The sequence below is a fragment of the Spongorhabdus nitratireducens genome (assembly GCA_947387575.1).
In the GTDB taxonomy this organism is placed as follows: domain Bacteria; phylum Pseudomonadota; class Gammaproteobacteria; order Pseudomonadales; family Endozoicomonadaceae; genus CANDOC01.
On record CANDOC010000009.1, the window covers coordinates 173,014 to 283,951 of the forward strand.

Annotated in this window: 116 protein-coding genes and 5 tRNA genes (1 of these 121 cut by a window edge); 58 read left to right on the forward strand and 63 right to left on the reverse strand. The window is 48.1% G+C overall.

Annotated elements, in window-relative coordinates; genetic code table 11:
* The 3 genes from focA to ACYZZ0_RS16945 all read right to left on the reverse strand — a co-directional run.
* Positions 1-616, reverse strand: partial view of a formate transporter FocA gene (focA, locus tag ACYZZ0_RS16935; protein WP_461537829.1) — the 5' portion only. The gene continues 257 nt to the left of window position 1, outside the view; 616 of the gene's 873 nt are visible here — the first part of the coding sequence; it begins with the start codon at positions 614-616; its stop codon lies beyond the left edge, outside the window.
* A gap of 108 nt (positions 617-724) precedes the next feature.
* Positions 725-1,150, reverse strand: coding sequence for a thiol-disulfide oxidoreductase DCC family protein (locus ACYZZ0_RS16940; RefSeq protein WP_461537830.1), 426 nt, complete (start codon positions 1,148-1,150; stop codon positions 725-727).
* Between the two features lie 14 nt (positions 1,151-1,164).
* On the reverse strand, positions 1,165-1,695 hold the full coding sequence (locus ACYZZ0_RS16945) for a lipocalin family protein (protein WP_461537831.1): 531 nt from the start codon (positions 1,693-1,695) through the stop codon (positions 1,165-1,167).
* A gap of 181 nt (positions 1,696-1,876) precedes the next feature.
* Between ACYZZ0_RS16945 and ahpC the strand changes: the two genes are divergently transcribed.
* Together ahpC and ahpF are read left to right on the forward strand one after the other, a co-directional pair.
* Complete coding sequence (gene ahpC / locus ACYZZ0_RS16950) at positions 1,877-2,440, forward strand: alkyl hydroperoxide reductase subunit C (RefSeq protein WP_461537832.1); 564 nt, start codon at positions 1,877-1,879, stop codon at positions 2,438-2,440.
* 123 nt (positions 2,441-2,563) lie between these two features.
* Complete coding sequence (ahpF, locus tag ACYZZ0_RS16955) at positions 2,564-4,153, forward strand: alkyl hydroperoxide reductase subunit F (protein ID WP_461537833.1); 1,590 nt, start codon at positions 2,564-2,566, stop codon at positions 4,151-4,153.
* A gap of 52 nt (positions 4,154-4,205) precedes the next feature.
* Here ahpF and ACYZZ0_RS16960 read toward each other — a convergent pair whose 3' ends face one another.
* From ACYZZ0_RS16960 to ACYZZ0_RS17105, 30 genes are all read right to left on the reverse strand, one after another.
* Positions 4,206-5,483 (reverse strand): vWA domain-containing protein, encoded by a 1,278-nt coding sequence (locus ACYZZ0_RS16960; protein ID WP_461537834.1) that lies wholly within the window; start codon positions 5,481-5,483, stop codon positions 4,206-4,208.
* 15 nt (positions 5,484-5,498) lie between these two features.
* The gene (tadF, locus tag ACYZZ0_RS16965; protein ID WP_461537835.1) at positions 5,499-6,068 is read right to left on the reverse strand and encodes a tight adherence pilus pseudopilin TadF; all 570 of its coding nucleotides are present in this window, start codon (positions 6,066-6,068) and stop codon (positions 5,499-5,501) included.
* Positions 6,065-6,550, reverse strand: a complete 486-nt coding sequence (locus ACYZZ0_RS16970; RefSeq protein WP_461537836.1) for a TadE/TadG family type IV pilus assembly protein — start codon at positions 6,548-6,550, stop codon at positions 6,065-6,067. The genes tadF (ACYZZ0_RS16965) and ACYZZ0_RS16970 overlap by 4 nt, the downstream gene beginning before the upstream one ends.
* 42 nt (positions 6,551-6,592) lie before the next feature.
* Positions 6,593-7,816 carry a tetratricopeptide repeat protein gene (locus ACYZZ0_RS16975; protein ID WP_461537837.1) on the reverse strand — a complete coding sequence of 408 codons (1,224 nt, stop codon included), beginning with the start codon at positions 7,814-7,816 and terminating at the stop codon, positions 6,593-6,595.
* Complete coding sequence (locus ACYZZ0_RS16980) at positions 7,809-8,690, reverse strand: type II secretion system F family protein (protein ID WP_461537838.1); 882 nt, start codon at positions 8,688-8,690, stop codon at positions 7,809-7,811. Before ACYZZ0_RS16980 ends, ACYZZ0_RS16975 begins: the two co-directional genes overlap by 8 nt.
* An 18-nt stretch (positions 8,691-8,708) precedes the next feature.
* Positions 8,709-9,629, reverse strand: coding sequence for a type II secretion system F family protein (locus tag ACYZZ0_RS16985; RefSeq protein WP_461537839.1), 921 nt, complete (start codon positions 9,627-9,629; stop codon positions 8,709-8,711).
* A complete protein-coding gene (locus tag ACYZZ0_RS16990; RefSeq protein WP_461537840.1) occupies positions 9,626-10,900 on the reverse strand; it encodes a CpaF family protein in 1,275 nt (424 codons plus the stop codon). The genes ACYZZ0_RS16985 and ACYZZ0_RS16990 overlap by 4 nt, the downstream gene beginning before the upstream one ends.
* A gap of 15 nt (positions 10,901-10,915) precedes the next feature.
* On the reverse strand, positions 10,916-12,181 hold the full coding sequence (locus ACYZZ0_RS16995) for an AAA family ATPase (protein WP_461537841.1): 1,266 nt from the start codon (positions 12,179-12,181) through the stop codon (positions 10,916-10,918).
* Positions 12,182-12,231: 50 nt separating this feature from the next.
* Positions 12,232-13,605, reverse strand: a complete 1,374-nt coding sequence (locus ACYZZ0_RS17000; protein WP_461537842.1) for a type II and III secretion system protein family protein — start codon at positions 13,603-13,605, stop codon at positions 12,232-12,234.
* Between the two features lie 22 nt (positions 13,606-13,627).
* The gene (gene cpaB / locus ACYZZ0_RS17005; RefSeq protein WP_461537843.1) at positions 13,628-14,449 is read right to left on the reverse strand and encodes a Flp pilus assembly protein CpaB; all 822 of its coding nucleotides are present in this window, start codon (positions 14,447-14,449) and stop codon (positions 13,628-13,630) included.
* A gap of 91 nt (positions 14,450-14,540) precedes the next feature.
* Positions 14,541-14,990 (reverse strand): prepilin peptidase, encoded by a 450-nt coding sequence (locus ACYZZ0_RS17010; protein ID WP_461537844.1) that lies wholly within the window; start codon positions 14,988-14,990, stop codon positions 14,541-14,543.
* Between the two features lie 21 nt (positions 14,991-15,011).
* Complete coding sequence (locus ACYZZ0_RS17015; RefSeq protein ID WP_461537845.1) at positions 15,012-15,227, reverse strand: Flp family type IVb pilin; 216 nt, start codon at positions 15,225-15,227, stop codon at positions 15,012-15,014.
* Between the two features lie 311 nt (positions 15,228-15,538).
* Positions 15,539-15,955, reverse strand: coding sequence for a TadE/TadG family type IV pilus assembly protein (locus tag ACYZZ0_RS17020; RefSeq protein ID WP_461537846.1), 417 nt, complete (start codon positions 15,953-15,955; stop codon positions 15,539-15,541).
* Positions 15,955-16,497 carry a tight adherence pilus pseudopilin TadF gene (gene tadF, locus ACYZZ0_RS17025; protein ID WP_461537847.1) on the reverse strand — a complete coding sequence of 181 codons (543 nt, stop codon included), beginning with the start codon at positions 16,495-16,497 and terminating at the stop codon, positions 15,955-15,957. Before tadF (ACYZZ0_RS17025) ends, ACYZZ0_RS17020 begins: the two co-directional genes overlap by 1 nt.
* Before the next feature lie 5 nt (positions 16,498-16,502).
* Complete coding sequence (locus ACYZZ0_RS17030; protein WP_461537848.1) at positions 16,503-16,919, reverse strand: TadE/TadG family type IV pilus assembly protein; 417 nt, start codon at positions 16,917-16,919, stop codon at positions 16,503-16,505.
* The gene (locus tag ACYZZ0_RS17035; protein ID WP_461537849.1) at positions 16,916-17,743 is read right to left on the reverse strand and encodes a tetratricopeptide repeat protein; all 828 of its coding nucleotides are present in this window, start codon (positions 17,741-17,743) and stop codon (positions 16,916-16,918) included. The genes ACYZZ0_RS17030 and ACYZZ0_RS17035 overlap by 4 nt, the downstream gene beginning before the upstream one ends.
* On the reverse strand, positions 17,736-18,605 hold the full coding sequence (locus ACYZZ0_RS17040) for a type II secretion system F family protein (RefSeq protein ID WP_461537850.1): 870 nt from the start codon (positions 18,603-18,605) through the stop codon (positions 17,736-17,738). Before ACYZZ0_RS17040 ends, ACYZZ0_RS17035 begins: the two co-directional genes overlap by 8 nt.
* Positions 18,606-18,607: 2 nt before the next feature.
* On the reverse strand, positions 18,608-19,522 hold the full coding sequence (locus ACYZZ0_RS17045; RefSeq protein ID WP_461537851.1) for a type II secretion system F family protein: 915 nt from the start codon (positions 19,520-19,522) through the stop codon (positions 18,608-18,610).
* Positions 19,519-20,796, reverse strand: coding sequence for a CpaF family protein (locus tag ACYZZ0_RS17050; RefSeq protein WP_461537852.1), 1,278 nt, complete (start codon positions 20,794-20,796; stop codon positions 19,519-19,521). Before ACYZZ0_RS17050 ends, ACYZZ0_RS17045 begins: the two co-directional genes overlap by 4 nt.
* Before the next feature lie 18 nt (positions 20,797-20,814).
* Positions 20,815-22,110, reverse strand: a complete 1,296-nt coding sequence (locus tag ACYZZ0_RS17055; RefSeq protein WP_461537853.1) for an AAA family ATPase — start codon at positions 22,108-22,110, stop codon at positions 20,815-20,817.
* 43 nt (positions 22,111-22,153) lie between these two features.
* Positions 22,154-23,548: a type II and III secretion system protein family protein gene (locus ACYZZ0_RS17060; RefSeq protein ID WP_461537854.1), complete on the reverse strand. Its 1,395-nt coding sequence runs from the start codon at positions 23,546-23,548 to the stop codon at positions 22,154-22,156.
* A 19-nt stretch (positions 23,549-23,567) separates the two neighbouring features.
* The gene (locus ACYZZ0_RS17065; RefSeq protein WP_461537855.1) at positions 23,568-24,350 is read right to left on the reverse strand and encodes an RcpC/CpaB family pilus assembly protein; all 783 of its coding nucleotides are present in this window, start codon (positions 24,348-24,350) and stop codon (positions 23,568-23,570) included.
* Positions 24,351-24,462: 112 nt separating this feature from the next.
* A complete protein-coding gene (locus ACYZZ0_RS17070) occupies positions 24,463-24,657 on the reverse strand; it encodes a Flp family type IVb pilin (protein WP_461537856.1) in 195 nt (64 codons plus the stop codon).
* A 292-nt stretch (positions 24,658-24,949) separates the two neighbouring features.
* Positions 24,950-26,269: a thymidine phosphorylase gene (deoA, locus tag ACYZZ0_RS17075; RefSeq protein WP_461537857.1), complete on the reverse strand. Its 1,320-nt coding sequence runs from the start codon at positions 26,267-26,269 to the stop codon at positions 24,950-24,952.
* 1 nt (position 26,270) lies between these two features.
* Positions 26,271-27,041, reverse strand: a complete 771-nt coding sequence (gene deoC / locus ACYZZ0_RS17080; RefSeq protein WP_461537858.1) for a deoxyribose-phosphate aldolase — start codon at positions 27,039-27,041, stop codon at positions 26,271-26,273.
* A gap of 246 nt (positions 27,042-27,287) precedes the next feature.
* Positions 27,288-28,370, reverse strand: coding sequence for a selenide, water dikinase SelD (gene selD, locus ACYZZ0_RS17085; RefSeq protein WP_461537859.1), 1,083 nt, complete (start codon positions 28,368-28,370; stop codon positions 27,288-27,290).
* 41 nt (positions 28,371-28,411) lie between these two features.
* Positions 28,412-28,819 carry a GrdX family protein gene (locus tag ACYZZ0_RS17090; RefSeq protein ID WP_461537860.1) on the reverse strand — a complete coding sequence of 136 codons (408 nt, stop codon included), beginning with the start codon at positions 28,817-28,819 and terminating at the stop codon, positions 28,412-28,414.
* 3 nt (positions 28,820-28,822) lie between these two features.
* A complete protein-coding gene (gene selB, locus ACYZZ0_RS17095) occupies positions 28,823-30,646 on the reverse strand; it encodes a selenocysteine-specific translation elongation factor (RefSeq protein WP_461537861.1) in 1,824 nt (607 codons plus the stop codon).
* Entirely contained in the window at positions 30,643-31,998 is a 1,356-nt protein-coding gene (gene selA / locus ACYZZ0_RS17100; protein ID WP_461537862.1) for an L-seryl-tRNA(Sec) selenium transferase, read from the reverse strand. Before selA ends, selB begins: the two co-directional genes overlap by 4 nt.
* Positions 31,999-32,078: 80 nt before the next feature.
* Positions 32,079-32,170, reverse strand: a tRNA-Sec gene (locus ACYZZ0_RS17105).
* 409 nt (positions 32,171-32,579) lie between these two features.
* Between ACYZZ0_RS17105 and ACYZZ0_RS17110 the strand changes: the two genes are divergently transcribed.
* Positions 32,580-33,332 (forward strand): cation transporter, encoded by a 753-nt coding sequence (locus ACYZZ0_RS17110; protein WP_461537863.1) that lies wholly within the window; start codon positions 32,580-32,582, stop codon positions 33,330-33,332.
* A gap of 12 nt (positions 33,333-33,344) precedes the next feature.
* On the opposite strand, the gene ACYZZ0_RS17115 is transcribed toward ACYZZ0_RS17110, so the two are convergent.
* Entirely contained in the window at positions 33,345-33,917 is a 573-nt protein-coding gene (locus ACYZZ0_RS17115) for a carboxymuconolactone decarboxylase family protein (protein ID WP_461537864.1), read from the reverse strand.
* 152 nt (positions 33,918-34,069) lie between these two features.
* Here ACYZZ0_RS17115 and ACYZZ0_RS17120 point away from each other — a divergent pair, with 152 nt between their 5' ends.
* Both ACYZZ0_RS17120 and ACYZZ0_RS17125 read left to right on the forward strand, forming a co-directional pair.
* On the forward strand, positions 34,070-34,537 hold the full coding sequence (locus ACYZZ0_RS17120) for a hypothetical protein (RefSeq protein ID WP_461537865.1): 468 nt from the start codon (positions 34,070-34,072) through the stop codon (positions 34,535-34,537).
* 86 nt (positions 34,538-34,623) lie between these two features.
* Positions 34,624-35,130, forward strand: coding sequence for a copper chaperone PCu(A)C (locus tag ACYZZ0_RS17125; protein ID WP_461537866.1), 507 nt, complete (start codon positions 34,624-34,626; stop codon positions 35,128-35,130).
* A 24-nt stretch (positions 35,131-35,154) separates the two neighbouring features.
* Here the strand turns inward: ACYZZ0_RS17125 and ACYZZ0_RS17130 are convergent, their stop codons facing one another.
* Positions 35,155-35,760: a LysE family translocator gene (locus ACYZZ0_RS17130; RefSeq protein ID WP_461537867.1), complete on the reverse strand. Its 606-nt coding sequence runs from the start codon at positions 35,758-35,760 to the stop codon at positions 35,155-35,157.
* Positions 35,761-35,899: 139 nt separating this feature from the next.
* Between ACYZZ0_RS17130 and ACYZZ0_RS17135 the strand changes: the two genes are divergently transcribed.
* The gene (locus ACYZZ0_RS17135; protein ID WP_461537868.1) at positions 35,900-36,355 is read left to right on the forward strand and encodes an Lrp/AsnC family transcriptional regulator; all 456 of its coding nucleotides are present in this window, start codon (positions 35,900-35,902) and stop codon (positions 36,353-36,355) included.
* Between the two features lie 71 nt (positions 36,356-36,426).
* Here ACYZZ0_RS17135 and ACYZZ0_RS17140 read toward each other — a convergent pair whose 3' ends face one another.
* The 3 genes from ACYZZ0_RS17140 to purM form a co-directional block, all read right to left on the reverse strand.
* Positions 36,427-37,230 (reverse strand): DUF3108 domain-containing protein, encoded by an 804-nt coding sequence (locus ACYZZ0_RS17140; RefSeq protein WP_461537869.1) that lies wholly within the window; start codon positions 37,228-37,230, stop codon positions 36,427-36,429.
* Between the two features lie 90 nt (positions 37,231-37,320).
* Positions 37,321-38,025 carry a phosphoribosylglycinamide formyltransferase gene (gene purN / locus ACYZZ0_RS17145; protein WP_461537870.1) on the reverse strand — a complete coding sequence of 235 codons (705 nt, stop codon included), beginning with the start codon at positions 38,023-38,025 and terminating at the stop codon, positions 37,321-37,323.
* A gap of 112 nt (positions 38,026-38,137) precedes the next feature.
* Positions 38,138-39,175, reverse strand: a complete 1,038-nt coding sequence (purM, locus tag ACYZZ0_RS17150; protein WP_461537871.1) for a phosphoribosylformylglycinamidine cyclo-ligase — start codon at positions 39,173-39,175, stop codon at positions 38,138-38,140.
* A 301-nt stretch (positions 39,176-39,476) separates the two neighbouring features.
* Between purM and ACYZZ0_RS17155 the strand changes: the two genes are divergently transcribed.
* Together ACYZZ0_RS17155 and hda are read left to right on the forward strand one after the other, a co-directional pair.
* Positions 39,477-40,592 carry a DUF2066 domain-containing protein gene (locus ACYZZ0_RS17155; RefSeq protein WP_461537872.1) on the forward strand — a complete coding sequence of 372 codons (1,116 nt, stop codon included), beginning with the start codon at positions 39,477-39,479 and terminating at the stop codon, positions 40,590-40,592.
* A 91-nt stretch (positions 40,593-40,683) separates the two neighbouring features.
* Positions 40,684-41,391: a DnaA inactivator Hda gene (gene hda / locus ACYZZ0_RS17160; RefSeq protein ID WP_461537873.1), complete on the forward strand. Its 708-nt coding sequence runs from the start codon at positions 40,684-40,686 to the stop codon at positions 41,389-41,391.
* Positions 41,392-41,471: 80 nt separating this feature from the next.
* Here the strand turns inward: hda and ACYZZ0_RS17165 are convergent, their stop codons facing one another.
* Positions 41,472-41,603 carry a hypothetical protein gene (locus tag ACYZZ0_RS17165; RefSeq protein WP_461537874.1) on the reverse strand — a complete coding sequence of 44 codons (132 nt, stop codon included), beginning with the start codon at positions 41,601-41,603 and terminating at the stop codon, positions 41,472-41,474.
* Between the two features lie 389 nt (positions 41,604-41,992).
* Between ACYZZ0_RS17165 and ACYZZ0_RS17170 the strand changes: the two genes are divergently transcribed.
* Positions 41,993-42,859 carry a LysR family transcriptional regulator gene (locus tag ACYZZ0_RS17170; RefSeq protein WP_461537875.1) on the forward strand — a complete coding sequence of 289 codons (867 nt, stop codon included), beginning with the start codon at positions 41,993-41,995 and terminating at the stop codon, positions 42,857-42,859.
* A gap of 105 nt (positions 42,860-42,964) precedes the next feature.
* On the forward strand, positions 42,965-44,272 hold the full coding sequence (locus tag ACYZZ0_RS17175) for a hypothetical protein (RefSeq protein ID WP_461537876.1): 1,308 nt from the start codon (positions 42,965-42,967) through the stop codon (positions 44,270-44,272).
* 70 nt (positions 44,273-44,342) lie between these two features.
* On the opposite strand, the gene ACYZZ0_RS17180 is transcribed toward ACYZZ0_RS17175, so the two are convergent.
* From ACYZZ0_RS17180 to arsC, 3 genes are read right to left on the reverse strand one after another with little or no spacing between them, the layout of a single operon-like run.
* Positions 44,343-44,690: a DUF2069 domain-containing protein gene (locus ACYZZ0_RS17180; protein ID WP_461537877.1), complete on the reverse strand. Its 348-nt coding sequence runs from the start codon at positions 44,688-44,690 to the stop codon at positions 44,343-44,345.
* 17 nt (positions 44,691-44,707) lie between these two features.
* Entirely contained in the window at positions 44,708-45,310 is a 603-nt protein-coding gene (gene wrbA / locus ACYZZ0_RS17185) for an NAD(P)H:quinone oxidoreductase (protein WP_461537878.1), read from the reverse strand.
* Positions 45,310-45,663: an arsenate reductase (glutaredoxin) gene (gene arsC / locus ACYZZ0_RS17190; protein WP_461537879.1), complete on the reverse strand. Its 354-nt coding sequence runs from the start codon at positions 45,661-45,663 to the stop codon at positions 45,310-45,312. The genes wrbA and arsC overlap by 1 nt, the downstream gene beginning before the upstream one ends.
* Positions 45,664-45,747: 84 nt before the next feature.
* Here arsC and ACYZZ0_RS17195 point away from each other — a divergent pair, with 84 nt between their 5' ends.
* The 3 genes from ACYZZ0_RS17195 to ACYZZ0_RS17205 are packed head-to-tail and all read left to right on the forward strand — an operon-like array spanning position 45,748 to position 47,833.
* Positions 45,748-47,034 (forward strand): virulence factor BrkB family protein, encoded by a 1,287-nt coding sequence (locus ACYZZ0_RS17195; protein WP_461537880.1) that lies wholly within the window; start codon positions 45,748-45,750, stop codon positions 47,032-47,034.
* 34 nt (positions 47,035-47,068) lie between these two features.
* On the forward strand, positions 47,069-47,548 hold the full coding sequence (locus ACYZZ0_RS17200; protein ID WP_461537881.1) for a TlpA family protein disulfide reductase: 480 nt from the start codon (positions 47,069-47,071) through the stop codon (positions 47,546-47,548).
* A 33-nt stretch (positions 47,549-47,581) separates the two neighbouring features.
* Positions 47,582-47,833 (forward strand): acylphosphatase, encoded by a 252-nt coding sequence (locus ACYZZ0_RS17205; protein WP_461537882.1) that lies wholly within the window; start codon positions 47,582-47,584, stop codon positions 47,831-47,833.
* 72 nt (positions 47,834-47,905) lie between these two features.
* Here the strand turns inward: ACYZZ0_RS17205 and ACYZZ0_RS17210 are convergent, their stop codons facing one another.
* Positions 47,906-49,624 (reverse strand): proline--tRNA ligase, encoded by a 1,719-nt coding sequence (locus tag ACYZZ0_RS17210; RefSeq protein ID WP_461537883.1) that lies wholly within the window; start codon positions 49,622-49,624, stop codon positions 47,906-47,908.
* 175 nt (positions 49,625-49,799) lie between these two features.
* Between ACYZZ0_RS17210 and ACYZZ0_RS17215 the strand changes: the two genes are divergently transcribed.
* A complete protein-coding gene (locus ACYZZ0_RS17215) occupies positions 49,800-50,246 on the forward strand; it encodes an HIT domain-containing protein (protein ID WP_461537884.1) in 447 nt (148 codons plus the stop codon).
* 20 nt (positions 50,247-50,266) lie between these two features.
* Positions 50,267-50,467, forward strand: a complete 201-nt coding sequence (locus ACYZZ0_RS17220; protein ID WP_461537885.1) for a SlyX family protein — start codon at positions 50,267-50,269, stop codon at positions 50,465-50,467.
* Between the two features lie 68 nt (positions 50,468-50,535).
* Here the strand turns inward: ACYZZ0_RS17220 and ACYZZ0_RS17225 are convergent, their stop codons facing one another.
* Positions 50,536-51,138: a cold-shock protein gene (locus ACYZZ0_RS17225; protein ID WP_461537886.1), complete on the reverse strand. Its 603-nt coding sequence runs from the start codon at positions 51,136-51,138 to the stop codon at positions 50,536-50,538.
* 536 nt (positions 51,139-51,674) lie between these two features.
* On the opposite strand from ACYZZ0_RS17225, the gene ACYZZ0_RS17230 reads away from it, so the two are divergent.
* Positions 51,675-52,223 carry an HU family DNA-binding protein gene (locus ACYZZ0_RS17230; RefSeq protein ID WP_461537887.1) on the forward strand — a complete coding sequence of 183 codons (549 nt, stop codon included), beginning with the start codon at positions 51,675-51,677 and terminating at the stop codon, positions 52,221-52,223.
* A gap of 149 nt (positions 52,224-52,372) precedes the next feature.
* Here the strand turns inward: ACYZZ0_RS17230 and ACYZZ0_RS17235 are convergent, their stop codons facing one another.
* Together ACYZZ0_RS17235 and ACYZZ0_RS17240 are read right to left on the reverse strand one after the other, a co-directional pair.
* A complete protein-coding gene (locus ACYZZ0_RS17235; protein ID WP_461537888.1) occupies positions 52,373-53,689 on the reverse strand; it encodes an OprD family outer membrane porin in 1,317 nt (438 codons plus the stop codon).
* Positions 53,690-53,993: 304 nt separating this feature from the next.
* On the reverse strand, positions 53,994-55,358 hold the full coding sequence (locus ACYZZ0_RS17240; RefSeq protein WP_461537889.1) for an OprD family outer membrane porin: 1,365 nt from the start codon (positions 55,356-55,358) through the stop codon (positions 53,994-53,996).
* 657 nt (positions 55,359-56,015) lie between these two features.
* Between ACYZZ0_RS17240 and ACYZZ0_RS17245 the strand changes: the two genes are divergently transcribed.
* From ACYZZ0_RS17245 to ACYZZ0_RS17275, 7 genes are all read left to right on the forward strand, one after another.
* Positions 56,016-56,288, forward strand: coding sequence for an FmdB family zinc ribbon protein (locus tag ACYZZ0_RS17245; RefSeq protein WP_461537890.1), 273 nt, complete (start codon positions 56,016-56,018; stop codon positions 56,286-56,288).
* Positions 56,289-56,433: 145 nt separating this feature from the next.
* Positions 56,434-58,215 carry an aspartate--tRNA ligase gene (aspS, locus tag ACYZZ0_RS17250; protein ID WP_461537891.1) on the forward strand — a complete coding sequence of 594 codons (1,782 nt, stop codon included), beginning with the start codon at positions 56,434-56,436 and terminating at the stop codon, positions 58,213-58,215.
* 191 nt (positions 58,216-58,406) lie between these two features.
* Entirely contained in the window at positions 58,407-58,862 is a 456-nt protein-coding gene (locus ACYZZ0_RS17255; protein WP_461537892.1) for a YHS domain-containing (seleno)protein, read from the forward strand.
* 105 nt (positions 58,863-58,967) lie between these two features.
* The gene (locus ACYZZ0_RS17260) at positions 58,968-59,489 is read left to right on the forward strand and encodes a hypothetical protein (RefSeq protein ID WP_461537893.1); all 522 of its coding nucleotides are present in this window, start codon (positions 58,968-58,970) and stop codon (positions 59,487-59,489) included.
* A gap of 36 nt (positions 59,490-59,525) precedes the next feature.
* A complete protein-coding gene (locus ACYZZ0_RS17265; protein WP_461537894.1) occupies positions 59,526-60,380 on the forward strand; it encodes a D-alanine--D-alanine ligase family protein in 855 nt (284 codons plus the stop codon).
* Entirely contained in the window at positions 60,377-61,285 is a 909-nt protein-coding gene (locus ACYZZ0_RS17270) for a cyanophycin synthetase (protein WP_461537895.1), read from the forward strand. The genes ACYZZ0_RS17265 and ACYZZ0_RS17270 overlap by 4 nt, the downstream gene beginning before the upstream one ends.
* Before the next feature lie 12 nt (positions 61,286-61,297).
* Positions 61,298-62,491, forward strand: coding sequence for a hypothetical protein (locus tag ACYZZ0_RS17275; RefSeq protein ID WP_461537896.1), 1,194 nt, complete (start codon positions 61,298-61,300; stop codon positions 62,489-62,491).
* A 4-nt stretch (positions 62,492-62,495) separates the two neighbouring features.
* Here ACYZZ0_RS17275 and moaA read toward each other — a convergent pair whose 3' ends face one another.
* From moaA to napF, 7 genes are all read right to left on the reverse strand, one after another.
* A complete protein-coding gene (moaA, locus tag ACYZZ0_RS17280; protein WP_461537897.1) occupies positions 62,496-63,476 on the reverse strand; it encodes a GTP 3',8-cyclase MoaA in 981 nt (326 codons plus the stop codon).
* Between the two features lie 49 nt (positions 63,477-63,525).
* Positions 63,526-63,657 (reverse strand): TIGR02808 family protein, encoded by a 132-nt coding sequence (locus tag ACYZZ0_RS17285; RefSeq protein WP_461537898.1) that lies wholly within the window; start codon positions 63,655-63,657, stop codon positions 63,526-63,528.
* 39 nt (positions 63,658-63,696) lie between these two features.
* Complete coding sequence (locus tag ACYZZ0_RS17290; RefSeq protein WP_461537899.1) at positions 63,697-64,365, reverse strand: NapC/NirT family cytochrome c; 669 nt, start codon at positions 64,363-64,365, stop codon at positions 63,697-63,699.
* 7 nt (positions 64,366-64,372) lie between these two features.
* A complete protein-coding gene (locus ACYZZ0_RS17295) occupies positions 64,373-64,861 on the reverse strand; it encodes a nitrate reductase cytochrome c-type subunit (protein WP_461537900.1) in 489 nt (162 codons plus the stop codon).
* Positions 64,862-64,877: 16 nt separating this feature from the next.
* On the reverse strand, positions 64,878-67,370 hold the full coding sequence (gene napA, locus ACYZZ0_RS17300; protein ID WP_461537901.1) for a periplasmic nitrate reductase subunit alpha: 2,493 nt from the start codon (positions 67,368-67,370) through the stop codon (positions 64,878-64,880).
* A 65-nt stretch (positions 67,371-67,435) separates the two neighbouring features.
* On the reverse strand, positions 67,436-67,684 hold the full coding sequence (locus tag ACYZZ0_RS17305) for a chaperone NapD (protein ID WP_461537902.1): 249 nt from the start codon (positions 67,682-67,684) through the stop codon (positions 67,436-67,438).
* Positions 67,685-67,738: 54 nt separating this feature from the next.
* Positions 67,739-68,263, reverse strand: coding sequence for a ferredoxin-type protein NapF (gene napF, locus ACYZZ0_RS17310; protein ID WP_461537903.1), 525 nt, complete (start codon positions 68,261-68,263; stop codon positions 67,739-67,741).
* 215 nt (positions 68,264-68,478) lie between these two features.
* Here napF and ACYZZ0_RS17315 point away from each other — a divergent pair, with 215 nt between their 5' ends.
* Positions 68,479-69,225, forward strand: a complete 747-nt coding sequence (locus ACYZZ0_RS17315) for a YebC/PmpR family DNA-binding transcriptional regulator (RefSeq protein WP_461537904.1) — start codon at positions 68,479-68,481, stop codon at positions 69,223-69,225.
* A 72-nt stretch (positions 69,226-69,297) separates the two neighbouring features.
* Here ACYZZ0_RS17315 and ACYZZ0_RS17320 read toward each other — a convergent pair whose 3' ends face one another.
* The gene (locus ACYZZ0_RS17320; protein ID WP_461537905.1) at positions 69,298-69,447 is read right to left on the reverse strand and encodes a hypothetical protein; all 150 of its coding nucleotides are present in this window, start codon (positions 69,445-69,447) and stop codon (positions 69,298-69,300) included.
* A 189-nt stretch (positions 69,448-69,636) separates the two neighbouring features.
* Between ACYZZ0_RS17320 and ruvC the strand changes: the two genes are divergently transcribed.
* The 3 genes from ruvC (at position 69,637) to ACYZZ0_RS17335 (ending at position 72,006) form a co-directional block, all read left to right on the forward strand.
* A complete protein-coding gene (gene ruvC, locus ACYZZ0_RS17325; protein WP_461537906.1) occupies positions 69,637-70,152 on the forward strand; it encodes a crossover junction endodeoxyribonuclease RuvC in 516 nt (171 codons plus the stop codon).
* 8 nt (positions 70,153-70,160) lie between these two features.
* Complete coding sequence (gene ruvA, locus ACYZZ0_RS17330) at positions 70,161-70,772, forward strand: Holliday junction branch migration protein RuvA (RefSeq protein ID WP_461537907.1); 612 nt, start codon at positions 70,161-70,163, stop codon at positions 70,770-70,772.
* Positions 70,773-70,953: 181 nt separating this feature from the next.
* Complete coding sequence (locus tag ACYZZ0_RS17335) at positions 70,954-72,006, forward strand: hypothetical protein (protein WP_461537908.1); 1,053 nt, start codon at positions 70,954-70,956, stop codon at positions 72,004-72,006.
* A gap of 74 nt (positions 72,007-72,080) precedes the next feature.
* Here the strand turns inward: ACYZZ0_RS17335 and ftnA are convergent, their stop codons facing one another.
* Positions 72,081-72,605 (reverse strand): non-heme ferritin, encoded by a 525-nt coding sequence (ftnA, locus tag ACYZZ0_RS17340; RefSeq protein WP_461537909.1) that lies wholly within the window; start codon positions 72,603-72,605, stop codon positions 72,081-72,083.
* A 104-nt stretch (positions 72,606-72,709) separates the two neighbouring features.
* Positions 72,710-73,627 carry an EamA family transporter RarD gene (rarD, locus tag ACYZZ0_RS17345; RefSeq protein WP_461537910.1) on the reverse strand — a complete coding sequence of 306 codons (918 nt, stop codon included), beginning with the start codon at positions 73,625-73,627 and terminating at the stop codon, positions 72,710-72,712.
* Positions 73,628-73,811: 184 nt separating this feature from the next.
* On the opposite strand from rarD, the gene ruvB reads away from it, so the two are divergent.
* The 11 genes from ruvB to ACYZZ0_RS17400 all read left to right on the forward strand — a co-directional run bounded on the left by ruvB (position 73,812) and on the right by ACYZZ0_RS17400 (position 83,804).
* On the forward strand, positions 73,812-74,822 hold the full coding sequence (ruvB, locus tag ACYZZ0_RS17350; RefSeq protein ID WP_461537911.1) for a Holliday junction branch migration DNA helicase RuvB: 1,011 nt from the start codon (positions 73,812-73,814) through the stop codon (positions 74,820-74,822).
* 192 nt (positions 74,823-75,014) lie between these two features.
* Positions 75,015-75,422 (forward strand): tol-pal system-associated acyl-CoA thioesterase, encoded by a 408-nt coding sequence (ybgC, locus tag ACYZZ0_RS17355; protein ID WP_461537912.1) that lies wholly within the window; start codon positions 75,015-75,017, stop codon positions 75,420-75,422.
* A 163-nt stretch (positions 75,423-75,585) separates the two neighbouring features.
* Positions 75,586-76,275, forward strand: coding sequence for a protein TolQ (gene tolQ / locus ACYZZ0_RS17360; protein ID WP_461537913.1), 690 nt, complete (start codon positions 75,586-75,588; stop codon positions 76,273-76,275).
* Between the two features lie 48 nt (positions 76,276-76,323).
* Positions 76,324-76,752, forward strand: coding sequence for a protein TolR (tolR, locus tag ACYZZ0_RS17365; protein WP_461537914.1), 429 nt, complete (start codon positions 76,324-76,326; stop codon positions 76,750-76,752).
* A complete protein-coding gene (tolA, locus tag ACYZZ0_RS17370; protein ID WP_461537915.1) occupies positions 76,752-77,645 on the forward strand; it encodes a cell envelope integrity protein TolA in 894 nt (297 codons plus the stop codon). The genes tolR and tolA overlap by 1 nt, the downstream gene beginning before the upstream one ends.
* An 89-nt stretch (positions 77,646-77,734) precedes the next feature.
* A complete protein-coding gene (gene tolB / locus ACYZZ0_RS17375; protein WP_461537916.1) occupies positions 77,735-79,057 on the forward strand; it encodes a Tol-Pal system beta propeller repeat protein TolB in 1,323 nt (440 codons plus the stop codon).
* A 342-nt stretch (positions 79,058-79,399) separates the two neighbouring features.
* Positions 79,400-79,969 (forward strand): peptidoglycan-associated lipoprotein Pal, encoded by a 570-nt coding sequence (pal, locus tag ACYZZ0_RS17380; RefSeq protein WP_461537917.1) that lies wholly within the window; start codon positions 79,400-79,402, stop codon positions 79,967-79,969.
* 196 nt (positions 79,970-80,165) lie between these two features.
* Positions 80,166-81,089 carry a tol-pal system protein YbgF gene (gene ybgF, locus ACYZZ0_RS17385; protein ID WP_461537918.1) on the forward strand — a complete coding sequence of 308 codons (924 nt, stop codon included), beginning with the start codon at positions 80,166-80,168 and terminating at the stop codon, positions 81,087-81,089.
* A gap of 130 nt (positions 81,090-81,219) precedes the next feature.
* Positions 81,220-81,295, forward strand: a tRNA-Lys gene (locus ACYZZ0_RS17390).
* A 201-nt stretch (positions 81,296-81,496) separates the two neighbouring features.
* Positions 81,497-82,546, forward strand: coding sequence for a quinolinate synthase NadA (nadA, locus tag ACYZZ0_RS17395; RefSeq protein ID WP_461537919.1), 1,050 nt, complete (start codon positions 81,497-81,499; stop codon positions 82,544-82,546).
* Between the two features lie 136 nt (positions 82,547-82,682).
* The gene (locus ACYZZ0_RS17400; protein ID WP_461537920.1) at positions 82,683-83,804 is read left to right on the forward strand and encodes a glycosyltransferase; all 1,122 of its coding nucleotides are present in this window, start codon (positions 82,683-82,685) and stop codon (positions 83,802-83,804) included.
* Positions 83,805-83,818: 14 nt separating this feature from the next.
* Here ACYZZ0_RS17400 and ACYZZ0_RS17405 read toward each other — a convergent pair whose 3' ends face one another.
* Genes ACYZZ0_RS17405 through galU form a run of 4 tightly spaced genes read right to left on the reverse strand, consistent with a single transcriptional unit; the run spans position 83,819 to position 87,888 of the window.
* Complete coding sequence (locus ACYZZ0_RS17405; protein ID WP_461537921.1) at positions 83,819-84,712, reverse strand: DUF6625 family protein; 894 nt, start codon at positions 84,710-84,712, stop codon at positions 83,819-83,821.
* A 6-nt stretch (positions 84,713-84,718) separates the two neighbouring features.
* The gene (locus ACYZZ0_RS17410) at positions 84,719-85,993 is read right to left on the reverse strand and encodes an O-antigen ligase family protein (protein WP_461537922.1); all 1,275 of its coding nucleotides are present in this window, start codon (positions 85,991-85,993) and stop codon (positions 84,719-84,721) included.
* Positions 85,994-86,037: 44 nt separating this feature from the next.
* The gene (locus ACYZZ0_RS17415) at positions 86,038-86,970 is read right to left on the reverse strand and encodes a glycosyltransferase family 2 protein (RefSeq protein ID WP_461537923.1); all 933 of its coding nucleotides are present in this window, start codon (positions 86,968-86,970) and stop codon (positions 86,038-86,040) included.
* Positions 86,971-86,973: 3 nt separating this feature from the next.
* Positions 86,974-87,888: a UTP--glucose-1-phosphate uridylyltransferase GalU gene (galU, locus tag ACYZZ0_RS17420; protein WP_461537924.1), complete on the reverse strand. Its 915-nt coding sequence runs from the start codon at positions 87,886-87,888 to the stop codon at positions 86,974-86,976.
* 346 nt (positions 87,889-88,234) lie between these two features.
* Between galU and ACYZZ0_RS17425 the strand changes: the two genes are divergently transcribed.
* The 11 genes from ACYZZ0_RS17425 (at position 88,235) to ACYZZ0_RS17475 (ending at position 100,168) form a co-directional block, all read left to right on the forward strand.
* Positions 88,235-89,188 carry a glycosyltransferase family 2 protein gene (locus ACYZZ0_RS17425; protein ID WP_461537947.1) on the forward strand — a complete coding sequence of 318 codons (954 nt, stop codon included), beginning with the start codon at positions 88,235-88,237 and terminating at the stop codon, positions 89,186-89,188.
* A gap of 385 nt (positions 89,189-89,573) precedes the next feature.
* Positions 89,574-90,704, forward strand: coding sequence for a glycosyltransferase family 4 protein (locus tag ACYZZ0_RS17430; protein WP_461537925.1), 1,131 nt, complete (start codon positions 89,574-89,576; stop codon positions 90,702-90,704).
* Positions 90,705-90,829: 125 nt separating this feature from the next.
* Positions 90,830-91,807: a glycosyltransferase family 2 protein gene (locus tag ACYZZ0_RS17435; RefSeq protein WP_461537926.1), complete on the forward strand. Its 978-nt coding sequence runs from the start codon at positions 90,830-90,832 to the stop codon at positions 91,805-91,807.
* Between the two features lie 91 nt (positions 91,808-91,898).
* Positions 91,899-92,777 (forward strand): alpha-1,2-fucosyltransferase, encoded by an 879-nt coding sequence (locus ACYZZ0_RS17440; protein WP_461537927.1) that lies wholly within the window; start codon positions 91,899-91,901, stop codon positions 92,775-92,777.
* Between the two features lie 43 nt (positions 92,778-92,820).
* Entirely contained in the window at positions 92,821-93,939 is a 1,119-nt protein-coding gene (gene gmd, locus ACYZZ0_RS17445; RefSeq protein ID WP_461537928.1) for a GDP-mannose 4,6-dehydratase, read from the forward strand.
* Between the two features lie 5 nt (positions 93,940-93,944).
* Positions 93,945-94,862: a GDP-L-fucose synthase family protein gene (locus ACYZZ0_RS17450; protein ID WP_461537929.1), complete on the forward strand. Its 918-nt coding sequence runs from the start codon at positions 93,945-93,947 to the stop codon at positions 94,860-94,862.
* Positions 94,862-96,019 carry a DegT/DnrJ/EryC1/StrS family aminotransferase gene (locus ACYZZ0_RS17455; RefSeq protein ID WP_461537930.1) on the forward strand — a complete coding sequence of 386 codons (1,158 nt, stop codon included), beginning with the start codon at positions 94,862-94,864 and terminating at the stop codon, positions 96,017-96,019. The genes ACYZZ0_RS17450 and ACYZZ0_RS17455 overlap by 1 nt, the downstream gene beginning before the upstream one ends.
* Before the next feature lie 38 nt (positions 96,020-96,057).
* Positions 96,058-96,510 carry a GDP-mannose mannosyl hydrolase gene (locus ACYZZ0_RS17460; protein WP_461537931.1) on the forward strand — a complete coding sequence of 151 codons (453 nt, stop codon included), beginning with the start codon at positions 96,058-96,060 and terminating at the stop codon, positions 96,508-96,510.
* A 78-nt stretch (positions 96,511-96,588) separates the two neighbouring features.
* Positions 96,589-98,013, forward strand: coding sequence for a mannose-1-phosphate guanylyltransferase/mannose-6-phosphate isomerase (locus tag ACYZZ0_RS17465; RefSeq protein WP_461537932.1), 1,425 nt, complete (start codon positions 96,589-96,591; stop codon positions 98,011-98,013).
* A 17-nt stretch (positions 98,014-98,030) separates the two neighbouring features.
* Positions 98,031-98,891: a glycosyltransferase family 2 protein gene (locus tag ACYZZ0_RS17470; protein WP_461537933.1), complete on the forward strand. Its 861-nt coding sequence runs from the start codon at positions 98,031-98,033 to the stop codon at positions 98,889-98,891.
* Between the two features lie 116 nt (positions 98,892-99,007).
* Complete coding sequence (locus tag ACYZZ0_RS17475) at positions 99,008-100,168, forward strand: O-antigen ligase family protein (RefSeq protein WP_461537934.1); 1,161 nt, start codon at positions 99,008-99,010, stop codon at positions 100,166-100,168.
* A 172-nt stretch (positions 100,169-100,340) separates the two neighbouring features.
* Here ACYZZ0_RS17475 and ACYZZ0_RS17480 read toward each other — a convergent pair whose 3' ends face one another.
* Positions 100,341-101,807 carry a M48 family metalloprotease gene (locus ACYZZ0_RS17480; RefSeq protein WP_461537935.1) on the reverse strand — a complete coding sequence of 489 codons (1,467 nt, stop codon included), beginning with the start codon at positions 101,805-101,807 and terminating at the stop codon, positions 100,341-100,343.
* 231 nt (positions 101,808-102,038) lie between these two features.
* Here ACYZZ0_RS17480 and ACYZZ0_RS17485 point away from each other — a divergent pair, with 231 nt between their 5' ends.
* Both ACYZZ0_RS17485 and ACYZZ0_RS17490 read left to right on the forward strand, forming a co-directional pair.
* Entirely contained in the window at positions 102,039-102,299 is a 261-nt protein-coding gene (locus tag ACYZZ0_RS17485; protein WP_461537936.1) for a sulfurtransferase TusA family protein, read from the forward strand.
* Between the two features lie 51 nt (positions 102,300-102,350).
* Positions 102,351-103,421, forward strand: a complete 1,071-nt coding sequence (locus ACYZZ0_RS17490) for an AI-2E family transporter (RefSeq protein ID WP_461537937.1) — start codon at positions 102,351-102,353, stop codon at positions 103,419-103,421.
* 79 nt (positions 103,422-103,500) lie between these two features.
* Here ACYZZ0_RS17490 and ACYZZ0_RS17495 read toward each other — a convergent pair whose 3' ends face one another.
* Positions 103,501-104,031 (reverse strand): peroxiredoxin, encoded by a 531-nt coding sequence (locus tag ACYZZ0_RS17495; RefSeq protein WP_461537938.1) that lies wholly within the window; start codon positions 104,029-104,031, stop codon positions 103,501-103,503.
* A gap of 538 nt (positions 104,032-104,569) precedes the next feature.
* On the opposite strand from ACYZZ0_RS17495, the gene dapA reads away from it, so the two are divergent.
* The 4 genes from dapA (at position 104,570) to ACYZZ0_RS17515 (ending at position 109,326) form a co-directional block, all read left to right on the forward strand.
* Positions 104,570-105,451 (forward strand): 4-hydroxy-tetrahydrodipicolinate synthase, encoded by an 882-nt coding sequence (dapA, locus tag ACYZZ0_RS17500; RefSeq protein WP_461537939.1) that lies wholly within the window; start codon positions 104,570-104,572, stop codon positions 105,449-105,451.
* Between the two features lie 96 nt (positions 105,452-105,547).
* The gene (bamC, locus tag ACYZZ0_RS17505; RefSeq protein WP_461537940.1) at positions 105,548-106,657 is read left to right on the forward strand and encodes an outer membrane protein assembly factor BamC; all 1,110 of its coding nucleotides are present in this window, start codon (positions 105,548-105,550) and stop codon (positions 106,655-106,657) included.
* Between the two features lie 105 nt (positions 106,658-106,762).
* On the forward strand, positions 106,763-107,866 hold the full coding sequence (locus ACYZZ0_RS17510) for a phosphoribosylaminoimidazolesuccinocarboxamide synthase (RefSeq protein ID WP_461537941.1): 1,104 nt from the start codon (positions 106,763-106,765) through the stop codon (positions 107,864-107,866).
* A 572-nt stretch (positions 107,867-108,438) separates the two neighbouring features.
* A complete protein-coding gene (locus ACYZZ0_RS17515) occupies positions 108,439-109,326 on the forward strand; it encodes a tetratricopeptide repeat protein (RefSeq protein WP_461537942.1) in 888 nt (295 codons plus the stop codon).
* Positions 109,327-109,408: 82 nt separating this feature from the next.
* On the opposite strand, the gene rdgC is transcribed toward ACYZZ0_RS17515, so the two are convergent.
* On the reverse strand, positions 109,409-110,323 hold the full coding sequence (gene rdgC / locus ACYZZ0_RS17520) for a recombination-associated protein RdgC (protein ID WP_461537943.1): 915 nt from the start codon (positions 110,321-110,323) through the stop codon (positions 109,409-109,411).
* 248 nt (positions 110,324-110,571) lie between these two features.
* Here rdgC and ACYZZ0_RS17525 point away from each other — a divergent pair.
* The 3 genes from ACYZZ0_RS17525 (at position 110,572) to ACYZZ0_RS17535 (ending at position 110,938) form a co-directional block, all read left to right on the forward strand.
* Positions 110,572-110,647 (forward strand) — tRNA-Val (locus ACYZZ0_RS17525).
* Between the two features lie 52 nt (positions 110,648-110,699).
* Positions 110,700-110,776, forward strand: a tRNA-Asp gene (locus ACYZZ0_RS17530).
* Positions 110,777-110,865: 89 nt separating this feature from the next.
* Positions 110,866-110,938, forward strand: a tRNA-Val gene (locus ACYZZ0_RS17535).

A 110,938-nucleotide genomic window follows, 5' to 3' on the forward strand; every position in this document is an offset into this window, starting at 1 on the left:
CAACAGGGAGGATACAGGCGAACATTTTGCCTGCAGCTGTGCGGGCACTCAGACTCATCCAGTAAGTCAGGCAGACCAGCAGGTTGCACAATACACCAAGGATTAACGACTGCATAAAGGTATGACTGAGCTTGGCCTTGGCAATGTACATGTACGACAAACCTACAAGACCATGTCCGCTCTCCCAGGCACCGCTGCCAATAATCAGAAAGGCAAAAATCAGCGAACCTGCCATATTACCGAAGTACACCAGCGTCCAGTTGCGGGCGATATCGCCAAACTTCAGTCGTCCGGTCGCCTTGCCCATTAATAGCAGGGTATTGCTGGTAAACAGTTCGGCTCCACAAAGAATAACCATCATCAGACCGGTACTGAACACAATCCCGCCCAGAATCTTGGCAACACCATAGGGCAGCTCTGCTGAACCAGCGCCGGCTATGGCATAAAACATACCGGCAATAGCGATAAATATGCCGGCAAGAATAGCCAGTACAATGGTGATTTCCGGGTGTTTTCTGGCTTTGCCTACCGCTGCACTTTCGGCCAGTCGGGCCATTTCAGCAGGCGGTACGGCACCAAAATGAGGGGCGCTGTGAGAAGAATGTTTGGGCTGCATGGTGATATCCGGAGGCAGGCATCATTAGAAAAACAAACCTCCCAATAATAGTTGAGGCTGTTTAACTGTGATGACTGCAATCTGGTTCGGTGCCTGTATCAGGGGCGATCAGAGGCGTTTGTTTCTTGAAGGAGGGCAGGTGGGATTACCCAGCAAAAAGCCGAGTCGACTTGCAAGAGCATGCCGGTTTCTGGCGAACAGCTTGTATATAACGTCGGCAACATACCGCATCAAAGGCCAGCGCAGGGGCGCAATCCAGTATCCGCGACCAACGCTTTCCCAGGCCGCGAGGGTGGCATCAATACCTGTAACCAGACGTTCATTACCCAGTCGGGCGTGCAGCTTTCTGTCCAGCTGTTCCAGATCCAGGTCCTGATAGCTCTGCTGAAAATTCTCCTGATGAATATCGACTAATAGCAGCTTCCGATCTGTATTCAGGGATTCCAGCCAGTGAATCTCTTTCATACAAAGGGGGCAGTGACCATCATAAAACAGGGTGACAGGAAAGGTGACATCCTTGCGCTTCAGTGTCATCAGGCATTGTCCTTTCAGTGAGACTGCTGGCCATTGTGAAGAGGGTAAATCAGTTTGTCGGTATCAAAACCAAGCTGTTCTGCCTTGTCCAGTAACTGTTGTAAGGTTGCCTTATCTATCTCCGGGGTTCTGGACAGTATCCAGAAGTAGGACTTATTGGGGCCTGAAACCATGGCATGCTGGTACTCGTTATCGAGATCGAAAACGATATACGAGCCGTAAAACGGCCCAAAAAACGACACTTTCAAGTAAGCTGTATCGGACTTGCCAACGAAATAAGCCTTCCCTTCAGCCTGACGCCATCTGTTGTCAGTCGATGAATAGCCAAGGTTGAGTACACTTATCCCTCCATCTTTCCGCAAGGTATAAGTCGCAGTGACTTTACTGAGCCCTCGCTCAAAAGAATGATCCAGACGGGCGACCTCATACCATGTTCCAAGATAACGATTGATATTGAAATCTCTCACAGGCTCGATGCCTGTCGGGATTCCGACACAACCCGTCAGCAATAAAAACAACGGCAGCAGAGTGAGGCGCAGATCCATATCTGGTGTCCCTGTCAGCTATGGTGATAATTTAGTAATAGCTTAAATCTATCTGTTTTATTTATTTAATTAAATTCAATAATCGATGGCGGAAGCATATTCTTAACCTGTCTCCGGCGCACACAGCCGGGCTTTAAACCAGACCGCTCTGGAAATGAGAACAGGGCAAGGAAAGAAAATCATGTCATTAGTTAACACTGTCATCAAGCCGTTTAAAGCGACTGCATTCCACCAAGGCGATTTCGTTGAACTGACTGAAGCTGATCTGAAGGGTAAATGGTCTGTCGTATTCTTCTACCCGGCTGACTTCACCTTCGTCTGCCCGACTGAACTGGGTGACCTGGCTGACCACTACGAGCAGCTGCAACAGATGGGCGTCGAAGTGTACTCCGTATCCACTGACACTCACTTCACTCACAAAGCATGGCATGACAGCTCTGAAACCATCGGCAAGATTCAATTCCCGATGATTGGTGATCCGACCGGCCTGATCAGCCGCAACTTTGAAGTCATGATTGAAGAAGAAGGTCTGGCGCTCCGCGGTACCTTCGTGATGAACCCGGAAGGTGAGATCAAGGTTGTTGAAACTAATGATCTGGGTATCGGTCGCTCTGCCAAAGAGCTGATTCGCAAGATTCAGGCTGCCCAGTACGTTGCTGAGCATGATGGTGAAGTCTGCCCGGCCGCATGGCAGCCAGGTGAAGAAACACTGGCTCCGTCTCTGGATCTGATCGGCAAGATCTAAAGCAGTAATGGCTCCCTGCAATCGGGGAGCCTGGTTCTTCAGGTAAAGAAACCATGAGCGAAAGGAAGTTTTTTATCGCCGTGGTGATGAAAAATTTCCGCAGTAAAAACAAGCGAGTCGACCATGCTGGACGTGAACATCAAGAAGCAACTGGAAGCTTATTTCCAGAACCTGAAAACTCCTGTTGAGATCGTAGCGTCTCTGGACGACTCGGCAAAATCACAGGAAATGGCTGCACTGGTCAAAGATCTGGACACGCTGTCCGCAAATATCAGTGTACGCGAAAGTCGTGAAGACAATGAACGCAAGCCGTCTATGGCCGTCATTGGAAAAAACGGACGTAAGGCGATTCGTTTTGCCGGGCTGCCAATGGGGCATGAATTCAACTCCCTGATTTTGGCTATTCTGCAAAGTGGTGGTCATCCGGCGAAGCTGGAATCCGGTCTGATGCAGCAGATTGAACAGTTGGAAGGGGAGTTTAACTTTGAAACCTATATCTCCCTGTCCTGCCAGAACTGTCCGGAAGTAGTTCAGACACTGAACCTGATGGCGGTACTGAACCCGAATATTACTCATACCATGATCGATGGTGCCCTGTTCCAGCAGGAAGTCGATGAACGACAGGTTATGGCGGTGCCATCCGTTTTTGTGAATGGCAAACCGTTTGGCCAGGGACGTATGAACACGGCTGAAATCGTCGCCAAACTGGATGTAAATGCTGAAAAGCGTGCGGCAGAAGAGATCAGCAAAAAAGATCCATATGATCTGCTGATTGTTGGTGGTGGACCAGCAGGTGCGGCAGCTGCAATTTATGCTGCCCGCAAAGGTATTCGTACCGGTGTTGTTGCTGACCGGTTTGGTGGTCAGGTACTGGATACCATGGCAATTGAAAACTTTATTTCAGTGAAGGAAACCGAAGGTCCAAAGTTGGTGGCCAATCTTGAGCAGCATGTTCTGGACTACGATGTGGATGTCATGAGCAACCAGCGTGCCAGTGCCCTGATTGAAAACAACCGTGCGGCAGGTGAGCTGGTGGAAGTTCAGCTGGAAAGTGGAGCCGCGCTGCAGAGTAAAACGGTATTAATGGCAACCGGTGCCCGCTGGAGAGAAATGAATGTGCCGGGTGAGCAGGAATACCGTGGTAAGGGTGTTGCCTACTGCCCACACTGTGATGGACCTCTGTTCAAAGGAAAGCGGGTAGCTGTAATCGGTGGAGGTAACTCCGGTGTTGAAGCAGCTATTGATCTGGCCGGTATTGTTTCCCATGTCACGCTGATCGAGTTTGACAGCAAGTTGCGAGCTGACGAGGTGCTGCAGCAGAAATTACGCTCTCTAGGTAACGTCACCATTATCACCAGTGCGCTGACAACTGAAGTTTCAGGTGATGGAAAGCGGGTCAATGGTCTGGTTTACAAGAATCGGGAAACTGATAAAGAAATCAGGGTTGAGCTGGAAGGTATTTTTGTTCAGATTGGACTGGTACCCAATACCGACTTCCTGAAAGGCAGTCTGGAGCTTTCACCACGCGGAGAAATTATGATTGATGCTCGCGGTGAAACCTCTGTACCCGGTGTATTTGCTGCGGGTGATGTCACAACTGCCCCTTACAAGCAGATTATTATTGCTATGGGTAGCGGGGCAACAGCGTCACTTGGAGCTTTTGACTACCTGATTCGTAACTCCTTTGTAACAGATGAATCCCAGGCCGCATGAGCACTGGATCAAGATAAAAAAAGGGCTGTAGTTACAGCCCTTTTTTTATGCTTCAAGCATTAGGGACAGCATAATTTCGGTCGTACAGGCGACCGACTTCCTCACTGATCAGGCTGATCAACAAACGATAAAGTTCGTTCATGTTATGAGCCGTATAATAGTTTTCCTTGCCGGCACATCGAGTTAGGTTGTCGTTTACCTTGTCGTTATAGTCAATACCAACAACCGCTATTCTTGATTTGACCGAATCTCCTGAAGCTGATGTTTGTGAATCCAGTCTGTCCCTGATTTTGTCGCAGTAGTTCCTTTGCAGTAATCTCTTGTGATTCTCGTTCTTGTTAGTGTCGTACCAGTTGCCTGAGTCGACACCATCTGAAACGATGATTATAAGCCGGTGAGGACTATGGGTTGTTTCTGCGACCTGGGCTGCCCTGATTATTCCTTCAAAAGCAGCGGTACCATGACTGGCATACATGGATTGTATTTTGGACTTGATAACGGCCGGGTCAGATGTTGGTAATACAGTATGGAACCTCGCGCTGTCGGAATAATAACTCTTGGCGCATTTCTTTTTGGTGAACATCTTGCTCACCGTTTTGTTATGGTTGACTGAATGCCATGGCCGGTTAGTATCAAGCATTTGAGTTACTGGACAGCCATAGTTATTTCCTTCTCTTGTATAAAAATTGAAGGGCACCAGAGCCATGGTGTTTTGCAAATCAGGGTCGTCAGTTTCGGTCAGAATCTCATCAGCCAGATCCCGGACAATTGTTTTGAGCTGATCAATTTTCCTGTGTCCAGCCCACCAGTTGGTCATGGAACCTGAGAAGTCGAGCACGAGTACAACATCAATAGAGTCTGCATAGTATTTTCTGGCGACAGCCCGGGTCCGGTCGGTAACTTTCTGCTCAAACCCCAGCCCATCCTCATCCCACTGTGGAAACCAGCTGTTGAATTTGGCCGTTACTTCCAGTTGATATTCGATGAAACGGTTAGTTGGTTTGCCATCAGGTGCAGTCTCCCCACACCCGGAAACTTCTTTACAGGAGCGGGGGATAATATTGACCGAAATTTCTTCAGCGTCAGGAACCAGAGCCTGAATATATTTTCTGGCCAGTTCCCGGTTATGCTCGATGTTTTCGTCTTCCCGGGCACTGACGGCCAGACTTGCAACTTCGATGGCATCATCAAGCTGGCCTTTAAGACGCAGGTATCGTGCACCTTCTACCCCGAGAGTCATCATAGCCAGTAGTGCCGGCAGCATAATGACAAACATGATGGCAGCAGCACCTTGCTGTTGCCGGAAAGATGAAATTGATCCGGTTTTCATTCTACTGCTGCCCCCCTAGCGTCCCAACATAATGAAATTGGCGCGGACGGTAGTAAACTCAGAACCCAGAAAGTCACTCAATCTGTCGTCATCTTCATAGCAAAGACTGACCCGGTAAAGAGTTGCCTTGCGTCCCCAGCTGGTATCAATAAACAGTTCATCCATATCATCCAGCAATCGAGTGGGACGACAGTTTACGTCCCCTCTGGAACGGGGCTCATTATTCAATACTGGCCTGTCCTTGCCATCCACCTTCTGGAAACGTACCTGTTCCAGGTACATGCCCAGCTTGTCTTCATCAAAGTCTCCCATGGTACGTTCCATGGATTGGCTGACAAGGGTGTAAATCTGGGCAACTTGCTGGTTGGAGACTACTTCACTGTCGTTATAAAGCTGGGTGCGTTCCTTGATCACGTTGACTGCGGAATAACTGAGCCGTTGCAGGTTACCCTGAATGGTTTGCTTGATTGTCATGTCTGTGACAAACATCATGCACATCGCCATAAACGAGGCGATCAGAGCAAATTCAATCAGGAAGTTACCGGATTGGTATTGCATACGTTGAGAGTGACGCTTGATACTCACTTGAACATATCCCGTTCATATTCCTGGATAGTGATAACTTCCCGGGTAATGTCCATTGAAAAATCCGGCCCTGCAATTAATGAACCGAGAATCGGCTGGTAGGGATAGGACACACTGTAAACGGCAATGGGAGCGTTCTGCTGGGGGTTACAGGTAGGATTGTCTTTCTCGCAGTCTTCTGCAGTGATGGCCTGAACCGATTTATAGTAGCGGGTCTGCAGAGAAAACTCGCCGGGATCAACAAAATCAGACCAGATCGAGTTACTGCTTCTCAGGACATTGTTGAAGATAGTGTGATACTGATGACTGGGTACTGTACGGGCGTCACGGCTGGCTTCTGATACCGCCATATCAACCAGCCCGGACACAAACCCCATGTAGCTGACTTCAATCCAGTAAAAGATCATCAGCAGAAAGGCCAGCATTCCTAATGCTGTTTCTACTGCGGTCGCACCTCGCTGGCCATGTTTGGTCCGGATCATGAATACCTTTCTGTAATCGTTTACTGGAGTTGATTTGTTTTTTTAACCTTTGACGGCCTTGCGCAAGCCGGAAATTGAGCGTGCCCAGGGGGTCAGATATTTAACAAGCGATTGATATTCCGGTTTCTTGAGTGCGTCCAGTGCCTCGCGCTGGGAAGCATAATTTCCCTGAACCAATACATACCAGTCCCGGCCATCACGCTGGAAGAATATCTGTTCTGCATTACGCAGTTCGGGGTATCTACGCTGCAGCTGATCCAGAATGCGCGGTTTGTTAGCGGCCATCCACTGAATGGTGAAGCCGCCTCCTGGTGCATCCAATATGTGGTTTTCAACGGGAGGATTTATTGGTGCCGGGTTTACAGCCGGAGGGAAGGGTGAAGAAGAGGTTTCTTTTTTTCTTACCAGAGATGCAAGGTCATAATCCGGTGCCGCAGGCAGCTGATGTTTTTCGGGCTTTCTGGCTTCGGGAGTTTCAGTAGTTGCAGCAGTTAAAACCCTGAATAATTCAACGCGTTCCGATTCAGAATTTGTTTCAGAGTAGATTGTTTTGAAATCGTTATAACGACCGGTTTTTGCCAGTGCAAAAACCAGATTGGAGGTGATTTTTTCATCGCCCTGACCGGATTTGTAGAGCGGCATCAGACGATTGACGGCGGCGTCATAGTTTTCTTCAAGAATATCCAGCATGGCCAGATTGTTTTTAATCGTGGCATCATCCAGCAACCCCGCACGTGCTCTGTTGAAATAGTGGCGGGCAGAACTGTAATTACCCTTTCTGGCATGAATGACACCCAGATGATTGCTGATTCTGGGGTTGGTAGGATCCAGATCACGCGCCTTGATGGCTGTTGCCAGCGCCCGGTCAACTTCACCTGTGGCGAGTAATGCACGAGAGTGAAGTAACAGCAGCTCAGGTCGCTGATAGTTCTTTTTAAGCAGGGGGGCAATATAAAACAGGGTTGATTCCGGGTCACCGGTATCAAGATAGGTTTGCCCCAGTTTCAGGCGACTTTCATAAGCTGTTTCTGCGTCTTTGGTATTTTGCAGCCGGGTTTTGTACAGCTCGATCAGTGCTGCATGGTTACCTGCTGTCTGTAACAGGGATTCGTCCGGTTCTCTGCCGATTTTATTACTACTCTGCTTGTTCGCAGTTTTTACCTGACCTGAGGTATCTGAAGGGGATGTTGCACACCCCTGTAGCAAACCAGCAAGCAGTAATAACAGTGCTCCTGCGACAGAGAAGCGATGCCGAAAATCAGCCATGAGTCATCAACCTCATAATGCTCGGGGCTGTAATCATGACAACAATGGGGAACATGATAAACAGAACCAGTGGAACAGACATTTTGGCCGACAGTTTACCGGCTTTTTCTTCCAGTTCCATCATGCTGACTTCACGCAGGTTACCGGATAGCCTCATCAGTACTTCAAAAATGGAGCTGCCGTATAGAAGGCTCTGGTTTAATGTATAGGCAAAGCTGTGTATCGCGGGAGAAGGTACCTTGTCCTGTAGCTCTTCCAGCGCTTTCTCCATTCCGATAATCCGCGCGCGGGCATCCAGCTGACGCAGAATATAGGCGATATCCCGATCAAAACTTCTGAGTTCGTTACCGAGATAGGCAATGGCTGTTTCAATCGTCATACCTGTCTGGATGCAGACTGCCATAAGGTCAATCATATATGGCAGTTTCTGGGTGATTTTGAATGTCCGCTTTTTTTGCAGCACCCGCAGCCAGATATCCGGTAAAACAATCATTGCAACCATACCCAGCACGATAAACAGCAGCTGATGGTTCTTCTGGCTGATACCAAATCTGGGGCCAAACAGCAGAATCAGGATGGCAATGACAACTGTCAGGGCTATTTTGGCGGGCAGGTAATAGGTTGCCAGTTTGGTATTATAAATACCGGCCTGAATCAGGTTGTTCTCGATTTCCTTGCGCTGGTAGGCAAATCGTTCGAAAAAGACTGTGGCGATACGTCCCCAGCTGGTAAACCGATGAGGCAAACCTAACCAGCGGCGGCTGTATTGCAGGGAAAAGTAACCCTTGATGATGACAACCATCAGCAGTGCCAGTCCCAGTGAAGCCAGCAGAGAATAAAAGCCGGAGCTGTCACTTCCCTCAACCGGGATCATAATAAGTACTCCATCGTGTCAGCCCTTGACCCTGCGCATCAGGAGATTGATGATGCCAAGTCCCAGCAATTCGCTGATCAGAACGTAATAGAAAATCGGACGCCCGGCGTCTTCATACATTACAAACTCAAAGTTCTCCGGGCTCATGACTTTCATCATCAGCAGAAAACAGAGCGGAATTGCAGCCATGATCCGGGCAGACATACGGGCCTCAGCTGTCAGCGTCATTTTCTTTTTTTCCAGAGCACGACTGCTGAACATGATCTGATTCAGACGTCGAATGACTTCCTTCAGCTGTCCACCATGATTGATGTTGGCTCGCAGTGCGATCGCAAAGAAGTAAAAAGGCGGGTAAGGAAAACGCTCGCATGCCTGGCTCAGTACTTCATCGGGTGTTTTGCCCAGACTGAGCCGCTCGCCCATTAGTCTGAATTCACGTCCAACCATACCGTCCATGGAGTCACCGACATAGATAATGGCGTGCATCAGACTTTCCCCCGAACCGACAGCACCATTCAGCAGGTTCAGTGCGTCAGGAAAAGAGGTTTCAAACTGTTTTCTTTCATATCGTTCCAGCATTTTTAAGACAAACAGGCTGGATACAACAAGTATTGCAAGGAACAGCAGTGGCAAGGGAATATCCGGAATAAGCCGGCGTGCTCCTACTGTTAATGCGATGACAGCCAGCAAAAACAGGGTAACTTTGAGCGGTACTGGCGGTCCGATTCTGGCCTTCAGGTTTTTCACTGCAATTTTGAAGCGTGCACGCAGTGGTTTGTCTGTCAGCGTTGTGATGTTCAGAGCCCGGGTATGGGATGTTTCTCCAGCCTGTTGATCTTGGGTTGAGGTGATAAAGTCCAGCGGGTCAGACTTTTTTTCAAAATAAAGGCTGAAGCACAAAATTGCGCCGCCGAACATTATCATGGAAAACCAGATCATCGGCGCTGTCCCTGGAAGACCTGATTCAACGGTTCTTCCATACCAAAGAAGCGGGCTTTTACCTTAAGCGCAGAGCGGTTGATCAGGCCGGCAGTGACAAACTTGCCGGTAACTTTTTCTCCCGAAACCACAGCGTCAGGTTCAAACCGGAAGATTTCTTCCATGACTACGTTTTTGCCTTCAATCCCCATAATTTCACTGACACTCATAACCTTACGGCTGCCGTCGTGCAGGCGGGAGATTTGGATAATCAGGTCAACAGCGCTGGCGATATTCCGACGTATGGCATCCAGCGGCAGGTTAGGCTGGGCCATCATGACCATACTCTCGACCCGGGACAGGGCATCCCGAGGGGTATTGGCGTGCAGGGTAGACATCGAGCCATCGTGGCCGGTGTTCATGGCCTGCAGCATTTCAAAAGCTTCGCCGCCACGACACTCGCCCACGATAATCCGGTCAGGGCGCATTCGAAGTGAGTTGATAACCAGATGGCGCTGATCAACTTCGCCGGTACTTTCTGTTCCCGCAGGCCGGGTTTCCATACGGACGATGTGAGGCTGCTGCAACTGAAGTTCAGCAGCATCCTCAATGGTAATAATACGCTCGGTGTTAGCGATATGGCGCGACAGCGCATTGAGAAGTGTAGTTTTACCTGAACCGGTACCACCGGAAATCAGGATATTAAGCCGGCAGCGGGCGGCAACAGCCAGGAGCTTGGCGACTTCCGGAGACATGGAGCCGTAACCGACCATCTGCTCCAGATCCAGTTCATGCCGACCAAACTTACGGATCGAAACGACTGTACCGTCCAGAGTAATGGGGGGAATGGCAATATTGACCCGGCTACCATCAGGCAGGCGGGTGTCACACATGGGTGACAGTTCATCAACCCGGCGTCCGGCCTGGCCAGCAATACGTTTGGCAATACTGAGCAGGTGACTTTCATCAATGAAAACCACATCGGTTTTGGTCAGTTTACCGCCACGTTCAACATAAACCTGGTTAGGACCGTTGACCATGATGTCGGAGATAGATGGATCATCGATCAGTGGCTGCAAGGGACCCAGACCCTTGATTTCATCCATCAGCCGGGAAACAAACTCGGCACGCAGAAGAGGCGGCAGCTGAACCGACTCTTTTTCTACCAGTGCATCAACAGCTTTACGCAACTGGCTTTGCAGGATTTCTGTCGACATGCGGTTGACGGCTTCTGCATCCAGAGCCGCCATGATTTTGTTCCGCAGGTTCAGGTAGACATTCTGCGCTCTCATAAATACAACATCCTGTTATCGCTTCAGTAATCTTGAAAGCAGGGAAGGTTTCTGAGGGTTTTTACCGAGAATAATGCGAGACAGATTGGCAAAGGGAGCACTGAGTTTGTGCTGCTGGTCAGTAAACCGCTTGCCGGCAATCAGCCACTCTTCACAGTTTGAAGCAAAGGGGAACTCTACATCGACCTTATGTTGCAGGTATTGCTCGACGGCCTGGCAATCAATACTGCCCTTGGGACGACAGTGGTTCAAAACAACAACCAGACGAGAGTGGTCTTCGTTCTTGGCATTGGAAACATGAAACTGCTCCAGAAAAGCCCGGGTTTCATGCAAGCCTGACAATGTCGGCTGAACAACCAGCACTAGACAATCAACCAGAGGACAAAGCCAGTGTGGGTGTGGATAAAACTTGGCCGAAGCAGAAAAATCCTCAACGGTGAAGTTGGCATCCCGCTTCAGGTTATCCAGTACATTACTGGTATAAAGACGCAGGTTTTCAGCCGCAGTGATTTCGAGATCTTCTTCCTCGGACAGTTTTAGCTCAAAGCCAAGATAACTGATACGTTTTTCTACCCGTGACAGCTGACTGTGCGCCCAGGCATGGTCAAGAAAGTTGCCAAGCGTATGGTATTTGATCCCTTCCAGACCTACCTGCTGCCGGAACAAGTCCCGCTTGCCCAGCATGATATTCATATTACTGCCGGTATAACCATGGTCGACAGCAATAACCTGCTGCTTGGTCTGGTTTGCCAGTGCATAGGCCAGTTCAGCTGTAACCATGGTACAGCCACTGCCACCCTTGAGCGATACCACTGCTACACGCAGTGCCTTGCGCTGTTGCTGGGGGCCCCGGCCACGGTGCAGGTCATCGGCAAGCGAGCGGAGCATGACAATGACATCCTGCTTTTCAGCAGGCAGCATCAGATAGTAAAAACCAAGCTTTTCTACATTACGCAGTATATTAATACTGTCTTCTGTACCGATCAGAACGACACGGACATCGTGAGACAGATAGCTGCTGAGCAGTTCAGCCTGCTCCATCAGTGGGCCGCTTACTTCGACAAACAGCAGAGGCAGATTGTTTTTGGATACCGCTTCTGCCTGTTCGCTGGAGCTGCACTTGCGAACGTCCAGCAGATCAAAGCCCTCATATTTGAGGGTTTCTTTCAGCAACCGGTAACATTCAGATGTCTGATAATAAAGTCCGCAGCGACGTTCTTCCGAGGAGGAGGATTCACTGTCGGTTTTTGATGTTGTGGTCAGGCTGTCCAGATCAAGCATACATCCTCCCTGCTATACCAAAATAAAGAAGCTGGTCAGGTCGACAGTAATCACTCCTTGAATCCCCCTGAGGACAGAAGTGACAGGGCCTGCTGCTTTACCGGATGGGTGACATCTTCAAAGAATTTCGGGTCCTTGAGATTAAGGAACTGAACCAGACTTTGTGACATCTCCAAACGGGGTACCCGAATACTTTCAGGTTGAACCGGTTTTACCAGGTTGACTGTAGCAACAATCACCAGCTCGGTTTGCTGGCGCTCATCACGGGTATTTCTGAACATGGCACCCAAAACCGGGACATCACCGATAAACGGAATCTTGGACAGAGCTTCCCGGTCTTCGGAGTTCAGCAAACCACCCAGAATAAAGCTCTCTCCATCGCCGAGTTGAACAGTGGTTCTTGTTCGACGGGTTTTAAAGCCGGGCAGGTTCAAGTTATTTTTGATGCTTGGATCGATTGAGCTGACCTCAGGCATCAGTGATAAATTAATTTTTTCGTTTCTAAGGACTTCTGCAGCCAGATCAAGCCGAACCCCGAAATCCTTATAGGTCACATTCACTGCATCATCCCGATAGGTGATAATCGGCAGCTCGCCACCGGCAAGAAATGATGCCGTTTCACCGGAAATAACAGACAGATTGGGCTGAGCCAGAATTTGCCCCATGGCATCATCGTCAACGGCAGAAATATATCGCGCAATGTTGGATGAATTCAGACCATTTCCGAGAACATTAAAAAAGCCGCCGTTTCCTTGCAGGAATGCAGTACCTGTCGGATTTACAGTGCCCCACTGTACACCCAGTTGACGGATGAATGATTGGGATACTTCGGCAATGGTCAGTTTTACATTGACCTGCTTGGCTGCATCCAGCTCGATGTTGTTAACGACACCTTTATACTGTCGGTTGGTCAGGAAGCGAATGTCATAACTGTTATCACCCGACTCCCACTTCAGTTTTTCTTCTATATACTTCTTCTTCAGCAGCTCACCTACCATGTTATAGATGCCCTGCCTTTCCTGTTCGGTAGAAACCAGACCACTGAGTACGACTTCGTCACCCAGATTTGCCAGTTCAACCTTGCTGCCAGGGTAACGGGCGATAATTTGCTGTCGAATAAAACCAAGGTTTTTTCGTACGCTCAGTGTCTTGCGATCGATCGTGTTGCCATCTGAATCAAGCAATAACAGTGAGGTTGATCCGATACCTTTGCCGAATACGATAACCTGCTTGTTATTGACGACCTGATAATTGGCTATTTTCGGGTTGGCAATAAAAACAGTACCAATGGCTCTGTCATAGTTCAGTGACCGTGCTTCGTCGGTTTCCAGATGGAGGATACCTGCGGCATGGGCAAGAGAGCTGCAGAGAGTCAGAACCAACCACCCCAGTGCAGCCCAACGGATATTTATTGCTTTCTTCATCTGACAGCTCTTGCTTTTACCCTTATTCCGCCGGTATTTCCTGCTGAATATTCAGGCGGGCGTCTCCGTAATGAACATCACGCTGGTCAGCGCGCATTTCGACTATGGTGGTAAACTCCGGCAATACATCTTCCACTCGAATAGCCGGCACGGCCTGGGTGGTTGACTTGTACACATCCAGCAAACCGATACGACTGGCAACAATCATTTTGCTGACATCTTCCGGGCGCAGGGCAATGGTGACGGTCATCTGGCTGCTCATAGCCGATGGTTCCCTGACGTCTACTATTCGTCTGGAATTGAGTACAGGTGTTACTTCCAATCCCTGATACAAGTCGCCGACCGGTTTGTCTGCCAGATTTCGCCCTGGTGAAGAGATAAGTACTACATCAACTCGGTCACCCGGAACCAGACTACCGTTATAACCTTTATTACCATCAATGGTCAGTGGGTACGGTACTTTATCGGGTCTGAGCATATAGTCAATAAAGGCCGGTTGCCCCGGGCGTAGTAACTGGTGTTCAGCTACGATTGTGTCGGTTCTGATATGAGAGCCGGCGAGCATGCCTTCTTCAAGTTGCAGTACTTTTTCTGTGGTAACACCGAGCTCCCTGGCTTTGTCCAGTAGCAGCGAGCGAGGTTCCAAGTCAGAGGGGTTGATTGAATCACCCAGCTTGTAATCTTTGGTAGCAACCCAGACCTGGATTCGGGGACGTTCCTGTGGGGGAGTGACAGCAGTGCTTGTTTCGGGTTGGGGCTCAGGAGTATCGGGCTGATTCAGCAAACCAAAAATCCCTCCCGCACATAGCAGAAAGGCAATAACCAGCAAAATACGTCGATCCATGATCAACTCCTGAATCGAAAAGGGCGGTTTGGGAACCGTCTTTAGTTGTCAAATACAAAGAGGCAGCGGCAATACAGGGTCATAGCCATGTCTATAAGGAACTTGCCGTAAGCCATACACCCAGCAATCCGCCAACACCAATTGGAATACCGTAGGGTAATCCTCGTTGGCGTACAGTGCTGAGCTTTCCTGTCAGTAAGCCGTAGATCAAGTATCCGCAAGCCATAACACCACCCAGTGTTGCTATCACCAGCAGCACTACTACCCACCAGGACCTGTCAATTGCGGGAAGAAAGGCAAGTATTAACTTGATATCTCCACCGGCTATTGCATTTGCAGCAAACAGGCCGATGCCAATCAATACTGCAATCAGATAAGGAAAAGGGGCAAAAGCGGTTAATCCGGAACAGAGCAGGGAAAGCACTGCGACAGAAACAACCAGCGGGTTTCTGATTTGTCTTTTGGTGGCATCACTGTAAAAAATACAACAACAGACTGCCACCAAAATAACAAAAGCAATAAAGCTTACAGTTTCACTCAACACTACAGTGAAGCTGAATAATCAGCCGCCCAGAGCAGTCTTGATCTTGTTGAAAGCTGTGGTCATGGCACCGGTAATAGTACCGTCGCCGCCACCGCTTGTGCCAGCAAAAGCAGCAGTCAGAACAACAGCAACACCAGCAGCAATCAGGGCATATTCAATTGCAGTTACACCGCGCTGATCTTGTTTCAGAGCGTCCAGCATCATAGCGCTTTTTACATAAAGTTTGGTAAGCATCTCAATTCCACCCTACTTCTGTGTTTTGTTATAAACGTCCTTTAATTGGCTGTCCTGGCTATTGATGCAATGGCAGGGGTACTTCATATTTTGCTATGCAGGCGAGGGCAGCCTATATGGGACAAGACCTTATCGTTTTATCCCTATCAGGACAAGTTCTTTCCTGATGCTCACATTATGCCTGTGTAGTGATTAATTACATGGCATAAATCAAAAAAAATGATATTACTTGCCTGCAATTCACCGATATATCGATTAGATCATTTTAATGCTAAAAAGCATTTAATTTCAGGAGGTTCTGAGTCGATTACTTATTTTTTTGAGGGGCTGGAGTTGATGGGTGTTTTTTGTGGAAAACCAAATCCGTTAATTTCAGGGAACAAGCTTTCGACTAAAACAGAAGCAATAATGTTGTAAGTTTTTCCGTCGCATAAATGAGAAGTGCAATTGCTGGATGAAACTTGTACATCATTGATACGGGCATCCGGAATATAAGCGGCAATGTAGACGCTGACAACTTTAATATTCAGGGTCTGGTCATTACTCTGATTAATCTCCAGTGCTTTTCGGGCTGCTACGACAGCATCATTCAGTCGGCTTTTGATGTATAAATTGCGACCACCTTCCAATCCCAGAACCAGAAAATACATCAGAAGAGGCAGGACCAGGATAAACATCAGGGCTGCAACGCCCTGCTGTCGGAATACGCTTTGCGGTTGAGTAGCCATCAGGAATCCTTGATCCTGACTGGCAAGATCGCACTGGCCTGAATGCTGGAAACTGTATTCTCTCCCAGGGTGAATGTGTTGTTATTGTCGGTGTAGCATAGTGTGACTTGTAGCTGTGAAATTTTTGGAGAGCTCAAGGTTTCTGAAACACGTCGTAAAGGTTCTGTTGCATTGCAGGGCTTATCCGGTTTTGGATTTCTGCTGAAAGAAACGACGACGACACCGCTTTGCTTTATCTGCATACCCAGCGCATCCGGCTGAAACCCTTTCAGACTTCGGGACATGGACTGACTGACCAGTGAGTAAATCATACGGAATTGTTGTTCGGATATAATTGAGTCTGAATTGCTGCTGGCTGCATAGCTGCCTATATTCGCGGCATAAAAGCTGAGCCGTTGTATTACTCCCCGCTGAATCTGGAAAGTCACAACGTTTGATATCAACAGAATAGTGGCGGCTACTGCTGCAGCAATTAATGCCAGTTCAATTGCGAATGTGCCCTGCTGCTGTTTTTTTGATCTTCCTTTTCCTGGTGTCAGCATGATTGCTACTCCTGTCTGATAAACAGGGCATCTCGGAATATCAGCTTGCTTTTTACCGGCTTGCCATAAATGGCCACTGGCTGATACGGGTAAGTTATCTGACAGATAGTGACAGTCAAATTCACCGGTATTCTTTTATCATTGCAGTTTTCCACTTTCAGTTTTTTGGTATCAATCAGGCCTGCCCAAGGGGATGATTGTTGCTGCAAGGACGATTGCAGTGCCTTACCAACTTGTACTGCAGTTGTGAGGCGTGTGCTGCGGCTGGCTTCTGCAGCAGCAAAATCGACAGCCGCAGAGACAAAACCAAGCCAGCTGAATTCTATCCAGAAAAAAACCAATGTCAGAAAAGACAGTATGCCCAATGTTGTTTCAACAACAATAGAACCTTTCTGGCAGGTGAGCTGACTATTAAGATTCATTGGTCTGTCAGGCTGATAGCATTACTGGTCTTCGCAGGGTTGGCATCTATCAGTGCCCTGAATAGCTTCACATGTTCGTGTTCGGATGCTGAATCGCCATAAACACGTCTGAACTCGCTGTACATTTTTCCCTTGGCCAGAGCTATCAAAAGGTTTGCACGAATTCTTTCATCAGCCTGGCCACTGCTGTACAAGGGCAGAAGACGTTGGGCTGCTGACTCGTAGTTCTGTTCAAGAATGTCCAGCACGGCAAGGTTATTTTTTATGGCTGCATCATCCAGCATATTGATTCTGGACTGAGTGAAATACTGACGTGCCAGAGTGTAATTGTCCTGCTCTGCATAGAGCAGACCCAGCTGGTTGTTAATATCCGGATTATCGGGTTGCAATTCTTTTGCTTTCAGAGCGGCTTCCAGAGCTTGCCCGGTTTTATCGTTCAGTTGATAGGTTCTTGAATATAGAAGTAATGCTTTGGCGGTGTCGTTACCCGAAGCCGATACCTGGCTGAGATAGAACTGTGCAGACTCGGTATCATGCGTTTCAAGATAGATAGTCACCAGCTTCAGGTATATTTCGTCACGTTCTGACTGACTTTGACTGCCTTGCAGTCGAGATTTGTACAGCGCAATAAGCCCTGCATGGTTTTGGGCGGCCTGAAGCAGAACTTCGTTACTTGCCGCAGGTTCTGGACCTGAGTTATCGGCTGACTGTCGGGCATGCTGCTGAATATTCTGGAAACTACCAGTGCAGCCCTGAAGCAGTATCAAGCCAAGAATCATGATGGACAGGGATTTGATTATCTTGTGAGTGGAGTAATCAGCCATCGCTTAAAACCCTCATGATACTGGGCGCTATTATTAATATTACGATTGGAAACATAATGAACAGTGCCAGCGGCACTGACATGCGTGCGGATAACTTGCCGGCTTTTTCCTCCAGTTCCAGCATATCGATATCCCGCAGGTTGCCGGACAACCGGATCAGAACATCAAAGATGGAACTGCCATATTGCAGACTTTGACTCAGGGTGTAGACAAAGCTGCGCATGGCATTTGAAGGGATTTGTTGCTGAAGTTCGTCAAGGGCATTGTTCATGCCGATAACCCGGGCCCGGGTATCAAGCTGGCTGACGATAAAGGCCAGATCCTTATCGAAGGTTTCAAGCTCCTTGCCGAGATAGGCAACCGACGACTCAATGGTCATTCCGGTTTGAACGCAGGTGGCCATCAAATCCAGCAAGTAGGGCAGCTGTCGTGATATACGACGGGTACGCCGTCTGGCCATAAGCTGCAACACAATATCCGGAAGAATAATAATCACCACAACACCTGACAGAACGGTTGCAATCTGAACCTCCCATCTCTCAATGCCGAGGTGGGTCTCTGAAATCAGAACGACAGATGCCAGCAGGCTGGTTAACAGTAATTTCGCCGGAAGATAATAAGGCGCAAGTCGGCTGTTATAGATACCAGCCTGTATCAAGCTTTGTTCAATATCCTTGCGCCGATAGTTGATCTTGTATTCAAACAGCCCGAAAAAACGTTTCCAACTGGTAATGGTATGAGGCAGGCCCAGCCAGCCCCGGTTAAACTGGCTGATAAAATAGCGGTTGAGTCGTAAAACAAATGCAGTTGCCACTGTCAGGGAAATCAGCAAGGGAATAAAAAAGGCATCCATGCCGCTCATCGTTAACTCCTTACCCATCTCATCAGCAGGTAAATGGATGCGAATCCCACAGCTTCACTGATAATGGTGTAATAAAGTACGGGACGCCCTTCGTCATCGTGCATGATGAAGTCAAAACTCTCCGGGTTCAGGTACTGCATCGTGAACATAAAGATCACCGGGATGCACGCCACAATCCAGGCTGATGTTCGGGCTTCGGCGGTAATGGCTCGCTTCTTTTTTTCCAGTGAACGGTTATTGAACATCACCAGATTCAGGCGTTTGATGATTTCTTTCAATTTGCCACCGCGGCTGATATTGGCGCGCAGAGCGATGGCGAAAAAATAAAATGAAGGGTAAGGGAAACGAATACAGGACTGATTCAGCACATCTTCCGGCGACTGTCCCACACTCAATCGTTGTCCCATGAGTTTGAATTCCTTGCCAACCATTCCTTCCATTGAATCGCCGACAAAGATAATCGCTTGCATTAGGCCTTCACCAGAACTGACGGCACCGGATAGCAGATTCAGGGCATCAGGAAAGGACATTTCAAACTGCTTTTTTTCATAAAAGCGTAATCCTCTCAAAGCGACCAGGGCCAGTATCAAGATGATCAGGGCAAATAGTGCCAGTGGTGAAATATCCGGCGTCAGCGTGTATTCGACAGCGGCAAAAGTCAGACCACAGGCAAGGAGAAAGCCACAGAGCTTGAGCCAGAGATAATCGCCAATCCGGGCCTTGATATTTTGCAGTTCTACGGTCAATTGAGCTTTCAGGGGCGTATCAGTCAATGTCCTGATATTCAGTGCTTTGAGGTGACCTTTTTGATTGCGGCTGTCTTCCGATTCCAGTAAGAATTCCATAGGATCATTTCTGACAGGCCAGAACAGGGCTATCAGTGCCAGTGAGATGCCGATAAATAATGCGACGATCACTGAATGGTCCCTGCAAAGATATCGTCCAGCGCCTCACCCATACCAAAGAAGCGGGCTTTATGTTTCAGTATCGAGCGATCGATCAGCCCCGGGGTTGTGAACTGGCCGGTAATGCGTGCGCCACCCTGGGTTGTATCTGGCTGGAAACGGAAGATTTCCTCCAGTACAACACTGTCACCCTCAATCCCCATCACTTCACTGATGCTCATGATTCTGCGACTACCATCGTGCAGTCGTGCAATCTGTACCAGCAGATCGACGGCGCTGGTAATACTACGGCGGATGGCCTCCAGTGGCATGTTGTGAGATGCCATCATGACCATGCTTTCTACCCGCCCCAGAGCATCCCGGGGACTGTTGGCATGGAGTGTAGACATGGAGCCGTCGTGGCCGGTGTTCATGGCCTGTAGCATTTCAAAGGCCTCAGGACCACGGCACTCCCCGACGATAATCCGGTCCGGGCGCATCCGCAGAGAGTTAATCACCAGATCCCGTTGGGTAATAACACCGGTATTTTCGATGCCCGGCGGGCGGGTTTCCATTCGAATAACATGAGGCTGCTTCAGTTTAAGTTCGGCTGCATCCTCAATGGTAATCACCCGCTCGTTGTCCGAAATATGACGTGATAGCGCATTCAGTAGCGTTGTTTTACCTGAACCGGTACCGCCGGATATCAGAATATTCAGGCGGCTGTAGGCTGCGACGGCCAGCAATTGAGCCATTTCAAGTGACAGGGTGCCGGTATCAACCATATGACCGAGTTCAAATTCATTGCCACCAAATTTACGAATTGAAATAACGGGGCCATCCAGTGTGATCGGAGGTATGGCAATATTAACCCGGCTACCATCTGGCAAGCGGGTATCACACAGGGGACTCGACTCGTCTACACGACGCCCGGCCTGTGCGGCTATTCGGTGGGCGATATCCAGTAGTTGTTTATTATCAATAAAGGCGACATCGGTTTTGGTAAGCAATCCGTTTCTTTCGACATAAACACTCTCTGTGCCGTTGACCATAATGTCCGAGACTGAATCATCATCGATCAACGGCTGTAGTGGGCCGAGTCCCTTGATTTCATGAACCAGCCTTTCAACAAATTCGGTGCGAATCAGCACGGGTACCTGAATGTGATCCTTTTCAACCAGGGTATCCACAGCCTGTTTCAGCTCTTCCCGCAGTGCATCTGCAGCAAGTTCACTGACCACGGTGGCATCCAGCGCGGCAAATATTTTGCTTCGCAGCTTCAGATAGATGTCCTGGTTCTGGTACATGTATCGCGCTCCCTGCGATTAAGTCAGTAACCATGAAAGTAATGACGGCTTTCTAGGTGGTTTACCCAAAATCAGCCGGGTCAGATTTGTCAGCGGTAAAGAGAGCCGGCTACGGCTTTTACTCAGTTGCTGGCCAGATGCCAGTATCGATTCGCAGTGTTTGGTATAGGGCAGTTCTATCGCGACGGCTTGTCCGAGATACTGCTCAACGGCTTTACGCTCAATGTGAGCAGCCGGGCGGCAATGGTTTAGAACCAGTAACAGCCGGGTAGGCGTATCGGTGGCATCATTGATTTGTTGCAGTCGCTCCAGAAAGGCACGAGCTTCATTCTGGCCTGAAAGTGTCGGCTGAATAACCAGAATAATCAGATCGCTTTGGGTACAGAGCCAGTCCGGGTGGGGGTAAAAGTTAGCTGCAGCCGAATAGTCTTCAATAATAAAGTTTGCACTGGGCTGAAGGGCTTCGACGACCCGGTTGCTGTATTCCCGCAGGCTGTCGGCATGTGCGGCGGTTGTCTGTTTCTGCTCAAGCTCCAGCTCAAATCCGAGGTAACTGATCTGGTTGGCAACCGGTGAAAGCTGGCCCTGGGCGCTGACTGGGTCAAGTGTATTTCCCAGTGTAAGGTGGGACATGCCCTGGCTGTTTATCTGCTGTCGTATCAGATCCCGTTTGCCCAGCATCACCGACATATTGCTGCCGGTATAACCGTGATCGACAACGATAACTTGCTGCTGACTTTCTTCTGCCAGCTCAAACGCCAGCTGTGACGTCAACATGGTGCAGCCACTACCGCCTTTCAGTCCGACTACAGCAATGCGCATCGCCAGTCTGGCGGGCAACGCTGGTGACTGGTTGGCTTTGTGGCGCAGTGTCTGCAGAAAGCTGACCACATCTTGTTTCTCTGCCGGCCAGGGCAGGTAATAAAAGCCCAGTTCCTCTACTGCTCTGAGGGTTCGAATACTGTCTTCAGTGCCAATCAGAACGACTTTGGTTGCCTGGGGCAGCAGGCTGCGCAGTGTGCGTGCCCTTTTCAGCAGCCCGTCACTTACCTCGATAAAAATCAGTGAAAAGTCTGTTCCAGCGACATTGTCTTCCAGCGTGGCTGGCGTGCAGGAGCGAGCAACAGGGGCACCGATGCCACTGTAAAGTAATGCTTCTTCCAGCAGGCGAAAGCACTCGGGTGTTTGATAAAACAGTCCGCAGCTGGTTAGTTTCTGTTGTGACTCCGGACTTTTAGCTTGATCGGGAGCTTTGGCCTGAGACGGGTCTTCCGTTTGTTGCTGCTTGAGAATCGCTTCCTTGAGATTCAGCATAATGTCCTCCTGACAGTTATGCCCGGTAAACGTAAATAGATGCTCATCGCTTGAAGCCTGCAGCACCAAGAATGGATGTTGCTCTGCGGTTAACCGGTGGTGGCGGGGTGCCTGGCGGAGGCTTTTTCAGATTAAAAAAGCGCAGCAGGCTGTTTCGCAATTTCAGTCGAGGTAGCTGAATAGTCTGTGGCTGTACCGGCTGAATCAGATTAACGGTGGCAACAATGATCAGTTCGGTTTTCTGGCGTTCATCCCGGGTATTGCGAAACATGGCGCCAAGAACCGGAATATCACCGGCTAATGGAATTTTTGACAGGGCTTCCCGGTCTTCAGAGTTCAGCAGTCCTCCCAGTACGAAACTTTCGCCGTCACCCAGTTGGACGGTTGTTCGGGCTCGGCGGGTTTTGAACGCGGGAATATCCAGTTTGGTATTGCTGTTCTGGGGATCAATGGCACTGACTTCAGGCATCATGGTGAGATTGATCTTGTCGTCTCGCAGTACCTCTGCGGCCAGATCCAGCTTCACGCCAAATTCTTTATAGGTAATGTTCTGCGAGTCATTGACGAAAGTGATGATTGGCATCTCACCACCGGCGAGAAATGAAGCGGTTTCCCCGGATATCACTGATAAGCTGGGTTCGGCCAGAATCTGCCCCATGCTGTCGTCATTGACAGCATTGATATAGCGGGCAATATTGCGGGAGTTGAGACCGGTATTGAGCATGCTCAGAAACTCGCCGTTGCCACCTCCCAGCAGGTTCCCTTCGCTGTTAAGGGTTCCCCATTTGACCCCCAGATGCTGAATAAACGAGTGAGAAACTTCGGCAATGGTCAGTCGGACACTGACCTGCTTGGTTTCCTTTATTTCAATATTATTAATCAGCCCCCGGTAAGTTCTGCTGTTGAGAAACCGGATGTCATAACTGTCATCGTCATCTTCCCAGCTGATTGTTTCCTGCTCGAATTCCTTCTGTAGCAGTTCTCCGGTCAGGTAATAAATATCCTTGCGGGTTTGTTCCGAGGTAACGGTTCCACTGAGCACAACCTGATCGCCGAGGTTGGTGAGCTGAATTGCGTCATTGGGAAACCGGGCCGCAAGCTGCTGCCTGATAAATCGGAGATCTTTATTGATAACCAACATTTTGCTGTCGATGGTTCGGCCCCTTTCATCGAACAGCAGCAATGAAGACTGTCCCACGGCTCTGCCGAAAACAATAATCTGGTTGCCTTTTACCACGCGATAATCAGCTATATCCGGGTTGGCGATAAACACAGTATCAATGGGGGTCGCGTACTTGAGGGGGCGTGCCTCATCAATGGCCAGGTTGATCGTATCTTGCGCGCGAGCCAGAGTGCTGAAAAACAGAATATAGAAACATGATATAAGTGGTATCAGTTTTATCAGGAGGACACGTCCTGTGTGCTTGCTCCTTGTCATTATGAGGTGCTCTTGATTGTTATTTTAGCTTCAGGGTCTCGGGTGCTTCGGATCCTTCCTTGCCTCTCAATTCGATAATACTGGTCAGGTCTGCCAGTACATCACCAACTCTGGTGTTAATCAGGTTAGAGGAGCCTGATTTGAACACATCAATTTCACCGATTCGGCTGGCAATCAGCATTTTGTGAGCATCTCGCCGATCCAGTGCTGCGGTAATATAAATGCTGTCTGCCATTTCAGTGCTATTACTGTTTTCAATACTGATGATGCGTTGTGACTGCACAACCGGAATCACTTTCAGACTCTGGAAGTGATTGTTTACAGCCTCTCTGGACAGATTCTGTTCGTTTGAGGTGATCAGGATGACATCAATAAAATCGCCGGGTGACAGGCGCTCGGTGTAGCTTTTTCCGGCACTGACTTCTATCGGAAACGGTATCTTGTCTGGCTGTAGCAAATATTCTCTGTAGGCTTCCTGACCCGGTCGAAGCAGCATGTCTTCGGTAATTACAGATCCTTTTGGGATCACCGTCGCGGCCAGCATGCCTTTCTCGACAGTCTGGCTGGTACCAGCATTTATCTGCTCAACATAGGTTGTTGAACTCTCAAGTGCAGATAGTGGAATCTTTTCTCCCTGCTCGAAATCATCCTGTGCCGTCCATATCCGTATGGTTTGTTGCGTGGCTTCATCTGCAACATGAATAACGGGTATATCTGCGGGCTGTTCTTTTCGGGTAAGTAAACCAAAGACGCTGCCTGCGCAAATTATAAAGGACAGGGTGAGGAGCAACCGTCGGTTCACTGGAGAGCCTTTAGTAATTGTTATGTATCAGCTCTATACAAGCTTATGCGAGCTTGTGTTGAATTGAGTAAAAGCCTGCATTCAAGGGGCAGGCTTCCACTCGTCGTCGGCATTACTTCAGGATATCGTTCAGTTTTGATTGCAGCTTTGCAGTCAGGCTGTCAGCACCCGTGCCGGAATAAACAGCGGTCACGACGGCAGCAATAGCAGCTGCAATAACGGCATACTCAATAGAGGTGACTCCGCGCTGATCCTTTTTTAAGGAATCCAGCCACAGAGCGGTCTTGACATACATTTTCGTCAGCATGATTCAACATTCCCTGTTTGTTGTCAGATTGTAGCCAGGCAATTCCGTTGCCTGATCCACCCGAAGGTGAATAGTTCTATTGTTATTCCCCAATTAAATGGGCTTGTCAACAGCGAGGGAGTAATTGTCATAAAGCGGCCATGAGTGATAGGAATATTTCTTGATAGTGTCGGCGATGATAAATTTTCACGCCAAAAAAACAAACCCCCGTACTCAATGAAGAGGACGGGGGTTTGTAGAGAGAGAAACCACAGCACTACTAAGGGGCGTGCCCAGGTTTTCTGTGGAGGCGTTACACGATGCGCTTATAAACGCAAGGATTCGCTTCCGGAGCTGTCTCACTGACAGTCAGTGCATTACGCAGCTTCTGTGCAGCCTGTTCCCAGGCGGCTTCATCGTCAGCGTGCAGCATGGCGATCGGCTTGTCAGCGGCCAGCTTGTCACCCAGCTTGCAGATATCGGTGATACCTACAGCGTAGTTGAGCTGGTCAGTCGGAACGGCGCGGCCACCGCCCAGCTGAACAACTGTCATACCCACTTCGCGGGCATTCATGGCGGTAATGTAACCATTGCCTTCCATGTAGACGGGCTTGATGATGTTAGCCTTTGGGAGGTACTCATCGTACTTCTCAACGAAGTCAGCCGGGCCACCCAGACCATGAACCATCTTGCCGAAGATTTCAGCAGCCTTGCCGTTATCCAGCACGGTATTCAGCTTGTCTGTGGCTTCTTCGATATCCTTGGCAAGGCCACCAGATACCAGCAGCTCAGCAGACTGGGCCATAGTGATTTCGTGCAGACGTTCGTTGCGGTACTTGCCGGTCAGGTATTCAACCGCTTCGCGTACTTCTACCGCGTTACCGGCGCTGGAAGCCAGGGCCTGGTTCATGTCGGTCAGCAGTGCAGTAGTCTTGACGCCGGCACCGTTGGCAACGCGAACGATGCTTTCAGCCAGCTCAACAGACTTCTGGAAAGTCGGCATAAAGGCACCGGAACCTACCTTAACGTCCATCACCAGTGCATCCAGACCCTCAGCCAGTTTCTTGGCCAGGATGGAAGCAGTGATCATGTCGATGGAGTCAACAGTCGCGGTAACGTCACGGATGCCGTAGATGCGCTTGTCAGCCGGAGCCAGTTCACCGGTCTGGCCAACGATGGCAATACCAGCTTCCTTTACAACCTTGCGCAGCAGCTCTTCAGAAGCGCTGGTGTTGTAACCCGGAATTGCGTCCAGCTTGTCCAGAGTGCCACCGGTGTGACCCAGGCCACGACCGGAGATCATTGGTACAAATGCACCACAGGCTGCAACCATCGGGCCGAGCATCAGGCTGACAACGTCGCCGATACCGCCGGTGGAGTGCTTGTCCAGTACCGGGCCGGTCAGACCTTCGTGTTCCCACTTCAGAGTGTCACCGGAATCGCGCATGGCACAGGTCAGGGCTACGCGCTCTTCGATGTTCATACCTTTGAAGAAGGTTGCCATGGCAAATGCCGCAACCTGACCTTCGGATACGCTGTCGTCGGTTACGCCGAGGATAAACTGGCGGATTTCCTGTTCAGAAAGCTCCAGACCTTCACGCTTACGACGAATAACTTCTACAGGCAGGAACATATTAGTAAGCTCCTTCTTCTGCGCCCTTGTCTTGCATGCCCAGGGTCTTCAGCAGGTTGTCCAGCAGGCTGCTGGCGCCGAAACGGTAGTGGTTACGGTTAACCCAGTCGTTGCCCAGGATCTCTTCAGCGATACCCAGGTGCAGAGCGACGTCTTCAGCAGTACGTACGCCGCCAGCCGGCTTGAAGCCAACGTCCTTGCCGCTGTCTGCGATGCACTGCAGCATGATGCGAGCTGCTTCAGGCGTCGCGTTTACAGGAACCTTACCGGTGGAGGTCTTGATGAAGTCAGCACCGGCTTCGATGCTCAGCTCGCTGGCACGACGAATCAGGGCTTCTTCTTTCAGCTCGCCGGATTCGATGATGACCTTCAGCATCTTGTCGCCACAGGCTTCCTTGCACTGTTTAACCAGTTCAAAGCCAACAGTTTCGTTGCCAGCCATCAGGGCGCGGTAAGGGAATACAACGTCTACTTCGTCAGCACCGTAAGCGATAGCCGCTTTGGTTTCAGCAACAGCGATAGCGATGTCGTCGCCGCCAGCCGGGAAGTTGGTAACGGTTGCAATAGTTACGTCATTCAGACCCAGCTCGGCCAGAGTTTTCTTGGCCAGAGGAACGAAACGCGGGTAGATGCAGATAGCCGCAGTGTTGCCAGCCGGAGACTTGGCTTTGTTGCAGATGTCGATAATTTCCTGATCGGTTTCAGTGTTGGTCAGGGTGGTCAGGTCCATCAGTGCAATGCCGCTACGGCTGTAAGCGTTCAGGTCAGTCACAGTGTATTCCTTCAAAAAGTGGACAGGGGGGATTGTCCGGCAACTGCCTTGTGAGGGGGTAAGACAGTTGCAGACAGCTTCAAACTTAAAAAGCAAAAAGGGCGAACCTGTAGATTCACCCTTTTTTCTTTTGTTATGGGCATATGTAATTTGGCAAAGTCTGAAATCGTCGCCCGCTTCCGGCGAGGTGTCAGATTTGCCCACTGACAAAGCGACACGTCGTATCGCTTTGTGCAGCAAGCAGGGTTACCGGAGTTCTATCCGATAGTCTGCAGCGGGTTGGCAGAAATGACCAACCGCCTCAAGTTCGAGATTCTGCTCCCGGGCGATCGCCAGAAATTCGGCTTCGGCCTCGGGCTGGACAGCGACAAGTAATCCGCCGCTGGTTTGCGGATCGAGCAGTATTTTTATATCCCGCTCACTCATCGGCGCAATACGGTCACCATAACTTTGATGGTTACGCATACTGCCTCCCGGGGAGCAGCCCAGCGAGATATAGCGATCAACATCCGGAAGAAGAGGAACCTTATCCCGGTAGACAACAGCACCCAGGTTGTTGCCATCGCACATTTCCAGCAAGTGTCCCAGAAAACCGAAGCCGGTAACGTCCGTAATAGCCGTAACACCTTGCAAGGCAGCGAAAGCCTGACCCGGTTTGTTGAGCCGACACATGGTTTCTGTGACCAGTTTTTCATGTTCCGGCGTGCAATGACCTTTCTTGATTGCTGTCGTCAGTACCCCGATTCCCAGTGGTTTGGTCAGGTACAACCTGTCGTTCCGGTTGGCACCCACATTCCGTTTCAGGTGACTGACCGGAATACGACCATTAACCGCCAGCCCGAAAATAGGCTCCGGGGAATCAATACTGTGACCGCCTGCCAGTGGCATTCCGGCTTCCAGGCAGGCATCACGCCCACCTCTCATTACCTCCTTGGCAACTTCCGGCGGGATGGTGTTTACCGGCCATCCCAGAATTGCCAGTGCCATCATCGGGGTGCCTCCCATCGCATAGACGTCGCTGATGGCATTGGCCGCAGCAATACGTCCGAAGTCGTAGGGGTTATCCACGATCGGCATAAAAAAATCAGTCGTACTGATGATGGCTTCACCGTTACCCAGATCGTAAACGGCAGCATCATCAGCGGTATCGTTGCCAACCAGCAACGCCGGGTGCCCGCTGTTATCGGACAACCCTTCAAGCATCTTGCCCAGGACCCCTGGGGAAATCTTGCAGCCTCAGCCCCCGCCGTGGGAGTAACGGGTCAGACGCACCTGTTCAGTGGTTTCATCTTCCCGCACCGGGCGCAGATCGGTTGTCTTTTCACTCATTATGCATACCGTTTATTGCCATGACCTGATCTCACGCGTTCTCAATCGATGTGTTGATCTCGAGTGAGAGCCGGGTCAATCGCATCCAGACCTGATTTTAGCAACTGGTAATCAATCAGCTGAAAATCTTCCAGCGTCTTTTTATCATAAATGCGCTGGCGACTGCAGGAGATCAACGTATTAAAACGATCTATGGCGCTTTCTATGACTTCAAGCGAGCGCATATCGAGAACCCCCTCCTGATCGTCAATGCAGACTGAACGATAGGGTGACTCACCTGGTTTGACACTGCCAGCGAGAGGGTGAGTAAGCACTTTTGCGCCTGCATGAACCCGGTTTCTGACCTGATGCAGTACCTGTTCGTAACTTTCGGATTGGTGCTGCGAAATAGCCGCAAATTTATCCTGCACCCGCGGATTATTGGTGATAACTAATAGTTTTCTGGCCATAACTCAGGCTGCTCTGCCGTGTATATCCTGTTGATCTTCACTTTGCACCGGTACTTTCAGCACAATCCGGTCGTTATCATCCCGGCGCACCCAGCGATCAAGCTCCATTTTGTTCAGCAGCGGGATAATATATTTACGGCTCAGGCCGGTACGTTCACGGGCCAGAGTGATGCCAAAACGTTCTCCGACTTTCAGATCGGCCAGAATGGTCTGGATCAATTCTTGATACAGTTCGGTGGCATAGAAAATCTTGCCCTCGAGCGCAACGGTGAAACCCAGACGAGTCAGGTTTCGTAGTAACTTCTGGCCACCAACGACCTTCTCTTTATCAGCCTCGAATCCGTCTTTACCGGAAGCACGGATACGCGCCAACAGTTGTCGTCCGTCATTACCCAGTTCATCTTCAGATGCACCGCCACCGGCCATCCAGGCATCACGGCTCATGCGAATTTTGTCTTCTGATTTCAGGGTCAGCAGAATCTGCTCGAGTACTGGCGTATCGACATGCAGTCGAGTACTGAGTTCGACCGCAGTCATTGCAATACCTTCACCTTCAAGCGACTGAAGAACCTGCTCCCGTACACTGTTGCAGAAGGTTCTAGTCAGCAGCCATTGGTCCAGTGTCAGATATTCATTATTGGCAGTAATAGCTTCCTGATCCTTGACGGCACTGAGTGGTGCGTAGCCATAGAGGTTCAAACTCAGCTGCATTAAATCAGACGGGTTGAGCTCTTCCGGCAAATCACTCAGAAGGGCTCGTAGCTGTTTACGCTTTTTAGTCACAACATCATGGGTCCAGATTATCTGGCCACTGTGCACCAGCTCACTGCCACCATGGCGAATCATTGCCAGTGGTTGTCCCCAGAAACAGGCAACCGGTGTTTCCAGTTTCAGCATAGCCAGACGGGTGCCCTTGAAGTACACCAGTTGCGCCAGCCCGTTCCAGGTGCCGAGAGCCACTTCTACTTCACGATTGCGCTGGTTGGTATTTGCACTTTGTTCCAGTCGAACAAACAGCCGGTCGGTTACTTCACAGTGAGCATTCCGCGCGGTAAGGCAGCAGCCACGTTCCAGCTCTTTTTTGGTAATCCCTTTCAGGCCCACAGCTACCCGGGAAACAGGTTCAGCTTCATCGAGGTTTTTGTGGTAGGACTGAAGTGTACGCACCTGAACGTCTTTACCGGCCGGGTAGACTTTCATTTTTTCGCCGACTTTCAACATGCCATCGGCAAGACTGCCGGTTACCACTGTGCCAATGCCGTTTACAGTGAAGACCCGGTCAATATAAAGGTGAGAGGAAGGACTTAGCGGTTTACGCTCAACCTGACGTAACTGACGGAGTATCAATTGACGCAGTTTGTCGATATTGCTGCCTGTCAGTGCCGAGACGGTAATTGACTCAGGGATTTCATCAGTAATGGCGAGGCATTTTTCCAGTGCATCTTCTTCTACCATCGCCAGTGTTTCAGCGTCGACGGTATCGGACTTGTTAATACAGAGAACGATATTTCGAATACCCATCGCGTGAGCCACGCTGAGATGATCAGTGGTCATTGGCATCCAGCCTTCGTCAGCTGCTACTACCAGAACAACCAGATCCAGACTCCAGACACCGGCAACCATATTGCGAATAAAGCGCTCATGGCCGGGTACATCGATGACACCCACGGTATTTCCGCTATCATCGTCAAAATGAGCAAAGCCCAGATCCAGTGTCATGCCGCGCTTCTGTTCCACCGGACGAGCAGTGGTAATCCCGGTCAGCGCCTTGATTAAAGCGGTTTTGCCGTGGTCTACATGGCCGGCAGTGCCAATCACTGCTTTCATACGCCGAGGTAACTCCTGAGTTGTTCTGTCAGTACCGGCAATTCTCTTGGCAAAATACCTGCCATATTCAGTTGAACCCGATCATTACGAATAATGCCAATAACCGGCAGAGGCATGTCTCGAAGGTCGGCCATAATTTTTTCAGCCGGCTTATCAATCTGCAATTCCAGCGACCATGACGGGAAAAATTCGTCTGGTAATGTGCCGCCGCCAACAAGCATTTGAGAAGGAAGCAGTTTGACCTTGTCGCCCAGTGCAGCGGCCAGTTGTTCTGCCCGTTGCTGAATCTGCTGCTGTCCTGTAGCTGCTTTTTCGGCAACACCCTGACCTTCCGGAGTGCGGTTCAGCTTGCGAACCAAAAGCTCTTCCAGAATGGAATAAACCATACGACCGGGGCGGAAAGCCCGCATCATCGGGTTCTTTTCCAGCTGTTTTACCAGCTCTTTTTTGCCGCAGATAATACCGGACTGTGGCCCGCCAAGAATCTTGTCACCGGAGAAACACACCAGATCTGCGCCAGCTCGAAGATAGTGTGAGGATGGGTTTTCATTGGCAGCGAATCGTTCAGTTGAAAGGCCGGAACCCTGATCAACTGCAAGAATGACATGTTCCGGCAAGCGACGTGCGACATCTTTAATGTCGGGTGATTCAGTGAAGCCGCGCACGACAAAGTTGGAACAGTGCACCATCAGAATCATTGCCGTATTTTCGGTGACGGCATTCAGGTAATCATCTGCTGTGGTGATATTGGTGGTACCGACCTCGATCAGTTTGGCGCCCGCCAGTGCGAGAATATCGGGAATCCGGAAGCCACCGCCGATCTGGATCTGCTCGCCTCGTGAGACAATCACTTCTTTGCCCCGGGCCAGTTCATTGAGCAGCAGGTAAACAGAGGCCGCATTATTATTAACGACCAGCGCATCTTCTGCACCGGTAAGGCTGCCAATTAACTGACTGACGATACCCTTGCGCTGTCCTCGCTTGCCATCAGACAGCTTGATCTCAAGGTTACAGTAGCCGGTATTTACATCAGCAACTGAATCCCATAACGCCGGATCAATCGGGGAACGGCCCAGATTGGTATGAACAACGGTGCCGGTACCATTAATGACCCGTGCATGACGCTGATTCAATAAAAACAGGCAGGCTGATTCAAGGCTGGAGAAGAGAGCATCCTGGCTAATACCTTCGGTGCGAAAGTTATCTCGCTGTCGTATTTTGCCAAGGGTTTTACGGATAACGTCGGTCACTAGAGGACGACTGAGGCGGCGGATGTAGGGAGCAAGAAAAGGTTCCTGCAATAACTGCTCGACCTGTGGCAGGCGAACGATTCCCTTCGGGTCTGCACTCATGGCATTAACAACCCCGCATAACGGCTTGCAGCAACAAAACCTGTAGCTACAAAAATAGAGTAATAAGGGACAGAAAGAAGTGGCGGAAGAGGCAGGAATCGAACCTACCAGAGCCGGCACGGCTCACATTGGTTTTGAAGACCAAGGGGACCACCAGATCCCATCTACTTCCTGAGTACGGGACGGATTATTTAATGATGGTTTCCTGTGCGCCATTGCGGTTTTCCGTAGTTTGAGGGCATGTTGGCGCTTCTGTTGCGGTGCGTCAACTTTTTACCGGAAAAATGTCTCTGCTTAGCTCTACAGTACTGTTTACAGCAACATGAGTAGCGGAATTCTCCGCTCAGAGATCATTTGCTGAAGTAATTTAATTGATCCTTTTTATCGGCTTTTTCAGTAATTTTGATATGGAGAGCTACAGCTCTTCTATCCTGCATAGCTATGAAAAATAGCTATGAAAATCTCTGTGCAACCCAAGACTGAAGAACACGTTTTATGGCTGTCGCTGATACTTGAACTGGTATTTGGCGTCGCAGGAATCCTGCTCTCAAGAATTTGCCATTCGCAGGTTGTCCTGCTGGATGGCAGTTATTCATTTCTTTATGGCGGTCACACTTTATGTCGTCAGGCGTGTCAAACAGTTGCCAAATGCTAGATACCCCTTTGGTCAGGCTGCTTTTGAGCCGCTGTTGCTCACTGTTGAATCCATTATTCTGCTGGCGCTGTGCATTACTTTAGCGGTGCAGGCTGTTCAGTTACTGCTGAATGGTGGCGTGAAGCTGAAGTATTCCGTTGCTATTGGCTATGAAGCTGCGGGTCTGGTAACAGGATTGTTGATGTACCTCGGCCTTAAGACTGTAGGCATGAAGCTTGGCTCCCAGCTGGTGTTGTTCGAAGCACAGGAGTGGTTGCTGGATATGACCCTGAGTGGCATTGCGCTGGTGGGGTTTGCAGCGCCTATGTTGTTTCCGAAGCACTCTGCAATGGCAAGCCTGACGGATCCCGTTCTGACTCTGGCGCTATGTCTGCCTCTTATGTATTTTCCCTTGCGTTGCTTTCGTCAGAATATTCGCCAGCTACTCTGGCATGCAGCGCCGTCTACGGTACATCAAGTGATCTGTACATTGCTGGCTCGCATGGCAACCGAGCAATCCATTGCTCTGGGAACAGATATCTCAGTCGTTGTGATTGGCAGGAGTTTGTGGGTTTCCGTACCACTTGGTGGTAGCAAAGTGATGCCACCCCAAGCGCAGCTGCTATCACTTCAGTCAAAGATGGAGCAGCAGTTGCAGGATGACTTCAGGGGTTACAGGCTACATCTTGTTGTTGCCTGAAAATGGCTCTTATTATTGTTGAGATTCTGTCGCTTTATGCGGAACCGAGACTTTACAAAACCCTTCGGCCGGAACATCCAGCGCAGCATTAAATTTGCTGGAAAGGTTCTGGAAAGCGATCAGTCCTGTCAGTTCAACCACAGCGTCTTCATCAAAATGCTGGCGCAGCTGACCCATCAGTTCCGGGGTGACCTGACGGTCGCTGTAGGTAATGCTTTCAGTGTACTCGAGGACAATCTTTTCCTTTTCGGTGAACAGTTCACTGTCCCGCCAGTTATCCAGTGCTTCTACCTTGTCAGTATTGCCAGCACGCTTTGCCAGTGTCATGGCATTGACATCAACACAGAACTCGCACCAGTTAATCTGGGATACACGCACAGTGATCAATGAGCGAAGCTGTGGAGGTAAAGGTGAGCTTTTGCGATCCAGTACACCATACAAGGCTGCAACAGCAGCGAACAGTTTGGGTATTCTTGCCCAAAGCAATCCGGGCTTAAGCACCTTGCCGTAACGGCGCTTCTGACTCCAGAAAAAAGGTTTGAGCCACAGGGGGTAGGACTTCAGTGGTTTCACCGGAATATGCATTTGTGATCTGCTTTGTTTATTAATGAAACTTTCTGGCTGGTCTGCAAAGTAACAGAAATAAAATTGCTACAGAAGCGAACACATAGTATTTCGTTATGAGTATAATGCCTGCGGCTGGTGGTTTTTGATGCTGTTACCGCCCGGGGGAATGAATGAAATCTAAATTAATATCTATTGTTGTGCTGGTTCTTGCACTTGTCGGATTGTTTGCTGTGGTACAACAGTTATCTGATAAGCCATTGGGAAATGAGCTGCTGGAAACGGTCAGTGTTCAGTGCAATGTTGCTGAATCATGCAAAGCCAGATTATCTGATAACTCGGAAGTGGTGTTTGCAGTGAAACCTGCGATGTTGCGCCCGTTGGAACCATTGAGTATATCTGTTGGAACTTCGCTGCAAGGTGTCCAGGTTGCATCAGTGCGTTTTACCGGAACAACAATGGATATGGGCTTGCAGCCGGTTGAGCTGACCTTGCAATCTGAAGGCAAGTTCACCGGGGAAGGTATGATTACATTTTGTACCACAGGTTCTGCCATGGTTTGGGTTGCTGAAGTTGCCCTGCAGGGAAGTGATGGTATTCGCCGGGTGCTGTTTGAATTAGGGCATCCCGATCTGGCCTGAGTTTATTGTGCCTGATACCAACAAAAAAGCCGTACAGCACTAGCGATAGAGCTATGATGAAGAGTGCTGTAAATACTGGAGGTTATATGCGAGTCCTGTCAAAAATTAGAAATATGCGACTGTTCGTTATCCTGCTGGCCTTATTCTGGGGAAGTACATCCACTATCGTGAGTGCAATGGATCATAAGCATCATGATTCCGGTGATGTGATGGTGGAAGGCGCATGGATCATGGCACCTCCGGGACCCAATGCTGCTGGCTACCTGAAACTCACCAACAAGAGTGATAAAACCCTGAAGCTGGTAGACGCGGACAGCGATGTTGCGAAAAAGGTCGAACTGCATACTCATCTTCATGAAAATGGTGTAATGAAGATGACCAAAATGGATCATGTTCTAATCGATCAGAATCAGACCCACGCGTTCAAGCAGGGTAGCGATCACGTAATGTTTATGGGACTGAAACAGCCCCTCAAGCCGGGTGAGGTTGTTGTGGTCGAACTGAAGTTCGAAAACCATGCACCTGTAACCGTTAAACTGCCTGTGCTGAGCATGGAAGAAGCGGCCAAGATGAGCTCTTCTCACAGTCACTAATCCTGCCTTATCTCCGGATCGAAACTAGATCCAGATGACGGCAGCCGTTGCTGCCGTCAGCAATCCCATCCCGATACAAAATCCTCTCTGCTGCTTTGGTGTTTTCAGCAGTTTTCGCATAGTGCTGCCAAATGTTACCCATAAAGCAATAGATGGCAGATTAATCACCGCCATTACAATGGCTACCTGAAGAGCAGAGATCAAATATGTGTCATCTGCGTCTGTCGGAAAAACACTCATTGCAGTAACAACCATCATCCAGACTTTGGGGTTAATCCACTGGATGGTAATGGCTTGAAAAAATGATACCGGCTGCTGGTTCTGATTATCGGTTTCTGCGGTATTGTCTCTCGCCAGCTTCCAGGCCAGATAAAGCAGGTAACCAGTACAAAGCAGTCGCATTATCAGCTGCAACAGAGGATAGCTCTGAAGCAGGCTGCCGATGCCGATAGCGCCTGCCAGCATCATAATCAGAATGCCGATATTGACTCCGAACATATGGGGCAGGGTTTGTTTCAGACCGAAACGGGCACCGGAACTGGCCAGTAAAAGGGTGTTGGGGCCTGGTGAGGCAGAGGTTGCAAAGGAAAATCCTGCAACGGCGATCAGAGTGGATAATTCCAGCAACATCGTGGGTAAGCCTGAAGATTTGTTTTAGGAAGTTGCATTCTAGAGAGGGAACGATGGAAAAGTTTTCCAAAGATGGGGCTGTATTTTGATTTTTTAGAAGCTATTTTTTATTTATAAGTAATGAATAGAAAATAATTCTATGGATTCGATAGATAAGAAAATATTAATGTGTCTTCAGGAAGATGCGACGTTGCCACTGGCTGAAGTGGCTGCCAGAGTAAACCTGAGCTCGACACCCTGCTGGAAGCGCATCAAGCGGCTGGAGAAAGAGGGTATTATCCAGCGCCGGGTGACATTGCTTGATCCGGCAAAAGTGGGGTTGGGGGTATCTGTTTTTGTCCAGCTGAAAACAGCCCGGCATGATACGGGTTGGTTGCGTAATTTTGCCCAGCAGGTGGCCAGCTTTCCCGAGGTGGCTGAGTCATATCGAATGAGTGGAGAATGGGACTATCTGCTGCGAGTGGTGGTGAAGGATATTGCAGCGTTTGATCAGTTTTACAAAAAACTGGTGAGCTCTGTCGACGGTCTGAGTGATGTGACATCAAGTTTTGCTATGGAACAGATGCACTCGACGACGGTACTGCCCCTGAATTAAGGCCGGTGTAAATATAAAAAAAGCAGGCTGTTTCTTCCGCCTGCTTTGTCACTATACCTGAATGCTTACAATCAGCTTTTGGTTTTGGCCGCAGTTGAAGTGGAGATGCCAGTCACTTCCTTGCCATCAAGTGATGCCTGCCTCACCTTGATCACGAATTCGTCTTCCTTTTCCAACTGGCGTAGCTGAACCAGCAGGTAGTCCCAGTCTCGAGCCAGCCAGATCCAGGTCTGACGCTTTTTGTTTTCCCTTACCAGCTTGATACGAACAGTGGCCAGTTTACCCAGCGGAGTATCCAGCAACTCTTCACCTTCGATTTCAAAGTTCTCGGTATCCAGCTTTTTGCGGTCAACCACTCGGTAGGATAAGTCTTTGCGACCCTTCTCCATATCGAGCCTTAATTGCAGCTGGTAGGAGATATCATCAAGAGCACCTTTTTCGATAGGGAAGCGCCACTCCTTGTCATCCCGGCGGCTCTGGATTTCATTCTGCTGCCAGTTGAAATTAACCTGCTCGACCTTGCTTTTACCAAAGAAACTGCGCTTGTCGGTGTAGCTTGAGGGTTTGATCTGGCCTTCCTTGTCGACGGTAAACTTGCTTTCCTGTTTCAGACTCAACAGTACAGTGCTGGCTTCAAAGCTTAGTGACCAGTCATCACCTTCCTTTTGAAGTTTGCGTACAGCACTGCCTGAGACAGGTAAACCGCTCATGTCGGCACTGTACTTGGCTTCAAAAGGTTTGGGGGTAACCTGCGATGTTGCCGATGCTTTGGCTGCTGGTGTGCTGGCTGTGCTCTGGGTTGTAACCGGTCCATCGGCCCATACGGATGCACTCATCAGTGCCACCATACCCACAAGCAAGTTGCGAAGTTTCATACAAAGGCGTCCTCGATTCCCATGTTGCCTGATGTTATTGCCCAGCTGCTGTTACCTAGCAATGCAGGCATTCTCTATTTGAACTCTATTCTAGAAAATACTTCCTTCAGAACTATGACGCCACTTCTCGTCGAGAAGTTCACTTTTCAGCAGCAAGCCTTCTTTACTGACAGGCTTTCCATCCAGTATCGGCGTATTGCCATCCAGTCGCAGCCTACCTGTTGCAAACCATTGCACACACAGTGGGTAAATAATGTATTCCTGTTGTTGTACCCGCCGACCCAGTTCACTTTCCTGTTCTTCGGGATTGAGCGCTACTTTGGCCTGTAGCACCAGTGGGCCGCCATCAAGCTCGGCCGTTACAAAGTGAACCGTTGTGCCGTGTTCGCTTTCGCCAGCTTCAATCACCCGGCGGTGAGTATGAAGCCCCTTATACTTTGGTAGTAGAGACGGGTGGATATTCAGCATCCGGCCGGCATAGTGTTCTGTGAAGGCGGGTGTCAGCAAACGCATAAATCCGGCAAGCACAACCAGCCCCGGCTCGTAGTCGTCGATTAGTCGGGCCAGTTCAGTGTCAAAGGCCTCACGGCTGGCACAATCCTTGTGATTAAGTACCTTTACCGGAATATTTGCATTTGCTGCGCGTGTCAGACCATAGGCATCCGGCTTATTGCTGATGACGGCCCGGATCTCGATATTCAGCTCCTGCTGGCGGTCGATCATAGCCTGAAGGTTGCTGCCACTACCTGAAATCAGTACAACAATGGGCAGGGCGGACGTGTTGTTATCGGTCATGATGGTCAATACCCGGCGACTCAATGTAAAAACACCGCAAGCGTCTGAAGACAATTGCGGTGCTTGATAAATAGCTCGATTAAAAGCTCACTAAGTATGGCGCTAGACTGGATTATAAACCGGCCAGTTCCACAGCAGCTTCAGAATCCTGTTTAGCCGCTGTTTTGCCGATAACCCAGGGCTCTTCCCCGGCAGCCTTGAACAAATCAATAGCAGCGTTCGCCTGATTCGCCGGCATGGCAATAATTAGCCCGGCACCACAGTTGAAGGTACGGTGCATTTCGTCTGCTGCGACATTGCCTTGCTGCTGGAGCCAGTTAAATACGGCCGGACGTTCCCAGGAACGGGTATCAACAACGGCTTTTAATCCGTTGGGCAGTACACGAGGCAGGTTTTCCTGCAAGCCGCCACCGGTAATATGGCTGATGGCATTGACCTGCAGGTTGCGAATCAATTCCAGTACCGGTTTCACATAAATGCGGGTAGGTTCCAGCAGGGTTTCACCCAGAGTGCGGCCAGCCAGCTCCATATTCAGATCGGCTTTGCTGACTTCGAGAATTTTGCGAATCAGGGAATAGCCGTTGGAGTGAGGGCCGCTGGATTTGAGGGCAATCAGTACATCGTTTTCACTGACCTTGCTGCCATCAATAATGGCCTCTTTTTCGACCACACCCGTGCAGAAGCCGGCCAGGTCGTAATCTTCACTGGCATACATGCCAGGCATTTCAGCCGTTTCGCCGCCAACCAGACCACAGCCGGCCAGTTCACAGCCTTTGCCAATACCGCTGATAACGCTGGTGGCCACATCCACATCCAGCTTGCCAGTGGCATAATAGTCAAGGAAGAACAGTGGTTCGGCACCACAAACAATAAGGTCGTTGACACACATCGCGACCAGATCGATACCAATGGTGTCGTGCTTGCAGAGATCGATAGCCAGACGGAGCTTGGTTCCTACACCATCAGTGCCTGATACCAGTACCGGCTGCCTGTAACCGGCAGGAATTTCACACAGGGCACCAAAGCCCCCCAGATTACCTAATACTTCAGGTCGGTGAGTCCGCTGAGCGACTCCCTTGATACGATCTACCAGGGCATTGCCGGCTTCGATATCGACGCCTGCATCTTTATAACTTAGTTGGCGACTCATGGAATTATACGTATCCCTGTCAGGGGTGAAACGGATGCGGCGCATAGTAGCACGGAAATACTGCTTAGACAGTCAGGGTGAAGTAAAAAATATTGGTTGTTTTCCGATGGTGGTGTTTTTTCTGAAGAGCATGATCAAGGATCACAATATTTGCTGCAACTATCTTGTTGCGACTATTTTTTTGTCGCAGCTATGGCAGAATAAACATCTTGCATGATTCCGGGAATTTTTCGCCTGAAAAAGTCGGCCGGTATTATCTTTAGGCTGGATGTGAACAAAAAGCGGGGTTCGGAGGCTGCGAATGGTTTTTAACGGGTGTTTTGCTCCTCTTTTTAATGACAGGTTGCAGCTGTTCGGCAAACTGATACTGGCCGTACTGGTTTGGTTGTTGCTGTTGCTGGCTGCAACAACAGTCCAGGCCGCGAATCAGGTTTCTTTGTATAACTCGGTCAAGCCGGTCAGCGGACAAACTGCGGCAGAACGAGAGCAGGCTGTACGCCAATCGCTGGCGACTGTGTTTGTAAGAATTACCGGTAACCGTGAGGTGTTGACCCAGCCCTCAGTGAAAGAAGCCCTGACGCGTGCCAATGATTACGTCAGTAGCTATCACTATAATCGGGACGCAGAAAACCAGACCCAACTTGAAGTGCGCTTCGATTCCGCATCCCTGAATGACTTTCTTCGTCGTCAGGGAATTCCTTTATGGGGAAGTACTCGACCGGAAACCATGGTCTGGTTCGCGCTGGAGGAAAACGGTAAGCGCCATATTCTCGACAGTCGGCAGAGTGATGTGCTGGAAGATGCTCTCAGGGCTCAGGAAAGTGAACGCGGATTAAGTTTCCTGTTTCCGGTAATGGATCTTGAAGATGCGGCCAATGTTCAGGTTGCTGATGTCTGGGGCTTGTTTGATGAGCCTCTGGTTAAAGGCTCTCAACGTTATGGTGCTGCAGTTATTCTGGCTGGTCGTATTTATCCGCAGGGTAAGGGGTATAGTGGTCGTCTGGCCCTGTTCTTGCAGGGACGTAGAGCCTACTTTGATTTTTCCGGGCTGACATTTGAACAGTTGGCGGAACTGGCCGCGGACAGACTGGCCGTCAGCCTGTCGGATATTTATGCCGTTGTGCAGCAGGAACAAAGTGACTGGGTTGCGCTGCAGGTTGGTGGCATTGAAACCGTAAAAGATTACGCCGGTGTGCTGGAGTATTTAAAGAAACTGGCTATTGTGCGGGAGGTAGGACCTTCCCGGGCGAAAGGCTCCAGCCTGGTATTACAGGCAAGAATAGATGGTGACAGGTCGCAACTGGCTGCAGCTATTGCGCTGGAGCATGTGTTGCAACCAGTCAAGGTGGAAGGTGCTCCTGCCGGAGTATCTCCTGAAGGAAATATGCTGGAATATATCTGGCGGCCCGGTCGCTGACAAACAGACGAAATCGTGCTAGTGTCCGGCTTTCCCGGGACGTTTGTCGCGTGGTTTATTTTGCCCAGAGAGGGTGTACATTTAAGCGTTTATGAATCTTCCACTGCAGCTGTCGCTAAGTGTCCAGCTTCGCGATGACGCCACATTTGAAAACTTTTACCCAGGCTCCAATCTGGCTGTACTGGGTGTGCTCGACCTTGAAAGTCATCCGGAAGAACTTGCCGGAGAGAATGCCGTTTTTCTTTACGGCGCTGAAGGTGTTGGTTGCAGTCACCTGTTACAGGCGGCCTGCCATAAAGCCGACAAGCTGCAGTTACGCTCGATTTACCTGCCGATGGATGATGTTGTCAGTTTTACTCCCCGCATGCTTGACGGGATGGAAGAGCTGAACCTTGTCTGTATTGATAACGTACAGGCTGCTGCAGGTCTGAAAGAGTGGGAAGAAGCTCTGTTTGACTTGTACAACCGGTTGCGTGAATCCGGTACCCGACTGTTAATGGCAGCAGATAATGCGCCCCGCAATCTTAATCTGACTCTACCCGACTTGCAGTCTCGTTTGAGCTGGGGCCTTGTGTTTCAGGTAGCGCCGCTGACGGATGATGAAAAACTGAAAGCCTTGCAGCTGCGTGCTCACTTCAGAGGGCTTGAACTGTCGGAAGAAGTCGGACGCTACATTATTGCCAGAAGCCAGCGGGAAATGAGCCAGTTGTTTGGTGTGTTGCAAAAACTGGACAGTGCTTCTTTACGCGCCAAGCGAAAAATTACCATCCCGTTTGTTAAAAGTGTGATGGACTGGTAGGTCGAAAAAAGTCACTCCTGAATCCCCAAAAACGGTGTTGAACTTTATTTCAGCACCGTTTTTTGATTACCCGCCCTGGTTTAGTTGTAGGCATCTGCGGAGTATGTCAGCTCATAGTTGTGGCTATAAATTTCCAGAATATTGTCAAACGGATCTTCTATATAAATCATGTGATAAGGTTTTTCGTCCGGGTAGTAATAACGAACCGGCATTTTCTGTTGGCTTCCGGCTATTTTATATTCTCTAACTCAAACAGCTTTACACCATGCGGTTTCCGCTAGATCAATGGGCTATCCGGAATGAGGATCAGCCTTTGCGGAAAACATCAGTACACATGATATCAATGTCGCTATCATCTTCGGTAATGTGGGGGGGCTCCATAATCAGGTATCAGCCGAGTACCTTGGTATAGAATTTTACTGCGGTATCCAGATTAGGTACTTAGATACCAATATGAGAAAAGTGCAGGAGGAAGTTTGTGATATATGTCGTAACATATTGCCGAAATAGCGATTTGCTGTATTCATTTGATGGCAATACTTCATTTATAAATAAAATAAAAATTAAATTATCATGTTCATTTTATTTGTAAGTGGTTGTTATGGTTAACCCTGTTTGGCTCAAGACTTTTAAAAAGCTCGTGGAAGTCGGGCACTTTACTCGAACAGCAGAACAATTGGCAATGACTCAGCCTGGGGTCAGTCAGCAAGTCAGTAAGTTAGAAGCTCACTTTGGTTGTGCATTGCTGCAGCGTGAGGGAAAAAGCTTTGAATTAACGCCTGCTGGCAGAGCTGTCTATAAGTTTGCCTGTACCTGGCTGGAAGAGATAAAAAGTCTTGAACAAGAATTGAAAGAAGATGATCCGCATAAAGGCGAGCTGCGACTGGCGTCTCCTGGTGCTCTGAGTCTGGCTTTGTATCCCCAGCTAGTTAAATTGCAGGTGAGTCACAGCAAACTTTTAGTTAATTTTGAAGTAGCTCCTAATCATAAAATTGTGAAGGATATATCAGAAAACAAAATTGATATGGGTTGGATAACCAATAAGCCGGATTTTGCAGAGCTGGAATTTATTTCATATAGCAAGCAAGCTCTTGTTTTGGTTGTTAGCCACACTACAACAATCAGTAACTGGAATGAACTGATGAAACTGGGCTTTATCAATCATCCTGACGGGTTCCATCATGCAAGCCTTTTGCTTTCAGAGAATATGGGAAAGGATTTTCCAGGAGTAGATAAGCTGTTGGTAAGAGGGTATATCAATCAGCTTGGCCATCTGCTCGATCCTGTTGCTGCGGGACTGGGATTTACAGTCGTTCCAGAAACTGTGGTAATGAACTATCCCAAAAATAACCAGATTAAACTGGTTCCGCTTCTGCAAGAAGTCTTTGAGCCTGTTTATCTAGTCTACAGAAAGAAACAGGTTTTACCTGCAAGGTATGCATTCATCCAGAGCAACCTCAAGATTTGATGCCCGCCCGACAACGGGAGAAGAACATATAGCCAGAGAAACTGAAGGGTGGATTGAGAAGAAACTATTTTGATCTATGCTTATCTTCACTCTTTGGAGATATCCATGAAAAATGTAGTAAAAATAATCAATATTGCGTTGCTTTTGTTTTTTTTAGCATTTTCATTGTCAGCAAACTCCAGTGCTATCAAAAACAGGATAGACACTATGTTCAGGCAGTGGTTATTAGTATTGAAAACCGTTGATTCGATGGTTGTTGTTTTTGATCTTGATGAAACTTTTTATATTTTAAATGATCCGGAAATGCATTTAATTCTTGATGGTGAAAATGAGCAAACAGGTTTCACATATTTTTGCTCAATGTTCATTGCTGCAATTGCAAAGAACCCCAAAGTTTGTGTGGTTTATAGTACGGCAAGACCTTTTGGCAGGCAGACTGATTACATAGGGATTGATACATCAGAAAGCACAGCTCTCAGATCACAAGTAGCTGCAATAGGGGTAGATCTTGATGAAAGAGAGGATGTATTTGTTGGTAGTGAACGCAGATTTGAACACACAGATGACTGGTTGCTGCTTAGACAAAAGCCTGAGAAGACTGGAGCAAAAAGGCCTTCAGTTTATATTCCAGCGCCTCATATTCTGGTTTGTGGTAGCGGGAATTACATTCAAGTTGGGAAGAAGCTGAAGGAAAGTGGTTTTGATCCGGCAAAGTACAACGATATTGTTGAGCAATGGGTCAGGCAGGACATTGCAAGTATGTCTGAGGTTACCGGTTTTTGGCGCAGTTTTAATTTGCAAATTATGCCGGTAACCCCTTCAAGTTATTACAGGTTAGGAGCCAGAAGACATAATGGGAGTAACTGGGTCAATGCTGATATCCCAGACGGTTTGTCGGGGCTAAGTGCTTATAAAACCTCGTCTTTAGCATGGTTTAACAGTAACAAGAAAGGCGATGTTATAGCTATTCAGAACATGACAATAAATAAAGGTATTTCTCTGCAATGGGTTCTTTGTGAAATGAGAAATATTGGAATTTTAAAAGAGAGCTCTAAAATCTCTATTTCTGTTCTGGGTGATGGTGAAGGTGACATTCCAATGATTTGCCTGAAAGAAAGTGGCTTTTCTCTGATGCCACTTTCCCAGTGTGATGAAAGCAAAAAAAGCCTGATTAGTGGTCGGCTTGCCTGTTTGGGACTTGGCTTTGATCTGCCTGAATGGATTTGTGATGCGTGGGATTGCAGTATGATACCTGCAAAAAGTGCGCTGGCAGGCAGATTCGATAAGTTGAGTAATGATATGGGAAAAATACAGGTTGTACCTGGTGAACAGGCTGGATTGTTACCATTAATGCAGGAAACCATGAGAACATTATTGAGTAAGCATCGGGGAATTCCAATCCAGGTTGAATGAGATGCTGATAACAAATACTCGGAGCTATAGCTTTAATTCAGATATAGCCCCAAGAATCACTTATCAAAAGTCAGCTGTTTTTCCACCGGGCAAACAACATCGAGCTAATAAAAAGACCACAACTTAGAAGTGATAAAAAATACCCATATACTACATCTGGTCCGGTCATTGCATTAACAACACCTGATGTAAAGTAGAAGGTCAGTGCAAAACACAGCCATAAAAAGGGGCGAACCACATCTTTAAATATGAAAGGTAGGAACAATAATAATGGCGTACAGCGAACAATCATAACAGCTGTTGTCGCTTCTCCTGGGGGCTCCAGCCAAAGTGTCCAAAGTCCGATCACGGCCAGTATGGCAAAGTATTGTATGCGAGAAATCTGCAGTGCGTAGCGGGCTTTATCAGTTATGGTCATACTTCGTAAAAATGTCTTTATTCAGATGTCAATTTAGTGGCTATAGATGCCAGGCGAAGTCCCTGCGCCTGACAAAGCCGCTTCTCTTCTTCTGTCAGCGGTGCCTGACTCTTTTCGCCGGCAACATGAGAAGGACCATAAGGTGTTCCACCGCTGCGGGTTGAAGTCAAATCCGGCTCACTGTATGGCAGGCCGCATAGAATCATGCCATGGTGCATCAGAGGTAGCATCATGCTTATCAGAGTCGTTTCCTGGCCACCATGCAGGCTGGCACTGGAAGTAAATACAGCCGCTGGCTTCCCGCTCAGTGCTCCGGTCATCCATAGCGCACTGGTAGAGTCGATAAAATACTTCATGGGAGCAGCCATATTGCCAAACCGGGTCGGGCTGCCGAGTGCGAGTCCGGCGCAATTGCGCAGATCCTCTTCAGTGCAGTATATCGCCCCGGTACCGGGAATACCGGCAGCTGTTGCTTCACAGGTGGCAGAGACCGGAGGGACAGTACGCAACCGGGCTTCAATACCGCTTTGCTTTTCTATTCCCCGGGCAATTTGTTGCGCCATGGCCTGAGTTGCGCCATGGCGGCTGTAATAGAGCACCAGTATATAAGGTGCTGCCATTACAGAATCTCCAGCACAGATTCCGGCGGCCGTCCGATGCGGGCCTTGTTATTGGCAACAACAATCGGACGTTCAATCAGCTTGGGATGATCAGTCATTGCCTTGATCAGTTCGGCTTCGCCAAGTGCTTCATCTTTCAGATTTAACGTCTTGTAGGCTTCTTCACCTTTGCGTAGCAACTGACGTGCACTCATATCCAGTTGGGAAAGCAGTTTTTCCAAGGCATTCTGATCTGGCGTGTCTTCAAGATAAAGCACAACCTGCGGTGAAATACCCTGTTCTTCCAGCAGCTGAAGTGTCTGGCGAGACTTGGAACAACGGGGATTATGATAAATAGTGACCTGCTGGCTCATTTTTATCCTGTAAAGCATTCATCAGTGAGTCGGTATCGGAGTATTCTAATGCTTGTTGCCACGGATAAGTAGGGGGATTCCGGCATGCCCGGATGGAAAGCACGTGCAAGGGCCATATTGCCATCTGGTCAGGCAGATGAATCGAAACAGAAAAGTACAGAAATGCGCTGGGTCTGGCTGATTCGGCGAATGTTTCAGCGCTTTATGGCGGACGGTTGCCTCGATAGTGCCGCAGCGTTGACCTATACCACCCTGTTTGCGGTGGTTCCCTTGATGACGGTGACTTATAGCATTCTGGCTGGGATTCCCTCTTTTCAGGAAGCGGGAGGCCAGGTACAGAATTTTATTTTCCAGAACTTTGTCCCTGCTACCGGGGAAGTGGTGCAATCTTATTTGCAGGATTTTTCCCAACAGGCCAGAAAGCTGACAGCTGTGGGTGTGGCTTTTCTGGTTATCACCGCGTTTATGATGCTGCGAACAGTTGATACCGCATTAAACCGGATTTGGGCTGCGTCACACGGCAGGCGTCGGGTTAATACCTTTCTTCTTTACTGGGCTATTTTAACACTGGGGCCTATTTTGCTGGGGCTGGGCTTTGCCCTGAGCTCTTATCTCACCAGCCTGAAGCTTTATGCCGATGCGGCATCACTGATCGGTGGTGAAAAGTTTCTGCTTCGAATGGCGCCGCTAGTACTGAGCATTACCACTTTTACCCTGATTTATATAACGGTTCCCAATCGAAAGGTTGAGTTTCGACATGCGATTACCGGTGCGGTCTTTGTCGGTATTTTATTTGAGTTGGCGAAGGCAGGCTTTGCCTGGTTTGTTACCAATTCACCGACGTATGAACTGGTTTATGGTGCCTTTGCCGCGGTGCCGGTATTTCTGCTTTGGATCTGGATCAGCTGGGTAGTCGTTTTACTTGGTGCTGAGTTAGTGCGTTGCCTTGGTTTATACCGACAGGATATGCCTCCGGATGATCTGCCTGATATGGTGGCGCTGCTGGCTATACTGTCAGTTTTTCGGCAGCGGTTCCGGCAGGGATTGCACACAGGATATCGTCATGTGGTGGAAGCCGGGTGGGCATTACACCAGCGCCACTGGGAAGAGTTGGTTGCGCAATTACTGAAACAGCAGATACTGGAATACAGTGAAAAGGGGGAGCTGATACTGGCGCGTGACCTCTCTTCTGTATCCATGATGGAACTGTGTGAGCAACTGAAACTTGTGCTTCCCGATGAAACCGTTATGGCCACTTTTCCGGAAACCGGAACAAAGTGGCTGGAACAGCTCCAGCAAAGTGTTTCCAGTACACGTCAACACCAGCGTCAGGTTATGGTGGGAAGTCTGGCTGACTGGGTTGAGTCATAACAGACGTTGTATTGTTCAAATTGAAAGTACCGAAATGATGATACAAACAGGTAGTAAGTGGGCGTGTGGATGTTTACTTGGAGTCGTGTTGCTACTGGCTGGTTGCAGCAATAGTGCAAACCTGGTGGACCAGGATGGGAAATCGCTCGAGCCGGATCAGTTTGCCGGGGACTGGATAGCAATTAATTACTGGGCTGTATGGTGTGCGCCCTGTATCAAGGAAATACCTGAACTGAATCGATTGGATAAGGCTGATAACGGTATTCGTGTGCTGGGGGTGGATTATGATGGTGCACTGCCGGAAGAGCTGAAAGCCAATATGAAGAAGCTGGATATCCAGTTCAGGGTTTTTCGTGGAGATCCTTCAGAGGCGTTGGGCTTTACTCTACCCGATGTTCTTCCTGCGACGTATATACTGAATGCTGAAGGTCAACTGGTTAAGCAGCTGCTGGGTCCGCAGACCCAGGCAAGTCTGGAGAAGGCTGTTGGTGAGCTGAAAATGCAGGAAGGTTGATTTGTTATGGCTGTGGTAAGCAAGTGTGTCAGAGTGGAAGGTAAGGTTCAGGGCGTCTGGTTCCGGGCCTCTACCAAGGAACAGGCTGATCGGTTAGGCATTATCGGTTGGGCAAAAAACCTGCCCGATGGAGCGGTGGAAGTTTTGATGCAAGGAAGCGAAGAGAATATTGAAAGATTAACAACCTGGCTGCATGAAGGACCGCCAGCTGCATCCGTCATATCAGTCAATTTAATAGTAAATACAGAATCAGCTTCTGATTGTCAGGGCTTCCAGATTCTTTAGGCTCAAAGTAAATATTGCTGCAATTAAAATGGCCACCTCTCTTTATCTCAGAGGCGGCCATCTGTCAGCAAATTAAATGCTGACGTTTTCCTTGATAAAGGCAGGCAGGTCAGCCAGAGCCAGATCAACGCGGTCGGCTTCAGCGCGATGCTTGTATTCAACCATGCCGTCTTTCAGTCCGCGGTCACTCAACACCACGCGATGCGGAATGCCCATCAGCTCCATGTCGGCGAACTTGACGCCCGGGCTGGCCTTGCGGTCATCCATCAGTACGTCGTAGCCAGCTTCCTTCAGTTCGCTATACAGCTTTTCAGCAGCTTCGCGAACCACTTCGGATTTTTCCATCTTCAGCGGAACGATTGCAATCTGGAACGGAGCAATATTTTCCGGCCAGATAATGCCGCGGTCGTCATAGTTCTGTTCGATAGCCGCAGCGACAACACGGGTAACACCGATACCGTAGCAACCCATGGTGACAACAGCAGATTTACCGTTTTCGTCCAGTACTGTTGCGTTCAGTGCTTCACTGTACTTCTGGCCCAGCTGGAAGATATGACCGACTTCAATGCCACGCTTGATTTCCAGCTTGCCATTGCCGCAAGGACTTGCATCACCTGCGACAACATTGCGCAGGTCTTCTTCACGGGTAAAGCTGGCATCACGCTCCCAGTTAATACCGAAGTAGTGTCTGCCATCAACATTGGCACCGGCACCAAAGTCAGCCATCTTGGCTACAGTACGGTCAACAATACAAGGAATGGTGATCTTGACCGGACCCAGTGAACCCGGACCGGCACCCATGATTTCACGAATCTCTTCGTCAGTCGCAAAACGCAGCGGCTCGGCAACTTCCGGCAAATGCTCAGCCTTGATTTCGTTCAGTTCGTGATCACCGCGTACCATCAAGGCAACAAAGTCTGCGTCGCATTCTTCAGCAGCGGCAACAATCAGGGTTTTAACTGTTTTCTCGATTGGCAGATCAAACTGTTCTACCAGACTGGCGATGGTCTTGGCATCCGGAGTATCGACCAGACGCATTTCTTCGCTGGCTGCTGGACGATCACCAGCCGGAGCAACGGCTTCAGCTTTCTCAATGTTGGCAGCGTAGTCACTGCTGTCGCTGAAGACGATATCGTCTTCGCCGGACTGGGCCAGTACGTGGAATTCATGAGACTTGCTGCCACCGATGCTGCCGCTGTCGGCTTCTACCGGGCGGTAGTTCAGACCCAGTCGGTCAAAAATACGACAGTATGCAGAGTGCATATTGAGGTATTCTTCATCCAGGCTGGCATGGTTCAGGTGGAAAGAATAAGCGTCTTTCATCAGGAACTCACGGCCACGCATCACACCGAAACGAGGACGAATTTCATCACGGAATTTGGTCTGGATCTGGTACAAATTCATCGGCAGTTGCTTGTAGCTGCTGATTTCATTGCGCACGATATCGGTAATAACTTCTTCGTGAGTCGGGCCAATAACGAAATCACGGTTGTGACGATCCTTGATTCGCAGCAGTTCGGGACCATACTGCTCCCAGCGGCCGCTTTCCTGCCACAGTTCTGCCGGCTGGACTGCAGGCATCAGGGTTTCCATTGCGCCAGCGCGATTCATCTCTTCGCGAACAATATTCTCAACCTTGCGCAGTACCCGCAGACCCATCGGCATCCAGGTATAAAGACCGGAAGCCAGTTTACGGATCATGCCGGAACGAAGCATCAGCTGGTGGCTGACGACCACTGCATCGGAAGGTGTTTCCTTCAGGGTCGACAACAGGTATTGGCTAGTACGCATACAGGGAGGTACCGTGATATCTACTTTAAAAAAGCGTCATTCTAGCGCGAAAATATGTTTCCCATAACCCGTGCTTGTAAGTACCCAAGTATATGTTGGTTCATCTTCGACTTGCTGTCTGTTATTGCAGGTCAGTATATTCTTACCCTGTTAAATGAATAAGGGAGGGTCAGGTGTGGATACACTGCCTTCAATGGAACCGTTTCAGCTGGCACCCCAGCTTGAGAAAGATACGGTAGCGATTGGCGATTTTCCGCTTTGTCGAGTATTACTGATGAATGATGCCAATTATCCATGGATTATTCTGGTCCCGAGAATGGCAGGGCTGGAAGAGATTTATCAGTTGTCCGAAACAGATCAGCAGCAACTGTTGAAAGAATCATCTTTTGTGGCTCAGACGCTTAAAGATGTTTTTACTGCAGACAAAATGAATGTTGCGGCTTTGGGTAATATGGTGCGGCAGCTGCATGTGCACCATATTGTGCGATATCAGAGTGATTCGGCCTGGCCTGCTCCGGTCTGGGGGCTGCAGCCGACCAGGCAGTATGATGATTCAGCATTAAAAGCCACAGTTGAAAAGCTGCAGTCTGCGTTTGCAGCAATGCTGGTTTCCGGACAGTAGTGAGTAGTGGAGAATTGAGCTTGAGTAATGAAATGATTGAGCTGCAAACTCAGTTGACGTTTCAGGAAGATACGATTCAGCAGTTGAATGAGGTTGTCACTCAACAGCAAAAAGATATTGAGCGGTTACAGTTGCAGATGGAGGCACTGAAAGGGCTGATTCAGGGTTATGTCCAGGAACAGCACAATGTGAAAGATGATGTGCCGCCCCCCCATTATTGATTAGCAAAAATAAACCCGGAGACGAAGGAATGCGTCCCCGGGTTTGTCATAGCCGTATTATTCGGAAACTATCTCCGGTTTGGTGCTGAAATAACGTCTTCGGCTTGCAGCCCTTTCTCTTTTGATGCGACAAGAAATTCAACGCGCTGACCTTCGTGCAAGACCCTGTGGCCTTCTCCGCGAATTGCCCGGTAATGAACAAAGATGTCATCACCCTGGTCCCGGGTAATAAAGCCAAACCCTTTGCTGACATTGAACCATTTGACGGTGCCAGCCTCCCGGCCGGGATCCATGGCTTCAGCAGAAAATGAAGGGGTAACAGCAGGCGGGCCGCACAGAAAGTGCAAGAAAGTGCCTCCGAGTAACATACCGACACTGAATAAGGCGGCATCAAATGTTACCGGTTGACCAGATGCCGGAATAAGTGCACAGGCACTGCTTGCCAGAACCAGCAGGCTACCAAAGAGCTGAACTGTACGTTTGCCTCCATAATGTGCAGAAAAATAGCTTCCCAATGACAGGTTGCAGACTGCAGCTGCCAGAATTAACAGAGACTCTGACTGGGCCAGCAGGGAAAAATTCTTGCTATCCCCGGTAAGAAAGGGCAGCGCCAGCCAGCTGATGGCAAGTGCAATGCCTGCCAGAGCGTGGATGAAGCGAAAGTGTTTCAACGGTATTGTCCTTTATAGTTGTTGTCACGATTTGCCCGAACGTGCCAGGGAAATGGCCGGTAAACCTGTCACGTGGGAAGATTATTACGCGTTACAATATGTATTTAACCGCATCATCGATACTATCTCAAACTAATCAGTCTATACCCTGTTTTGGTGACAGTAGTTTTGGGGGGAATAGTTGTAGCGTGAATATGGTTAATGAAAAGAGTGCTTTGATCGTATCCTTTTATCAATCGTTTCCAGAGTTTGTTCTTAATATTGAAGAAAACTCGTATTTTAAAGGTTAATCCAATATAGCTGCCAAGTGTTGTGTAAGTGTGGTTTCAAGCTTGTACTGTTAAAAACTTCAGTTAAATTAAAAGGAGTGTTTCATATTTGTGTTATAAAAAATAAAAAATAGTTGAAAAAATGATTTTTTTATTGGACGTTAAATATACTTGGTTTATAGTGAAACCAGAGTCTGCAGTTTTGGGTTGTTGCGGACAGTAATCAGGATGATGGATCTCATAATAAATGCCAGGAGAGCACATAACATGGCAGCCCGGAAAGCAACACGCAAAACAACCGCAAGAAAAGCCGCACCTAAAAAAACTGCAGCTAAAAAAGTAGCCAAGAAGCCGGTAGCCAGGAAGGCCGCTCCAAAGAAAAAAGCTGCTCCGAAAAAAGCTGTAGCCCGTAAACCAGCTGCTAAAAAAGCTGCACCTAAAAGAGCTGCTGCAAAAAAAGCGCCTGTTAAAAAAGCACCGGCAAAGAAAGCTGGCCCTATTCAGGCACGCTACAGCAAAACCCAGATTCTTAATGAAATTGCAGCCAATACTGAATTGAGCCGTAAAGAAGTTGCTGCTGTACTGGAAGAGCTGGGCGGTCTGATGGAGCGGCATATTAAAAAGCGTGGTTGTGGTGAATTTACTCTCCCGGGTCTGCTCAAGGTTATGGCGGTTAAAAAACCTGCCCGTAAAGCCAAGAAGGGTGTGCCTAACCCATTCCGTCCAGGTGAATTAATGGATGTTGCTGCCAAGCCTGCAACTGTTGTGGTTAAAGTTCGCCCCCTGAAGAAGCTCAAGGATTATGCGTTGAGCTAGGCAATGCTCTGAAGCAATTCCTGCTACTAAAACTCTCAATAATACCGAAACCGACCTTTGAATTAAGGTCGGTTTTTTTTATGGTTTAAAAAAACCGGCTTCAAAGCCGGTTTTATCAGGTTTCTTAGATCGTTACTATTAATCGGTTATCAGAATATAGCGACATCATACTTAATGATGACCCGACTCTCTTTATTAACAGTCTCAACCCTGGCGCTGTTCCGTGCGGTGTTTTTGGCATGGACAAGATCTACAGAAAGGCCATCAACTACAGGCACCGCATAGTTTACCTTGATGTTGTACTCTTTCTCTTTTTGATCACGAACACCGGATTTGCCCATATCAATTGTACTGTCAACATACACTACAGATGAGCTCAGCCCTTCAACCATCTCGGAGAAATTGTACCCGATATTAATGCCCCAGGCGCTTTGTCCTGCGCGGTTGAAGTCACTGTAAGCGATGGCGTTGTATCCCATAAAACCGGAATTCTGCATATCACCATCATTTTCTCCGCTACCCCAGGCCATGCTGGCAGTGTTCAATCCGGTTTTGGTGTTTGATGTCGGCTGATCGACATCGGTATAGGACAGGCCAAGACTCAGGTTACCCATCGTCATTCCTGCATTTATGCCCCAGAAATAAATCGTATCTTTATCCAGTTGCTGCCCTGCAGAAACAAGTTTATTGGCTACAGCATTATCCTGAGCATCGCCTTTCATTTTCTTGGTGCCGTATTGAGCACCAAGACTCATGTTCATGTCATCATTTATAGGCATTTCATAAAGAGCATCGGTATAAAACTGGCTGCCAAACTCTTTTTGCTGGCCATACGCTGCAATAACGCTGAAACCATCACCAAAGTTATATCCACCGCCAATGATGTTTACGGCCTGTTTTTTATGTTTGCCATTACTGTCGTAAACACCATAGCTTTCATACCCTGATTCAACCCGTGCCGAGTTTTCTCTGGCATGAATACCATAGAGCCTTGCTGCACCAAATTCGCCTTCAGCCATCAAGGCTTCTGTTAATGAAGGAACATTACGGGAATCGGAATCGTTTAACAGAGGGGTATCAATATACATACGGCCATATTTAACTGTAGCCATATCCATAAGGTTGATTTTTACTGCTCCGCCAACTTTGCTGTAACTATGTGCTTTTTTCTCATTACCCTTGATTCGAAGCAAGCCAACATCAGCTTTGTTTTTGTCACCGGATAATTTAATAGCAGTGTACCAGCTGGCATCAAAGCCAATCATATTCATGAAATAGCCTGAGCTGAATTCAGCTCTTATCCCCTGAGACCAGGCGCTCTGTTTTTGAGTGTTGGTTCTTTTGTCAGTTTTGTAGTAATTCCGCAAATGGACATTCAGTGAGCTGCCTTCGATAAAACTTTCAGCTTGGGCTCCGGACGCTAATAAAATAGCTGCGCTCAGAGAACTGAGAGCTAATAATTTCATACAAACTATCCTTGTGTGTTTTTGATTTTATTTTTCTGCTACTCAAGCAGGTATCTGTGTGTAATGGAAACTTTATAAAAGCTTCCGATATTTATACTCAAGGATGGGGCGAAATATTGCAACAAGATTTAAAACGTGAAAAGAAGTGCTGATTAAAAGCTGGTAATTTGACGATTTTAAAATAAACGTCAAAAGTATGACGTTGGGTTTTACCCGGAATTAATTACTCTTGTCTTGAAATAAAAAAAGGCCTGATTCCAGTTGGAATCAGGCCTTTAATCTTGCTGTTTTATAGTAGGCGAGCTTAGAACAGAGCAACCGTGTAATCGAGGTAAACTCTGTGATCATCCCTGCTGTTCCCTTCCAGCGCTTTCTGAGTTGAACCGTTGTTGTTATTACGGTAAACGCTGTATTCATAGCTGAATGCCAGTCCCTTCAGGGCAGGCTGCTGGAAGTCGTAACTTAATACGACATCACGCTCCCATTCCTTGCCATCATCCTTTTTGGTTGGGCGGTTGTAGGCATCTTCACCATGAGTATAGGTCAGGGCTGCTTTGAAACCAGGCAGATATTGCATGAAGTCATAAGCTACGCTGGCCTGCCATACCTTTTCATTTTCATGGTTGAAGTCAGATATAGTACGGGAGGTCCAGAAGGTTCCGGTTCCATGATCCTGATTGTGCATGTAGTAATCAAAGAAACCATCTTTGGTCTGGGTATAGGAAACAGCAGCCGTTAATTGCTGATAAACCAGTTCGGCATTCAGGTTGTACAGTCTGCTTTCGTAGTTCTTTCCTTTAGCATACTTTGCCTGATCTTCAGGTTTACCGAAGCTGGCATATCCCAAGTCATACTTCTTCTTGGTATTACCTTCCATCCAGTGATACTGGCCATCCAGTTTCAGGCTGACGCCAGGCTCAAATTCATGAACGTAATAAACTTCGTTGGATGAACGCTTTTTATAATCCTTGGCTTCACCATAGGCGAATTCAAAACCGAGTCCCATATCAAACTCGTGTTTGAAGCCCAGTATTTTGACATCACAGAGTTCCATCTCTTTGCCGCTGGCGTCTTTTTTCTTGCTTACAAATTTCTCAAAGCCGTTCTTGTTGCGCTCTGATTGCTTGGTCAGATAAGAGTAATAAACATCATATCCGTAGAAATCGGCTTCAACACTGCCACCCTCGAAACTGCTGGGTGTCAGGCGGCTGCCTGAGCTGGCCATGATCGGGTTGTCCTGGGTAAGACGGCCACCACGAATCAGCATATTAACGTCGTCATCCCCGAAACGGGCTTTGATATTGGCAACGCCGATTTTGCTGTAATCCTGCATTTTGCCGGAATCAGTTTTATACAGCAGGTCGGTATTGGTGTTGCCCTTGCCGCCATCCAGTTTGAGTCCGCTATACCAGGAAACATCGAAACCAAGCACATCCCACATGTATCCGGAAGTGTAATCAAGTTGAATACCCTGACCCCACTGGCGAACACGACGCTTGGTTTGTCCTTTCTGGACATGTTTACCGTCGTTGTTGAAATAAGCGTTGCGCAGCTTTAAATCGAGCTGGCTTTCATCAAACAGGGTGGACAACTGGTCAGCCTGAGCACCACTGGACAGGCATCCGGCCATTATTGCGGCGCTCAGGGCGCCCGTTGTGATCTTTTTCATTACTGCTACTCCACGTCTTCGCTGTGCTGGGACCATTCCCCGGTCTTCCGGTAAATCAGTCCCTTGATCCCTGCATGTGCAAAATGCACGCTCCGAAACCGCTTTTTAATAAAGCTGTATCGGTTGTTGTTTATGATTTGACGGGTCTGTCACATAACAGAGCCTGAAGAGATAACAGTCACGGTCGCAGGGGCCTGACTGAAAGGGACTCCAATCCATACACGGCTAAATCCCTGCCGTTTGCATCCGAGCGAAATTATTTCTGTGAAAAAGCTAAACGCCGCTGTTGTCTGAACAACTGTGGCAGACAAGGAATGAGTAAAGACGAAGATCGGGATTTTGCAAATCTAAAGTACTAGGGACTGGTGTGGTCAAATAAAGTTCATTTATCGCTTTACAGTAATATGGATACATTGACTCAAAAAATGAACATATGCTGAAAGCAATAATGATAGTCCCTGTATTTGTGTTTCAGGCAGAGGGTCACATTAGTGCACGGTTGCGGTATAATCCGCCGATTATGCTGGACTAACAGCCGGAGCAACCGGTTTTTCCGTTAATTTAAAAGATTGTTTCAGAGTGCCCTGGCGGGCCTTTGAGGCGGTACAGGAAAGGCCAGAGCCAGTGCTACGGCCGATAGGGAGAATTTGCAGTTCTATGCCTATTTATGAATATCTTTGCCAGTCTTGCGGTGAAGCGCATGAAGCTATTCAGAAAATGAGTGATGCCCCGCTGACGGACTGCCCTCAGTGCGGTGAAGCTTCCCTGGCGAAGCAGTTATCCGCACCGTCTTTCCGCCTGAAAGGCAGCGGCTGGTATGAAACTGACTTCAAGGGCGGACGTAAAAAAGGTCTGGCAACCAGCGATAATCACTGCCCGAGCAAGGATTCCAAAAGCAGCTGTGGCGGTTGTGCTGCTACCGCTGACTGAGACTCCAAGATTTACGGCATTCGGTTTGGAATAAGCCTATCGCAAAATAATTGGCTTTCATGCAGTTATGAGCAAGGCTTAAGATCAATCCGGCAGCCGGTTCAGGCACAAAACCTTTCTATATAGATGAGTATCCGAGGTAATCATGCGCAGTCATTATTGCGGTGAACTGGATCTTTCCCTCGACGGGCAGGAAGTCACTCTGTGTGGCTGGGTGCACCGTCGTCGAGATCACGGTGGTGTAATTTTCCTGGACATGCGGGACCGTGAAGGTGTTGCCCAGGTTGTTTTTGATCCGGACACTGTTGACGCGTTTGCGCTGGCCGACAAGTGCCGCAGCGAATATGTACTGAAAATTACCGGTCGTGTCCGTCCGCGTCCGGAAGGTACTGTTAATCCGAACATGCGTACTGGCGAGATCGAAGTGCTGGGCAAGCAGCTGGAGATCCTGAACTCTGCGCTGACCCCTCCGTTCCAGCTGGACGAATTTACCGATGTCGGTGAAGACGTGCGTCTGCGTAACCGTGTTGTCGATCTGCGTCGTCCGGAAATGCAGGACAAGCTGATTCTGCGCAGCAAGGTCACCAGTCTGGTTCGTCGTTACCTGGAAGAGAAGGGTTTCCTGGATATTGAAACCCCAATGCTGACCCGTGCGACCCCGGAAGGTGCCCGCGACTATCTGGTACCGAGCCGTGTTCACGGTGGTTCCTTCTACGCGCTGCCGCAGTCTCCGCAGCTGTTCAAGCAGATGCTGATGGCGTCCGGTTTTGACCGTTACTATCAGATCGTAAAATGCTTCCGAGACGAAGACCTGCGTGCTGACCGTCAGCCTGAATTCACCCAGATCGATATCGAAACTTCCTTCCTGGAAGAAGAACAGATCATGGGTATCACCGAAGGTCTGGTGAAGGAAATGTTCCAGCAGCTGAAAGACGTTGATCTGGGCGAATTCCCGCACATGACCTATGCCGAAGCCATGAGCCGTTTCGGTTCCGACAAGCCGGACCTGCGTATTCCGCTGGAACTGGTTGATGTTGCCGATCTGATGGCCGGTGTTGAGTTCAAGGTCTTCAAAGGTCCGGCTGAAGATCCGAAAGGCCGTGTTGCTGCACTGAAGGTAACCGGTGGTGCAGAACTGAGCCGTAAGCAGATTGATGAATACACCAAGTTTGTTGGCATTTACGGTGCCAAGGGCCTGGCGTGGATCAAGGTTAACGCAATCGAAAACGGTGCTAACGGCCTGCAGTCTCCGATCATCAAGTTCCTGGGTGATGATGTCACCATGAAGATCATGGAACGCCTGGATGCCCAGAACGGTGATATCGTATTCTTCGGTGCTGATAAGGAAACCGTGGTCAACGAAGCACTGGGCGCACTGCGTTGCAAGCTGGGTGAAGACCTGAACCTGTACACCCGTGACTGGGCTCCGCTGTGGGTTGTTGACTTCCCGATGTTCGAGGAAACCGACAAGGGTGCCCTGACAGCACTGCACCACCCGTTCACTGCTCCGACCTGTACTGCCGAAGAGCTGAAAGCCAACCCGGCACAGGCGCTGTCCCGTGCTTATGATATGGTACTGAACGGCTACGAAGTCGGTGGTGGTTCCGTTCGTATCCACAAGGAAGATATGCAGCAGACCGTATTCGAGGTGCTGGATATTGAACAGGAAGAACAGCGCGAGAAGTTCGGCTTCCTGCTGGATGCACTGCAGTACGGTGCACCGCCGCACGGTGGTCTGGCATTCGGTCTGGATCGTCTGGTGATGCTGATGACTGGTACTACCAACATCCGTGAAGTGATTGCCTTCCCGAAAACCCAGTCTGCATCCTGCCTGCTGACCCAAGCGCCGGGTGAAGTTGATGCCCAGCAGCTGCGTGATCTTAATATCCGCATTCGTCGCGATCCGGCTTCTGCTACTAGCCACTAATGCTAGTGATTGAAGCAAGATTGTAACGACACTCCGAACCCCGTTTTCAATTTTCAGAAGTTTTGAAACTGAAAGCGGGGTTTTTGTATGTAAAAATCCATTTTTTCTGTTGAAGACCTGAATCCATCTGATAGGGGGCGTCGTATACCATCACGACAAGCCAATAAATACACAGGATGGAGCACAAAATAATGAATAAAAGAAAGATTACTTTTGCCAGCCTTTTGACTTTGCTGTTTTCACTGCAGGTTTTTCCGGCGCTGGCCAAAGACGAAATCTATACCAGTTTCTTCAGTAACAAAGCTGTCGGTGGCTATGACACAGTTGCCTATTTTACGGAAGGTCGTCCGGTAGAAGGCAGCGATAAATTCAGGACTGAATACAAAGACACCGTTTGGTACTTCAGTAGTGCCGAAAACTTGAAAAAATTTAAAGCTGATCCTGAAAAGTATGCGCCTCAATACGGTGGTTATTGTGCCTGGGCTGTCGGTCAGGGTTACACCGCCAGTGGCGATCCAAAACAGTGGCATATCGACAACGGCAAGCTGTACCTGAATTACGACGCAGAAGTAAAAGCGGAATGGCTGAAAGACAAAGCCAAATGGATTGAAGCTGGCGATAAAAACTGGCCAAAAGTAATTAATTGAATCCATTGTCAGAAATACGACGTATAGAGCAATAACAACAGTTAAAGAGTGGATAGTTGCAGGGGAGAGAATGCAGCTACCCATCTCAAAGCCGGAAGTGAAACCATGAAAAAGCAAATCGTACAAATCTTCAGCTGGGTTACCGTGGCCTGGATTGCCAAAGTCTTTCTTGCCTCACTGCCCTACAAGTTCTCCGGTCACCCGGATACCCAACATATCTTCGGTACTATTGGCGGCTGGATGCAGGGAGTACTGGGTGAAGGTATTGGCAGCTGGTTCGCAACCAGTGGTGCGATTGCCGTAGGTTCGGCTGAACTGGTTGTCAGCGTATTTCTGCTGGTTCCTGCTCTCTTCTTTGTGCGTGAAAAGCTGACCGGCCGCAAGCCTGTTTTCAGCCGGGCCCATTTCCATGCTCTGGGCGGACTGGCTGCTTCCGGCGTCATGACCGGTGCGGTTTTCTTCCACCTGTTTACCCCGCTGGGTATTGTCGTACTGCATGAAGGTAAAAGCGACGGCGGTTCCCTGTTCTATGCGGCGGCTTCCATTCTGGTACTGGGTCTGATTATGGCAGCAGCCAACTTCAGCCTGATTAAACAAGAAAAAGTCGAGGGTGTGCCGGCTTACTAAGTGCCGGCCTGACTCCTACTACCGGGAAGTAAGACCATGATTACTCGCTCTCTGCTGGTGCTGTTCTATATCTGGCACTGTATCTGGCTGCGTGTTCGTCCCTGGCTGTTTTTTCAGCTGAATGCAGATTACTTCAACAATGCTAAAGGGATCTTTTCCAAACTGGATATGGATCAACGTATACCGGCCCGCTGGAGACTGAACCAGTTTCGGGATAACGGTGTGCAGCAGCCTGAAAGCTTTCCGGTATTTATCAAACCGGAATGGGGACAGAACTCAGCCGGTATTACCCGGGCTGATAGCCAGATTGAACTGGACGCAGCAAGAGCAGCAAGAACTGAGGCTGACCTGCCATATCTGGTGCAGGAGAGTGCACCGGGCAAGCGGGAGTTCGAGGTTTATCTGATTACTTCCGAACTGACATCGGATCAGTTCGCCACCCTGTCGATTACCGAAGTCACCAACACCAGCGGTGAAGATCTGCCGGTAAACGGTATTTACAACAAACAAACCAGCTATCGGGATATTTCTGCCGAGTTGAGCTACGGCCAGATGCAACAGCTCTGGGATCATCTGAAAACAGTCGGTTACTTCAGAACCGCAAGGTTCGGCATTCGGGCCGACAGTGTGCAGGATCTGGTGGCTGGCGAGTTCAAGATTTTTGAAATCAATCTGTTTCTGCCGATGCCTCTGGTTCTGCACTGTGAAAATACGACAGCCACACAGCGCCTGGGGATGATTTATCGTCTCACTTATCAGCTGGCTGCCGTTACCGGAACGATTCCCGAACGGAAAAACAGAAAGTCCATTTTCTTTCGCAAACTGTTTGGCAAAAAAAGTACAGCTTCAACCTCCTCTGAAATTGCCACCCATAAGGAAGTTATTTCATGAAATTTCTGAAAAAGACCCTTTACAGCTATATCAGCAGAAAGTTCATGAATGGCTGCACCAACTATAACTCGCTGGACGTGCGCAAAAGCTGTCGTTCCAAGGAGCAGGCACGGGATACCTTCGCGGCTAATGATATTCCCCATGCCAAAGGGGAAATTTTCATAAACCCGTGGAGAGCACATCAGTTTGCCAAAGAACACGGTTTTCCGCTGGTGATTAAACCGAATGTCGGCGGGTTCTCCCGCGGCAGTTACTTTCCAATCAAAAATTTCCGGGAATTATGGAAAGCCATTTTTCTGGCCAAGATCTGGTGGCCTGCCAGTGTGGTTGAGCAGTATCTGGAGGGCAAAAACTACCGGGTGCTGGTGGCTAACGGCAAAATCGTATCGGTGATTCAGCGCTATGCGCCTTTTGTCACCGGTAATGGTAATGACTCGATCGCAACCCTGATTGATGCTGAAAACAAGATCCGTGAAGAGATGGGATTGCTGGGGTGTATGTACCCGCTGCAAAAGGGTGAGCAGACCCAGAGCTATCTGGCCAAACAGGGTTATAACCTTGATACCGTTCCGGCCAGTGGTGAGCAAGTGAAGTTGTTCCACCGTATTGCGCTGGCGCCAGGTGGTGTGGTTGAGACCATTCAGAAACAAAAGGTAACAGCAGATAACCATCAGCTGATGGAAAAAACCATCGATGCCTTTGGTGCCCGGATTCTGGGTATTGATGTCATCATGGAAAAAGGTATTGAGCATAGCCATAAAGATCAGAAGTGCATCCTGCTGGAAGTGAACTCCCGTCCCTATGTCAAAATGCACGATTATCCCCGCTACGGTGAAAGGGATGATCTGGCAGCCTGCTTTGCCGAGCTGGATCAGCTCGAAGTGGCTCAGGCAGACGTATTCTAAGAGAGTATTCTGATGACTACGGCAGTGCGCTACTTCTACAGTTTTTCCGGTATTCATGCCTTTCTGATTGGTCTGCTGCCGTTTTTCCTGCCGACCTTGCTATGGCGGCAGGGATACTCCCTGAGTGAAATTGCCGGCTTTATCTCAGTGTCAGGGCTTGCCTACTTTGTAACCCTGATTGGCTGGGAGAAATTAAGAAGTAGCCGCTGGAAACTATGGGCTGTTCGTGGCTCCTTTGTGACAGAAGCCCTGCTGGTTTTAATGCTGGTTCAGGCTGAAGCAACCGGTTTATGGTTGTTGGCAGTGGCGAATGGTGTATACGGCTGTTTTTACTGGATGTCCCAGCGTCTGCTGTTCAAGGACTTATCCAGTTACCGCAATTCAGGTAATCATTTCGGTAACTTCCAGATTGTTGTAACTGTACTGCTGAAACTGGGCATTCTGGCAGGGGCTTTCCTGCTGGAGCACAGTAGCCAAATGTTGCTGGCAGTACTGGCTGTAACAGCATCTCTGCTGGGATTACTGCATACCTGGAATAAAGAGACGAAAGCGGAAATCTTGTCAGCGCTTAAAGCCGACAGGGTGAGTCTTAAGCAAGCGCTAAACCTGAAAGACGGCAATCACTCCAAACTGGTTTTCTTTGTTGATGGCTTGTTTCTTTTTCTTGAAAGCTATTTCTGGACATTGTCGCTTTACTTCCTGAGCAGTGAAAAGCTCATGAATCTGGGGGGGATGGTTGTAGGCTTGGCAGTTGCGCTGGCATTACTGTTCTGGATGGTGAAACGTTCAATCGACCGTGTTGATGCCATCAAACTGCTGCGTATAGCAACAGCGTTGTACGCCGTGTCATGGTGGCTGCGCAGTGGTGTTGCTCCAGATATGAATCTGCTGCTTCAGCTGCTACTGATTATGACGATTGCTTTCTTTACCAGCCTGTTCCGGTTGGCTTTCAATAAGGTCTTTTTTGATCGTGCAGAGCAGGCGTTTACCCAGCAATATTTATTGGCGAAAAGTTATTACTCTCAGGCTGGTGTTTTTGTCTTCTTCGGGCTGTTAGCGCTGTTTGCTATCGACAGTGGTTCTGCAATGGAGCAATTAAACTCAGTTTATATTTATGCTTCGCTGTTGGTGCCTGCGCTGTGGCTGTACGCAATGAAAACTCAGTCACAGCAGAAGGAAGAGTATGTGGGCGTCGTGCCCTCGTAAACAGTCAGCCGCCCACTTGAGCCAGATTACGGGTCATACCGGTAATACCCTGATCCAGAAAGTGACTGGCTTCTTTTAATTTGAGCGACTCTCTCATGCGAATGACCAGTTCTTCATGCTGGTCATCACTCTGAAGTAAATCTCTTAATTCAATCCCTGAGCTGGCAAACAGGCATAACTGCAACTGCCCCTGGCTGGTAACGCGCAGGCGGTTACAGTTATGACAGAAGTCGGGAGCGTACGGCATGATCAGGCCAATCCGGCCACGATAATCATCGTGATAAAACTCCTGAGCCGGGCCTGCATCAAGCTCCCGGGGCAATGTTTTCCAGCCCCGGTTTATCAGATCATCATATATTTTCATCCCGGAAACATGATGGTCGTTAAAGAATCGGGTATTACTGCCCGTTTGCATCAGTTCAATAAAGCGAAGTGAAACAGGTTTATTGCTGACCCAGTTGATAAAACTATCAAGACTCTCATCATTGAGCCCTTTCATCAGTACCGCATTCACCTTGATTTTTGACAGACCACTGGCAAGGCCGGTTTCTATACCTTTCAGAATATCTTTAAGGCGATCATGACCTGTAATTAGTTCAAAGGCTTTGGGGTCAAGGCTGTCGATACTGATATTGACTGAATCGATACCGGCATCTTTCCATTGGGTAATACATTGACTGATTTTGTAGCCATTGGTCGTCATGGCGACTTTTTTGATGCCGGGAACCTGCTTAACGGTGCTGACAATATCCAGAAAGTCTTTTCTTAATGTGGGTTCGCCACCGGTCAGGCGCACTTTTTGAGTGCCTACTGCTGCAAAGGCCAGAGTCAGGCGACGAATTTCGTTTATGGAAAGGGCATTATTGTGGTGATGATCAAAGCAGCCTTCAGGCAGGCAGTAGCTGCAACGGAAATTGCAAAGGTCAGTAACCGACAGCCTCAGGTAGGGAAATGTGCGTCCCAGTGTGTCTTGTAATCGTTCCATAAGCGCACATGATTACACCGTATGAATTGTGTTTGAGCCCAAGGTGGACTCACTTGTTCTTCTGGCTGATATCAATAAGGAAGCAGGCTACCAGAGCGGTAATAGCAAACCCTGCGATAAATATCATAGGCATTACAGAATAGCCCAGAATATGCCAGATAACGTACTCAAGTGTACTCATAGTGACGGTGTTCCCCTTGTAGGTTAATTTGCAGAGGGTTCATTGGCTGTGAGGATTGGTTTTATTTTTTCCTGACGGACCTGCCCTCTCGGTTTGCCAGCCTTCGATACCCTCCATATCCGGCAGGCGATGGGCTATGCCCTTATGACAGTCTATACAGGTAAACTTTCCTGATGCCAGTGCAGTACTGTGAAGAGCTGCGGCACGGTTAGCCTGCAGGGTGAAATCCATAAACTCAAAGTTATGGCAGTTGCGGCATTCCCGCGAGTCATTTTCTTTCATCCGCTGCCACTCCCGTTTCGCCATTTCCAGACGGTGCTCTTCAAACTTGATCGGAGTATCAATCTTGCCGGTAATCTTGCCCCACAGCTCCTTGCTGGCTTGTACCTTGCGAACAATCTTGTGAGTCCATTCATGAGGCACATGGCAGTCGGGACAGCTGGCACGAACACCCGAACGGTTGCTGAAGTGAATAGTGGTCTTCAGCTCCTGGAACACGTTATCGTGCATTTCGTGGCATGTGGTGCAGAATGCTTCGGTGTTACTGGCTTCCATCAGGGTATTGAAGCCGCCCCAGAAGATAATTCCGGAAAAAAAACCGAACGCCAGTATGATCCATAAAGCCAGAGCGACCGGCCGGGTAAATATCTTCCAGTATCGATGCAGGAATGCAGGCAGAAGGGCTGTCAAAAAGGCAGGTAGTTTCATAACAGCTTCATTGCTTTTTCAGGCTGTCGACAGGAGAGAAAGTATTGGGAACAAGAGGCTTGGCATTGGCCTGAACAACATGGCACTGGGTGCAGTTATAACGGCTGGGAGCTACATCAGCCAGAACATTGCCATCCCGGTCCATATAGTGACTGATGCCGATCTTGGGCGCCTTCATTCGCACAGAGTTTTGCCAGCTGTGGCACATCATGCACTTGTTACTGTTAGCCGTAATTTCATACCCCCGAATTGAGTGGGGAATAGGCGGTGGCTGCCCGACATATTGCATGGGGTAAGGGTCGGTTTGTTTAGGGTATTTGGCAACCGGAGGCGGTTTACCCTCTTCATCTATCGGGGTTGGCCCTCGCAATGACTCAACCCTGACCGGGTCAGATGTTGTTTCGGTTTCACTTTCTTTGGCGGCAAAGGCAATTATGACCGTTACCAGTGTTGTCGCCATCAGTACCCGAACGATCAGTTGGGCAGGATTTGTCATGACAGCACTCCGGATATCAGACCTTTTCAACCCTTACGGCACATTTCTTGAAGTCCGTCTGTTTTGAGAGCGGGTCGGTTGCGTCAAGAATCAGTTTGTTGACGAGCTGGGAAGCATCAAAGAAGGGAATAAATGTATACCCTCTTGGCATTCTGTTTCGACCCCGGGTTTCAACCCGGGTACGGATTTCACCCCGGCGGGAAATAACTTTTACTTGCGAACCCCGGCGCACACCCAGTTCACTGGCATCGTCCGGATTCATAAACAGCAGGGCATCGGGGAATGCTTTATACAGCTCCGGAATCCGCTGGGTCATGCTGCCTGAGTGCCAGTGTTCCAGCACCCTGCCGGTTGACAGCCACATCGGATACTGTTCGTCTGGCTCTTCTGCCGGTGGTTCATAAGGCAGGGCAAAGATCCAGGCTTTTCCGTCCGGCTTGCCATAGAAACGGATATCTTCGCCATCCGGAACATAAGGGTCATATTCTTCGTTGAAACGCCATCGGGTCTCTTCGCCATCGACGACGGGCCAGCGTAGTCCACGCGCTTTGTGATACATTTCAAAGGGCGCAAGATCGTGCGCTTTGCCACGCCCGAAGGTCGCATACTCTTCGAATAGCCCCTTCTGAACATAGAAGCCAAAATGATGGGCTTCATCATTCTCCCGATCGGGATTCACCTCGGATAGCGGGAACCGGTTTATTTGACCGTTTTCGTATAAGACATCGTAAACTCTTTTGCCTTTATACTGCGGAGCCTTGGCTAGCAGCTCTGGTGGCCAGACTTCCTCCACCTGAAAGTATTTGGAAAATTCCAGCAGTTGCCATAAATCACTGCGGGCATTCTCCGGCGCTTTTACCTGCTGATACCAGAACTGGGTACGTCTTTCAGCGTTACCGTAAGCCCCTTCTTTTTCCACCCACATGGCAGTCGGCAGAATCAGGTCAGCACCTTGAGCTGTAACTGTAGGATAGGGGTCTGAAACGACAATAAAGTTATGTGGGTTGCGATAGCCGGGCCAGGTTTCCTGATCAAGATTCGGAGCAGTCTGCAGGTTATTGTTGCACATCACCCAGTAGGCGTTGATTTTGCCATCTTTCAGCATGCGGTCATGCAGCACAGCATGATAACCGGGTTTTTCAGGGATAGTGCCGTCCGGCAGTTTCCAGATTTTTTCTGCTTTTTTACGGTGTTCAGGATTGGCGACCACCATATCAGCAGGCAGTCGGTGGGAAAATGTACCGACCTCCCTTGCTGTTCCGCAGGCAGAAGGCTGACCTGTCAGAGAGAAGGGGCCACAGCCAGGCTCTGATATCTTGCCTGTCAGCAGATGAATATTGTTAATAATATTATTCATCCACACGCCACGGGTGTGCTGATTAACGCCCATGGTCCATAGCGACATCACTTTGATATCAGGGTCGGCATAACCTTCGGCCAGCTGTTCCAGCAACTCTGGAGAAACCCCTGATAACTCGGCTGTTTTATCCAGCGTATAGTCGCTGACAAAACGGGCAAAGTCTTCCAGTGATATTGCTTCAGAGTCTCCACTATCAGGGTTTTTGGCTTTTTGCTGCCGGGGATCTTCCGGTCTCAGCCCGTATCCGATATCGGTAACGCCGCGCCGGAAATGAGTATGCTTATTGACAAAGTCCATGTTGACTCTGCCAGTAGTGATGATGTGGTTACAGATATAGTTGCCAATGGCCAGATCAGTCTGGGGCTTGAATATCATCGGGTGTTTGGCAAGGTCACATGACCGGTGTCGATAAGTTGACAGAACTTCGACATTCACATGTTCATAAGCCAGCACTCGCGCAGCTATCCGTGTCCACAGCACTGGGTGGTTTTCAGCCATGTTTGAGCCCCAGAGCACAAACAGGTCGGCATTTTCAAAGTCGTCATAGCAGCCCATGGGTTCATCAATGCCAAAGGTGCGCATAAAGCCACCCACAGCAGAAGCCATACAGTGTCGGGCATTGGGATCAATATTGTTTGATCTCAGTCCGGCTTTCATAAACTTGGATGCAGCGTATCCTTCCCATACCGTCCACTGCCCCGAACCGAACATGCCAACGCCTGTTGGACCTTTCTCCTTCAGCACCTTCTTAAACTGTTTGGCCATTTCCTGGAATGCGCGTTCCCAGCTAACCGGTGTGAATTCTCCTTCCTTGTCGTACATTCCATTCGACATTCTCAGCAGCGGAGTCGTGAGGCGGTCCGCGCCGTATATGCCTTTGGAAACAAAGTAACCCTTGATGCAGTTAAGACCACGATTTACCGGCGCCTCGGGATCTGCCTTGGTGGCAACAATTCGGCCATCCTGTACTCCGATAAGAATGCTACAGCCGGTACCACAGAAGCGGCAGGGTGCCTTGTCCCAGCGAATCCGGTTTCTTTTGGTGGATGCAATCAGGTTGGTGGCGCTGGCAGGTACGGCCAAACCTGCAGCGCTGGTGGCTGCAGCGGCTGCTGACATCTTCAGAAACTGACGACGATTTCCGTTCATAGTGACTGCAACCTGTGTGCGCTGAATAAAGCTGCTGGTGGAAAATACCGCAAATGGCTGTTTGATTAATCGCAGTGACCGTAAGTAAAGGAAACATCCAGCACTTCCGGCAGATCCTGCAGCAGGGTTATTTTCCGGAACATGCGTTGAGACTGACCATTATCTTCGATGGTGATGGCAAACCTGCCGCAGTTATCCTGAGCATGAATATCCACCCCTTCCATCGCATGAAGTTGCTGCTCAACCTGATGCTGGTGTTCAGGCCTGGTAAGAACAACCAGACCACAAACTTCATAACCGGGAGATGCAGGCATTGAGATGTACCGGTGTCTGGAAGTTAATGGTGCAACCAGGAACTGCTGATTTCGTTAATCACCAGGTAGTTCATCGCCAGATAGCACGGGCTCTTGCATTTTGATGGCGGTTACCGGACATACACGGTAACAGGCCCCACATCCGGTACAGTTGTCGTCTTGTATCCGGGGAATGAAAGTGCCGTCTGTTTCTGGCGCAAGATGAATGGCTTCTGTCGGACATTCATCGACACAGGCCAGACATTGAACACCCTGAGTTGCAATGCAGTTTTGACCAATAATGGCTTTAAGTTGCCAGGGCGATGTTCCGGATACAAAGTGTAGTGCATTAACCGAACATGCACCGGCACAGTTTTGACAAAAAGTGCATTCACCCTTGTCAAAGTTAACTTCAGGAAAACCGCCACTGCCGTTAAAAAGAATGCTCTCAGGACATTCTGTGATGCAGTCACCACAACGGGTGCAGATTGAAGTAAATCTGTTTTCATTCCCGAACCAGGGTGGTCTGAGAGGAGTGGCTTTATTTCGTTTCAAAGAAAGAAATGATCGACGGCTGTGATCAATGTTTTCGTCTGCCATTTCACATGCTCGACCGTAAACGCAGAGTTGCGAAAGTATAGAGTGCAACGCCTTTTCCTGCTCAAGGCACGGTCACACTGATCTGCGTTGGTCAACATTCCTGCGGTTGCGTTATAATGCGGGGTTTGAAATCTATTGGGTGTGCTGCTTCCCCCGCAGTCTGTCAAACAGGCTGCCAGCAGCCGCGTAGTATTTGAGACGCGAAGAGGCATTTCATGGCAGGTCATAGTAAGTGGGCCAACATCAAGCACCGCAAGGCAGCTCAGGACGCCAAGCGTGGCAAAATCTTCACTAAAGTAATTCGCGAACTGGTTGTTGCAGCCAAGGCTGGCGGTGGTAATCCGGACGATAACCCGCGTCTGCGTGCAGCTATCGACAAGGCGCTGGGCGTCAACATGACCCGCGATACCATCAACCGTGCAGTACAGCGTGGTGCTGGTGGTGGTGAAGACTCCAACATGGATGAAGTGACCTATGAAGGTTACGGTCCGGGTGGTGTGGCAGTACTGGTTGAGTGTCTGACCGACAACCGCAACCGTACTGTATCTGAAGTGCGTCATGCGTTCAGTAAGCACGGCGGTAACCTGGGAACTGACGGCTCTGTTGCTTACCTGTTTGAGCGCAAGGGTCAGATCTTCTTTGAAGCCGGTGCTGACGAAGAAACCGTAATGGACGCGGCACTGGAAGCGGGTGCTGAAGATATTGTCACCAATGATGATGGTTCCATCGAAGTGCTGACTGACTGGACTGAGTTCATGCAGGTCAAGGAAGCACTGGAGCAGGGTGGCCTGACTCCGGCGGGTGGTGAAGTGGCGATGATCGCTTCAACCCAGGCGCCGATGGATAAGGATGGTGCAGAGAAGATCCTGAAGCTGATCGATCGTCTGGAAGATCTGGATGACGTGCAGGAAGTTTACACTAATGCCGATATCCCGGCAGAAGTGATGGAGCAGCTGGGTTAATTAAAACCCGGTTTGTCTCAAGATGCAGTGTTTGTTTCATGCGAACACTGCATTTTTTATATGTGTCGCAGATTACATATTCCAGCCCAGCAACAGCATAAACAAAACAGCAATGACGGCTGTGAGGGTAAGCAGGGTGTAGAAAAGGTCGTTCATTGCCATTCGCTTGATCGTTTCCAGTGTTTGTCGTTGCGGCGGCTTGTAAAAAAGTCCCTCTATCATAGCGGAGCGCCACGTAACCCCTTTCGGTATTTGGTTACGGTTTGCAACCTCTGTTGAGTTCCATGTCACCTCATGGCTTGTTTTGTGTCCTGCTGGTCACTTCAGTACATTAATAGAAACCGGAAGTCCTTTATCAGCAAAGGATAGGGCTCCAGTAAAGAGTGTTATTTTCTATAGGTTTATCAGGCATTGATCATTCTTGGGATTGACCCCGGGTCCCGTATTACCGGTTATGGTGTTATTAATGAAATTGGCAGCCGCTGCGAATATATCGCCTCAGGTTGTATTCGGGTTGGTGAAGGCGAGCTGCCTGAACGGCTGCGAATAATTCATGACGGTATCACCGAAGTGATAGAGCGCTTCTGCCCCCAAAGTGTCGGCATTGAACAGGTGTTTATGTCCCGCAATGCTGACTCGGCCCTCAAGCTGGGGCAGGCGCGTGGTGCCGCTATTGTGGCGGCAGTGTGTCAGGATCTGCCAGTCAGTGAATATTCGGCCCGGCAGGTCAAACAGTCTGTAGTGGGCAAAGGCTCTGCGGATAAAAGCCAGGTCCAGCATATGGTGAAGTCGATCCTGAAGCTGGAAGATACGCCTCAGGCTGATGCGGCAGATGCACTGGCTGTAGCTTTGTGTCATGCCCATACCCGTCAGAGCCTGGTCAAAATGGCCGGTGTTCGCAGTGTCCGTCGTGGACGTATGAGGTAAATAAAATAGTGATTGGAAGACTGAAAGGTATTCTGCTGGAAAAACAGCCACCGGCGCTGCTGCTGGATGTAAATGGTGTTGGCTATGAGCTGGAAGCGCCGATGACCACTATCTACAAGCTGCCGGAAACCGGTGTGGAGACCATTCTTCATACCCACTTTGTAGTGCGGGATGATGCCCAGCTGCTTTATGGCTTTGCCGAGAAGCGTGAGCGTGAACTGTTCCGGTTGTTAATCAAGGTGAACGGTGTGGGCCCTAAAGTTGCGCTGGCAATTTTGTCCGGGCTGGATGCCGAAACCTTTGTGGGCTGTGTACAGGAACATGATGCCATGGCGCTGACCCGGATTCCCGGAATCGGCAAAAAAACCGCCGAGCGTCTGATCGTGGAAATGAAAGACAAGCTGGGCAGCTGGCAGACTTCGGCTGCAACTTCTCTACCGGGACTGATGGAAGCGTCCGGTAATCTGGAACAGGGTCGTCAGGCTGCTGCGGATGCGGTCAGTGCCCTGGAAGCGCTGGGTTACAAGGCACAGGATGCCAGCAAAGCGATCAAGGCTGTGATGGAAGATGGGCTAGACAGTCAGGAGCTGATTCGCCGAGCGCTAAAGCAGATGATTTGATATCAAAGTAACGCTCATCTGCAGTTTTGGTTTTGTGATACTTATCAGAAACTAAAGCTGCAGAAGTCAGATTTTGGCTTTTCAGATATAAGGTGCAGATGAGTCGATCTACGGTTTTTATGGAATGAACTCTCCATGGGCATGTGCGTCATATTAGGTTCATAGTGCTGGATTTAATATAATGCCTCTCCGTTTGAAACTGAGATTTATTGCTTTTCTGTTTCCCTTATTTGCCTGTGATTTGGCGGGGGCAATAAATTGTCTTAACTGTAGCGAGTCAGGTCAGGAAATAGATAAAGCCTGCAAGGTCTGTAGTTTAACAATAAGTATGGAGGAGGTTATTTCCAAAACACTGGGAAGGCCTTTTATCTATCTGACTGAGGATCCACAGGGCTCCCTGAAGTTATCAGGTATTGCGTCTTCGCTGAATGGATTGTCTGATGATGACTGCTCATTTCAGGGCGAAGCATTCACGATCCTTCCAAGAGAAGATTTGATACGAGTACTTCATTATGTAGAGAGTCAATATTGTCAGGTCGTTATCTCAAAAGAAGTTGTTCATAACGCCCTTGTTATGACAAGTACACAGTTTCAAGAATTTCCGGAGCTAAGAAATTTAACTGAGCAGTCGCATCGATATAATATGTGGCTTATTGTTATTTCGTGGATTCTGTATCAAACGCCAGCGTTTATCGATGACGCAGGTCGTTTCATAGCTTTCTCAGCCTACAACCGATTGTCTGATTACAACCATATCGCGCTGGAAAAAATGCGAGTCTTAATGAAAGACAGGTTGGAACGAGTTACTACTGCTGTTGTGACACTTCAGCCCTGTGATGATCAACCTGAAATATCCATAGCGTATGTTCTCATAAGAGCTCTTGATATAAATGGAAGTCCTCTGCGTTGGAAAATTGGCTCATCCCTTTTGGGAGTTTCTAGGCTATCAGATAGCCAGTATTTTGTTAGTTATGAAAACAGGCAGTACTTGATCAGTGATTGCAGGGAAGTTGTTGCTTTAATATCGGGCTTCCAATTTAATCAGAATATATCGGATATTCTTGTTTCAGTTGGTTATTGCACTCATGAGATCTCCAATACGCTGACAAAGCTGCTGATTATGAGTATTCCAATTTCAGTATTGACAATGGTTACTGGAATAGAGCCTGCTGATGCTTTTCATCTGCTTATTCCATTTGTCGGTATTACTGGCTTGCCGAGATTGCAGGAATAGGTTCCGAAAGTGAGCTTTGGCAAATTCAGAATTATGGAGTGTATAGCTTTTACTAGGCTATACACTCCATAATTTTATGCCTGATTGCTTGATGTCTCTGCTGAATGAATTCCGACCTGCTTGGCCACTTCCTTATCAATAAAGTACAGGCCTTTACCTTCCGCACCGATCATCTTGATCTTGTCGACGATAGAGGCAAACAGTTTTTCTTCTTCGTGTTGCTCCGCCACATACCACTGCAGGAACTGGAAGGTTGAGAAGTCTTTGGTGGTGAACGCCATATCAACCAGCTCGTTGATCTTGCGGGTTACCAGACGTTCGTGGTCCAGAATCTGGGTGAATACGTCTTCAATACCTTCAAATTCGCAGGCCGGTGCTTCGATTGCACCGATAATGGCCATGGCACCGGTTTCGTTCACATAGTTGAAGAGGCGGTTCATATGATCCATCTCTTCAGTAGCGTGTGCACGCAGGAACTGGGCGCAGCCTTCCAGTCCCTTGTGCTCGCACCAAGAACTCATCTGCAGATAGATATTGGAAGAGTAGAACTCCAGATTAATCTGGTCGTTCAGGCTTTTGATCATGGCTTCGCTTAGCATGACGTTATTATTCCCTGGTTAAATACCCGCGCTATTTTGCAGCAGTCACAGAAAATATGCACTGATATACATCGTTACAGATATGCCTCGTTTTAAAATTCTGGTCATGTCTCGGCTTTCAGTGCTTTGATGGAATCTATGCAGACCAGAAGCACTGCGATCCAGATCATGCTGTTGGTAATCCATTGCTCGGCTGAAATGCTGTCTTTGAGCACCAATAAACCAACCAGAAAAATCAGCGCGGGTTCAAGGTAGCTCAGCAGACCAAACAGTCCCATTGGCAACTGGCGGGATGCAGAGATATAAAACAGCATGGAAATAGCATTGAGCAGGCCTAGCCCGGGTAGCAAGACCCAAAGTGAAGGGGCATCTGATGCGGTAGCAAAATCAAAGTCTATTCCGGGGATAGCAATAATAGCCAGTAACACAATCAGGCTTTCAAGAAAGAAGGAGCTCAGGGCTTCCGCACCAACCTTGCGCTTGATTAAAAAGTAAGCCGGGTAGGTCAGAGAAACCAGCAAGACTACCCATGACAGCTGTCCCTGAGTGACAAGTTCATGCAATGCGCCACAGCTGGCTGCAAAAATTGCGACTTTCTGCAGTGTGCTGACTTTCTCGCGTAGAAACATAAAACTGGTCAAGACAATTGTCAGCGGTAGCAAGAAATACCCCATGGCAACATCAAGGGTATAGCCATTGAGTGGAGCCCAGACAAAAAGCCACCACTGGATGCCCACTATCAGCGAGCAAACCATCAAACCGGCAATTTTGGCCACACTGTTAACGGCATGACCAAGCCTGCACCATTTTTTAAACAGGGTGAGAATAATGATTGCCACTGCGACGGAGAACAAAATCCGGTGGCTGAATATGGCAGTGCCATTCAGGGGCTCCAGCCACTGAACGTAGACAGGAGTGAATCCAAACAGTACAGAGGCTGAAACCGAGCAGCCAAGCCCTTTCAGGAATGAAGCATCACCGGACATATCACCAACCTGCAAACTGCACGAAGGGGCTTTCATCCCCGAAACCAAATAACCCGAATGTGAGTGTATATAGTCTCTATATGTTCAACTCACACTTTCATGCAGACCACTAGTGCTTATCACGGTTCCCGATGACCGGCTTTTTCGCTTTAGTTCCGGCACAATCTTTGAAATGATTGGAGGATAATGACACCTCTGATGACACGATTCTCAAACCAAGATGATTGAAGCGGACAGACTGGTTTCCGCCCAGGATAAAGGGCAGGAAGATTCACTCGACCGGGCGATTCGTCCCCGGATGCTGGCAGACTATCAAGGCCAGCCGACAGTGCGGGAACAGATGGAAATATTTATTCAGGCTGCCCGTCAGCGGGGTGAGGCACTGGATCATACCCTGATTTTCGGTCCTCCGGGATTGGGTAAAACTACTCTGGCCAATATTCTGGCCAATGAAATGGATGTCCAGATTCGCACCACTTCAGGGCCGGTACTGGAAAAGGCCGGCGATCTGGCGGCGCTGCTGACCAACCTTGAGCCTAATGACGTCCTGTTTATCGACGAAATTCACCGTCTCAGTCCGGTGGTTGAGGAGGTGCTTTATCCAGCGATGGAGGATTATCAGCTGGATATCATGATCGGTGAAGGTCCTGCTGCGCGCTCAATTAAACTCGACCTGCCACCTTTTACGCTGGTTGGAGCAACAACCCGGGCCGGTTTGCTGACCTCCCCCCTGCGTGATCGATTCGGTATCGTTCAGCGACTGGAATTTTACGGTCTGGATGATCTGACCCATATCGTACAGCGCTCAGCCAGTATTCTGGGGGTTGAAATGGATGAGGCCGGAGCCAGAGAAGTTGCCTGTCGTTCCCGGGGAACGCCGCGAATTGCCAACCGTTTGCTGCGTCGGGTGCGGGATTATGCGGATGTGAAAGCCGGTGGCAAGGTCGATCAGGAAGTTGCTGATGCCGCCCTGAATATGCTTGCGGTAGATGCTCGAGGCTTTGACTTTATGGATCGCCGCCTGCTACTGACAATGATTGAAAAGTTTGATGGTGGACCGGTTGGTGTAGACAGTCTGGCGGCAGCGATCAGTGAAGAACGGGATACTATCGAAGATGTGCTGGAACCGTTCCTGATCCAGCAGGGTTATATGATGCGTACCCCGAGAGGTCGGGTCGTTACCCGTCGGGCATGGGAACATTTCGGGCTGGATGCTCCGGATGCCGGATAAATAAATCTGTCATCATCGCTACCGGTTACAGAATTCCCTCAAGATCCCTTTGTACAAGCCCCCCGCATCGGAATATGATTGAAACAATGTTTCAAACTAGGTTTCAAAATCAGGGTGCGGCAGGCTTGTTCTTTGTCGAGCTATCGCCGTACCTGGCTTCAGCGTAGAAAGCCACAGAGCAGGAAGTGCCGTTTGTCTGCAGTCAGCCGATTACCTATCCGGATATATTATGAGGATACCGATGCCGGTGGCATCGTCTATCACGCCAGTTATTTACGTTTTATGGAACGTGGACGCACCGAGATGTTACGGGAGCTTGGCTTTGGTCAGGCCAATATGATGGAGCAGGGCGTTCAGTTTGTGCTGAGTGAACTGAACCTCAAGTACCGTCAGCCTGCCAGACTGGATGATCAGGTTATTGTTGAGTCCCGTATTGTTGATGTTCGCCGTACCTGGATTGGCTTTGAGCAGGCTGTTGTCAGAAATGACGCTTTGCTGTGTAAGGGAACATTCAAGGTAGCCTGTATCTCGACAGAGAGTCAGCGTCCCATGGCCATGCCGGATGAAGTCAGACAGCAGTTTGATGCAAGGGAATCCTAGCGCTGGTATTGAGTCAGAATATTTGAACAAGTGTCATAAATAGAAAGGCACAGCTTTTATATACTGCAGGATTGAATATGCCGGTGGCAGCTTGAAGCACCGGTGATGATTTCGATCAGGGCAGAAGCAAAACAGAACAATCACTGTGACTGGAGAAAATACAGTGGCTGAAAGTATGTCGATGTGGGCACTGGTATTTAATGCCAGTTGGGTTGTACAACTGGTACTGGTAATGCTGCTGGTGGCCTCGGTTGTATCCTGGGTCATGATTATGCAGCGGGTGATCCTGTTCCGTAATACCCGCCGGGCCATGGTGGAGTTTGAAGACCGGTTCTGGTCCGGAATGGATCTTGGGCAACTGTATCGAGAAGTCCATGAAGAGCCGAATCAGGACAGTGGTCAGGAAGCGATCTTTCGGGCCGGCTTTCGTGAGTTCAGCCGTCTGAGAGGGCAGGCCGGTGCTGATCCGGATGTTGTTATGGACGGCGTACAGCGCACCATGCGGGTTGCCCTGTCACGGGAACAGGAAAAACTGGAGAAAAACCTGCCGTTTCTCGCAACCGTCGGTTCGACCAGCCCGTATGTCGGTCTGTTCGGTACCGTGGTCGGGGTTATGAACTCATTCCGTGGTCTGGCCAATGTCTCCCAGGCAACACTGTCTGCAGTTGCGCCGGGTATTGCTGAAGCGCTGGTAACAACAGCGGTGGGCCTGGTTGCTGCGATTCCGGCGGTGGTGGCCTATAACCGTTTTGCAACGGAAGTTGACGCATTACTGGCGAACTACGAAACCTTTGCTGACGAATTTTCCGGTATTCTGCACCGGAAGCTGCACAGCCGTTCTTCACAATCCTGATGTGATGCTGGATTAGATCATTATGAGCGGTAACTAAAGGATTTTTCGATGGCCAGAGTTTCCCGTGGGCGCAAGCCCATGTCAGAAATCAACATGGTGCCGTTTATCGACATCATGATGGTAATGCTGGTGGCGTTTATGGTCAGTGCCCCGATGCTGACCCAGGGCGTTAAAGTGGATCTGCCGAAAACAACCAGTGCCCCGATAACCAATCAGCCCAAAGATATTCTGGTAGTATCGGTGAAGGCCGATGGCAGCTATTACCTGAATATGGGACGGCAGCAGGATAAGGCACAAAAGCTTGCCGAAGTTGCCGAAAAAGTCGGCAAGGTTGTTGCTTCAAACAGCGATATCCCGGTATTGATTAAAGGTGATGCCAAGGTTGAATACGGTGATGTTGTGCGACTGATGGGGCATCTGCAACAGGCCGGTGTCAGTAACGTGGGGCTGGTAACTGATCCGGAAGAATTAAAGTAATGGTGTCACTGAAAAGTCCGGGGGATAAAGTTAAAGGCAAGCCGGGTGCATCGGATGACAAGCCCGCAGCCAAAGCCGGCAGGTGGCATGATGGTTATGGTTTGCCGGTACTGTTTTCGCTTGTGCTGCACAGTCTGGCACTTGGCATTGCGTTGATGGCGTGGTCACCTCCTGCAGAGCTGCATGTGAATCCGGTGCCGCAACATATGGCGGCACAGCTGGTTGAACTCGAACCGGAAAAGCCCAAACCTGCCCCTAAACCACCGACAAGAAAACCAGAGCCCAAACCTGTCAGCAAGCCGGCAGAGCCGGAGAAAAAAACACCGGTAAAAAAAGACAACAAGCCAAAAGTTGATGAAAAAGCGCTGCAGCTGAAAAGGGAAAAAGAAGCTAAAGAACGTGCTGAAAAAATTGCACGGGAAAAACGCGAGCGAGAGGCAAAGGAAAGGCGTCGTAAGGAAGAGGAAAAGCGCAAGCAGGATGAAGCCCGTAAAAAACGTGAACAGCAAGAGCTGGCTGATCGTTTAAGGCGTGAACAGGCGGCGAAGGAAGCCCAGGAGAAAGCCGAGGCTGAAGCGCGCGTTGTAGAGTCCAAAGTGCAGTACTTTTCAGGGCTCTTCAGGCAAGACTTGTCGTACAATTGGTCGCGTCCACCCAGTGCTCGTAATAATATGCGAGCAAAGTTTCGAATTAGCTTGTCCCGGTTTGGTGATATTCAGACGCTGTCGCTGATCAGTGGAAGTGGTGATGCTGCCTTTGATCGTTCAGCTGAACAAGCTATTCGCAAGTCAGCACCGTTCAGTTGGTTTCGGCATCCAGAAATGGACAACAAAACATACAATCGACTCAAGCAATTTACATTCGAGTTTGATCCGGAGGATTTGGTCAAGTGAGCAGGAGCATCAGCCGAATAACTTCCCCTCGAAACACAACGGGGGAAATGGCAGTGTTTAGTCAAGGCAGGATATCTGCATGGTTTACCATGTTGCTTCTGGCCGTTCTGTGTTGGTCCAGCATGGCCAGGGCTGCCGGTAGTGAAGAGCTGGTTATTCGAATCACCCAGGGTAATGATCGGGCAGTACCGGTAGCAATCGCTCCGTTTGGCTGGAAAGGCAGAGGCTTATTGCCGGAGGATATGTCCGGTATTGTGGCTAATGACCTCAGGCTGAGTGGTATGTTTGATCCGCTCGCCAAGAATAAACTGTTGAGTTTTCCCAGTCGTGAAGATGAAGTGGTTTTTGGTGACTGGCGCAAACAAGGTGTCAATTACCTGCTGATTGGGGAAGTGAGCCTTGAGCCTGGCAATGTGTATCGGGTCAACTTCCAGCTGTTTGACGTGCTGCGTCAGAGATCGATTCTGCAAAGTACAATCGCCGGCAGTGGTGCTCAGTTCCGGGGTATGGCGCACCGTATCAGTGACCGGGTATTTGAAAAAATCACCGGCATTCCCGGAGCATTTTCTTCCCGAATTCTGTACGTGACCGCCCAGCGTCAGTCTGAACAAAGAACTGATTATCAGCTGAATTATGCCGATGCTGATGGCTTCCGGCCGCAGACCATATTCCGTTCCAAAGAAGCTATTCTGTCACCGTCCTGGTCACCGGACGGTACTAAAGTGGCTTATGTCGCTTATGAAAATAAAAGACCGGGTATATATATTCAGGATCTGAGAACAGGTAAGCGCCAGCTGGTCAGTAAGGAAAAAGGTATTAACAGTTCTCCGTCCTGGTCGCCGGACGGTACCAAACTGGCTTATATGCTGTCTTTCGGTGATAACCCGAATATTTTTGTGCGGGATTTGAGAACCAACAAACTGAGTCAGCTGACCCGTCATTTTGCGATTGATGCCGAACCTTCCTGGTTTCCTGATGGCAAGAGTATTCTGTTTACCTCTAACCGGGGTGGCTCTGCCCAGCTGTATAAGTTGAATATCAAGGCTTCGAGTGACGGCAGTGTGGTTGCCGAAGGCAAGCCGGAGCGCCTGACATACGAGGGACGCTTCAATGCCCGTGGCAAGGTATTCCCTGACGGTAAAAGTCTGGTAATGGTTCACAAGGGTAAGGGTGCCGCAGACTTTAATATTGCGGTGCTGGATCTGGATACCAAACGATTCAGAAAGCTGACTTCTACCCGCCTGGAAGACTCTCCGAGTGTTTCGCCCAACGGACGCATGCTGATTTACGCTACCCAGGGGCGTGAGCATGGTGAGCTGGGTATCGTTTCAGTTGATGGCAGTGTCCAGCTCAAGCTACCATCAGCTGCCGGTGATGTACGAGAGCCGGTGTGGTCGCCGGTTATCCAGTAGTCAGGGGTAACGCTGACGACAAACCTGTGTGAGCAGAACCTAGCTACACTATATTATCTTCATTTGGCTTTCGGAGCTTTGGCTCCGAAAGCTGAAGTGAATAAGCCGAATCGTGTCATCACTCAGGACAGGGCCGGCTTGATTTCAATGGTGCTTTTGCATTGATAAAGCGAATGCTGAAGTAAGGCATCATGGTTTGCAGGGAAGGAGTTATTTTTACGGGCCGCTACGACAAGCCGCTATGAGTTGCTACGAGCGTCGCAGTATGGCTAGTGCCAAAATACTCCAACTCTGATAATTTACGTGACTTTATACGCGTGGACACTTACGGGGATTTATTTTATGCAAATGCACAAGTACGCCCGCTCTATTCTGCTGGCTTCGGCCATGGTCTGGGTTGCAGGCTGTGCGTCAACCGGTGGTAACAGCGCTGGCCAGGTTGATAATGAAGCCAAGCCTGTTGAAGTTATCACTGAGGAAGAAGTTGTTGTGATGCCTGTGATTGATCCGGCTGTTCAGGCTGTTATCGATACCGGCAAGATTTCCGCTTCCGCTGAAGAAATTGAAGGTCTGCTGCAGCAGAACGAATACCACTTCCCGTTTGACAGCTCCGAGCTGAAAGACCGGGACTACCAGGCTCTGGATGTACAGGCTGCTTACCTGACCTCCAGCCGTGGCGCTGCTGAAAAGATCGTCATCGAAGGTCACACTGACGAGCGCGGTACCCGCACCTACAACCTGGCGCTGGGTGAGCGTCGTGCCAATGCTGTCAAGCGCTACCTGGTACTGAAAGGTGTTGCTGCTGACCGTATCGAAGTGATCAGCTATGGCTTCGAGCGTCCGGTTGATCCGGCTCACAATGAAACTGCCTGGGCTCAGAACCGTCGTGCAATCATTGTACGTGGAAACTGATCCTGTCAGTTGATCAAGCACTGAGTGGTTATCTTTAGTTAGCTGACAGCAAAGTGCTCAGAGGTAATAAAAAAGCCGGCAATTATTTGTCGGCTTTTTTGTCAGATACACCATCCATGGAAGAGTCGACAGTTCTCTCTTGGGCTTAAGCCGTTTAGAATAGCGATATATTCCAGCTACTCCCCTCGGGGGGAGAATGTTTCCTATTCAGTTAATGGAGCAGCAACAGGCCATGACGGCAATTAAAAAAGGTGTCTTGCTAAAGCGTATTGTTCCGGCAGTTACTTTTTCCCTGGCCACTGCCGTGGCTGGTGTAACGTTTGCGGAAAGCCAGGTACAGGTTATTGAATCGCAACCGGTAGGCTTCGCCGGGCCATCAACAAGTAATGTTGTGATTGAATCCACATCTGTTGCTGCAAATCCGGCTGCTCCTGCTTCTGCCTCTGGAGGAAGCGAGCTGGCTGTATTGCTGAACCAGGTTGATTTTCTGCAACAGGAAGTACTGCAATTGAGAGGTTCTCTGGAAGAGCAGGCTAACCAGATTCAGCAGCTGCAACAGGAACAGCGTGACCGTTATCTGGAACTGGATCGTCGTATCAGTCGCCTGAGTGGCGAAACCGTAACTGATCAAGTTACACCAAACCCTGTTGCACCGGCACAACCTTCCGTGAGTATCGATGCTGGTTCATCCAGTCTGATCAGCACTCCTGCCGCTGCGGGTAGTTCGACAGAACAAACCGGTTCCGTTTCAGAATCAGCCTATGAGCAAATGATCGAACTGATCCGGGAGCGTAAGTTTGATGATGCGCTGGTACAGCTTAGAGCCTATTCTGCACAGTATCCTGACAGTAAATATTCTGCCAATGTCCATTACTGGCTGGGTGAAGTTTATATCGTCAAACAGCGTCCGGAAGAAGCACGTGATGCCTTCCTGACTGTGCTGCAAAAATACCCGCAGAGTAATAAAGTACCGGATGCAACTTACAAGTTGGGAACCCTGTTTAATAAACTGGGAAATCCTAAACTGGCACAAGAGTATCTGGAAGCTGTGATAAAGCGTTATCCGGAAACATCAGCTGCCAAGCTGTCCGAAACCTATCTGCGTAACAATATGAGCTGATCGCTGTCCCGGTTTGCTAGTCCTGTGAGCTTTCTGTTCCCGCGGGTTCAGAGAGCTCTGCAATTTATTTGAAATAATCTTCTTCAGGGCTTGATCTTTCCTTAAATATCAGTAATATACGCCGCGCATCGGGTCGTTAGCTCAGTTGGTAGAGCAGTTGGCTTTTAACCAATTGGTCGTAGGTTCGAATCCTACACGACCCACCATCCCCTCCTTGTATTGTCTTTTTTCTTCATTCTCCTGTTTTTCGCTGCATCTGCGTACAGTTAATTACATTTCGTGCTTGTGCTATCATCCGTCATCTGTAAATCAGTGCCACCGGGTGAAGCTGGTTCGTCGGTCCCGGCTGGCAAGTGTGCGAAGGAACTGTTCCAAGGAACTGTTCAGGGGAGCTACTCAGAGGAACTATGGCAGAAGTAGAAATAAAACAGTTCGTACAGAATTATCTCAGCAACCCGGCTGCACAGGCAGATTCTGGTGAGATGTCTGGTGAAGAGTTGCAGGCACAGAAAGACCGTATCCGCACTTTGCTCGAACAGCAAAATGCTGTTCTGGTTGCACACTACTATACCGATGACTGGGTGCAGGAGCTGGCCGAAGAAACCGGTGGTTGTGTTTCTGACTCACTGGAAATGGCGCGCTTTGGCTATCAGCATCAGGCCGATACCGTTGTTGTCGCAGGTGTGCGCTTTATGGGGGAAACTGCCAAGATCCTGAGCCCTGAGAAAAAAGTTTTAATGCCGGAACTGGAAGCAACTTGCTCGCTGGATATTGGCTGTCCGGCAGATGAGTTTTCCCAGTTTTGTGATCAGCATCCGGATCGTACTGTGGTTGTATATGCTAATACATCCGCAGCAGTTAAAGCACGGGCTGATTGGGTTGTAACCTCCAGCTGTGCCACAGATATTGTTGAGCATCTGATCGATGAAGGTGAAAAGCTGATCTGGGCGCCGGATCGCTACCTGGGCAGCTATATCAAGAAAAATACCGATGCCGATATGTTGCTGTGGGATGGTTCCTGTATTGTTCATGAAGAATTCAAGGCGTCCGGTATTCGGGATCTGAAAGCAGTGTATCCTGATGCTGCGGTGCTGGTTCATCCTGAATCGCCGGATAGCGTTGTGGAACTCGCAGATGTCGTAGGTTCAACCAGTCAGCTGATTAATGCTTCCAGAGAGATGAAAAACCCCCAGTTTATTGTTGCGACTGACCGGGGTATTTTCTACAAAATGAGACAGTTCTCTCCTGATAAGCAATTTATTGAAGCTCCTACTGCTGGCAGTGGTGCGACTTGCCGCAGTTGTGCTCATTGCCCCTGGATGGCAATGAATTCACTGGCGGGTATTGAGCATGTGCTGAGAACAGGGGAAAACGAGATTCTGGTAGATGCTGATCTACGGGAAGGTGCTTTGAGGCCTTTGCAGAGAATGCTCGATTTCACTGCCGCTAATAAATAATTTTTCCCTCTGAAAGGTCGCACAAGTGCGGCCTTTTTTATAGGCTGTGTTCAGGGACTTGTTGCAAGTACCTCATTCAAAATTTGCAGTTTTTTGTCTACAGCAACACCTTTTGTCTATAACAACACCAAAGCCTATGACAAGACGCATTCGTGTACTCCAGCTGCAGCCTAAATATTACATCCGTGAAACCGACCTCCATGAAGAGGTTATTCGCGGATTACCTGTTTCCGAGTTTGAAGTAACCTCAGCCTATATGCGAGACAGGCCCGGTAGCGACGATCTTGTTAGCATAAGTGAGCATTCACATTATTTTGGTTTTAGTAAAAAGCAGATGTCGGGCCTTCGGCTGGGTGCGATGAAGGCGCTGTATGATTTCTGCAGGGAAAAACAGTTTGATGTGGTGGTGACCAACCGCTACAAAGTGTGCGATATGATGCTGACCCTGAACAAGCTGCTCAAAATTCCACGCTGCATCAGCGTTGTTCATGGCTTTGGGGAGTATGAACGGATATCGAGAAGGCTGGGAAATCGATTGAGGGTTGATGGCAGATGGAAGTTCGTCACTGTCTCGGCGCCGGTAAAGGATTATCTGCTTGGAGCAGGTTCAGGTTTTCATGATGCGAATGTTTGCACCATCAATAATGCCATTGATATTGATAAGACTGTGTCAGGCCTACTATCGAAAGCAGAGGCCAGGCAGTACTTTCAGCTACAACATGACGATCTGGTTATTGGAGCAATAGGGCGCCTGGTCAATGTTAAAGGGCATCGCTATCTATTGCAGGCTTTTCATCAGTTGAGCAGTAGATACCCCAAGCTGAAACTGTTGGTTATAGGTGAGGGTGAGAGACGACAAGAGCTGGAAGACTATATCAGTCAGCATAGTCTGCAGGATAAAGTCCTGCTCACGGGGCATATTGAGTCTGCCTACCGTTTTATTCCTGCGTTCGATGTATTTACGTTGCCCTCTTTATCTGAAGGGCTTCCGCTGAGTATTCTGGAGAGTATGGCTGCGAGAGTACCTGTGGTTGCATCTGATGTGGGTGGAGTAGCTTCTGTACTTGATGGTATTTCACCCGTGGTTGAGGCAGGTCAGGTTGAAGCGCTGGAACAGGCTCTGGAAAGTTTGATCCGTTTATCCGAAGAGGACAGGCAGGTAATTGGTAAGCAGCTGAGAAAACGCTTGAATAAAGAGTACTCGATCACAGGCTACCGTCAGCAATACCGGGATCTGATTAGCGGAGTCAGCTGGTAAACCACAGTAGAGTATTATTCCAACGGATAAAAACCTGAGCGGTTAATGGTGAAGCCATTGTGTTCTTTACCTGCCGGGACATGATTCAGTTGTTTCAGGTTTTCCCAGGCAGCGGTCTCGCCTCGCCGTTTATCAAGCCAGGTTGATGATTTCCAGTTCATAAAATGCAAGTACATAAACTCACGCTCACCATCCTGATCGTTAGTAAGCTGGCCATCTTTCCAGTGCCAGATCTCCGGATGCTCCCAGTTACCATTATGCCAGGGCTTGGGTGACAGAATGGTACTGTACTGCTCCTGAAAGTAGTTGTTGCGTTGATAAGGCGATGTTAACGAATAGAGCTTGCGAGCCCATGCGGGATACTTTTTATGGCGCAGAAAAACTTTGGAGTACTTTGACTCATCAATACCATGATGTTGCTCATCAGTGATTAACTGTTGCCAGTTGGGAATTTTCTGATAGGCATTGATCATCATTTCATTATTCCGGAACAGGCAAAAATGACCGGAAAGCCTGTCCCAGTGGGATGATATCAGTTGGTGATTGAGAACTTTCGGCGTTAGAAACTTGCGTAGGTTGCCATATATAACATCGATGTCGCCATAACCGTAAAAATCGAATCCGGCAATATCATCTTGGTGAATTTTTCCATAGCAGGGTCTTAGATCACATAATTTGTAACTATTGTTGGTTGTGAATTTAATGTTGAGAGTTTTTGATACTTTATTTTTATAGTTTTCAAAGGAGATAGGTACAAAAGTAATATTACTTGGACCTGTTTCAGGTATGTTGCAATCAGTATAAAACAGCCATTGAATAGTAGGGTTGAGACTGCATGACTCTATATACAGAGGAAACCATTCTGGCCAATGCCCGAAATAAGGGCTTATGATAATTATTTTCTTCACAGGGTTTTACTCTAGTAAAAGTTGTTGAAGTTTTTTTCTATAAATATATCCAATGATCAAACCTTGCGGAAGGAAGAATAATAGCCACTGAAGGCCAGGGCGAGAAAGGAATCTGTATGTGTCAGTCATCATGCCTAAAAATCCAAATATCAAGACACATATTGTTATTGCAATAAAATTTGATTTTATATGCTGAAAGCAAATTAATAATGATGTAATGAAAATTATAATGAATAATATTCCTGCAGGAATACCCCAGTTGAGACATATTTTAAATATCATATTATGTGGGTGGTTATAGGTATATTGGTCAATGACTATGTCCGGTGCAGATGAAAATCCATAACCAAACCATGGTGAGTTCAATATTTGTTGAAGTGCTTGATCCCAAATGTTAATTCGAATAAATAGTATCTCTGGGGCTGTACGTGCGAGGCTAATCAGTTGTTTAAAATTATCAGACGATATATATGCGGCGATTAGTGCCAGGGCTATTGCTATCACTGTTATAGTTTTTGTTCTCATACTGATTTTAGATATGTAAAATGCAGTGAGTATTGTTATCGCTATTGATGCTATAGGCCCTCTCGAATCTGATAAAATTATAAAAAAGATCAGTGGGATCACCAAAATAAGGCAAGGAGCAGCTTTTTTCAAAGGTGCTCTTGAAATAAAGCCGACGAGAAATGCTGCAGAAACACCATAATAGAGTGCTGCCAGTATAGGATTGTCAAAGTAGGCGTATTGGCCGACACCAAGGCTATGAATACGTTCTCCGCCAATATTCAGCATTCTAATTGATATGCTGTAATCATTAACTAGATATTGAAATAAGATGCTAGCCAAGGCAAATGTGCTGGCTACTGTTGCGCTAATAAAAAATAGTCGGGTAGGTTTTTTTGTCGAGATTACGGAAACTGCAACAGCATAAATATAAATGATAATGTATAAAGATCTTGTTAGTACTTTCTCATGTCCAGAAAAGTCGCTCTTTAAAAAAAAAGGGTGAAGTATGATCCAGGAGAAAAGTATTATTATTAGCTTAATCAGGATATGGGATCTTAGTAAAAATGATGCAGTAGAATGTGTGTAAGCATTAATAACAATGGATGCCAAGGCAGGCAGGAGGCACCAGATGTAAACTTGAGTAATATACCCGCTACTACTTTCCAGCCAAAGTAATCCGGTAAACTGGATTAGTAATCCAAACGGAATTGCTTTGGTTCTTAAGAAATCATCAATCTCGGAGATTGATATTTTCGCGTCTTTTTTTAAAAGCATATAGTGTGCAGGCTGCCTATACTTGATTTTCTTTGTCAAGATTTTTATCTAAAAATCAATCTTAAAAAACCTTTCAAAACACTTTTGTCATACGCTTTTATTGGTATTTTCTTTATAAGCTGTATTGCAAATGATTTGTCGCGCATAGATGTTTTCAAAAACATGCTCTTTAATGTTTTGAATTTGACCGTTTCGTAGTGATTGGATTCCGGATACATTTCGATTATATGTAGCAAGTTTTCTGTCATGGCACGGTGGTTTCTGTGAATATTTTTGTCATGTTTTCTGTAATAGATTAACAGGTCATTCATGCCAGCTATTTTATATCCGGCTGCTGTGGCTTTTAGCCAGAAATATCGATCTTGAATCAGCTTAAGGCTGGGATCAAAGCCACCAATCTTATCAGTTACATCTTTTCGGATCATTGCTGATGATGCGGGGATTATATCCTTTTTATCCATGAATACATCATCAAAATCAAGCGTTCTGAACTTCGAGAAACGGCGAGGGGATGCTAGTTCTTTTTTATCATTAATAATCAGCATATTTCCGCCACAAATAGCAATATCCTGATTTCTACACATGAAGCGAACCTGCTTGGATATTTTGTCGGGGAGAAATATATCATCAGAATCCAGCAGTGCTATAAATTTTCCATTTGCCTCTTTTAGCCCTGTATTAGTGGCTTCAGAAAGACCTTTATTGTACTGGTGGATAACTTTGAAATTATGCTGAGCAGATAAGCGGTTTAAAATTTCTTCAGATTTGTCAGTGGATCCGTCATTTACAACAATCAATTCTATATTTTCGTATGTCTGACCTAAAACGCTCTGGATTGCATCTTCAATATATTGGTCGTGGTTATAGCATGTTACAATAACTGACACGAGAGGTGTGTTGGTTTGACAGACATCTGCAGGAATTTTTGACACTAATGTGCTTGTTTTTGAGTTTATATTTCGAATGTTATCCTGCATATATCACCTGTATCTATCATTGTCGGTATGAAGTCTGATCGCTTTCTGACTAAGGTAACTGCCTAATTGGTTTTGAATATCAGGGTGTTTTAATCCTAGCTCGATATTGGCTATTAGAAAGCCAAGCTTATAGCCACAGTCATGACGTATTCCCTGAAAATGGAACCCGTATACTTCTTGCTCTTTTAGTAACCCGTAGATTGCATCAGTTAATTGGACTTCTCCATTTATTCCTGGGTTTAGCTGCTCTAAAAAGTTGAATATCTCTGGTTGAAAAATGTAGCGGCCAATGACTCCAAGATTAGATGGTGCAAGATCTGATGGCGGCTTCTCTACAATGCCATTCAGCCTGTATGTATCTCCTTCCGATGTAGCCGGATCAATGACTCCATAGCTGGAAATATTTGCATCATCAATAGATTCTACAGCTACGACTGAAGCATGTTTTTGTAATGCAATAGAGGCCATTTGGCCAAGACATGGTGCACTATCATTTGGTTGAATGAGGTCATCAGCAAGAATGACAGCAAAAGGCTCCGGACCAATAATATCGCGACTGCAAAGTACTGCATGGCCCAGCCCCAGTGCTTCTTTCTGGCGGACATAGAAACAGTTTATATTTGGAGGAATGATACCTTCGACCATTCTGAGCAGTTCATCCTTTCCTGCCTGCATGAGCTTATGTTCAAGCTCGAAGTTTTTGTCGAAATGGTCCTCGATGGATCGCTTGGTCCAGGAGGTAACGAAAATGAGGTCTGTCATGCCTGCAGCAATAGCTTCTTCCACTGCATATTGAATAAGAGGCTTGTCTACAACAGGCAACATTTCCTTGGGACAGGCTTTGGTCGCGGGAAGAAAACGGGTCCCCAGCCCAGCTACCGGAAATACGGCTTTCCTTACTTTCTTATATGGTTCCACAGCGATAGCTCTTGAATAATCGGGCAAGGCGACTAACTGGCCAAGGTCAGCGGCAGTGCGACTTTAGAAACCTAAAACATGACAAAAGTTCCCATTTTATGCTTGAGAGGTATTTCAGCTTAATTTCATTGTCACGGATTAAACAAAGGTTGTGAAAAGTACTTAATCAAAAACAAATATGATTGAGTCACAAAAGCGACTGCCAGTTGTTCAGCACAGCCTATCTCGCTTATAACGGATATGAATATATGTTATTGTTTGGTGATTATATGGAAATATACGAATTTTGTTTCTAGTTCATCCCGTTAGCATGTGACTTAGTTTTGTCACCGGAGCAATCTTGATCGTGCAGCCTCAGTTTCCGCTCTTCAGTATTGTTATCCCTGCCTACAACTACGCACGTACACTCCCAAGGGCTGTTGAGTCTGTCTTGAGCCAATCTGGTAACGACTATGAACTGGTGGTCGTAAATGATGGTTCAACAGATAATACTGCTGAGGTTTTAGCCCAGCTACAAACTAGGTTTGGTGACAAATTTACCTACCACAACAAGATTAATGGCGGGCCAGCAGCAACTCGCAATTGTGGCATTGACAATAGTTGTGGAACTTATCTGATTTTTCTGGATGCAGATGATGAAATGGTGCCCGGAGCTCTGGAAGCTATCAGAAAGCATATCAGTCAGAATTCTGATTCTCAGATGATCATTGGTGGCCACTACTCTTGTGATGAAACAGGGAAGGATTCTGAGCATAAAGTCAAGCCTATTCCTGAAACGCCACTGGAACGTCTAAAAGCCTATTTGCTGGAGAAAAAGCTCTCAGTTTCGCATGGCTCCATGGCAGTTCATCGAGATGTTTTCAAGCAATATCGCTACCCTGAGCATTTCAGGAATTCTGAAGATATCTCTATGTTTGCCTATATTCTCGCTAATTTTCATTGCACTGCGCTTGATTTTCCGGTCGCTCGTATTCACAAACATGGTGACAGCCTTCGGCATAATACCCAGTATGCTGAAAGCATTGGTACTGCACTGATTTCGGAGGTGTTTGACCCGTCTCGTGTGCCAGAGCCGCTTCAGGTGTTGAGAGAGCCTTATTCCGCACAGCGAAACCTGTCTCTATTCAGAACATTTTTTCTGGCAGGTAACTATGCACGTGCGCTGTCTTGTTACTTTACGGCTTGGCAGCATAGTGATGAGTTACCAAGAAAATGGAGCTATCGCAAGAAAGCAATTCAAGCGTCTTTCTGGCTTCTGATAGGCAAAAAACGAAAAAATGTTGCCACTGAGGCGGCTTAACCATTCAGGACAAAACGACAGGGGACGACCCTTGGCCGTCTCCTTCCCTTCATTGCATAACCCCTTGATGGGAGTAAAATGCCCTCTTCGTTGCGGTCTGCATGTCAGAGTTGCATCGGGAATACAACGCTTTAAGTGGAAAAGGCTGGAAAGTAATAACTTTGGACCTTTTCGGCTGCGGGTTTACCCATGTTATGAGGCGCAAAAACCGGATCATGTATGCCGCCTTTGGCATGAAACTCGAGCAAAATCCCGGATTAATCCTGTCACTTTTGTTACTCAGGAGCTCAGGGGTACTACACAGAGTTATCGCTGTTTCAGCAGGTTGCGTTTAAGCTGAAGGGCGGTAGCGTGCCTGAATTAGCTGATCCAACCCTGATATAGTATGACATCAAACAAAAAACTCAGAGTTCTGCAGTTGCAGAATAATTTTAGTGCCAACCCTTCTGATCTTGCCGAACAGATCGTTCTAGGCTTGCCGGTAAGTCAATTTGAAGTGACTTCCGCATTTTTAAAGAGAAAACCTGGACCTGACGAACTCCCCAGTGCTGCAAGTAACTCAGTATACTTTGAGTTTAAAAGTAGCCAGCTGAAAGGATTTCAGCGCTACTTGGTCTTATTCAAGCTCTATAAATTTTGCAAGCAGCAGCAATTTGACGTAGTCATATGCCACCGCTTCAAGCCGACACACTTGATGTTGTTGCTTAGTCGTTTTTTAAAAGTTCAGCGGTTTATCAGTGTAACGCATGGCATCGGGGACTATGATCGCAGCTACCGTCAGCGAGCAGTCACAAAGTATATGGATGACAAGTGGCGTTTTGTAGGTGTGTCTCAATCTGTGCGAAATGATTTGATTACTCACTGTAAAGGATTAAATGAGCACAATGCGCTGGCAATAAATAATGCGATAGATATTCAGCGAGCTCAGAGGGTACAGCTTTTCAGGGCAGAGGCCAGAGAGTTGCTCGGTATCGATCGCAACAGATTTGTTTTCGGAACCATTGGTCGTCTGGTTGAGGTCAAAGGTCAGAAATATCTGATCGATGCTGTCAGTTTTCTAAAGGATAAATACCCGTCAGTACAGGTTGTTATTATCGGTGGTGGAAGACTGGAGAAATCATTACAGCATCAGATTGATGAAGCAGGTTTAGCAGCTCATGTAAAACTGACTGGCTGGCGTGATGATGCCTTGCAGTATGTCAAGGCATTTGATGTTTTTGCCCTGCCATCGCTGAGCGAAGGTATGCCTATCTCCCTGCTTGAAGCTATGAGTGGAGGATTACCTACGCTGGGCAGTGACATTCCATCAATCCGCCCGGTCATTGAAAGTGTGGGGCAGCTTGCAGAAGTAAAAAGTGCGCAAGCACTGGCTAATGCAATGGAGTATTATCTGCAGCTCACGGCAGAGCAGCTGAAAACATCGGGTGACCGGCATTTTAAATATCTGTGCGATCACCACTCTATCGAAGAATATCGAAGCAATTATCGTCGTTTAATTGAATTTAGTTCGATCTAAAGCTTTTCTTTTCACGACTAACTTCTGACCATAATTTTGAATATGGTTGTTCACAAAATTGAGAGGCTGTATTCTTTCGATGTCTTCTTAATTTTAGTTTGTTATAAAATTAAGGTGTTTTTTATATGGTGAATGATTTAGTTAGTATAATTGTTCCAGTTTATAATGCCGAAAAGTATCTTGAAGATTCTGTAAGGTCGTTAATTGCTCAAACCTATACCAATATTGAGATAATTATTGTTGATGACGGGTCTAGTGATAGCTCTTTAACTACTGCAAAAAAAATGGCATTGTTAGATAGTAGAATTAAAGTTTATAAGAAAGACAATGGAGGAGTGTCTTCAGCACGGAACTACGGATTATCTGTTGCACTTGGAAGATATATTGCTCTGCAGGATGCAGATGATCTTGCAAGAAAGGACAGGATTGAGAAGCAGCTTTTGTTTTTAAGAGAGAATAGATTGGATTTATGTGGCTGTGCGTTACATATATTTGGATCTAAAGAGAAGGAAAAAATATATCCAGAAAAAGATTCTGATCTGAAATTTAACCTAATTTTTTTTGGTAGAACAATAGCCGGACCCAGTATTCTTTTTGATCGAAAAAGTAGTGATGGTTTGACTTTTGATGAAAGTATTTCTTTTGGTGAAGACTTTGATTTTATTTTAAGGTTTGCCTTTCAAAAAGGAATTAAAATAGGTAATTTGAAAGAGGCTGTGTATCTTTATCGACAGCACAGTGCTCAGGCAACGCAAAAGTTAAAAGCCACGAACAAAAAAAATATGATACAGATAGTTTTTAAATTTCTTGACAGTAAAAATGTGCAAGCATCTATTGGTGATGTTGAGCAACACTTTTCTATATGTAAAGAAAAGAAGCGTATATTCGATAATGAATCATATCTGATGTTTTTATATCAGGTGTATTGCTTTTCCAAAGAATACTTTGTGAATAAAAAGATGTGGGGAAGGGTTTTGTGTGAGGTTTTTCCTTTTGTGAAAAAGAGTGATCTTTCAGGAGATCAGTCGATAAAGTTTAATTTTCTGTATTCTAAGCTGCCATTGTATAAAAAAGTTGGAATTAAACTGAGAGCGAATTTTTAAATTTAAATTGAAGTTCATTTTAATTTGGCAGTGATTTTTAAAGTGGAATTATAGATTGCTTTTTTATAGTTTTATTATTTTAGGAGTTTAAATGATTATTGCTAAGCCAGTCGGAGGGTTGGCAAATCAAATGGCAGTATATGCCGCGGCAAAAGCGTTAGCAATGCACCATGGTGTGTCTCTAAAGCTTGATGTTAGGCACTGCATAGATGGGACTATTTTTGAATATAGGCTAAACCATCTTAATCTAGATGTTGAGTTTGCTACTGAAGAAGAAATAAAAAAAACAATAAAATCAACAGGTGTGTCATGCATTGACAAATTGAAAAAGAAAATTCATAAAAAAACAGGGTTTAATATCTGGGGGGAGTACAGAGAAAAAGATCTAAATTTTGATGATCATTTTTTTGATCTTCCAAGTAATATTTATCTTGTAGGAAATTTTCCTAGTATTTTATATTATGAGAGCGTAGTTAGCATCCTTAGAGAAGAGTTTCAAGTTAAAAGTACGGGGACCGAAAAAACAAAAGAATGGGAAAAGAAAATATTGGGTACTCCTGAAAGCGTTTGTATCCATGTTCGTCGAGGAGATTACAAAAATAAAAAAACACAGGCTTATCATGGTTTGTTGGGTGTTGAGTTTTTTCAGAGCGCAATAAACTATATGAAGGATACTCTTAATGATCCAGAGTTTTTTGTTTTTTCGGATGAAATCGATTGGGTGAAAAATAATTTAATCACTGACTTTCCCATGCATTATGTTGACTGCCACTCGGGATTAGAGGGGCACCTTGATTTTCGTTTAATGCAGAAATGCCGTCATTTTATCACATCAAATAGTGGTTTCAGTCGATGGCCCGCTTTTTTAAGTGTCCATCAAGGTAAGGTTGTATGTATACCAAAAAATTGGTTTGTTGAAAGTAGAATAAATGAAAATGAAATAGCGCCTGTAAGCTGGGTCAGACTGTAAAGGCGAATTCTACATAGATTGATTTTCAGTAAAGGTTCTCTCAATGAGTAAAATCGCTCTAATCACAGGCATTACAGGTCAGGATGGATCCTACTTGGCTGAATTCTTGCTTGATAAGGGATATGAGGTTCATGGTATAAAGCGCCGATCTTCGTCCTTTAATACAGCCCGAATTGATCATATTTTTGAAGATCCTCATACTGAGCAGCAGCGCTTCAAATTGCATTACGGAGATCTTTCCGATAGCTCGAATTTGACGCGTATTATCAAAGAAGTACAGCCAGATGAAATTTATAACTTGGCCGCACAGTCTCATGTTGCTGTTTCATTTGAATCTCCTGAATACACAGCAGATGTTGATGCATTGGGTACGCTGCGCCTGTTGGAGGCTATTCGTTTTTTAGGGTTGGAAAAGAAGACCCGTTTTTACCAGGCATCTACCTCTGAACTCTATGGCCTGGTACAGGAAATTCCGCAAAAGGAAACAACACCGTTCTACCCCCGTTCCCCTTATGCCGTCGCCAAGATGTATGCCTACTGGATTACGGTAAATTACCGTGAGTCATATGGCATGTATGCCTGTAATGGCATTCTGTTTAATCATGAATCGCCAAGACGCGGAGAAACGTTTGTCACCCGCAAGATCACCAGAGGTTTAAGCAATATTGCTCAGGGACTGGAAGATTGTCTGTATCTCGGCAATATGGATGCTTTGCGTGACTGGGGCCATGCCCGTGATTACGTTGAAATGCAGTGGTTGATGCTTCAGCAGGACAAGCCGGAAGATTTTGTTATCGCGACAGGCGTGCAATATTCCGTTAGACAGTTTGTAGAAATGACCGCCGGCGCTTTGGGTGTCACTGTGAAATGGGAAGGTTCCGGTGTCAATGAGCGGGGCTATGTGGCTGCTATTGAAGGTGATAATGCACCCGCGCTGTCAGTCGGGCAGTGTATTGTCGCTGTTGATCCCCGCTACTTCCGGCCGGCAGAGGTTGAAACCCTCCTGGGTGATCCCTCCAAAGCAAAACAGAAGCTGGGATGGGAGCCTGTTACTTCCTTACAGACCATGGTAGAAGAAATGGTTGAGGCAGACCTCGACAGCGCTAAACGCCATGCACTGTTAAGAGATAGCGGCTTCAAAACCTCATTGTCTGTGGAGTGAGCCGGTTGAAAATATTTCTTACAGGCGGAACCGGCATGGTGGGGCGCAATATTCGCGCCCTTGCTGATCGAAAAGGTTTTCAGGTTGATGCTCCTTCCAGTCAAACACTGAACCTGATGGATTATGAGGCCGTTCGGCAGTATCTGGAGAACAGTTCTCCAGACGTTGTCATTCATTCCGCCGGGTTGGTAGGTGGGATTCAGGCTAACATTGCTGCCCCTTATGATTTTGCTCTGATTAACATGCAAATTGGCTGTAATGTCGTACGGGCAGCAAATGAGCTGGGCATTGAGCGGCTTATTAACTTTGGCAGCTCCTGCATGTATCCCCGGGAAGCGGAGAACCCTCTTCAGGAGTCTGTGATTCTGACAGGTGAGCTGGAGCCGACCAATGAAGGTTATGCCATCGCCAAGGTTGCTGTTGCCAGACTGGCACAATATGCAAACAGCCAGTTCGGGCGTCAGTATAAAACGATCATCCCCTGCAACTTATATGGATACTGGGACAAGTTTGCTCCAGAGAAGTCCCATATGATTCCTGCGGTTATTCGAAAAATTCACGAAGCCAAACAAGCTTCTGAAGATACTGTTGAAATCTGGGGTGATGGCACAGCAAGACGAGAGTTTATGTTTGCTGAAGATCTGGCAGAGTTCACCCTATTTATGCTGAACAAGCTTGAGCAGGCGCCTGAGCTTATCAATGCAGGTCTGGGACATGACTTCAGTATTAATGAGTACTATCAGGCGATTGCGGAAATAGTCGGCTACCAGGGGCGTTTTGTTCATGATCTCACCAAGCCAGTAGGCATGAAGCAAAAACTGGTTGATACCTCGCTGCAATCCGAAATGGGCTGGAAGCCCCGTCATAGCCTCAAACAAGGCTTAAGCAAAACATACCAATTTTATCTTGAAGAGGTTATCTGATGCTTCCTCTGGCCACATCAACCTGGGATCAAAAAGAGTATGCTGCGTTGCAGTCAGTGATTGACAGCGACATGTTCAGCATGGGGAAAAAGGTTGCAGAATTTGAGACCGCATTTGCCCGCTACGTTGGAAGCAAGCATTGTGTGATGGTCAATTCAGGTTCATCAGCAAATCTGCTGGCAGTAGCTGCACTGTTTTATACGAAGCAGAACAGCCTGAAGCCTGGTGACGAAGTGATTGTCCCCGCAGTGTCCTGGTCCACAACCTATTATCCGCTCCATCAGTATGGTCTGAAGATCAAGTTCGTTGATATTTGTCCGGAGACACTCAATCTGGACCTCGACCAGCTGGAAAAGGCCATTTCGGATAAGACCCGGGCTATCTTTGCGGTCAACCTGTTGGGTAACCCGATTGATTACCAGCGCCTTGAAAAGATCATCAGTAACAGAGATATTCTGTTGCTGGAAGATAACTGTGAGTCCATGGGAGCAACCCTGAATGGTAAGCAGGCGGGGACTTTCGGGGTGATGGGCACCTTCAGCTCATTCTTCAGTCATCATATCTCCACCATGGAAGGCGGGATGGTCGTGACGGATGATGAAGAGCTCTATCATATTATGCTGTCCCTCCGCTCTCATGGCTGGACTCGTCATTTGCCCAAGGATAACCGGGTTTGTGAAAAATCTGATGACCCTTTCCATGAGTCTTTCCGATTTGTGCTGCCGGGCTATAACCTGAGACCGCTGGATATGTCGGGAGCACTTGGGTTAGAGCAATTGGAAAAACTGCCCTCTATTGTTAAAGGGCGGCAACAGAATGCAGCTGTGTTTATGGATCTGTTTGCCGACATTCCGGGTGTTTCAATCCAGAAGCAAACCGGCGAAAGCAGCTGGTTCGGGTTTGCGCTTGTATTTGAAAGCCTGGAGAAACGAACTGAAGTCGTTGAGCTCTTCAAAGCACATAAGATCGAGACTCGGCCAATTGTTGCCGGTAACTTTACCCGCAACCCGGTGGTCAAGTTCTTTGATTATGATATTCATGGTGAACTTGAAAGCAGTGACAAAGTACATGACTGCGGCTTGTTCATAGGGAATCATCACTATGATATTGCCAAAGAGCTGCGAGCCGTTGCTGACTTGCTGAAAACCCACCTCTGATAAGTTGATGTTATGCCTGTCGTAGGCAGGCATAACAAATGAACATGCTTGAATACAAAGAATTTAAACAGGTCGTTGCTTCAACCCCTCTGGTGTCTATTGATTTTTTGATTGAAAACTCTGAAGGGAAGATTTTACTCGGTTTGAGAAACAATCGTCCGGCTCAGGGGTTCTGGTTTGTTCCGGGGGGGCGTATTCGAAAAGACGAGCGTCTGGGTGCTGCTTTTTCAAGGCTACTGATGTCTGAGTTGGGTGTTGAATCTGTTTTTGACAGAAGCAAGCTGAGTGCCCCCTTCGAGCACTTCTATCCAGATAATTTTTCTGGTGCTGATTTCACGACGCATTATCTTGCTTTTGGATACGAGATCTCACTGGATATCGACCTGGAACAATTACCTGATAGTCAGCACCAAAATTATCAGTGGTATAGCAAAGATGAGTTACTCGCTTCAGAGCAGGTTCATCAACACACCAAAGATTACTTCAAATAAACAGATATGTGATTACAAGACGTGCTCATAATTTGATATTTGAAGCTTACGACTCCTCCCCCCTTCTTGACCAAAAATATGACGATTCTTCCTGTAATTATGTCTGGCGGCTCTGGTAGCCGTCTTTGGCCACAGTCCCGGTCTCTCTATCCGAAGCAGTTTTTGCCTCTGGTGAATGAGCAGACCATGTTTCAGAACACGGTAACCAGGCTGCAAGGTTTGTCCGGGATAGGTGCTCCTCTGGTCATTGCCAATGAAGAACACCGTTTTCTGGTTGCAGAACAATTCAGGCTGCTGCAGCAAAAAGCCTCTGCCATCATTCTGGAACCTGTAGGTCGCAATACTGCACCCGCTGTCGCTTTGGCTGCTCTGAAAGCTGTAGCTGAGGGTGATGATCCGGTGTTGCTGGTTCTTGCTGCGGATCATGTCATTGAGAACCAGAGTGCATTTCATCAAGCTGTCAGTGTCGCTTTACCGGCTGCCGGGGATGGCAAGCTGGTGACCTTTGGTATCGTACCTACGCATGTTGAAACGGGTTATGGCTATATCAAGGCTCACTCTCAATCGAAGAGTTTGCAGCAAGGTAGTGTTTATCCTGTTCAGGAGTTTGTTGAAAAACCCGACCGGGAAACAGCAGAGAAGTATCTGGCCTCTGGGGAATACTATTGGAACTCTGGCATGTTCATGTTCAAGGCTTCCAGGTACCTACAGGAATTGCAGAAGTTCCAGCCGGAAATTCTGCAGGCATGCCGCAAGGCTATAGCGACCGAGCATCCTGATATGGATTTTGTCAGGTTGGATGAGACTGCATTTAAAACTTGTCCGGATGACTCCATCGATTATGCGGTGATGGAAAAGACAGAGGATGCTTTTGTCGTCCCTCTGGATGCAGGCTGGTCTGATGTGGGTTCCTGGTCTTCCCTGTGGGATATCGCCCGGAAAGATCAAAACGGGAATGCTGTTCAGGGCGATGTGTTGCTGCATGACACGAGCAACAGTTTGATCCGTAGTGAAAAGAAACTGATCGCTACAGTTGGCGTAAATGACCTGATCATTACTGAAAGTGACGATGCCATACTGGTCGCCAGCAAGGATCGGGTGCAGGATGTCAAAAAAATCGTGGAGTCGCTCAAAGCCGACCAGCGATCAGAAGCAAAGCTTCATCGGAAAGCCTACCGCCCGTGGGGAGCCTACGACTCAATTGATAGTGGAGAGCGGTTCCAAGTCAAGCATATTACTGTCAAACCTGGAGCGAAGCTTTCACTTCAAAAACACTATCACCGGGCAGAACACTGGATTGTAGTTAAAGGTACCGCACTGGTCACAAATGGCGATAAGGAAATATTGCTGACAGAGAACCAGTCTACCTATATTCCCATAGGCGCTGTCCATCGCCTCGAAAACCCGGGCAAGTTTGATCTTGAGCTGATAGAGGTCCAGAGTGGCAGCTATCTCGGTGAGGATGATATCGTCCGGATAAAAGATACTTATGGCCGAAACTGATATCAGGTATAGGGAAAATGGAAGTAGATAGTTCACCGCTTGTTACTGTTTTAGTGCCATGCTACAACCATCAGGCGTTTGTTGAAAAAGCCATCCGCAGTATTGTTGATCAGACATACAAGAACATTGAGCTGATTGTTCTTGATGATGGCTCCAGTGATAACTGCCCGCAAATACTGGAAGAGATGTCCAGGAAATATGGCTTTTATTATGAGCATCAACCTAATATGGGCTTGATTAAAACGCTGAATAAAGGGCTGTCTCTGGCTAAGGGTAAATATATCTGTCCATTTGCATCGGACGATATCATGTTCCTGGATCGTATAGAGAAGCAGGTTGCGATGCTGGAAAGCAGGCCAGATGCTGCGGTATGTGCCGGAAATATTATAAATATCGATGATAATGGTGAAATACTAGCAAAACAGCGTATCCGTCCGGAAAGAGAGTTGGGTTTTGATGAATTGTTCTGGCAAAACATACCGGGGCCAGCAGCGCCAACAGCCATGATCAGAAGATCGGCTCTGGATGAGGTTGGTGATTATGATCCGGATATCCGGATTGAAGATATGTATATGTGGCTGAAACTTGCCAATGCCGGATACAAGATAGTTATTCTGAATGATCTGTTTGCTTATTACAGAAAACATGGCAGTAATACGCACTCAAACTATCGCTTTATGCTTGAAAATGAAATGAAGATTCTCAGTGCATATAGTGGCCACCCAAAGTATGAGCTGGTAAAGAAGAGGCTGCTCGTGAGCACTTTTGTCAAGGTGGCAAATCGGGATAAGTCCTTTGCGAGGGAACTTATAAAGCAGTTGTCTATTAAAGACGACCCGGTGAAAGTGCTCAAAGGTATCTTCAGAATGATTGCTTAAGCTCTTCTGCCCACTCTTATAAGAAAGCCCTGTAAACAACTTGCAGGGCTTTTTTTTTGCTGGTCGATATTGCATAAATAAAGCAAGATCAAACAAAACGCTACAGGACTAACGGAATGACAAACCATATGCAAAAAATTCAGGCAGTGGCGTGGCCAGCCTGGGTTTTGTCATTCGTCATGCTTCTATTTGTCATGGTCAGTTATGAGAAACTTGCAGTCAATATCTTTCGGGTAGCTATTTGTCTGCCCGTCCTTCTACTATGCGGTAGAAGGATGCTAGAAATGATATGGGCCAATTATTTTACCCGTATTCTTGCTCTATTTATGTTGTGGTGCCTGACTTCATTGCTTTGGTCACCTCTATCCAAGTTAGGGCAGTTTGATAATCTTGCGATAAAAATACTTTCTACTTTAGTAGTGGTTTATTTGGTCTTTTATATGGCACAAAACCCACTATCGAAAATTGTCACGGGCCATGCTTATGTATTGTCTGCGCTGATATTGTTCGCTAATGCTGTTGTTGAGCACAGCTATATGACTCATGGCTTTGGTGCATTTGATAACCCTAATGCAGTCGCTTGGTTTCTGTCGTCGGCGGCTATTTTTTCCATAGGGAAAGGCATTTTTTGCAATACCATTAGAGATAAAATTATTTATTTCGCTTTCACTGCTGTTTTTATATATGGGTTGGTAGAGATAGGTTCTCGTGCTGCTTTTTTAGGGCTAATTGTTGGGATTTTATCGTTCGCTTTTTATAGATTGGTTTCAACCAGGTCAGTGCGCTATATGTCATATTGCTTGGTCATGGTAGTGATTTTTTGTTTGTCGGCTTTTGTTTTTGATAATGAATATCTAATCTGGTTGCTTGAAAGAGGAGATAATTCACGTTTTGAAATTTATCAGAATGCGATAAATTCTATTTTTATTGATTATCACTCCTTTTTATTTGGACATGGGATTGCTGCAGATGCCGTTAACTTCACTTCGCAGCATCGAATGGCGTATTACCATTCTATTTATCTCAGTACGTTATTTTATAGTGGTCTTGTTGGTTTTTTCCTGTTTTCTTTATGTGTGTTTCGCAGACCTTTTCTGATTTTTTTCAAAGGACGAAAGGCTCATTTATGGGACTTTGTTCTAATTGGAATGCTGGCCACTTTTACTTTTACTGGAGACAGGTTGTTTACTTATCCCAATGGTTTTTTCTATGCTTTTCTTTTGCCTTTGTTATTTGCAAATGCATTCGAACCCAAAGATAAGCACACCAGTAGCTGAATAGGAGAGGTGTGCTTTTCAATGTGATTTTATAACCCAGGGATGCCTATAGGCCCCGGCAAATCCGGAATCGGTGAACAACCTGACAAAGCCAGTGCCACCATAATAATGGTCAGTAATCCCTTGCTGTTCAGCATATTCTCTTTCCCTCTGTTGTCAGAAGTCGCCCGACTCAGAACTTCATCTTTTCTTTGTAAGCCCTGACTTCTTCCATTCGACTATCAATGCGACTTACCAGCGCGTAGTTGCTTCCCGCCAGTTTCTTCGCATATTCCAGGTGCTGCAGGGCATCATCCATATTTCCGGTCAGGAAAAAGTACTCTGCGCGTGCCATATGTACGCCCAGTGTGTTGCGAGCCTTGCCCTGGACTTCGGCCAGGTCATACCAGATATCCGGGTCATTCGGACGCTTGCGGGTTAACGCTTCCAGTTCGATGACAGCCTTCTGATATTCCTTCTGCAGCTCATAGGTATTCGCCAGACTGATACTCAGACTTAAATCTCCCGGATAGATTTTCAGCGACTTCTCTATCAGGGCTTTTGCCTGTTCCGGTTGTTGGCGGGCCAGAAGGATTTGAGATTGAAGGTAAATGAAATGGCTGTTCTCAGGATCCTGTTTCAGCAGGGGGGCCAGAGTTTTTTCTGCCTGTAGTGGCTGGGCATTGCGAAGTTGTGCATAAGCCAGCCCATAACGAGTTACGTCTTTGTTGGCTGTTCGGCCACTTTCCAGCTCAGCTTCAAACCGGCGGACACTGTTTTCAGTTGATGCAGCATAGTGAACCTGCATTCGGGCACGCATCAGATGATAGGTTAGTGAATCCTTATAAGGCTTTGCTGGATACTGTTCAGCTCTGGCTCGGGAGTCAGCCACCCGGTTTTCGGTTACCGGGTGAGTGCGCAGAAATTCCGGCATGCTGCCGCCGGAGAAGCGTGCAGATTGCATCAGCTGTTCAAACATTTCCGGCATGGCTCGTGGGTCCATACCGGCATTGATCATCGTCTGGATACCAACCCGGTCAGCTTCTTTCTCAAACTGGCGACTGAAGCTCAGTTGACGGGCCTGGGCGCCGGCAATCGTCGAGGACAGTGCGGCAATACCTACATCGCTGCCGGTGGTGGCGGCCAAAATGATACTGCCGATCAGAGCTGCTGCAGTGGGGAGGCTGCTGCGTTTGGCCTCTTCTACATTGCGTGCGTAATGGCGTTGGCTCAGGTGAGCTAGTTCGTGTGCCAGAACGGAGGCAAATTGCTGCTCGGTGTTCGCATAGAGAAAAAGTCCACCATTGACACCGATAATGCCGCCGGGAACAGCAAAGGCATTGAACTGCGGCGTATCCATCATAATGATTTCAAGCCGGGGGTCGCGCACTTCACTGGCAGCGAGCAGACGATAGATCAGGGATTCGGTATAGCTTTTTATCTCGGGGTCAGGAAGTGTGCTGACCCGGGAGCGAAGTACCTGTAACCAGGCTCGACCGAGTTCATGTTCCTGTTGCTGGGAAACAATGGCAGATGTGGAGTCGCCCAGAGACGGCAGTTGCAGTTCACCTGCATTGGAGGGTGTTATAACAAAGCCAGTCCCGACAATTACTGAGCAAGCAATACCCCGGGCAACTGATTTTACAAGCTGCGTTATCATTGATTTGCTAATGGTTCCGTCTCTAGTCAGCCGTGAGCGAGATACTCTGCTCACACAAATATATGCCAAGGTCGTCAACAGCCCCTAGCCATTACAAAAAGCAGGCTGGTTCAATGCGCTTCATAGGGTACACTCTACCCTGATTTGTTGGAATGCCCAAAGAGTATCATTCGGAGTACCGCGTGCAGACTGCTCGCCGGGTAATTATGTTTTCTGTCAGAGACTGTTGTTATGGCTGATATGGATGTTCCCGTGAAGGTTGATCATGAGCTGGATGCCTCCGGAATGAACTGCCCGCTGCCGCTGCTGAAGTGTAAACAGCAGCTGAATAAAATGGAGGCAGGGGAAGTCTTGCTGCTGACTGCTACCGATAGTGGATCATGGCGCGACATCCATAGTTATATTCGACTGAGTCAGCACCAGTTGCAGTATGCAGAAGAGTCTGAAGGGGTATACAAATACTGGATTGAAGCAGGCGCTGCCAGACAGTGATGTCGGCTGGATCAGGCAGGGAATTATTCAAGCATTATGAAAAATCTAAATATGTTTAAAATTTTCAAGGGGTGGATCCAGCGTTACCTGTCAGATGAAGAAGCAGTCGTTTTGTTGCTGCTGCTGATTTGTGGCTTTGCCGTGGTGATTACCATGGGAGGCATGCTGACACCGGTATTCGCATCAATGCTGCTGGCTTATCTGCTGCAGGGGGTTGTTGGCTGGATGGAGCGGCGGGCTGCCATGCCGCATCTGTTAGCGGTAACAACGGTGTTTTTGTTGTTTGTGACGTTGTTACTCTTTTTCGTTTTCATGTTGATACCACTGCTGTGGGATCAGATAACGAACTTTGTTAATGAATTGCCCCGAATGGTCATTCATGGTGAGGAGTTGCTGCGGGAGCTGCCGCGTACCTATCCCGGTTTTATCTCTGAAGACCAGATTGAAGCACTGATTCAACGTTCTACCGCTCAGGCTGGAAAATTCGGGCAGTGGGCATTGTCATCTTCCCTGGCCAGTCTGCCGGGTATTGTCGGTCTTTTGATCTATCTGGTACTGGTTCCGATCCTGATTTTCTTCTTTCTCAAGGATCGACAGGAAATCACTGCCTGGTTCACTGCACGTCTGCCACGTGAGCGCCGGTTGCTGAAACAGGTTGCTGAGGAAATGAATCAGCAGATATCCAATTATATTCGGGGCAAGGCGGTTGAAATTGCTGTAGTGGCTGCAGTCAGCTGGATTGCATTTTTCTACCTTGGTCTGAACTATGCGGTGCTGTTAAGTCTGGCCGTAGGCATTTCTGTAGTCATTCCTTATATCGGTGCTGCAGTGGTTACCATTCCGATTGCGCTGGTCGGTCTGTTCCAGTGGGGGTGGGGAAACGAATTCTTCCTGCTGATGATTGTCTACGGCATTATTCAGGCACTGGACGGCAATGTGTTGGTACCCTTACTGTTTTCCGAAGCCGTTAATCTGCACCCGGTTGCCATTATTGTTGCCGTACTGGTGTTTGGTGGGTTCTGGGGATTCTGGGGTGTGTTCTTTGCCATTCCGCTGGCAACCTTGCTTAAAGCCGTCTTGAATGCATGGCCAAAAACAGAAATTGAAGGCGAGCCTGGGTAGCGGGAAGTTGCTCAAATAGCAGGCTTACAAGAAAGAAAAGGGCTGGTTGTCGGTGTGTGGCAACCAGCCTGAAGTTAACTCAGTCAGCTTCGGCAACTTCATCCGTTGCGGCAGGCTTCTTGGGCTCTTCTACCGGCGTCGGGTTGCACAAGGCATAAGATGCTTGCAATACATCATCTACATGACCTTTCAGACGAACCTTGCGCCATTCATGCTGCAGTATACCGTCCTTGTCGATCAGGAAAGTGCTGCGCTCGATTCCCATAAACTCTTCCCCGTTCATGGTCTTCAGGCGAATCACATCAAACAGCTTGCATAGAGCTTCATCTTCATCCGAAATCAATTCAAATGGAAAAGCCTGAGCCGCTTTGAAGGTTTCATGTGATTCAAGGCCGTCTTTTGATACGCCAAAAATGATGGTGTCATTTTCATGGAAAGCATCAAAGTGTTCGGTAAACGCCTGCCCTTCACTGGTACAGCCGGGTGTATTGTCTTTGGGATAGAAAAAGAGCACGACATTTTTACCCCGGAGATCTTCCAGGCTAACTGTCTGGTTACTTGTGGCTTTGGCGGTGAAATCCGGTGCCGGTTTTCCTAACGTTACGCTCATGATGCTCCCTTGTTCGCTCTCGATAATCGTTGTTGGTGTTAAACCCTGTCTGGATTGAGGCGCTATTCTGGAGTACGGGTCCGGGAGTACTGGCCGATCTTCCTTCCTGTACCTTTTAAAGCCTAAAACTTGCTGCCCTGCTAATTCCTTACCCGGTAGTGCATTTTTTGGGTGTTATTGTTCTGATCTATTCAATGATCTACCCACTGAACCATCCACGGAGCTTCCCACTGAACTATCCATTGAGCTATCCGGGTTACTTCAGCTGATTCTCTGTTGTGATGTATTGCAACATCAGAATGGCTCGTTGAAGGACCTTGCTCCGGGTCTCTCTTCAAGCCATGTCCCCAATAATACACTACACATCTTATGACAGCGAAAGCTCGGAATTTGCTGCATGCGAAACAGTAGGCTTTTTAGTGTTTTGCTGCTAAAACAACCTTTGCTTTGCGTTGAATTACTACTGCAGTGTGGTGTCTTGCTTGTACAAGATTATCGGCAACAGTAAGATTACGCTTTATTTCCGTGGGGTGTATGCATGATCACAGGGAGTCTTGTCGCGCTGGTGACGCCAATGAGTGCATCAGGTGACGTTGATACAGAAGCACTGGAACGGCTGGTTGATTTTCACCTGGCTAATAAAACCAATGGTATTGTTGCTGTTGGTACCACCGGGGAATCTGCAACGCTGGCTGTGGATGAACACTGTGATGTGATCCAGCGTGTTGTCAAACAGGTGGCCGGACGCATTCCTGTTATTGCCGGAACCGGTGGTAATGCAACAGCAGAAGCCATTCACCTGACCCGCAAAGCCAAAGATGCCGGCGCGGATGCTTGCCTGCTGGTAACACCCTACTACAACAAGCCCACTCAGGAAGGTCTGTTTCAGCACTACAAAGCTGTTGCTGAAGCCGTAGATATTCCGCAGATTCTTTATAATGTTCCAGGTCGTACCGCGGTTGATATGCTGCCGGAAACTGTCATCCGGCTGGCGGAGATTCCGGGGATTGTCGGAATCAAGGAAGCGACTGGCGATATTGATCGTGCCAGAACGCTACTGGAAGGCTGTGATGACAACTTTGCGATCTATTCCGGTGATGATGCAACCGCGGTCGAGCTGATGCTGGCCGGAGGCCACGGTAATATTTCTGTGACCGCAAACGTGGCTCCAAAAGCCATGAGCCAGTTGTGTGAACTGGCTATCGCCGGTGATGTGAATGCTGCCAGAGAATTGAATGAATCTCTGATGGCCGTACACCGCAACCTGTTTGTCGAATCCAACCCGATTCCGGTTAAATGGGCGCTGACTGAGATGGGAATGATGCAGGAAGGTATTCGTCTTCCCCTGACCTGGCTGTCTGAAGCCTGTCAGCCAGTTGTACGTGAAGCACTTCAGGGTGCCGGGCTGTTAAAGTCCTGATTGAATAACGATATCCGCAGCATGTTGTTTTCTTTAAAGCAGCAGGAAGGCAGTATGCTTCGGACAACAGTATTTTCCGGTAAGGAGAGCCATTGAATGAATCTGGCGGTCAAAACCCTGATCGTAACCGGTGCGGTAGTGTTTACCGCCGGATGCAGCCTGAACCCGTTTGGCAAGGAAGGCTACTTTCGGGATAAAAGTGGTGACTACGCTGAAGAGCGTGAAGCACCGGCACTGAAAATTCCGGCAGATATGGATCCTCGCGCGACTGCTGAGCTGATGCCTATTCCAGCGATTCCGGCCAGCAATAATATTGAGCGGGATAGCACTGATGTTCCTCTGCCTCAGGTTACTCTGAGAACAGATACCAACAGCTACAGCATTCAGACTCATGATGGTGTTACCCGTCTGATTACTGACCGTACTCCGGAACAGGTCTGGCCGGTACTGGTGCAGTTTGTTGAGAATACCGGTTTGCCGGTGACTGCGAGCAGCTCACAGAACGGTACGCTTGAAACAGGCTGGATGCAGCTGGAAAACGACAAGCAGGGTTTCATCAAGCGCTGGTTCACCAGCACCCCGGAAGAAGAAACTCGTCTGCATATCGAGCTGAAGCCTGATGCTGCGGGTTCTGCTGTCAAAATGAATTATGCGCGTCGCCCGCTGAATGGCCGTGGTGAAGGCTCCGAATGGAAGAACAGTGGTCAGGGGCCGACTCTGGTACTGCTGAATGAACTGGTTGCCTATATGGCTGGTGAAGAAGCAGCCGTTACCGCTTCTACCCAGAACCAGGCGCTTGATCTGAAAGCACAGACTGTACTGGCTTATGAGGGCAGTGGTGCGCCGGTACTGAAGATGAAAGTGCCGTTTGTACGTAGCTGGGCCGCTGTCGGCAGTGCGATAGAAAAATCACGTATTCCGGTCGCTGACCGTGACCGCAGTGCAGGGATTTACTACATCAAGGTCAATGAAAATATCGAGATCCCGGTAGAAGATGAAGAGCCGGGCTTCTGGGCCAATCTGTTCGGTGGTGGCAAGAAAGACAAGCCGCAGCTGAAAGATGAAGATGGCCTGATGACCTTGCAGGTATTGCTGGCTCGGGCCGGTGATGAAACCCAGGTAGTGATCCAGCTGGATGCGGATCATCTGGCACCGAACGATGTCGCTGAAAAGCTGCTCAAGGTGATCGAGCGAAATCTGGACTAACCCGTCTGTTTGACAATGAAGCCCTGGCCAATGCCGGGGCTTCGTTTTATATGACCGTGAAAAGCTGAAGCTGCCCTTAAATAAATAACAATAGGACTACTGCGGATGAGTCTTGCTGACAAGGTATTAGCTGTTAACAACGATTTGCCAATTCGTACCGACAGTCCGGTGCACAGTGGCAAAGTGCGCTCGGTGTACTGGCTGACAGAAGAAGATAGTCGTCGCCTGATCCAGGAAAAGGGCTACGATGTTGCTGCCGATGCACCGCTGGCGATTATGGTGATCAGTGATCGTATTTCTGCCTTTGACTGCATCTGGCATGGAGAAGGTGGCATGAATGGCGTACCGGGGAAGGGTGCGGCATTGAATGCTATTTCTAATCACTGGTTCCAGCTGTTCCGGGAACAGGGGCTGGCTGACAGCCATATTCTGGATATTCCTCATCCGCTGGTGTGGATTGTGCAGAAAGCCCGCCCGGTGATGATAGAGGCGATTTGTCGCCAGTATATTACCGGCTCCATGTGGCGTTCCTATGCCAAGGGGGAGCGTGAGTTTTGCGGCATCCAGATTGCTGAGGGGCTGGAAAAAGACCAGAAGCTGCCTGAGCTGCTGATTACCCCTTCAACCAAAGGTGTGCTTGAAGGTATTCCCGGTGTGCCTGCTGTTGATGATGTGAATATCACCCGTAGTGATATCGAGAATAACTATGAGGCGTTCAGTTTCCGTAGTCCGGAAGATATCGACCTGTATGAAAAGCTGCTGAAAGAAGGTTTTGACGTCATCAGTAATGAGCTGGCGAAACTGGATCAGGTATTTGTCGATACCAAGTTTGAGTTTGGCTATGTCACTGATGCCAGTGGTCAGGAAAAACTGATCTATATGGATGAGGTGGGTACACCGGACTCCTCCCGTATCTGGGATGGTCCTGCTTACCGCGAAGGCAAAGTGGTAGAAAATTCCAAGGAGAGCTTCCGTCAGTTACTGTTGAGCCACTTCCCGGATCCTGATGTACTGCTGAATAAGGATCGGATGGAGGAGCGTCAGGCCCTGGCGAAGGATAACGCGCTGCCAGCCTCTGTACTGATGAAAGTATCCGAGACCTATGTTGGCATTGCTGAAAAGATAATCGGCAAGAAACTCCAGCTTTCAGATAATCCCCGTTCCGAGATTATTGATATTCTCCGGGATGAGTATGGGCTTATTGCCTAAGCAGTGAATAGTGACAGGTGAATGGTATGAATGATGAAGCAGGTTCGAACTTCTCTTTTCATACCGTTCGCCATTCACCGGTTTCTATTAACAGACCAACCCTCTCAAAAAGTTGTCCACATAAAAACCTCAAATAATTTATTTGCGTTTTTTTTGTTCTCTGCTACTTCTGGCTATTGACCTTGTTAATTCGATCCGGTATGGATTGCCCGGGCCTTCTTATGCACATTGGATAAAAGCACAGTCTTTTTTTGCAAAAAAATTACAAGGGATGTGCATAAAGGGTTAGTGTTAGTTTTCTGGTGCTGTAACTTGCTGATTTTCATGGTTTTTTTGATTGGTTAAAAAATGATCAATTTGCTGGAAGGCAAGTGTTTACAGGCGTTTCAACCCTTTGTGCAAGATTAATCCACATACTTATCCACAGAAACTGTGAGTAACTTTTTGTTGTGGATAATGGTGGAAAAAATAGAACTCTGCCTGTGGGTAAACAGAGTTTTGAAGAGAAAAAATGAAAATTTTTTTCTTCGAAATAACAAATTTTCAATTCACCTGGTTATGGATGCGGTCAGATGATGCAGATGTCACATGTCATTGAGGTTACTGCCGAGAATTTTAGGGCAGAAGTTCTGGAAAAATCCCAGACAGTTCCCGTGTTGCTGGATATCTGGGCAGACTGGTGTGAGCCCTGCAAACAGCAATTACCTGTTCTGATGAAGCTGGTAGAGGCTTATCAGGGAAAATTTATTCTGGCCAAGCTGGATGCAGAAGCTCAGCAGGGGCTGGCGCATCAGCTGATGCAGCAATTAGGTGTGCGCAGTATTCCGACATTAATCTTTCTGGATAAGGGGCAGGTTGCCATGAGTGCCGACCGTCAGCCTATTGTGCTGGCAGGTGTACAGCAGGAAAGTGATCTGTGCCAGATTCTGGATGAGCTGACTATGAGTCCGGCTGAAAAGGTCAAGGCGGAAATTGATCTGCTACTTGAAAATGGCCAGACAGAAGAAGCGCTACAACTGTTGCAACATATTCTGGCGCAGGAGCCTGAGAATAATGCTCTGCAGGTGCTGCAGGCTGAGTTGTTGTTGAAGTTGGGACGCACCGATCAGGCACGAATGATTCTGGATGCACTGCCGGCTGATCTTGCAGAAGCTGCCGGTCCTCGCAGCCGTCTGGCTTTTGTTGATCAGATGGGTGATGCCGAACCGCGGGAGGTACTCGAAGGGCGCCTGGAAGCCAACGAAAAAGATCATGAAGCCCGTTACCAGCTGGCTATGTATCAGGTGCTGGCTAATGAGGCTGAAGCCGCTCTGGAATCGCTGCTGTTTATTATCCGGGTTGACCGTGAGTTTCGGGATGATGGTGCCCGCAAACTGATGTTGCAGATTTTCTCCCAGCTGGAAAAGGGTGACCCTCTGATCAAGCGATATCGCAACCGGTTATTTAGCCTGATGCACTGATAAGCTTTTATCCAGTCCTTCTACATAGCTACGCAGAAAGCTACATAGAAGGGCTGGATGTTAGCAGTCTTATCGCTAGTGATTACTTCTCAACTTCACCGCCGAGCACATTGACCAGTTCACCCAGAAAGCGTGCCAGTGTCATATGCATGATGCTGAAGTCGGCATCAAACTGACTGGCCCGGTCTTCACCACCCTGTTCCTCAGCTTGCTCCTGCAGCAGGTCACCAAATTTCAAGCGGCGAATAATCAGATCTTCTCCGAGTACGAAGCTCAGATCCTCATTCCATGAAAGTGCCAGGCGGTTTGCCAGTTTGCCTGCTTCCAAATGATGAGTGATCTCTTCAGCACCCAGATCCATACGGCGGGCGCGAACAATACCGCCTTCATCGCCTGGGTCGCGCAGGTCACACTCATCTCCAAGGGAGAAACTGGTGGGCATATGAATGTCACCTGCCTTGATCCACTGTGTCATTGTTGCGGTAGGTGCTGTTTTAAGCGCCGGTGGAACAACCGGCAAGCTGCCAATGGCCTGACGCAATGCTGCAGTCATCTCTTCGGCTTTTTTAAAACTGCCTGCATCGACAATCATCCAGCCGTGCTGGCGATCGATATAGGCAAAGGTTTTAGTGCGGCGGGTAAAGGCTCGAGGCAGCAAAGTCTGGATGACTTCTTCTTTAATGCTCTCCTTTTCCTTACGGAAAACCTGGCGGCCCTGTTCAGCTTCTATAAGTTGAACCTTCTCCTCTACATGTTCACGAATAACGGAAGCAGGAAGAATTTTTTCTTCCTTGCAGGCGGTGATCATTGTGCACTGACCGGCAACATGCGTCAGCATCTCGCTGTCTTCACCCAGAGGGGAAACCCAGCCATAGGTCACAGTGTCCTGGGAGCCACAGGGGCGAAAACGCTTTTCAGCCAGTTTGGTCTCAAGTGTCTCGTTATCTGTTTCCAGTGTTTGGGTAAAGCGATAAAGGATAAGATTTTTAAACCACATAAACGGATTCTGCTCCCTTGAGGGCGCCATTGTGAGTGAAGTAAAGCATGTCTGAATAAAAGACGATGCTTCTATATAGAAGAAATGAAAATCAGATACAGATAAAGCTGGTTGATATCATAAAACGTATTTACCGAAATTTGCACTTTCGGACTTGCAGTCTGAACAATCCCCTGCTTATAATTCGCGCCGTCCTGAGATGAGCGGTCAACGACGCATATCAGGGCAGATCAATTAATGATCATTCAGGGTGATTAGCTCAGCTGGGAGAGCATCTGCCTTACAAGCAGAGGGTCGGCGGTTCGATCCCGTCATCACCCACCACATTTTATTGTTTTGATTACGACAGGCAATCAAGGCAATTGAAAAAGAATGCGGACCGGTAGTTCAGTTGGTTAGAATGCCGGCCTGTCACGCCGGAGGTCGCGGGTTCGAGTCCCGTCCGGTCCGCCACGCTTTACAATATTTTGTTTTAAGCGTGTTTGATAAATCAGGTTGTTGATTTATCACAAGTTGCACGGTAAAGTGCAGCGCAGATTTCAGGGTGATTAGCTCAGCTGGGAGAGCATCTGCCTTACAAGCAGAGGGTCGGCGGTTCGATCCCGTCATCACCCA

Excerpts from the sequence above, each read along its gene's own strand:
- ACYZZ0_RS16940 (WP_461537830.1), bottom strand. The coding sequence starts at position 1,150 with ATGACACTGAAGCGCAAGGATGTCACCTTTCCTGTCACCCTGTTTTAT.
- ACYZZ0_RS16945 (WP_461537831.1), bottom strand. The coding sequence starts at position 1,695 with ATGGATCTGCGCCTCACTCTGCTGCCGTTGTTTTTATTGCTGACGGGT.
- ahpC (WP_461537832.1), top strand. The coding sequence starts at position 1,877 with ATGTCATTAGTTAACACTGTCATCAAGCCGTTTAAAGCGACTGCATTC.
- ahpF (WP_461537833.1), top strand. The coding sequence starts at position 2,564 with ATGCTGGACGTGAACATCAAGAAGCAACTGGAAGCTTATTTCCAGAAC.
- ACYZZ0_RS16960 (WP_461537834.1), bottom strand. The coding sequence starts at position 5,483 with ATGAAAACCGGATCAATTTCATCTTTCCGGCAACAGCAAGGTGCTGCT.
- ACYZZ0_RS16970 (WP_461537836.1), bottom strand. The coding sequence starts at position 6,550 with ATGATCCGGACCAAACATGGCCAGCGAGGTGCGACCGCAGTAGAAACA.
- ACYZZ0_RS16975 (WP_461537837.1), bottom strand. The coding sequence starts at position 7,816 with ATGGCTGATTTTCGGCATCGCTTCTCTGTCGCAGGAGCACTGTTATTA.
- ACYZZ0_RS16980 (WP_461537838.1), bottom strand. The coding sequence starts at position 8,690 with ATGATCCCGGTTGAGGGAAGTGACAGCTCCGGCTTTTATTCTCTGCTG.
- ACYZZ0_RS16985 (WP_461537839.1), bottom strand. The coding sequence starts at position 9,629 with ATGATCTGGTTTTCCATGATAATGTTCGGCGGCGCAATTTTGTGCTTC.
- ACYZZ0_RS16990 (WP_461537840.1), bottom strand. The coding sequence starts at position 10,900 with ATGAGAGCGCAGAATGTCTACCTGAACCTGCGGAACAAAATCATGGCG.
- ACYZZ0_RS16995 (WP_461537841.1), bottom strand. The coding sequence starts at position 12,181 with ATGCTTGATCTGGACAGCCTGACCACAACATCAAAAACCGACAGTGAA.
- ACYZZ0_RS17000 (WP_461537842.1), bottom strand. The coding sequence starts at position 13,605 with ATGAAGAAAGCAATAAATATCCGTTGGGCTGCACTGGGGTGGTTGGTT.
- cpaB (WP_461537843.1), bottom strand. The coding sequence starts at position 14,449 with ATGGATCGACGTATTTTGCTGGTTATTGCCTTTCTGCTATGTGCGGGA.
- ACYZZ0_RS17015 (WP_461537845.1), bottom strand. The coding sequence starts at position 15,227 with ATGCTTACCAAACTTTATGTAAAAAGCGCTATGATGCTGGACGCTCTG.
- ACYZZ0_RS17020 (WP_461537846.1), bottom strand. The coding sequence starts at position 15,955 with ATGGCTACTCAACCGCAAAGCGTATTCCGACAGCAGGGCGTTGCAGCC.
- tadF (WP_461537847.1), bottom strand. The coding sequence starts at position 16,497 with ATGCTGACACCAGGAAAAGGAAGATCAAAAAAACAGCAGCAGGGCACA.
- ACYZZ0_RS17030 (WP_461537848.1), bottom strand. The coding sequence starts at position 16,919 with ATGAATCTTAATAGTCAGCTCACCTGCCAGAAAGGTTCTATTGTTGTT.
- ACYZZ0_RS17035 (WP_461537849.1), bottom strand. The coding sequence starts at position 17,743 with ATGGCTGATTACTCCACTCACAAGATAATCAAATCCCTGTCCATCATG.
- ACYZZ0_RS17040 (WP_461537850.1), bottom strand. The coding sequence starts at position 18,605 with ATGAGCGGCATGGATGCCTTTTTTATTCCCTTGCTGATTTCCCTGACA.
- ACYZZ0_RS17050 (WP_461537852.1), bottom strand. The coding sequence starts at position 20,796 with ATGTACCAGAACCAGGACATCTATCTGAAGCTGCGAAGCAAAATATTT.
- ACYZZ0_RS17055 (WP_461537853.1), bottom strand. The coding sequence starts at position 22,110 with ATGCTGAATCTCAAGGAAGCGATTCTCAAGCAGCAACAAACGGAAGAC.
- ACYZZ0_RS17060 (WP_461537854.1), bottom strand. The coding sequence starts at position 23,548 with ATGACAAGGAGCAAGCACACAGGACGTGTCCTCCTGATAAAACTGATA.
- ACYZZ0_RS17070 (WP_461537856.1), bottom strand. The coding sequence starts at position 24,657 with ATGCTGACGAAAATGTATGTCAAGACCGCTCTGTGGCTGGATTCCTTA.
- deoA (WP_461537857.1), bottom strand. The coding sequence starts at position 26,269 with ATGTTCCTGCCTGTAGAAGTTATTCGTCGTAAGCGTGAAGGTCTGGAG.
- ACYZZ0_RS17090 (WP_461537860.1), bottom strand. The coding sequence starts at position 28,819 with ATGGCCAGAAAACTATTAGTTATCACCAATAATCCGCGGGTGCAGGAT.
- selB (WP_461537861.1), bottom strand. The coding sequence starts at position 30,646 with ATGAAAGCAGTGATTGGCACTGCCGGCCATGTAGACCACGGCAAAACC.
- selA (WP_461537862.1), bottom strand. The coding sequence starts at position 31,998 with ATGAGTGCAGACCCGAAGGGAATCGTTCGCCTGCCACAGGTCGAGCAG.
- ACYZZ0_RS17110 (WP_461537863.1), top strand. The coding sequence starts at position 32,580 with ATGGCAGTTATTCATTTCTTTATGGCGGTCACACTTTATGTCGTCAGG.
- ACYZZ0_RS17115 (WP_461537864.1), bottom strand. The coding sequence starts at position 33,917 with ATGCATATTCCGGTGAAACCACTGAAGTCCTACCCCCTGTGGCTCAAA.
- ACYZZ0_RS17120 (WP_461537865.1), top strand. The coding sequence starts at position 34,070 with ATGAAATCTAAATTAATATCTATTGTTGTGCTGGTTCTTGCACTTGTC.
- ACYZZ0_RS17125 (WP_461537866.1), top strand. The coding sequence starts at position 34,624 with ATGCGAGTCCTGTCAAAAATTAGAAATATGCGACTGTTCGTTATCCTG.
- ACYZZ0_RS17130 (WP_461537867.1), bottom strand. The coding sequence starts at position 35,760 with ATGTTGCTGGAATTATCCACTCTGATCGCCGTTGCAGGATTTTCCTTT.
- ACYZZ0_RS17135 (WP_461537868.1), top strand. The coding sequence starts at position 35,900 with ATGGATTCGATAGATAAGAAAATATTAATGTGTCTTCAGGAAGATGCG.
- ACYZZ0_RS17140 (WP_461537869.1), bottom strand. The coding sequence starts at position 37,230 with ATGAAACTTCGCAACTTGCTTGTGGGTATGGTGGCACTGATGAGTGCA.
- purN (WP_461537870.1), bottom strand. The coding sequence starts at position 38,025 with ATGACCGATAACAACACGTCCGCCCTGCCCATTGTTGTACTGATTTCA.
- purM (WP_461537871.1), bottom strand. The coding sequence starts at position 39,175 with ATGAGTCGCCAACTAAGTTATAAAGATGCAGGCGTCGATATCGAAGCC.
- ACYZZ0_RS17155 (WP_461537872.1), top strand. The coding sequence starts at position 39,477 with ATGGTTTTTAACGGGTGTTTTGCTCCTCTTTTTAATGACAGGTTGCAG.
- hda (WP_461537873.1), top strand. The coding sequence starts at position 40,684 with ATGAATCTTCCACTGCAGCTGTCGCTAAGTGTCCAGCTTCGCGATGAC.
- ACYZZ0_RS17165 (WP_461537874.1), bottom strand. The coding sequence starts at position 41,603 with ATGCCGGTTCGTTATTACTACCCGGACGAAAAACCTTATCACATGATT.
- ACYZZ0_RS17170 (WP_461537875.1), top strand. The coding sequence starts at position 41,993 with ATGGTTAACCCTGTTTGGCTCAAGACTTTTAAAAAGCTCGTGGAAGTC.
- ACYZZ0_RS17175 (WP_461537876.1), top strand. The coding sequence starts at position 42,965 with ATGAAAAATGTAGTAAAAATAATCAATATTGCGTTGCTTTTGTTTTTT.
- ACYZZ0_RS17180 (WP_461537877.1), bottom strand. The coding sequence starts at position 44,690 with ATGACCATAACTGATAAAGCCCGCTACGCACTGCAGATTTCTCGCATA.
- wrbA (WP_461537878.1), bottom strand. The coding sequence starts at position 45,310 with ATGGCAGCACCTTATATACTGGTGCTCTATTACAGCCGCCATGGCGCA.
- arsC (WP_461537879.1), bottom strand. The coding sequence starts at position 45,663 with ATGAGCCAGCAGGTCACTATTTATCATAATCCCCGTTGTTCCAAGTCT.
- ACYZZ0_RS17195 (WP_461537880.1), top strand. The coding sequence starts at position 45,748 with ATGCCCGGATGGAAAGCACGTGCAAGGGCCATATTGCCATCTGGTCAG.
- ACYZZ0_RS17200 (WP_461537881.1), top strand. The coding sequence starts at position 47,069 with ATGATGATACAAACAGGTAGTAAGTGGGCGTGTGGATGTTTACTTGGA.
- ACYZZ0_RS17210 (WP_461537883.1), bottom strand. The coding sequence starts at position 49,624 with ATGCGTACTAGCCAATACCTGTTGTCGACCCTGAAGGAAACACCTTCC.
- ACYZZ0_RS17230 (WP_461537887.1), top strand. The coding sequence starts at position 51,675 with ATGGCAGCCCGGAAAGCAACACGCAAAACAACCGCAAGAAAAGCCGCA.
- ACYZZ0_RS17235 (WP_461537888.1), bottom strand. The coding sequence starts at position 53,689 with ATGAAATTATTAGCTCTCAGTTCTCTGAGCGCAGCTATTTTATTAGCG.
- ACYZZ0_RS17240 (WP_461537889.1), bottom strand. The coding sequence starts at position 55,358 with ATGAAAAAGATCACAACGGGCGCCCTGAGCGCCGCAATAATGGCCGGA.
- ACYZZ0_RS17245 (WP_461537890.1), top strand. The coding sequence starts at position 56,016 with ATGCCTATTTATGAATATCTTTGCCAGTCTTGCGGTGAAGCGCATGAA.
- aspS (WP_461537891.1), top strand. The coding sequence starts at position 56,434 with ATGCGCAGTCATTATTGCGGTGAACTGGATCTTTCCCTCGACGGGCAG.
- ACYZZ0_RS17255 (WP_461537892.1), top strand. The coding sequence starts at position 58,407 with ATGAATAAAAGAAAGATTACTTTTGCCAGCCTTTTGACTTTGCTGTTT.
- ACYZZ0_RS17260 (WP_461537893.1), top strand. The coding sequence starts at position 58,968 with ATGAAAAAGCAAATCGTACAAATCTTCAGCTGGGTTACCGTGGCCTGG.
- ACYZZ0_RS17265 (WP_461537894.1), top strand. The coding sequence starts at position 59,526 with ATGATTACTCGCTCTCTGCTGGTGCTGTTCTATATCTGGCACTGTATC.
- ACYZZ0_RS17270 (WP_461537895.1), top strand. The coding sequence starts at position 60,377 with ATGAAATTTCTGAAAAAGACCCTTTACAGCTATATCAGCAGAAAGTTC.
- ACYZZ0_RS17275 (WP_461537896.1), top strand. The coding sequence starts at position 61,298 with ATGACTACGGCAGTGCGCTACTTCTACAGTTTTTCCGGTATTCATGCC.
- moaA (WP_461537897.1), bottom strand. The coding sequence starts at position 63,476 with ATGGAACGATTACAAGACACACTGGGACGCACATTTCCCTACCTGAGG.
- ACYZZ0_RS17285 (WP_461537898.1), bottom strand. The coding sequence starts at position 63,657 with ATGAGTACACTTGAGTACGTTATCTGGCATATTCTGGGCTATTCTGTA.
- ACYZZ0_RS17290 (WP_461537899.1), bottom strand. The coding sequence starts at position 64,365 with ATGAAACTACCTGCCTTTTTGACAGCCCTTCTGCCTGCATTCCTGCAT.
- ACYZZ0_RS17295 (WP_461537900.1), bottom strand. The coding sequence starts at position 64,861 with ATGACAAATCCTGCCCAACTGATCGTTCGGGTACTGATGGCGACAACA.
- napA (WP_461537901.1), bottom strand. The coding sequence starts at position 67,370 with ATGAACGGAAATCGTCGTCAGTTTCTGAAGATGTCAGCAGCCGCTGCA.
- ACYZZ0_RS17305 (WP_461537902.1), bottom strand. The coding sequence starts at position 67,684 with ATGCCTGCATCTCCCGGTTATGAAGTTTGTGGTCTGGTTGTTCTTACC.
- napF (WP_461537903.1), bottom strand. The coding sequence starts at position 68,263 with ATGGCAGACGAAAACATTGATCACAGCCGTCGATCATTTCTTTCTTTG.
- ACYZZ0_RS17315 (WP_461537904.1), top strand. The coding sequence starts at position 68,479 with ATGGCAGGTCATAGTAAGTGGGCCAACATCAAGCACCGCAAGGCAGCT.
- ACYZZ0_RS17320 (WP_461537905.1), bottom strand. The coding sequence starts at position 69,447 with ATGATAGAGGGACTTTTTTACAAGCCGCCGCAACGACAAACACTGGAA.
- ACYZZ0_RS17335 (WP_461537908.1), top strand. The coding sequence starts at position 70,954 with ATGCCTCTCCGTTTGAAACTGAGATTTATTGCTTTTCTGTTTCCCTTA.
- ftnA (WP_461537909.1), bottom strand. The coding sequence starts at position 72,605 with ATGCTAAGCGAAGCCATGATCAAAAGCCTGAACGACCAGATTAATCTG.
- rarD (WP_461537910.1), bottom strand. The coding sequence starts at position 73,627 with ATGAAAGCCCCTTCGTGCAGTTTGCAGGTTGGTGATATGTCCGGTGAT.
- ruvB (WP_461537911.1), top strand. The coding sequence starts at position 73,812 with ATGATTGAAGCGGACAGACTGGTTTCCGCCCAGGATAAAGGGCAGGAA.
- tolR (WP_461537914.1), top strand. The coding sequence starts at position 76,324 with ATGGCCAGAGTTTCCCGTGGGCGCAAGCCCATGTCAGAAATCAACATG.
- tolA (WP_461537915.1), top strand. The coding sequence starts at position 76,752 with ATGGTGTCACTGAAAAGTCCGGGGGATAAAGTTAAAGGCAAGCCGGGT.
- tolB (WP_461537916.1), top strand. The coding sequence starts at position 77,735 with ATGTTGCTTCTGGCCGTTCTGTGTTGGTCCAGCATGGCCAGGGCTGCC.
- pal (WP_461537917.1), top strand. The coding sequence starts at position 79,400 with ATGCAAATGCACAAGTACGCCCGCTCTATTCTGCTGGCTTCGGCCATG.
- ybgF (WP_461537918.1), top strand. The coding sequence starts at position 80,166 with ATGTTTCCTATTCAGTTAATGGAGCAGCAACAGGCCATGACGGCAATT.
- nadA (WP_461537919.1), top strand. The coding sequence starts at position 81,497 with ATGGCAGAAGTAGAAATAAAACAGTTCGTACAGAATTATCTCAGCAAC.
- ACYZZ0_RS17400 (WP_461537920.1), top strand. The coding sequence starts at position 82,683 with ATGACAAGACGCATTCGTGTACTCCAGCTGCAGCCTAAATATTACATC.
- ACYZZ0_RS17410 (WP_461537922.1), bottom strand. The coding sequence starts at position 85,993 with ATGCTTTTAAAAAAAGACGCGAAAATATCAATCTCCGAGATTGATGAT.
- ACYZZ0_RS17415 (WP_461537923.1), bottom strand. The coding sequence starts at position 86,970 with ATGCAGGATAACATTCGAAATATAAACTCAAAAACAAGCACATTAGTG.
- ACYZZ0_RS17430 (WP_461537925.1), top strand. The coding sequence starts at position 89,574 with ATGACATCAAACAAAAAACTCAGAGTTCTGCAGTTGCAGAATAATTTT.
- ACYZZ0_RS17435 (WP_461537926.1), top strand. The coding sequence starts at position 90,830 with ATGGTGAATGATTTAGTTAGTATAATTGTTCCAGTTTATAATGCCGAA.
- ACYZZ0_RS17440 (WP_461537927.1), top strand. The coding sequence starts at position 91,899 with ATGATTATTGCTAAGCCAGTCGGAGGGTTGGCAAATCAAATGGCAGTA.
- gmd (WP_461537928.1), top strand. The coding sequence starts at position 92,821 with ATGAGTAAAATCGCTCTAATCACAGGCATTACAGGTCAGGATGGATCC.
- ACYZZ0_RS17455 (WP_461537930.1), top strand. The coding sequence starts at position 94,862 with ATGCTTCCTCTGGCCACATCAACCTGGGATCAAAAAGAGTATGCTGCG.
- ACYZZ0_RS17460 (WP_461537931.1), top strand. The coding sequence starts at position 96,058 with ATGAACATGCTTGAATACAAAGAATTTAAACAGGTCGTTGCTTCAACC.
- ACYZZ0_RS17465 (WP_461537932.1), top strand. The coding sequence starts at position 96,589 with ATGACGATTCTTCCTGTAATTATGTCTGGCGGCTCTGGTAGCCGTCTT.
- ACYZZ0_RS17470 (WP_461537933.1), top strand. The coding sequence starts at position 98,031 with ATGGAAGTAGATAGTTCACCGCTTGTTACTGTTTTAGTGCCATGCTAC.
- ACYZZ0_RS17475 (WP_461537934.1), top strand. The coding sequence starts at position 99,008 with ATGACAAACCATATGCAAAAAATTCAGGCAGTGGCGTGGCCAGCCTGG.
- ACYZZ0_RS17480 (WP_461537935.1), bottom strand. The coding sequence starts at position 101,807 with ATGATAACGCAGCTTGTAAAATCAGTTGCCCGGGGTATTGCTTGCTCA.
- ACYZZ0_RS17485 (WP_461537936.1), top strand. The coding sequence starts at position 102,039 with ATGGCTGATATGGATGTTCCCGTGAAGGTTGATCATGAGCTGGATGCC.
- ACYZZ0_RS17490 (WP_461537937.1), top strand. The coding sequence starts at position 102,351 with ATGTTTAAAATTTTCAAGGGGTGGATCCAGCGTTACCTGTCAGATGAA.
- ACYZZ0_RS17495 (WP_461537938.1), bottom strand. The coding sequence starts at position 104,031 with ATGAGCGTAACGTTAGGAAAACCGGCACCGGATTTCACCGCCAAAGCC.
- dapA (WP_461537939.1), top strand. The coding sequence starts at position 104,570 with ATGATCACAGGGAGTCTTGTCGCGCTGGTGACGCCAATGAGTGCATCA.
- bamC (WP_461537940.1), top strand. The coding sequence starts at position 105,548 with ATGAATCTGGCGGTCAAAACCCTGATCGTAACCGGTGCGGTAGTGTTT.
- ACYZZ0_RS17510 (WP_461537941.1), top strand. The coding sequence starts at position 106,763 with ATGAGTCTTGCTGACAAGGTATTAGCTGTTAACAACGATTTGCCAATT.
- ACYZZ0_RS17515 (WP_461537942.1), top strand. The coding sequence starts at position 108,439 with ATGATGCAGATGTCACATGTCATTGAGGTTACTGCCGAGAATTTTAGG.
- rdgC (WP_461537943.1), bottom strand. The coding sequence starts at position 110,323 with ATGTGGTTTAAAAATCTTATCCTTTATCGCTTTACCCAAACACTGGAA.